The 109,596-nt window shown below is 64.7% G+C and carries 104 protein-coding genes and 4 tRNA genes (1 of these 108 cut by a window edge); 24 read left to right on the plus strand and 84 right to left on the minus strand.

Features of this window, described 5'->3' with window-relative positions; genetic code table 11:
• The 3 genes in view from AKI39_RS24250 to AKI39_RS24260 are tightly spaced (at most 48 nt apart) and all read right to left on the minus strand, a layout consistent with a single transcriptional unit that may run on beyond the window.
• Positions 1–298: the 5' portion of a deoxyguanosinetriphosphate triphosphohydrolase gene (locus AKI39_RS24250; RefSeq protein ID WP_066641728.1), read on the minus strand. Its footprint begins 836 nt before the window's first position; 298 of the gene's 1,134 nt are visible here — the first part of the coding sequence; its start codon is at positions 296–298; its stop codon lies off the left edge, out of view.
• Positions 299–346: 48 nt separating this feature from the next.
• The gene (aroB, locus tag AKI39_RS24255) at positions 347–1,423 is read right to left on the minus strand and encodes a 3-dehydroquinate synthase (RefSeq protein ID WP_066641730.1); all 1,077 of its coding nucleotides are present in this window, start codon (positions 1,421–1,423) and stop codon (positions 347–349) included.
• Entirely contained in the window at positions 1,420–2,046 is a 627-nt protein-coding gene (locus AKI39_RS24260; RefSeq protein ID WP_066641732.1) for a shikimate kinase, read from the minus strand. Before AKI39_RS24260 ends, aroB begins: the two co-directional genes overlap by 4 nt.
• A 114-nt stretch (positions 2,047–2,160) precedes the next feature.
• On the opposite strand from AKI39_RS24260, the gene AKI39_RS24265 reads away from it, so the two are divergent.
• A complete protein-coding gene (locus AKI39_RS24265; RefSeq protein WP_066641734.1) occupies positions 2,161–4,599 on the plus strand; it encodes a penicillin-binding protein 1A in 2,439 nt (812 codons plus the stop codon).
• 49 nt (positions 4,600–4,648) lie between these two features.
• Here AKI39_RS24265 and cyaY read toward each other — a convergent pair whose 3' ends face one another.
• Entirely contained in the window at positions 4,649–4,978 is a 330-nt protein-coding gene (cyaY, locus tag AKI39_RS24270; protein ID WP_066641744.1) for an iron donor protein CyaY, read from the minus strand.
• On the opposite strand from cyaY, the gene lptM reads away from it, so the two are divergent.
• Together lptM and lysA are read left to right on the plus strand one after the other, a co-directional pair.
• Positions 4,929–5,237, plus strand: coding sequence for an LPS translocon maturation chaperone LptM (lptM, locus tag AKI39_RS26145; protein ID WP_235610710.1), 309 nt, complete (start codon positions 4,929–4,931; stop codon positions 5,235–5,237). The two genes, cyaY and lptM, sit on opposite strands and share 50 nt — an antisense overlap.
• On the plus strand, positions 5,234–6,526 hold the full coding sequence (gene lysA, locus AKI39_RS24275) for a diaminopimelate decarboxylase (RefSeq protein WP_066641745.1): 1,293 nt from the start codon (positions 5,234–5,236) through the stop codon (positions 6,524–6,526). Before lptM ends, lysA begins: the two co-directional genes overlap by 4 nt.
• A gap of 143 nt (positions 6,527–6,669) precedes the next feature.
• Here lysA and ccsB read toward each other — a convergent pair whose 3' ends face one another.
• The 3 genes from ccsB to AKI39_RS24290 form a co-directional block, all read right to left on the minus strand.
• Positions 6,670–7,959 carry a c-type cytochrome biogenesis protein CcsB gene (gene ccsB, locus AKI39_RS24280; protein WP_443103685.1) on the minus strand — a complete coding sequence of 430 codons (1,290 nt, stop codon included), beginning with the start codon at positions 7,957–7,959 and terminating at the stop codon, positions 6,670–6,672.
• A 63-nt stretch (positions 7,960–8,022) separates the two neighbouring features.
• The gene (locus tag AKI39_RS24285) at positions 8,023–10,026 is read right to left on the minus strand and encodes a cytochrome c biogenesis protein ResB (protein WP_083229168.1); all 2,004 of its coding nucleotides are present in this window, start codon (positions 10,024–10,026) and stop codon (positions 8,023–8,025) included.
• A gap of 131 nt (positions 10,027–10,157) precedes the next feature.
• Positions 10,158–10,859, minus strand: a complete 702-nt coding sequence (locus AKI39_RS24290; protein WP_201258534.1) for a c-type cytochrome — start codon at positions 10,857–10,859, stop codon at positions 10,158–10,160.
• Positions 10,860–11,072: 213 nt separating this feature from the next.
• Here AKI39_RS24290 and yihA point away from each other — a divergent pair, with 213 nt between their 5' ends.
• Together yihA and hemB are read left to right on the plus strand one after the other, a co-directional pair.
• Positions 11,073–11,696, plus strand: coding sequence for a ribosome biogenesis GTP-binding protein YihA/YsxC (gene yihA / locus AKI39_RS24295; protein WP_066641748.1), 624 nt, complete (start codon positions 11,073–11,075; stop codon positions 11,694–11,696).
• The gene (hemB, locus tag AKI39_RS24300) at positions 11,693–12,706 is read left to right on the plus strand and encodes a porphobilinogen synthase (RefSeq protein WP_066641750.1); all 1,014 of its coding nucleotides are present in this window, start codon (positions 11,693–11,695) and stop codon (positions 12,704–12,706) included. The genes yihA and hemB overlap by 4 nt, the downstream gene beginning before the upstream one ends.
• Before the next feature lie 141 nt (positions 12,707–12,847).
• Here hemB and AKI39_RS24305 read toward each other — a convergent pair whose 3' ends face one another.
• The 22 genes from AKI39_RS24305 to AKI39_RS24410 all read right to left on the minus strand — a co-directional run bounded on the left by AKI39_RS24305 (position 12,848) and on the right by AKI39_RS24410 (position 26,587).
• Entirely contained in the window at positions 12,848–13,507 is a 660-nt protein-coding gene (locus tag AKI39_RS24305) for a hypothetical protein (RefSeq protein ID WP_066641752.1), read from the minus strand.
• Between the two features lie 143 nt (positions 13,508–13,650).
• The gene (gene dsbD, locus AKI39_RS24310; protein ID WP_235610711.1) at positions 13,651–15,825 is read right to left on the minus strand and encodes a protein-disulfide reductase DsbD; all 2,175 of its coding nucleotides are present in this window, start codon (positions 15,823–15,825) and stop codon (positions 13,651–13,653) included.
• Positions 15,826–15,841: 16 nt separating this feature from the next.
• Positions 15,842–16,192, minus strand: a complete 351-nt coding sequence (gene cutA / locus AKI39_RS24315) for a divalent-cation tolerance protein CutA (protein ID WP_066641753.1) — start codon at positions 16,190–16,192, stop codon at positions 15,842–15,844.
• A gap of 275 nt (positions 16,193–16,467) precedes the next feature.
• Positions 16,468–16,860 carry a 50S ribosomal protein L17 gene (gene rplQ / locus AKI39_RS24320; protein WP_066641755.1) on the minus strand — a complete coding sequence of 131 codons (393 nt, stop codon included), beginning with the start codon at positions 16,858–16,860 and terminating at the stop codon, positions 16,468–16,470.
• A 138-nt stretch (positions 16,861–16,998) separates the two neighbouring features.
• Positions 16,999–17,985, minus strand: coding sequence for a DNA-directed RNA polymerase subunit alpha (locus AKI39_RS24325; protein WP_066641757.1), 987 nt, complete (start codon positions 17,983–17,985; stop codon positions 16,999–17,001).
• A gap of 181 nt (positions 17,986–18,166) precedes the next feature.
• Positions 18,167–18,790, minus strand: coding sequence for a 30S ribosomal protein S4 (gene rpsD, locus AKI39_RS24330; protein ID WP_066641759.1), 624 nt, complete (start codon positions 18,788–18,790; stop codon positions 18,167–18,169).
• 11 nt (positions 18,791–18,801) lie between these two features.
• Positions 18,802–19,203 carry a 30S ribosomal protein S11 gene (gene rpsK / locus AKI39_RS24335; RefSeq protein ID WP_006216516.1) on the minus strand — a complete coding sequence of 134 codons (402 nt, stop codon included), beginning with the start codon at positions 19,201–19,203 and terminating at the stop codon, positions 18,802–18,804.
• Between the two features lie 15 nt (positions 19,204–19,218).
• On the minus strand, positions 19,219–19,584 hold the full coding sequence (rpsM, locus tag AKI39_RS24340) for a 30S ribosomal protein S13 (protein WP_066357338.1): 366 nt from the start codon (positions 19,582–19,584) through the stop codon (positions 19,219–19,221).
• A gap of 40 nt (positions 19,585–19,624) precedes the next feature.
• Positions 19,625–19,738, minus strand: coding sequence for a 50S ribosomal protein L36 (rpmJ, locus tag AKI39_RS24345; protein WP_066357345.1), 114 nt, complete (start codon positions 19,736–19,738; stop codon positions 19,625–19,627).
• Positions 19,739–19,772: 34 nt separating this feature from the next.
• On the minus strand, positions 19,773–19,991 hold the full coding sequence (gene infA, locus AKI39_RS24350) for a translation initiation factor IF-1 (protein WP_066357346.1): 219 nt from the start codon (positions 19,989–19,991) through the stop codon (positions 19,773–19,775).
• A gap of 8 nt (positions 19,992–19,999) precedes the next feature.
• The gene (secY, locus tag AKI39_RS24355) at positions 20,000–21,331 is read right to left on the minus strand and encodes a preprotein translocase subunit SecY (protein ID WP_066641761.1); all 1,332 of its coding nucleotides are present in this window, start codon (positions 21,329–21,331) and stop codon (positions 20,000–20,002) included.
• A 10-nt stretch (positions 21,332–21,341) separates the two neighbouring features.
• Entirely contained in the window at positions 21,342–21,782 is a 441-nt protein-coding gene (gene rplO, locus AKI39_RS24360; RefSeq protein WP_066641762.1) for a 50S ribosomal protein L15, read from the minus strand.
• 9 nt (positions 21,783–21,791) lie between these two features.
• Positions 21,792–21,977: a 50S ribosomal protein L30 gene (gene rpmD, locus AKI39_RS24365; protein WP_066357352.1), complete on the minus strand. Its 186-nt coding sequence runs from the start codon at positions 21,975–21,977 to the stop codon at positions 21,792–21,794.
• Positions 21,978–21,980: 3 nt separating this feature from the next.
• A complete protein-coding gene (rpsE, locus tag AKI39_RS24370) occupies positions 21,981–22,502 on the minus strand; it encodes a 30S ribosomal protein S5 (protein ID WP_066641764.1) in 522 nt (173 codons plus the stop codon).
• A 15-nt stretch (positions 22,503–22,517) separates the two neighbouring features.
• On the minus strand, positions 22,518–22,883 hold the full coding sequence (gene rplR, locus AKI39_RS24375; protein ID WP_066641767.1) for a 50S ribosomal protein L18: 366 nt from the start codon (positions 22,881–22,883) through the stop codon (positions 22,518–22,520).
• Between the two features lie 21 nt (positions 22,884–22,904).
• The gene (gene rplF / locus AKI39_RS24380) at positions 22,905–23,438 is read right to left on the minus strand and encodes a 50S ribosomal protein L6 (RefSeq protein ID WP_066641768.1); all 534 of its coding nucleotides are present in this window, start codon (positions 23,436–23,438) and stop codon (positions 22,905–22,907) included.
• Positions 23,439–23,448: 10 nt separating this feature from the next.
• Complete coding sequence (gene rpsH / locus AKI39_RS24385; RefSeq protein WP_066641769.1) at positions 23,449–23,844, minus strand: 30S ribosomal protein S8; 396 nt, start codon at positions 23,842–23,844, stop codon at positions 23,449–23,451.
• 10 nt (positions 23,845–23,854) lie between these two features.
• Positions 23,855–24,160, minus strand: a complete 306-nt coding sequence (rpsN, locus tag AKI39_RS24390) for a 30S ribosomal protein S14 (protein WP_066641770.1) — start codon at positions 24,158–24,160, stop codon at positions 23,855–23,857.
• A gap of 11 nt (positions 24,161–24,171) precedes the next feature.
• A complete protein-coding gene (gene rplE / locus AKI39_RS24395) occupies positions 24,172–24,711 on the minus strand; it encodes a 50S ribosomal protein L5 (RefSeq protein WP_066641772.1) in 540 nt (179 codons plus the stop codon).
• Positions 24,712–24,723: 12 nt separating this feature from the next.
• Positions 24,724–25,044 (minus strand): 50S ribosomal protein L24, encoded by a 321-nt coding sequence (gene rplX / locus AKI39_RS24400; protein WP_066641774.1) that lies wholly within the window; start codon positions 25,042–25,044, stop codon positions 24,724–24,726.
• 10 nt (positions 25,045–25,054) lie between these two features.
• Positions 25,055–25,432 (minus strand): 50S ribosomal protein L14, encoded by a 378-nt coding sequence (gene rplN / locus AKI39_RS24405; protein WP_066357374.1) that lies wholly within the window; start codon positions 25,430–25,432, stop codon positions 25,055–25,057.
• Positions 25,433–25,831: 399 nt separating this feature from the next.
• Positions 25,832–26,587 carry an aspartyl/asparaginyl beta-hydroxylase domain-containing protein gene (locus AKI39_RS24410; protein WP_066641778.1) on the minus strand — a complete coding sequence of 252 codons (756 nt, stop codon included), beginning with the start codon at positions 26,585–26,587 and terminating at the stop codon, positions 25,832–25,834.
• Positions 26,588–26,879: 292 nt separating this feature from the next.
• On the opposite strand from AKI39_RS24410, the gene AKI39_RS24415 reads away from it, so the two are divergent.
• On the plus strand, positions 26,880–28,307 hold the full coding sequence (locus AKI39_RS24415; protein WP_066641779.1) for an NAD-dependent succinate-semialdehyde dehydrogenase: 1,428 nt from the start codon (positions 26,880–26,882) through the stop codon (positions 28,305–28,307).
• Here AKI39_RS24415 and AKI39_RS24420 read toward each other — a convergent pair.
• From AKI39_RS24420 to AKI39_RS24500, 17 genes are all read right to left on the minus strand, one after another.
• Positions 28,294–29,610: a hypothetical protein gene (locus AKI39_RS24420; protein WP_066641780.1), complete on the minus strand. Its 1,317-nt coding sequence runs from the start codon at positions 29,608–29,610 to the stop codon at positions 28,294–28,296. The genes AKI39_RS24415 and AKI39_RS24420 overlap by 14 nt on opposite strands.
• A 299-nt stretch (positions 29,611–29,909) precedes the next feature.
• Positions 29,910–30,191, minus strand: coding sequence for a 30S ribosomal protein S17 (gene rpsQ, locus AKI39_RS24425; protein WP_066641788.1), 282 nt, complete (start codon positions 30,189–30,191; stop codon positions 29,910–29,912).
• 2 nt (positions 30,192–30,193) lie between these two features.
• Positions 30,194–30,385 (minus strand): 50S ribosomal protein L29, encoded by a 192-nt coding sequence (rpmC, locus tag AKI39_RS24430; RefSeq protein ID WP_066641789.1) that lies wholly within the window; start codon positions 30,383–30,385, stop codon positions 30,194–30,196.
• Positions 30,386–30,395: 10 nt separating this feature from the next.
• Positions 30,396–30,812, minus strand: a complete 417-nt coding sequence (gene rplP, locus AKI39_RS24435; RefSeq protein ID WP_066357379.1) for a 50S ribosomal protein L16 — start codon at positions 30,810–30,812, stop codon at positions 30,396–30,398.
• 2 nt (positions 30,813–30,814) lie between these two features.
• Positions 30,815–31,615, minus strand: coding sequence for a 30S ribosomal protein S3 (gene rpsC, locus AKI39_RS24440; RefSeq protein WP_066641790.1), 801 nt, complete (start codon positions 31,613–31,615; stop codon positions 30,815–30,817).
• Between the two features lie 9 nt (positions 31,616–31,624).
• Positions 31,625–31,954, minus strand: a complete 330-nt coding sequence (gene rplV / locus AKI39_RS24445) for a 50S ribosomal protein L22 (RefSeq protein WP_066641792.1) — start codon at positions 31,952–31,954, stop codon at positions 31,625–31,627.
• Positions 31,955–31,957: 3 nt separating this feature from the next.
• The gene (gene rpsS, locus AKI39_RS24450; RefSeq protein ID WP_066641797.1) at positions 31,958–32,233 is read right to left on the minus strand and encodes a 30S ribosomal protein S19; all 276 of its coding nucleotides are present in this window, start codon (positions 32,231–32,233) and stop codon (positions 31,958–31,960) included.
• 12 nt (positions 32,234–32,245) lie between these two features.
• On the minus strand, positions 32,246–33,073 hold the full coding sequence (rplB, locus tag AKI39_RS24455) for a 50S ribosomal protein L2 (RefSeq protein WP_066641799.1): 828 nt from the start codon (positions 33,071–33,073) through the stop codon (positions 32,246–32,248).
• Positions 33,074–33,370 carry a 50S ribosomal protein L23 gene (gene rplW, locus AKI39_RS24460; RefSeq protein ID WP_066641800.1) on the minus strand — a complete coding sequence of 99 codons (297 nt, stop codon included), beginning with the start codon at positions 33,368–33,370 and terminating at the stop codon, positions 33,074–33,076.
• Positions 33,367–33,984, minus strand: coding sequence for a 50S ribosomal protein L4 (gene rplD, locus AKI39_RS24465; RefSeq protein ID WP_066641801.1), 618 nt, complete (start codon positions 33,982–33,984; stop codon positions 33,367–33,369). Before rplD ends, rplW begins: the two co-directional genes overlap by 4 nt.
• Before the next feature lie 5 nt (positions 33,985–33,989).
• Positions 33,990–34,679: a 50S ribosomal protein L3 gene (gene rplC / locus AKI39_RS24470; protein ID WP_066641802.1), complete on the minus strand. Its 690-nt coding sequence runs from the start codon at positions 34,677–34,679 to the stop codon at positions 33,990–33,992.
• A gap of 295 nt (positions 34,680–34,974) precedes the next feature.
• Positions 34,975–35,286, minus strand: a complete 312-nt coding sequence (gene rpsJ / locus AKI39_RS24475) for a 30S ribosomal protein S10 (protein ID WP_066357409.1) — start codon at positions 35,284–35,286, stop codon at positions 34,975–34,977.
• Between the two features lie 66 nt (positions 35,287–35,352).
• Entirely contained in the window at positions 35,353–36,543 is a 1,191-nt protein-coding gene (tuf, locus tag AKI39_RS24480; protein WP_066641803.1) for an elongation factor Tu, read from the minus strand.
• Between the two features lie 77 nt (positions 36,544–36,620).
• The gene (gene fusA, locus AKI39_RS24485) at positions 36,621–38,726 is read right to left on the minus strand and encodes an elongation factor G (protein ID WP_066641804.1); all 2,106 of its coding nucleotides are present in this window, start codon (positions 38,724–38,726) and stop codon (positions 36,621–36,623) included.
• Positions 38,727–38,744: 18 nt separating this feature from the next.
• Positions 38,745–39,215: a 30S ribosomal protein S7 gene (rpsG, locus tag AKI39_RS24490; RefSeq protein WP_066641805.1), complete on the minus strand. Its 471-nt coding sequence runs from the start codon at positions 39,213–39,215 to the stop codon at positions 38,745–38,747.
• A gap of 229 nt (positions 39,216–39,444) precedes the next feature.
• Complete coding sequence (gene rpsL, locus AKI39_RS24495; RefSeq protein WP_066641807.1) at positions 39,445–39,822, minus strand: 30S ribosomal protein S12; 378 nt, start codon at positions 39,820–39,822, stop codon at positions 39,445–39,447.
• Between the two features lie 389 nt (positions 39,823–40,211).
• Positions 40,212–41,510: a serine/threonine protein kinase gene (locus AKI39_RS24500; protein ID WP_145925372.1), complete on the minus strand. Its 1,299-nt coding sequence runs from the start codon at positions 41,508–41,510 to the stop codon at positions 40,212–40,214.
• 491 nt (positions 41,511–42,001) lie between these two features.
• On the opposite strand from AKI39_RS24500, the gene AKI39_RS24505 reads away from it, so the two are divergent.
• Positions 42,002–42,724, plus strand: a complete 723-nt coding sequence (locus tag AKI39_RS24505) for an FHA domain-containing protein (RefSeq protein ID WP_066641809.1) — start codon at positions 42,002–42,004, stop codon at positions 42,722–42,724.
• A 51-nt stretch (positions 42,725–42,775) separates the two neighbouring features.
• Here AKI39_RS24505 and AKI39_RS24510 read toward each other — a convergent pair whose 3' ends face one another.
• From AKI39_RS24510 to AKI39_RS24525, 4 genes are read right to left on the minus strand one after another with little or no spacing between them, the layout of a single operon-like run.
• Positions 42,776–43,168: a DUF4150 domain-containing protein gene (locus AKI39_RS24510; protein WP_066643716.1), complete on the minus strand. Its 393-nt coding sequence runs from the start codon at positions 43,166–43,168 to the stop codon at positions 42,776–42,778.
• 13 nt (positions 43,169–43,181) lie between these two features.
• Complete coding sequence (locus tag AKI39_RS24515; protein WP_066641810.1) at positions 43,182–45,782, minus strand: DUF2169 family type VI secretion system accessory protein; 2,601 nt, start codon at positions 45,780–45,782, stop codon at positions 43,182–43,184.
• Between the two features lie 40 nt (positions 45,783–45,822).
• Positions 45,823–46,218, minus strand: coding sequence for a hypothetical protein (locus tag AKI39_RS25935; RefSeq protein WP_066641811.1), 396 nt, complete (start codon positions 46,216–46,218; stop codon positions 45,823–45,825).
• Positions 46,219–46,251: 33 nt separating this feature from the next.
• Positions 46,252–48,621 carry a type VI secretion system Vgr family protein gene (locus tag AKI39_RS24525; RefSeq protein ID WP_066641812.1) on the minus strand — a complete coding sequence of 790 codons (2,370 nt, stop codon included), beginning with the start codon at positions 48,619–48,621 and terminating at the stop codon, positions 46,252–46,254.
• 337 nt (positions 48,622–48,958) lie between these two features.
• On the opposite strand from AKI39_RS24525, the gene AKI39_RS24530 reads away from it, so the two are divergent.
• The 3 genes from AKI39_RS24530 to AKI39_RS24540 all read left to right on the plus strand — a co-directional run bounded on the left by AKI39_RS24530 (position 48,959) and on the right by AKI39_RS24540 (position 51,728).
• Positions 48,959–49,360, plus strand: a complete 402-nt coding sequence (locus AKI39_RS24530) for a TssQ family T6SS-associated lipoprotein (RefSeq protein ID WP_066641813.1) — start codon at positions 48,959–48,961, stop codon at positions 49,358–49,360.
• An 18-nt stretch (positions 49,361–49,378) separates the two neighbouring features.
• Complete coding sequence (locus AKI39_RS24535; RefSeq protein ID WP_066641814.1) at positions 49,379–49,840, plus strand: MEKHLA domain-containing protein; 462 nt, start codon at positions 49,379–49,381, stop codon at positions 49,838–49,840.
• A gap of 253 nt (positions 49,841–50,093) precedes the next feature.
• Positions 50,094–51,728, plus strand: a complete 1,635-nt coding sequence (locus tag AKI39_RS24540; RefSeq protein ID WP_145925373.1) for a hypothetical protein — start codon at positions 50,094–50,096, stop codon at positions 51,726–51,728.
• A 165-nt stretch (positions 51,729–51,893) separates the two neighbouring features.
• On the opposite strand, the gene rpoC is transcribed toward AKI39_RS24540, so the two are convergent.
• The 16 genes from rpoC to AKI39_RS24620 all read right to left on the minus strand — a co-directional run bounded on the left by rpoC (position 51,894) and on the right by AKI39_RS24620 (position 70,404).
• The gene (gene rpoC / locus AKI39_RS24545) at positions 51,894–56,141 is read right to left on the minus strand and encodes a DNA-directed RNA polymerase subunit beta' (RefSeq protein WP_066641817.1); all 4,248 of its coding nucleotides are present in this window, start codon (positions 56,139–56,141) and stop codon (positions 51,894–51,896) included.
• Positions 56,141–60,253, minus strand: coding sequence for a DNA-directed RNA polymerase subunit beta (rpoB, locus tag AKI39_RS24550; RefSeq protein ID WP_066641818.1), 4,113 nt, complete (start codon positions 60,251–60,253; stop codon positions 56,141–56,143). The genes rpoC and rpoB overlap by 1 nt, the downstream gene beginning before the upstream one ends.
• A gap of 170 nt (positions 60,254–60,423) precedes the next feature.
• Positions 60,424–60,807, minus strand: coding sequence for a 50S ribosomal protein L7/L12 (gene rplL / locus AKI39_RS24555; protein WP_066641819.1), 384 nt, complete (start codon positions 60,805–60,807; stop codon positions 60,424–60,426).
• A gap of 78 nt (positions 60,808–60,885) precedes the next feature.
• Positions 60,886–61,410: a 50S ribosomal protein L10 gene (rplJ, locus tag AKI39_RS24560; RefSeq protein WP_066641820.1), complete on the minus strand. Its 525-nt coding sequence runs from the start codon at positions 61,408–61,410 to the stop codon at positions 60,886–60,888.
• Positions 61,411–61,693: 283 nt separating this feature from the next.
• On the minus strand, positions 61,694–62,398 hold the full coding sequence (gene rplA, locus AKI39_RS24565; protein WP_066641824.1) for a 50S ribosomal protein L1: 705 nt from the start codon (positions 62,396–62,398) through the stop codon (positions 61,694–61,696).
• A gap of 2 nt (positions 62,399–62,400) precedes the next feature.
• Positions 62,401–62,832, minus strand: coding sequence for a 50S ribosomal protein L11 (gene rplK / locus AKI39_RS24570; protein WP_066641826.1), 432 nt, complete (start codon positions 62,830–62,832; stop codon positions 62,401–62,403).
• A 77-nt stretch (positions 62,833–62,909) separates the two neighbouring features.
• On the minus strand, positions 62,910–63,443 hold the full coding sequence (gene nusG / locus AKI39_RS24575) for a transcription termination/antitermination protein NusG (protein ID WP_066357456.1): 534 nt from the start codon (positions 63,441–63,443) through the stop codon (positions 62,910–62,912).
• A 10-nt stretch (positions 63,444–63,453) separates the two neighbouring features.
• Positions 63,454–63,834 carry a preprotein translocase subunit SecE gene (secE, locus tag AKI39_RS24580; RefSeq protein ID WP_066643718.1) on the minus strand — a complete coding sequence of 127 codons (381 nt, stop codon included), beginning with the start codon at positions 63,832–63,834 and terminating at the stop codon, positions 63,454–63,456.
• 72 nt (positions 63,835–63,906) lie between these two features.
• A tRNA-Trp gene (locus AKI39_RS24585) sits at positions 63,907–63,982 on the minus strand.
• Between the two features lie 310 nt (positions 63,983–64,292).
• Positions 64,293–65,483, minus strand: coding sequence for an elongation factor Tu (gene tuf, locus AKI39_RS24590; protein WP_066641803.1), 1,191 nt, complete (start codon positions 65,481–65,483; stop codon positions 64,293–64,295).
• Positions 65,484–65,534: 51 nt separating this feature from the next.
• Positions 65,535–65,609 (minus strand) — tRNA-Thr (locus AKI39_RS24595).
• 108 nt (positions 65,610–65,717) lie between these two features.
• Positions 65,718–65,791 (minus strand) — tRNA-Gly (locus AKI39_RS24600).
• 265 nt (positions 65,792–66,056) lie between these two features.
• A tRNA-Tyr gene (locus AKI39_RS24605) sits at positions 66,057–66,143 on the minus strand.
• 150 nt (positions 66,144–66,293) lie between these two features.
• On the minus strand, positions 66,294–67,481 hold the full coding sequence (locus tag AKI39_RS24610) for an iron-containing alcohol dehydrogenase (RefSeq protein ID WP_066641827.1): 1,188 nt from the start codon (positions 67,479–67,481) through the stop codon (positions 66,294–66,296).
• Positions 67,482–67,540: 59 nt separating this feature from the next.
• The gene (locus tag AKI39_RS24615) at positions 67,541–68,929 is read right to left on the minus strand and encodes an aldehyde dehydrogenase family protein (protein WP_066641830.1); all 1,389 of its coding nucleotides are present in this window, start codon (positions 68,927–68,929) and stop codon (positions 67,541–67,543) included.
• A gap of 89 nt (positions 68,930–69,018) precedes the next feature.
• Positions 69,019–70,404 carry a glutamine synthetase family protein gene (locus AKI39_RS24620; protein WP_066641832.1) on the minus strand — a complete coding sequence of 462 codons (1,386 nt, stop codon included), beginning with the start codon at positions 70,402–70,404 and terminating at the stop codon, positions 69,019–69,021.
• Between the two features lie 173 nt (positions 70,405–70,577).
• Here AKI39_RS24620 and AKI39_RS24625 point away from each other — a divergent pair, with 173 nt between their 5' ends.
• On the plus strand, positions 70,578–71,312 hold the full coding sequence (locus AKI39_RS24625; protein ID WP_235610712.1) for a DeoR/GlpR family DNA-binding transcription regulator: 735 nt from the start codon (positions 70,578–70,580) through the stop codon (positions 71,310–71,312).
• Between the two features lie 136 nt (positions 71,313–71,448).
• Here the strand turns inward: AKI39_RS24625 and AKI39_RS24630 are convergent, their stop codons facing one another.
• From AKI39_RS24630 to AKI39_RS24660, 7 genes are all read right to left on the minus strand, one after another.
• Positions 71,449–72,459, minus strand: coding sequence for an asparaginase (locus tag AKI39_RS24630; protein ID WP_066641835.1), 1,011 nt, complete (start codon positions 72,457–72,459; stop codon positions 71,449–71,451).
• Positions 72,452–73,369 carry a ParB/RepB/Spo0J family partition protein gene (locus AKI39_RS24635; protein WP_066641836.1) on the minus strand — a complete coding sequence of 306 codons (918 nt, stop codon included), beginning with the start codon at positions 73,367–73,369 and terminating at the stop codon, positions 72,452–72,454. Before AKI39_RS24635 ends, AKI39_RS24630 begins: the two co-directional genes overlap by 8 nt.
• Before the next feature lie 32 nt (positions 73,370–73,401).
• A complete protein-coding gene (locus AKI39_RS24640; RefSeq protein ID WP_235610713.1) occupies positions 73,402–74,214 on the minus strand; it encodes a GNAT family N-acetyltransferase in 813 nt (270 codons plus the stop codon).
• A 5-nt stretch (positions 74,215–74,219) separates the two neighbouring features.
• Entirely contained in the window at positions 74,220–75,020 is an 801-nt protein-coding gene (locus AKI39_RS24645) for a ParA family protein (RefSeq protein WP_066641837.1), read from the minus strand.
• Positions 75,017–75,709: a 16S rRNA (guanine(527)-N(7))-methyltransferase RsmG gene (rsmG, locus tag AKI39_RS24650; protein ID WP_066641840.1), complete on the minus strand. Its 693-nt coding sequence runs from the start codon at positions 75,707–75,709 to the stop codon at positions 75,017–75,019. Before rsmG ends, AKI39_RS24645 begins: the two co-directional genes overlap by 4 nt.
• Entirely contained in the window at positions 75,706–77,622 is a 1,917-nt protein-coding gene (gene mnmG, locus AKI39_RS24655; RefSeq protein ID WP_066641841.1) for a tRNA uridine-5-carboxymethylaminomethyl(34) synthesis enzyme MnmG, read from the minus strand. The genes rsmG and mnmG overlap by 4 nt, the downstream gene beginning before the upstream one ends.
• A gap of 2,146 nt (positions 77,623–79,768) precedes the next feature.
• Complete coding sequence (locus AKI39_RS24660) at positions 79,769–79,975, minus strand: cold-shock protein (RefSeq protein ID WP_066641842.1); 207 nt, start codon at positions 79,973–79,975, stop codon at positions 79,769–79,771.
• Between the two features lie 459 nt (positions 79,976–80,434).
• Here AKI39_RS24660 and AKI39_RS24665 point away from each other — a divergent pair, with 459 nt between their 5' ends.
• Entirely contained in the window at positions 80,435–81,601 is a 1,167-nt protein-coding gene (locus tag AKI39_RS24665) for a pyridoxal phosphate-dependent aminotransferase (protein ID WP_066641848.1), read from the plus strand.
• Positions 81,602–82,956: 1,355 nt separating this feature from the next.
• Positions 82,957–83,322: a hypothetical protein gene (locus AKI39_RS24670; RefSeq protein WP_066641853.1), complete on the plus strand. Its 366-nt coding sequence runs from the start codon at positions 82,957–82,959 to the stop codon at positions 83,320–83,322.
• A gap of 5 nt (positions 83,323–83,327) precedes the next feature.
• On the opposite strand, the gene AKI39_RS24675 is transcribed toward AKI39_RS24670, so the two are convergent.
• Positions 83,328–83,786, minus strand: coding sequence for a MarR family winged helix-turn-helix transcriptional regulator (locus AKI39_RS24675; protein WP_066643722.1), 459 nt, complete (start codon positions 83,784–83,786; stop codon positions 83,328–83,330).
• A 169-nt stretch (positions 83,787–83,955) separates the two neighbouring features.
• Between AKI39_RS24675 and AKI39_RS24680 the strand changes: the two genes are divergently transcribed.
• Positions 83,956–85,350: an MATE family efflux transporter gene (locus tag AKI39_RS24680; RefSeq protein WP_235610714.1), complete on the plus strand. Its 1,395-nt coding sequence runs from the start codon at positions 83,956–83,958 to the stop codon at positions 85,348–85,350.
• Between the two features lie 119 nt (positions 85,351–85,469).
• Positions 85,470–86,150 carry a nitroreductase gene (locus tag AKI39_RS24685; RefSeq protein WP_066641855.1) on the plus strand — a complete coding sequence of 227 codons (681 nt, stop codon included), beginning with the start codon at positions 85,470–85,472 and terminating at the stop codon, positions 86,148–86,150.
• A 27-nt stretch (positions 86,151–86,177) separates the two neighbouring features.
• On the opposite strand, the gene AKI39_RS24690 is transcribed toward AKI39_RS24685, so the two are convergent.
• A complete protein-coding gene (locus AKI39_RS24690; protein WP_066641857.1) occupies positions 86,178–87,392 on the minus strand; it encodes an MFS transporter in 1,215 nt (404 codons plus the stop codon).
• A gap of 77 nt (positions 87,393–87,469) precedes the next feature.
• Between AKI39_RS24690 and AKI39_RS24695 the strand changes: the two genes are divergently transcribed.
• Both AKI39_RS24695 and AKI39_RS24700 read left to right on the plus strand, forming a co-directional pair.
• Positions 87,470–88,468 (plus strand): AraC family transcriptional regulator, encoded by a 999-nt coding sequence (locus tag AKI39_RS24695; RefSeq protein ID WP_066641859.1) that lies wholly within the window; start codon positions 87,470–87,472, stop codon positions 88,466–88,468.
• A 623-nt stretch (positions 88,469–89,091) separates the two neighbouring features.
• Positions 89,092–91,152: an FUSC family protein gene (locus tag AKI39_RS24700; RefSeq protein ID WP_145925374.1), complete on the plus strand. Its 2,061-nt coding sequence runs from the start codon at positions 89,092–89,094 to the stop codon at positions 91,150–91,152.
• A gap of 104 nt (positions 91,153–91,256) precedes the next feature.
• Here the strand turns inward: AKI39_RS24700 and mnmE are convergent, their stop codons facing one another.
• A complete protein-coding gene (mnmE, locus tag AKI39_RS24705) occupies positions 91,257–92,672 on the minus strand; it encodes a tRNA uridine-5-carboxymethylaminomethyl(34) synthesis GTPase MnmE (RefSeq protein ID WP_066641861.1) in 1,416 nt (471 codons plus the stop codon).
• A 106-nt stretch (positions 92,673–92,778) separates the two neighbouring features.
• Here mnmE and AKI39_RS24710 point away from each other — a divergent pair, with 106 nt between their 5' ends.
• From AKI39_RS24710 to AKI39_RS24740, 7 genes are all read left to right on the plus strand, one after another.
• On the plus strand, positions 92,779–94,380 hold the full coding sequence (locus tag AKI39_RS24710) for an ABC transporter substrate-binding protein (RefSeq protein ID WP_066641862.1): 1,602 nt from the start codon (positions 92,779–92,781) through the stop codon (positions 94,378–94,380).
• 80 nt (positions 94,381–94,460) lie between these two features.
• Positions 94,461–95,435, plus strand: a complete 975-nt coding sequence (locus tag AKI39_RS24715) for an ABC transporter permease (RefSeq protein ID WP_066641864.1) — start codon at positions 94,461–94,463, stop codon at positions 95,433–95,435.
• Entirely contained in the window at positions 95,432–96,364 is a 933-nt protein-coding gene (locus tag AKI39_RS24720) for an ABC transporter permease (protein ID WP_066641866.1), read from the plus strand. The genes AKI39_RS24715 and AKI39_RS24720 overlap by 4 nt, the downstream gene beginning before the upstream one ends.
• A 19-nt stretch (positions 96,365–96,383) precedes the next feature.
• Positions 96,384–97,391, plus strand: a complete 1,008-nt coding sequence (locus tag AKI39_RS24725) for an ABC transporter ATP-binding protein (RefSeq protein ID WP_066643729.1) — start codon at positions 96,384–96,386, stop codon at positions 97,389–97,391.
• Positions 97,388–98,449, plus strand: a complete 1,062-nt coding sequence (locus AKI39_RS24730) for an ABC transporter ATP-binding protein (protein ID WP_145925375.1) — start codon at positions 97,388–97,390, stop codon at positions 98,447–98,449. Before AKI39_RS24725 ends, AKI39_RS24730 begins: the two co-directional genes overlap by 4 nt.
• A gap of 5 nt (positions 98,450–98,454) precedes the next feature.
• The gene (locus AKI39_RS24735) at positions 98,455–99,315 is read left to right on the plus strand and encodes an N-formylglutamate amidohydrolase (RefSeq protein WP_066643731.1); all 861 of its coding nucleotides are present in this window, start codon (positions 98,455–98,457) and stop codon (positions 99,313–99,315) included.
• Complete coding sequence (locus AKI39_RS24740) at positions 99,312–100,514, plus strand: M20 aminoacylase family protein (protein WP_066641868.1); 1,203 nt, start codon at positions 99,312–99,314, stop codon at positions 100,512–100,514. The genes AKI39_RS24735 and AKI39_RS24740 overlap by 4 nt, the downstream gene beginning before the upstream one ends.
• 96 nt (positions 100,515–100,610) lie before the next feature.
• Here AKI39_RS24740 and AKI39_RS24745 read toward each other — a convergent pair whose 3' ends face one another.
• From AKI39_RS24745 to rpmH, 8 genes are all read right to left on the minus strand, one after another.
• Entirely contained in the window at positions 100,611–101,765 is a 1,155-nt protein-coding gene (locus AKI39_RS24745; RefSeq protein WP_066641871.1) for an acyl-CoA dehydrogenase family protein, read from the minus strand.
• 30 nt (positions 101,766–101,795) lie between these two features.
• Entirely contained in the window at positions 101,796–103,964 is a 2,169-nt protein-coding gene (locus tag AKI39_RS24750; RefSeq protein WP_066641873.1) for an acetate--CoA ligase family protein, read from the minus strand.
• A 133-nt stretch (positions 103,965–104,097) separates the two neighbouring features.
• Positions 104,098–105,453: an MmgE/PrpD family protein gene (locus tag AKI39_RS24755; RefSeq protein ID WP_066641876.1), complete on the minus strand. Its 1,356-nt coding sequence runs from the start codon at positions 105,451–105,453 to the stop codon at positions 104,098–104,100.
• A gap of 102 nt (positions 105,454–105,555) precedes the next feature.
• Positions 105,556–106,485, minus strand: coding sequence for a LysR family transcriptional regulator (locus AKI39_RS24760; protein ID WP_076879746.1), 930 nt, complete (start codon positions 106,483–106,485; stop codon positions 105,556–105,558).
• Positions 106,486–106,506: 21 nt separating this feature from the next.
• Positions 106,507–108,213, minus strand: a complete 1,707-nt coding sequence (gene yidC, locus AKI39_RS24765) for a membrane protein insertase YidC (protein ID WP_066641878.1) — start codon at positions 108,211–108,213, stop codon at positions 106,507–106,509.
• A gap of 48 nt (positions 108,214–108,261) precedes the next feature.
• Entirely contained in the window at positions 108,262–108,534 is a 273-nt protein-coding gene (gene yidD / locus AKI39_RS24770) for a membrane protein insertion efficiency factor YidD (RefSeq protein WP_066643733.1), read from the minus strand.
• A 19-nt stretch (positions 108,535–108,553) separates the two neighbouring features.
• Complete coding sequence (gene rnpA / locus AKI39_RS24775) at positions 108,554–108,925, minus strand: ribonuclease P protein component (protein WP_066643735.1); 372 nt, start codon at positions 108,923–108,925, stop codon at positions 108,554–108,556.
• A 59-nt stretch (positions 108,926–108,984) separates the two neighbouring features.
• A complete protein-coding gene (rpmH, locus tag AKI39_RS24780) occupies positions 108,985–109,119 on the minus strand; it encodes a 50S ribosomal protein L34 (protein WP_057654304.1) in 135 nt (44 codons plus the stop codon).
• Positions 109,120–109,596 lie beyond the last annotated feature (477 nt).

Genomic DNA, 109,596 nt, shown 5'->3' on the forward strand with positions numbered 1-109,596 from the left:
GGGCCAGCGAAATGGCTTCGGTCAGTTCTTCGTTGACGCGCAGGCTGCGCGCCAGCGTGCGCGCGATCTGCGCCACTTCCAGGCTGTGCGTCAGCCGCGTGCGGAACAGATCGCCTTCGTGGTTGATGAAGACCTGCGTCTTGTATTCCAGCCGCCGGAAGGCCGTGCAATGGATGATGCGGTCGCGATCGCGTTGGAATTCGCTGCGGTTCTGCGGCGACGGTTCCGCATGCGCGCGGCCCAGGGTGCGCGAGGGATCGGCGGCGTAAGGGGCGAGTGTGTCCGCGATGGTATTCATAGGGCAATGATCGTTGATTCCTGTCTATCGGACCATCGCCGGCACGAATCAGGCGACGGTGCGCGCCAGCACCCGGCGCACGGCATCTTCCGGCGCGGCCCGCGCGACGGCCTGGCCAATACGTGGCGTCAGGACGAAGCGGATCTCGCCGCCTTCCGCCTTTTTGTCCACCCGCATCAACGCCAGCCAGCGTTCCGCGCCCAGGTCGGGCGCCGTGGTGGGGCAGCCGATGGCCTGGACCAGCTTCCTGACGCGGGCCACGTCGGCCGCCGGCAAGCCGGCCACTTCCGCGGACAGTTCCGCCGCCTGCACCATGCCGCAGCCGACCGCTTCGCCGTGCAGCCAAGCGCCATAGCCCAGGCCGGACTCGATCGCGTGGCCGAAGGTGTGGCCCAGGTTCAGGATGGCGCGCAGGCCCGATTCGCGTTCGTCCTGCGCCACGACCTTGGCCTTCAGTTCGCAGGACACCCGGATGGCGTGGCCCAGCACGTCGCGATCCAGCGCGCGCAGCGACGCGGCGTGAGCTTCGCACCATGCCCAGAAATCGGCGTCCAGGATCATGCCGTACTTGATCACCTCCGCCAGCCCCGCGGACACTTCGCGCGCCGGCAGCGAGGACAGCACGTCCGTATCGATCTCCACCGCCACCGGCTGGTGAAAGGCCCCCACCATGTTCTTGCCCATCGGATGATTGACGCCCGTCTTGCCGCCGACCGAGGAATCCACTTGCGCCAGCAGCGTGGTGGGCACCTGCACGAAACGGATGCCGCGCATGTACACGGCGGCGGCAAAGCCCGCCATGTCGCCGATCACCCCGCCCCCTAGCGCCACCAGCACGGAACGCCGGTCGAAGCCGTTGGACAGCAGCGCGTCGAAGATCAGGTTCAGCGTGCGCCAGTCCTTGTGTTCCTCGCCGTCCGGCAGGTCGATGCGCACGACCTTGCGCCCGGTCCTGGCCAGGGCGCGCTCGGCGCGCTGGGCATACAGGGACGCGACGGTGGGATTGGTGATCAGCCCGATGGCGGTGGCGTTGGCCGGTATGGCCTCGTCCAGATGGTCGAGCCGGCCCGGCGCGATGCGTATGGGATAACGGGCGCCGGGAACGGCGACGTCGACGACATTCATGCTTTTTTCTCGTAGGCCTGCAGCTTGGGCACCAGGTGCTTGACCAGGGTGCTGACGGGAATGCACCCGGTTTCGATGGTCAGGTCCGCGACCTCCCGGTACAGCGGTTCGCGCTTGTCCAGCAGCTCGCGCAGCGTACCGCGCGGGTCGGCGGTGGCCAGCAGCGGCCGGTTGCGGTCGCGGCAGGTGCGGCGGTACAGCTCATCCACACTGGCGCGCAGGTAGATGACGATGCCCTGCTGGCGCAGCACCGCGCGGTTTTCCTCGGCCAGGATGGCGCCGCCGCCCGTGGCCAGGACGATGCCGGGGCGCGCGGCGCAGTGCGCCAGCGCGGTGGCTTCGCGGCGGCGAAAGCCTGCCTCGCCCTCGATTTCGAAAATGACGGGGACACGGACGCCGCAGCGGGATTCCAGCTCGTGGTCCAGGTCGACGAATTCACGGCCGAGCACGCGCGCCAGCGACCGGCCTATCGTCGTCTTGCCCGCGCCCATCATGCCGACCAGGAAAATCGGCGTGTCGTAGGGGACGGTCGCCCGCGGCGCGGCGCAGACGGCGGCGCAGGCTTCGGATTCGGGTTCGACGGCCGGCACGGCGGCCGCGCAATCGGGTTGGGACGCGTTCATAAGGCGTATTATCCCATTGGGATCAGTTGCCCGCGCGCCACACTGAACCACGCTGTTACAGAAACCGCGCGCACAGTCGGATTGGGGGCACGGGTTCCCCGTAAAATCGCGGCGATGAGCAAGCCCCAGACTCCTTCTTCCAAGAAAGAAAAGCCCGATTCGAGCGGCTCCCCCTTTTTCCGTTTCTTCTTCAAGCTAGGCATTTTCTGCGCGGGACTCGCCGGCTGCGGACTGCTGCTGGGCGGCATGGCGCTCGCCCTGGCGTGGCCGAACCTGCCCGACCTGCACGCGATGACGGACTACCGCCCGCGCGTTCCGCTGCGGGTCTTTACCGCCGATAAAGTGCTGATCGGCGAGTTCGGCGAGGAACGGCGCAACGTGCTGCGCTTCAACGAAATCCCGGACGTCATGAAATCGGCCGTGCTGGCCGCGGAAGACGACCGCTTCTACCAGCATGGCGGCATCGACTGGACCGGCGTGGTGCGCGCGGGCCTGACCAACCTGATCAGCATGTCGAAGTCGCAGGGCGCCAGCACCATCACCATGCAGGTGGCGCGCAACTTCTACCTGTCGTCCGAAAAGACCTACACGCGCAAGTTCTACGAACTGCTGCTGACGTTCAAGATCGAGGCCAGCCTCAGCAAGGACCAGATCCTCGAGCTGTACATGAACCAGATCTACCTGGGTCATCGCGCCTACGGTTTCGCCGCGGCGTCGCGCACCTATTTCGGCAAGCCGCTGTCGCAGATCACGCCGGCCGAAGCCGCGATGCTTGCGGGCATACCGAAGGCGCCGTCGCGCTTCAACCCCATCTCCAACCTGCCCCGCGCGGAACTGCGCCAGCATTACGTGCTGGGCCGCATGCGCACCCTGGGCTACCTGACCGACCCGGAATATCAGCAGGCGATGGGCCAGCCCATCGTCATCAAGTCGGCCGAGGGCACGCCGGCCGGCGGCTATTCCATCCACGGCGAATACGTGGCCGAACTGGCGCGCCAGCTGCTGTACGGCGTCTACCAGGACAACGTGTATTCGCGTGGCCTGAATATCTACACCACGGTGCAGTCCAAGGACCAGGAAGCCGCCTACCGGGCCGTGCGCGACGGCGTGCTGGAATACACCCGCCGCGCGCCCTACCCGGGTCCGGAAACACAGCTGGATCTGCCCGCCGGCGTCGAAAAAGACCCGCAGGCCCTGGACGATGCGCTGGACGGCGTACTGGACAAATATTCCGATAGCGACGACCTGCTGGTCGCGCTGGTGCTGTCCGCCAATCCCAACGAAATCAAGGTGGCGCGCAGCTCGCGCGAGATCATCACCATCAGCGACAAGAAGGTCCTGTCCGTCGTCGCCCGTGCCCTGAACCCGAAGGCCAAGGACGACCAGCGCATACGCCGCGGGTCGGTCGTGTACATCCACAAGATCGGCCCGGACGACTGGGAAGTCCTGAACATGCCCGCGGTGCAGGCGGCCTTCGTGTCGCTGTCGCCGCAGGACGGCGGCATCCGGTCCATGGTCGGCGGCTTCGACTTCTACCGCGGCAACTTCAATCGTGTCACGCAGGCGTGGCGCCAGCCCGGCTCGAACATCAAGCCCTTCATCTACTCGGCGGCACTGGAGCGGGGCCTCACGCCGGCCACCCAGATCTCCGACCAGCCGTTCGCGCTCAGCGCGGCGCAGACCGGCTCCAAGGCGTGGGCGCCCAAGAACTACGGCAACGAGTACGAACCCATGCTCACCATGCGGCAGGGCCTGTACAAGTCCAAGAACATGGTGTCGATCCGCATCCTGCAGGCCATCGGCCCGGCTTACGGACAGGATTACCTGACGCGTTTCGGCTTCGACAAGTCGCGCCAGCCCGCGGTGCTGCCGCTGGCGCTGGGGGCGGGTTCGGTCACGCCGCTGCAGCTGGCCGGCGCCTATTCCGTCTTCGCCAACGGCGGCTATCGGATCACGCCTTACCTGATCGACCGCGTCACCGACAGCAGCGGCAAGGTCATCATGCAATCCAAGCCGCTGGTCGCCGGCGACTCGGCCGCGCGGGCCATCGACGCGCGCACGGCCTTCGTCATGGACGACATGCTGCGCGGGGTCGCCACCTACGGCACCGCGGCGCGCGCCCGGGCGGTCCTGAAGCGCAACGACATCGCAGGCAAGACGGGCACCACCAACGAATCCGTGGACGCCTGGTTCTCCGGCTATACGCCCAGCCTGGAAGCCACGGCCTGGCTGGGCTATGACCAGCCGAAGTCCCTGGGCTCGCGCGAAACCGGCGGCGGCGCGGCCCTGCCGATCTGGCTAAGCTACATGCAGGAAATGCTCAAGGGCGTGCCCGAGCAGAAACAGCGGCCCCGGCCCGACGGCCTGCTGGTCGAAAACGGCGAGTTCTATTTCGCGGAATTCCCGCCCGGCCAGGCCGTGGCGCGGCTGGGGCTGCCGGCACCGGGTTCGGACAGCCTGGGCGACCTGTTGAATACGCTGCGCGCGGCCAATGCCGATGGCCGGCCGTCCGGCACCAGCTTCGGCGAGGGCTCCGTGCCCGGGCAGCAGTAATCCGCGGCCCGCGCCGCTTCGGGAAGCCGGCGACTAGGGCCTGTTAACGCTAGACCTTGACGGTGATCGGCGCGCCGGCCGCCTCGGAACAGATCTGCGACAGCGCCTCGTGCAGGTCCGGGCCGCCGCGTGTGTCGCGCCAGTGCTGGCCGTCGTAGCGGTAATGAAAGCCCCCGCTGCGCGCCGCCACCCAGAGTTCCTGCATGGCCGCCTGGCTGTTGATCACCACGTGCGTGTCGTCCTCGAAGACCAGGGTCAGTACATTGCCGCTGCGGCTGGTTTCCACGTCGACATCGAGCGAGCCCGCCCAATCGTCGGCCTGGCTTTCGATGCGGTCAAGCACCTGCTCCGCCAACGCAAGAAATTCGGTTTCGTTCATAATCCAGTCTGCAAGAATTACGGAGTTCCCAGTGTCCCACCCGGCATACAGCCGTACCGCTCTACGCATTGTAGCCACGCTGGCTGCCGCCGCGTCGCTGGCGGCCTGCGGCTACAAGGGCCCGCTCATCGCGCCTTCCCAAGCGCCCGTGCTCAAGCCCCCGCCCAAAGTGATCGCGCCGATGAGCTTCCGTGCCGCCCCTGGTGTCCACCTGGGCACCGCCCTCCCCGACTACCCGCCGTCCGCGACGCAACGATGAACGCACTTACCCCCGCGCCGGCGCAACCCGCCGGCTATCCCCATTTCCACTATCGGCACGGCGTGCTGCACGCGGAAGGCGTGCCGCTGCCCATGCTGGCCGAACGCCTCGGCACGCCGCTCTACGTCTATTCGCGAGCCGCGCTGCAGGCCGCCTGGGAATCCTACCGCGAGGCCATCGCCGGGCGCGACGTCCTGGTGTGCTACGGCATGAAGGCGAATTCCAACCTGGCGGTGCTGAAGGAGTTCGCCCGCCTGGGGGCGGGTTTCGACATCGTGTCGGGTGGTGAACTGCACCGCGTGCTATCGGTGGGCGCGGATCCGGCCAAGGTCGTGTTTTCCGGCGTCGGCAAGCAGGCCTGGGAGATGCGCAAGGCGCTGGAGGCGGACGTCAAGTGCTTCAACGTCGAATCCGAAGCCGAACTGCATCTGCTGTCGGACGTCGCGGTTTCGCTGGGCAAGACGGCCCGCGTGTCGCTGCGCGTGAATCCCGACGTGGATGCCGGCACGCATCCCTATATTTCGACGGGGCTGAAGGAAAACAAATTCGGCATCGCCATCGCCGACGCGCCGCAGGTCTACCGGACGGCCGCCGCGCTGCCGGGCGTAGCGGTCACCGGCGTAGACTGCCACATCGGCTCCCAGATCACCGACGTTTCGCCCTACCTGGACGCCCTGGACAAGCTGCTGGACCTGATCGACGGCCTGCGCGCCGCCGGCATCGAGATCGAACACCTGGACCTGGGTGGCGGCCTGGGCATCCGCTATACCGACGAAACCCCGCTGCGCCCCGCCACGCTGCTCGGCCAGGTCTATGAACGCCTGGACGCCCGCGGGCTGGGCCGCCTGAAGCTGATCATGGAACCGGGCCGTTCCCTGGTGGGCAATGCCGGTGTCCTGCTGACCACCGTGCAATTCCTGAAGCACGCCGAAGCCCGCAATTTCGCCATCGTGGACGCGGCCATGAACGACCTGATTCGCCCCACGCTGTACGACGCCTGGCACGGCGTGCTGCCGGTACAGCCGCGCGGCGGCGCCACGCAGGAATACGACGTCGTCGGCCCGGTGTGCGAAAGCGGCGACTGGCTGGCCAAGCAGCGCGCCTTGGCGGTGGAGCGCGGCGACGTGCTTGCCATCGAATCCACGGGCGCCTATGGCATGGTCATGTCCAGCAACTACAACACCCGTCCGCGCCCCGCCGAAGTCATGGTCGACGGCGCGGCATTCCACGTGATCCGCCAGCGCGAAACCGTGGAAGACCTGCTGCGCGGGGAAAGCACGCTGCCCTGATCGTCGCCGTTCCGCGCGGGCATCCCCAAGCGGACCCAAGGCGCTCTCCGGGGCGCCTTTTTGCTTGACCGGCGCATCCCCTTGCGTCCCACGTGAAAAAGGCGCCGAGAGGCGCCTTTTCGTTGTGACGGGTCGGTGGCGCCCTAGAGCTGTCCGTAGGAATGCAGTCCCGACAGGAACATGTTCACGCCCAGGAACGCAAAGCCCGTGATCAGCAGCCCCACCAGGGCCCAGTACGCCGCCATCGCGCCGCGCAGGCCCTTGATCAGGCGCATGTGCAGCCAGGCGGCATAGTTCAGCCAGACGATCAGTGCCCAGGTCTCCTTGGGGTCCCATTGCCAGTAGGCGCCCCAGGCGTCGGCCGCCCATAGCGCGCCCAGGATGGTCGCCACGGTGAAGAAGGCGAAGCCCACGGTAATGGCGCGGTACATGATGTCGTCCAGCACCGCCAGGGGCGGCAGGGCGGCCGCGACGCGGCGCCGGCCCAGCAGGATCGCGCCGACGATGACCGCGCCCGCGCCGAAGTACTCCATCCACGCGGCCGACAGGCCCTGGGTGCGGAACACCATGGGCTCCGCGCACAACAGCACGCCCAGCACGAACAAGGGGGCCAGCTTGCGCCAGGACGTCGTTTCGCCGTGCTCTTTCACCAGGTAGGCAAAACCGACCATGGCCGACAGCGAGAACGTGCCGTAGCCGATGAAATTGGCCGGCACGTGCAGCTTCATCCACCAGCTCTTGAGCGCCGGCACCAGCGGCTGGATCTGCGCCGCGTCGCGGGTGAAGGCATACCACAGGAGGAACATCACCGCGGACGAGATCACCAGCAGCACGAAACCGCCCAACGCGCGGGTAGCGTAGCGGCGTTCGTAATACAGGTAGAAAAGCGCGGTGATCAGGGAAAACAGCACGAAGACTTCGTACAGATTGCTGACCGGAATGTGGCCCAGGTCGGGCCCCATCATGTGGCCTTCGCGCCAGCGCACCAGCATGCCGGTCACGCCGGCAAACACCGCGCCCCAGGTCAGCGCGGTCCCCAGCCAGGCGGCCGTGGGGCTGAACAGCCCCAGCCAATAACAGACCGTGGCCAGCACGAACAGCGCCGACATCCACAGAATGGCCGACTGCGAGGACAGCAGGTATTTCAGGAAGAACACGTCCTCGGCATGCGCCAGGTCGTTGCCATACAGCATCACCGCCAGTCCGCTGGCCAGCGCCACGGCGATCATCAGGCGGCGCAGCGGGCGCCACAGCCATCCCATCCAGGTCAGCACGAGCACCGCGCCGCTCAGGATGACTTTCTCGTAGTAATCCATGGACCCCGCGAAGCGGGTCAGCGCATAGCCGGCACCCACGGCCAGCAACAGAAAGAACACGGCATCGGTCCAATCGGGACGTCCGCGCCGGATGCGCGCGTCGCCGCTTTCGGCCATGCCTTCCTGCCACGACGTATCGTGCACGGGGGAAATTGCGGATTCGGACATGAGCTTGCTACCTCACTGCTTCAGGCGCAGCAGCGCCTCTTTGAGCCGGTCGAATTCACGGAGGAAGTCCAGTGTACGCCGCTGGGACGTCATGGCGGCATGGACGGCGCTGCCGCGGCCGTCCGGGCCGGGCGCCACCCACACCCAGACGCGCCGGTCGCGAATGAAGAACATGCTGAACACGCCCAGGATCAACAGCAGGCTGCCGACATACACGGCCTGCTTGCCCGGCGTACGGCTGACCTGGAACACGCTGGCCTGCACCTGCTTGAAGTCCGCCAGCGAAAAGAACACGGGGGCGGGGTACATCGCCAGATCGGAAAGGGCAGCCACCGCGACGCGCGACCACACCGCCGCCCGTTCGGCGCCCTCGCCTTCGGTGGGCAAGGCCGGCAGCCCCGCGCGCTCGCGCTCCATCACGCGAAGCTCGGCCACGCTGGCTCCGATCAGGCGCACCACGATATCGGCCGCGCGCTCCAGTTCGGGGGCGGGCGCGTTGCTCTGCAGGAAATTCGCCACCGCCTGCAACCCGCCTTCGGAAAAGGTCTGCAAGGCACGGTCGGCGGCCGTCTCCAGGGGCTGGCGATCACCGCCGGCCGGCGCATTCTTTTCGGCGAAGCGGCGCGCCGCCTCCTTGCGGGCCCGCGGATCGGCCAGCAGGGCGCGCAGCCGCATGAACTCGGCAACGGAATTATCGTCATCCGCCGGCAGCCGCAGGTAGCGGTAGTTTTCGCCGGCATTGTTGCGCACGCCGGCCAGGAATACCGGGAAGCCATCCAGCTCCACCGGAAGCATGTAGTTGCGGAATTCATGTGCCTGGCCGCTGGCGTCGATCAGGCGGTACTCCACGGCCGGCCCCACGTTGCGCAGGTGCGCGTTCTGCTTGCCCGCGGCACTGCCCGCCACCGACGCCACGTCCTGCGCGAAGTCGCGCGCGGGCTTGGGCGTGCCGCCCGAGAGGTCCTCGACATTGATGGGGCGCAGCGCGGTGATGTCCACCTTCAGGTCGCGCGCGTCGGCGGGGGCGCTGTTGCCGGTGTCGGTGCTTTTGCCTACCGTGCCGGATAGCTCGAACGTCGCCGCATCGGTGCCGCGCAGGGAATAGCCGCGCAGCTGCACGCTGCTGCCGCCGTCATCGAAACTGGACTGGTAGACCGTCACACCCTTGTAGCGCAGCGGCTCGTTGACCTCGATGGTTTTGTCGAAGGTCTTGCCGGTATCGGGATCCCGCACCTCGACTTCGCTGGCGAAGCGGCTGGGCATGCCGGTGGAGTAGTAATCGACGATGAACTTCTTCAGCGTCACGGTGAAGGGAATCGGCTGCACCAGCGCGCCGTCGCCCACCATCACCACGGCATTATTCGCGCGCCCGCCCTCCGGGATCATCATGCTGGAGCGGAAGCTGGGGTTGTTGACCGACAGCCGGCCGCTGGGCGGCACATCGCTGATCAACATGTTCTCGACGATGGGCTTCTTGCCGCCCAGCCACACCTGCGCGCGCACCGCCAGCTCGCTATCCAGCAAGCCGCCGACGCAGATCACGATCATCGCCGTATGCGCGAAGATATAGCCCAGCCGGTTGGCGCTGCCCCTTTTGCCGGCCAGCAGCACGCCTTCGCCGTCCTGGCGTTCCTTGACGGCATAGCCCAGGGACTTCAGCAGCTGCCGGGTGCGGCCCAGCGTATCGGGGGCCGCGGCCCCGCTGTCGAACTCCACCCGCTGCGGAAAGGCACGCAGGCTGGACAGGCGCACGTATTCGCGGAACGACACCGCGTCGCGCAGCATCTTGGGCGCGTTGCGCGTCAGGCAGACCCCGGTGGACACCACCAGGAAAGTCATGATCAGCAGGAACCACCAGCTGTTATAGACGTGCCAGAGCGAGAACTTGTCGAATACCGTATACCAGAACGGGCCGAACTGGTCGACGTAGGCGGACGATGCCTGGTTCTGCACCAGCACCGTACCGACGATGCTGGCCACGCAGATGAACATCAGCAGGCTGACGGCGAAACGCATGGAGCCCAAGAGCTCCAGCATATCCGCGGGCAGGGAACGCAGGTCGTGGCGAGGGGTCGGGGGATTCTGATGCATGGAAGAAGGAGGCCGCCTGAACGACTGGGCGACCCCCTTGCCGGGGCCTGGCCCCGTCAGCGCAGGCCGGCGGCGTAGTCGGAAACGGCCTTGATATCTTCCAGCGTCATGCGGCTGGCGATCTCGTGCATGGGTTCGCTGTTGTTCCGGCTGCCTTCCTGGAACAGTTTCAGCTGTTCCTCAATATACGACGGGAATTGGCCGGAGAGGCGAGGATACTGCGCCGGGATACCCGCCGCGTTGGCGGAGTGGCACGATGCGCAGGCCGGCACGTTGCGATCCGGCAGACCGGCGCGCCAGATGGTCTGGCCCCGCTCGACCAGGGACTTCTGCCCGGCCGTGGCAGGCTCCTTCAATTGCTGCTGCGACAGGTACAAGGCGATGTTCTGCATGTCCTGCGGCGTGAGGGACTGCACGATGGCGGTCATCGGCGTGGGATTGCCCCCGGCGCCGCTGCGCAGCGGCGTCGTGGCGCCCTGCTTCAGCTGGAAATCGCCCAGCTGCTTGGCCAGGTACTCGTGGGCCTGGGCCGCCAGATTGGGATTGGTGGGAATGGTGCTGCTGCCGGCAGCGCCGTGACAGCTCGCACAGGCGATGACGCCGCGCGCCTGGTCGCCGTTGGTGTAAAGCTGCTCGCCTTTGCCTGCGTCCGGCTTGGCCGCCGGCGCCGGGGCGTCGGCCGCGATACTCGGAAAAACGGCGGTCGTACCCAACACCAATCCGCCAACAACCAACATCCGGGACAGCACACGCTTCATGAAAACCTCGACGTTCGCAGCATCGACTCACGGCGCTGGTACGCACCGTTTATGATTTGCCTATGTTTTCCATTCGCCCGCCCAGGACCTGCCGGTGTACCCCGAGTTCTGTGATGCGACGCGGCGTGCTACACCGTCAGGCGGACTGACGCCCACCCTTGCAAACGCCGGATTATACAATAGGGCTCGTACCCCTCTATTTACCCATTCCCCGTGTCCCTTCTGCATCGCGCCTCGTTCTTCATCTCGGCAGCCCGCCTGGACCAGCTGCCGCCGCCCGGCGCGCCGGAAGTCTGTTTCGTCGGACGCTCCAATTCCGGCAAGTCCACCGCCATCAACGTCCTGACCAACCAGCGCCGCCTGGCCTTCTCCAGCAAGACGCCCGGACGGACGCGGCTGATCAATATGTTCGGCCTGCCGGATCCCTATGACCCCGACCAGCACCTGGGCTTCCTGGTGGACCTGCCCGGCTACGGCTACGCCGCCATCAGCCAGGGTGAGCGCGACAAATGGGCGGAACTGCTGGGAGGCTACCTGGCCACGCGCGCCTCGCTGGTGGGAGTGGTGCTGCTGATCGACATCCGCCGCGGCGTGACCGATCTGGACCGCCGGCTGGCGAACTTTATCGCGCCCACCGGGCGCCCGGTGCTGGCCCTGCTGACCAAGGCGGACAAGCTGCCCTACGGCCAGCGCATGCGCACCGTCTTCACGGTGCGCAAAGACCTGGCCGACATCGGCGCGCTGCATACCGTGCCGTTCTCGGCGCCGGACCGCATCGGCCTGGAAGAAGCCGGCGAACACATCGAAAACTGGATCTCTCCCAAGGTAGTGCCATGAACCACCACATCGTATCGGCCGGCTTTCCGGCGTCCCGGCCCCGTCGCCTGCGCCGCGATGATTTCACGCGCCGCCTGGTCCGCGAGAACACGCTGACCGCCAACGACCTGATCTACCCGGTTTTCGTGGCCGACGGAAAAGGGCTGCGCCAGGACGTGCCCTCGATGCCCGGCGTAGTGCGCTATTCGCCGGACACCCTGCTGCCGGTGGCGGAAACCTGTATGGAACTGGGCATCCCGGTGATGGCCCTGTTCCCGGTGATCGACCGTTCGCTCAAGACGCCGGACGGCAGCGAGGCCGCCAATCCGGACGGCCTGGTGCCGCGGGTGGTCGCCGAACTCAAGAAACGCTTTCCCGACCTGGGCGTGCTGACCGACGTGGCGCTGGATCCCTATACCAGCCATGGGCAGGACGGGCTGATCGACGAAGCCGGCTACGTACTGAACGAGCCCACGGTGGAAATCCTGGTGAAGCAGGCGCTGGTGCAGTCACAGGCCGGCGTGGACATCGTCGCGCCCAGCGACATGATGGACGGGCGCATAGGCGCGATCCGCCAGGCGCTGGAAGACGCGCAGCACATTCATACCCGCATCATGGCGTATTCGGCCAAGTACGCCAGCGCCTTCTACGGTCCGTTCCGCGACGCCGTGGGGTCGGCGGCGAACCTGGGCAAATCCAACAAGGCGGTCTACCAGATGGACCCGGGCAATATCGACGAAGCGCTGCGCGAAGTGGCTGCCGACCTGGCCGAAGGCGCCGACATGGTCATGGTCAAACCCGGCATGCCCTACCTGGATGTCCTGCGGCGTGTGAAGGACGCCTTCCGCGTGCCGACCTTCGCGTATCAGGTCAGCGGCGAATACGCCATGCTGAAAGCCGCGGCGGCCAATGGCTGGCTGGACCACGACAGGGTCATGATGGAAGCCCTGCTGGGCTTCAAGCGCGCCGGCGCGGATGGCATCCTGACGTACTTCGCCATCGAGGCGGCGCAGCATTTGAAACGCGGGTGACGCGTGTCGCGTGCGGTGCGCCACGTGCGGACTATGGCCTATGGCGTATCGCGTGCGGCGCGCCGCGGGTGACCGCTTTGCCGGACCGCGCAGGAGCCAGCTACGTCGGACACTTCCTGCGCCGTGGGCTTGCCTGGCCGATCAAGAAACCAGGCCGGCGGATTTTCGCTTCAGAACGAGCTGAAGCTGCTGTTTCCCGCGATCAAGCCTGCTGATTCTTCCCGCACATTCGCGATAGGCCTGGTCATCGCCTTTGGCCAGGTAATCCCGTTCGGATTGTTCCACGCGCGATCGGATGGTCGAGTGCAGTTCCATGACGTGAAGGATATCGTCTCGCGAAGCCTTATCGATAAAGGACTCCCTGAACCACTTGACCTTATCGTTGGCTTCCTGGTCCCGCTCGTCCGGGAAACCGGTTCTTGCGGCGCTTATAAAGTCGATAAAGTCTTCTTTTTCCCCACCCATTTTTATATATCTTTCTATTTCCCCCGCCCATTGCCTTGCTATCTCGTTCCTGAATTCCTCTTCGGACAGCGAGTGGGCATCGTCCGATACCGGCCTTAGGGAATGGGCGTCGTTATCAACGTTGTAATACCCGAAATAGTAAGGGTCGGTGTTGGCCCGAACCTTCGGAAACGAGAAAGCATGGACCAGGCCCCCTGAATGATTGCCTCGCTTTCTTGTAAAGAGCTCAAGGCGCTTGAAGCGCTGCAAAGCGCCTTGCGCTGCCGAAAACCATGAATAAGAATGGACCAGCGTCATACCGTCGACTTTCGGTAGATTCTTGATACGCGACAACATGTTCAATCTCCCAATCGAAGTAGGGAGTCGAGTGTATATAGCGGAAAGGCGCACGCGATCATGAGTCGGTCTGAATCGCCGTCGCGCGTTTTCCAGTTCGCGGAAAAACAGCCAAATCCCCGGTCCAAGGGCTGGAGTGGCAGCTAAGGCGTGACGACGCGGTCCAGCGATTCAGCGAAACGGCGCGCATCCTGGAAACCGATGACGCGCACATCGGCGCGCTGGTTGCCATCGGCATTGAAAAACAGGATGCCCGGCGGGCCGAACAGGCCGAAGCGCTTGAGCAAGGCGCGGTCGTCCACATTGTTGGCGGTAACGTCCGCGCGCAGCAGCAACATGCGCGACATGCGGGCCGCCACGGCGGGATCGGTGAAAGTGAACTGCTCCATTTCACGGCACGATACGCACCAGTCCGCATAGAAATCGAGCAAGGCCGGGCGGCCGGCGGCAGCGAGCGCCGCATCCAGTTCCGCCACGGATCGCACCGGCGTGAAATGGAGTTCGGCGCCATTGCCGGCGGTGCCGGCCACCGGAAGACCGGGCATCCCGGCAGCGGCAGCACGGTCGTTCGCGGCAAGATGCGACAACGGCCGCAGCACGTCGCGCCCGCCGCTCGCGGCGCCCACCAGTAGGATGACGGCAAGCAGGGCGAGCAGCAAGCCCATTCCCTTGGCGAACATGCCAGCGGTACCGCCACCGGCACGCAAAGGTTCGAAAGCACGCAGCATGACCGCGGCGACCAAGCCCAGCAACGCCCATCCCGCCATCTGCGTCCAGGCGGGCAGCAGCGGGGCCAGCATCCACCATGCGGTGGCCAGCAACAGCATGCCGAACAGCCGTTTCACCCCTTCCATCCATGGACCTGCCTTGGGCAGCAGGCTGCCGGCGGAACCGCCGACGATCAGAAGCGGCACGCCCATGCCCCACGCCATGGCGAACAATGCGGCGGCACCGAGGACCACATCGCGGGTCTGCGAAATATAGACCAGCGCACCGGCCAAGGGCGCGGCCACGCAAGGGCCCACGATCAACGCCGACACCGCCCCCATCACGAAGGCGCCCGTGCCGCGGCCGCCGGGAACGCGCGACAGCCACGTAGTCAGTCCGCTCTGCATGCGGGTGGGCGCCTGCAGCGTGAACACATCGAACATCGCCAACGCGAGCACGGCCAGCAGGGCGGCAAACACGGCGAGTACCCATGGCGTTTGCAGCCAGGCGGCCAGGCCGATGCCGCTCAGTCCCGCCGCGACGCCGAGCGCGGTATAGACCAGCGACATGCCCAGTACATATGCCGCGGCCAGCGCCAAGCCTTGCCGGCGCGTCGCCGGCTGCCCACGCCCGGCGCCCACGATGACCGAGGAAACGATGGGAATCATGGGCAGTACGCAAGGCGTCAGTGAGAGTAGCGCACCCAGCAGGAAAAACACGCCGGCCGTCTTCAGCCACCCCATGCCGGCAATGGCGGCCGCCAGCCCGACGTCGTCGCTGTTCGCAAGCGTGGTCAGGCCGGTCGGCGCGCCGGCCGCCGATGTCACGGCTGCGGCCTGGCCCTGTGCAGCCTGGCCGCCGCGCCCGGCTTGGGCGCCGGCGTCCTGCCCCGGCGGCGATCCCGTCGCCGTCAGGGCCGCGCCTATGGACGGCGCGGCCGAAAAGCCGCCTGGCGCGCCCGTGCCGGACGCATCCGGCGCGCTGGCCGCCGCCAAGGCCGCCACGGCGGAAGGATCCATCGCCCCGGTACCCGTGATCCGGTACCCGCCCGGTGCGGGCTGCAGGGACACCGTATGTCCCATGGGCGGATAGCACACGCCTTTGTCGGCACAGCCCTGCCCTATCACCTTCAGCGTGAATGCGCCGCCGCCGGCCTGCAGCGGCACGCGGATCGACAGTGGCTTGTGATAGACCTCCATGTTCTTGTCGAAGGTCGGGTCGTACTTGACGTCAGCGGGCGGAAATACCGGATTGCCCAACACGGACGTCCCGGCCGGATCGACCGAGAACACGAACCGCTCCCGGTACATGTAATAGCCGCTGGCCACGTCGTAGTCGACCCGTACCGTGGCAGGGCCGTCCATGGTGACGGAAAAGGGGAATGCCTGCTCCGGCGTCAGGAAATCGACTTCCGCGTGCGCGGCGGGCAACGCCAGCACCAGCCACGCCAGCATCAGCACCAAGGCCGACGCCAGCCGCGCGGCCCAATGCGCCGGCTGGCGGCACGGCCTGCGGATAAACCCGGGCGCAGCCGCTTGCGGCATATCCGCAGGCACGCGGGTACGGCCCGTGGAAGCGGCCTTCAGGCCTTTCGGATATAGCGACGGCATTGGAATCCCATTCAAATCAGCGCTTGCCAGCCGGATCCCGCCGCGCGGTCTGCTCGCGCACCCAGTCGCGATACGGCTGGGCGCTGGCGATCACCGGCACCGCGATGATTTCCGGCACTTCGTACGGATGCATGCGCGCGATGGCCTGCATCAGATCATCCATTCGCCCGGCCGTGGTCTTGAAGCACATCGGAATTTCTTCCGCGCCCTCCACTTCCCCCTGCCAGGTGTAGATGGACAGCATGGGCGCGCCGAGGTTCACACAAGCCGCCAATCCTTCCTCTACGACGACATGCGCGATGCGCTTGGCCAGGAGCAGATCGGGGGCATTGCTGACCACCAGGACCATTTCGTCATTGTTCAGCATCCCAGCCTCCATGCATGCTCCGGAAAAGCCGCGCCGTGCGCGCAACAAGCCATTTTATCGGCTGCCGCCGCCGAACCGCGCACGCCTGTTTCCAACCTGGACGGCCTATGTGCCTACTTGCGCTGGCGTCCTGGCGGGACGAGAGCGGGTTCAGGCTGCCCATGGACCCGATAGCCGGTAGATCCAATCATTCTGCCTCCCATCAGGCGGGGCATCGAGCGGCGAAAAAAAACGAGCCCGAAGGCTCGTTTTTCCAGCGCGGCGCAATACCGGTATTACTCGGCCGCTTGCGCTTCGTTTTCCGAAACTTCCGGACGGTCGACCAGTTCCATGAAAGCCATGGGAGCGTTGTCGCCCTGACGGAAGCCCATCTTCAGCACACGGGTATAGCCACCGTTGCGGGAGGCATAACGCGGGCCGATTTCGGCAAACAGCTTGACCACGGCGTCGCGATCGCGCAGACGGGCAAAGGCCAGACGCTTGTTCGCGAGCGTGGGCTCCTTGCCCAGCGTGATCAGGGGTTCGATGACGCGGCGCAGTTCTTTCGCCTTGGGCAGCGTGGTCTTGATCGCTTCGTGAGTGATCAGCGAAACGGCCATGTTGCGAAACATGGCGAGACGGTGACTGCTGGTGCGGTTGAGCTTGCGCAAACCATTACCGTGACGCATGACAATTTCCTTTTGAATCTAAAGACAGCCTCGCGGCCGCCGGGTTATCCGGATCTTCTATCGGCATGGGGTCATGCCGCGGTCCAGTGGTGAAAACGCGGATCCGCCGAAACGGACCCGCAATAAACAACAGAACGATCAGGGACGCTCGAGGCCGACCGGGGGCCAGTTCTCCAGCTTCATGCCCAGCGTCAGACCGCGCGCGGCAAGCACTTCCTTGATTTCGTTCAAGGACTTGCGGCCCAGGTTCGGGGTCTTCAGCAGTTCGTTTTCGGTGCGCTGGATCAGGTCGCCGATGTAGTAGATGTTCTCGGCCTTCAGGCAGTTGGCCGAACGCACGGTCAGTTCCAGGTCATCGACCGGGCGCAGCAGCACGGGGTCGATCTGCGGCGTACCGCGGACCGGGGCTTCGTACGAATCGCCAGCGCCTTCCAGCGCCGCGAACACCGAGATCTGGTCCATCAGGATGCGGGCAGCCTGGCGCACCGCCTCCTCGGGCGAAATCACGCCGTTGGTTTCGATGTCCAGCACCAGCTTGTCCAGGTCGGTACGCTGTTCCACGCGGGCGCTTTCCACCGCATAGCTGACACGGCGTACGGGGCTGAACGAGGCGTCCAGGACGATGCGGCCGATGGTGTGGGTGCGGTCTTCCGACAGCGCGCGCACATTGCCCGGCACGTAACCGCGACCCTTCTCGACCTTGATCTGCATCTCGATCTTGCCGGCTTCGGTCAAGGTGCACAGCACGTGGTTCGGGTTGACGATCTCCACATCGTGCGGCAGCTCGATATCGCTGGCCAGCACCGCGCCTTCGCCTTGCTTGCGCAGCACCAGCGTCACTTCGTCGCGATTGTGCAGCTTGAACACGACGCCTTTCAGGTTCAGCAGGATGTCCACGACATCTTCGCGCACGCCAGCGATGGTCGAATACTCGTGCACGACGCCGGTCATCTGGACTTCCGTCGGCGCATAGCCCGTCATGGACGAGAGCAGGATGCGGCGCAGGGCGTTACCCAGCGTATGACCGTAACCGCGCTCGAAGGGCTCCATGACGATCTTGGCATGGTGAGTCCCAACGGGCTCGACTTCGATGGAGCGCGGTTTCAGAAAACCTTGAGTGGACATTGACTTGTTTCCTTTTCAATACCCTCGGCTCGTTACACCGATAAGGCTGATGGAAGTACAAAAACTCGCCAACCCGCCGTGCCCCAACAGGGCACGGCGGGTTGGCAAGCAGGTAAAACGCAGGATGAACGTGCGATGCGTATCGCGTCGATGGAGCGCCGCGTTGCCGCGGCGCGCCTTATCAACGCGAATACAATTCGACGACCATCGATTCGTTGACGTCGCGAGCAACGTCCGCGCGATCCGGAGCCTGCTTGAAGACACCGGTCATTTTGCTGGTGTCGACGTCGACCCACTGGGGCAGGCCAATGCTGGTGGCCAGATCCAGCGCTTCGCGGATACGGCCTTGCTTCTTGGCCTTCTCACGTACGGCGATCACGTCACCGGCCTTGACCAGGATCGAAGCGATGTCGGCGGTATGGCCGTTCAGTTCGATCGCGCGGTGGCTGACCAGCTGGCGCGCTTCGGCGCGGGTGGAGCCGAAGCCCATGCGGTACACGACGTTGTCCAGACGCGATTCCAGCAGCTGGATCAGCTTTTCGCCGGTATTACCCTTGACGCGATCAGCTTCCTGGAAATACTTGCGGAACTGCTTTTCCAGCACGCCGTACATACGCTTCAGCTTCTGCTTTTCACGCAGCTGCTGGCCATAGTCAGACGTACGGGCACCCGAAGTGCGACCATGCTGGCCGGGCTTGGAATCCAGCTTGCACTTGGAGTCCAGCGAACGGCGGGCGCTCTTCAGGAACAGGTCGGTGCCCTCGCGCCGCGAGAGCTTGCATTTGGGTCCAATATAACGAGCCACGAGGATTCCCCTTAAATACGACGACGCTTGGGCGGACGGCAGCCATTGTGCGGCACGGGCGTGATATCGGCGATGCTCGAGATCTTGATGCCCAGCGCATTCAGCGCGCGTACCGACGACTCACGACCAGGGCCGGGGCCCTTGATGCGGACTTCCAGCGTCTTGATGCCGTATTCCAGCGCAACACGGCCGGCCGTTTCGGCGGCAACCTGCGCCGCGAACGGGGTCGACTTGCGCGAGCCCTTGAAGCCTGCGCCACCGGAGGTCGCCCAGGACAAGGCGTTGCCCTGGCGATCCGTGATGGTGATGATGGTGTTGTTGAAGGACGCGTGGACGTGCGCGATGCCGTCGGATACGTTCTTCTTGACCTTTTTGCGCACGCGCGAGGCGCCGCTGGTGGAAGCTTTCGCCATAATCCTGTTCCTCGATTATTTCTTCAGGGACGCCGCAGCACGACGCGGACCCTTACGGGTACGGGCGTTGGTGCGGGTGCGCTGGCCGCGCACGGGCAAACCGCGCTTATGACGCATGCCACGGTAGGTGCCCAGGTCGATCAGACGCTTGATCGACAGTTGCACTTCGCGGCGCAGGTCGCCTTCAACGGTAAACACACCAACGTGTTCGCGGATACGCTCCAGCTCGGCGTCGGTGAGATCCTTGACCTTTTTGGTAGTGGGCACATTAGCAGCTTCGCAAATCTTGCGGGCGCGCGTACGACCAATGCCAAAAATGGCGGTCAGGCCGATCTCGGCGTGCTGATGCGGCGGAATGTTGATGCCAGCAATACGGGCCATGACTGTTCCTTGAGTATTCTATTGCGTGGAGGCCGAGCGATCAGCCCTGACGCTGCTTGTGCCGCGGGTCGGTGCAGATGACGCGCACCACGCCGTGACGTTTGATGATTTTGCAGTTGCGGCAGATCCGCTTAACCGATGCCAATACTTTCATGGGTGACTCCCTGTTATTCCGTAAATCCGTCCGCCTACTTCGCGCGGAAGACGATCCTGGCTCGCGTCAGGTCATAGGGCGTGAGCTCCACTGTGACCTTATCGCCCGGCAGGATCCGGATGTAATGCATACGCATCTTGCCGGAAATATGGCCCAGCACCACATGGCCGTTTTCAAGCTTGACGCGGAATGTCGCGTTGGGCAGGTTTTCCAGAACCTCGCCCTGCATCTGTATGAATTCGTCCTTCGCCATTTCTTCGCTTAACGCATCGGCAGGTTCGAGTTCGAGCCCTTGAAGTTGGCCTTCTTGAGCAGTGAATCGTACTGGTGGGACATCATGTAGGCCTGAACCTGAGCCATGAAATCCATCGTCACCACGACGATAATCAACAGCGACGTGCCGCCGAAGTAGAACGGCACATTCCAACGCATGACCAGAAATTCGGGGAACAGGCACACCAGGGTGATGTACAGCGCTCCCGCCAGCGTCAGGCGCATCAATATCTTGTCGATATAGCGCGCGGTCTGTTCGCCGGGACGGATGCCAGGGACGAAGGCACCGCTTTTCTTCAGGTTGTCTGCAGTTTCGCGGCTGTTGAAAACCAGGGCCGTGTAGAAAAAGCAGAAGAAAATGATCGCGGCCGAATACAGGGTGATGTACAGCGGCTGACGCGGCGACAACGCGGCGGCCAGGTCACCCAGCCAACGCATGTGCTGGCTGCTGGAGAACCAGCTGGTGATCGTCGCCGGAAACAGGATGATCGACGAAGCGAAGATCGGCGGGATCACGCCGGCCATGTTCAGCTTCAGCGGCAGATGCGAGCTCTGGCCGCCATAGATCTTGTTCCCGACCTGACGCTTGGCGTAGTTGACCGTGATCTTGCGTTGACCGCGTTCCACGAACACCACGAATGCCGTCACCACGATCACCAGGGCGACGATGAACAGCGCCGACAGCACCGACATCGAGTTCGTCCGCACCAGGTCCAGCAAGCCGGCCAGCGCATTGGGCAACCCCGCCACGATACCCGAGAAGATCAGGATGGAAATCCCATTGCCCAATCCCCGCTCGGTGATCTGCTCGCCCAGCCACATGATGAACATGGTGCCGGTCAGCAGGGTGATCACCGTCGTGAAACGGAACAGCATGCCGGGATCCGTGACCAGCCCCGGCTGCGATTCCAGCGCCACCGAAATCCCCACCGCCTGCACCAGCGCCAGCACGACCGTGCCGTAGCGGGTGTACTGCGTGATCTTGCGACGGCCTGCCTCGCCTTCCTTCTTCAGCGCTTCCAGCGATGGGACAACCACCGACATCAGCTGCATGATGATGGACGCCGAGATGTACGGCATGATCCCGAGGGCAAAGATGGAGAACCGCGACAGCGCTCCGCCCGAGAACATGTTGAACAGGCCCAGGATCCCGCCCTGATTCTGCTTGAACAGATCAGCCAGCGCGTCCGGGTTGATGCCCGGCACGGGAATGTGGGTGCCCAGGCGGTAAACCACCAGGGCGAGCACGAGGAATACGAAACGGCGCTTCAGATCGCCGTATCGCGGTCCGGTCTTGCCCAGTGCCTGTGCGTTAGCCACTGATCACCTCTCAGGCGAGCGAGCCGCCCGCGGCCTCGATGGCGGCGCGAGCGCCGGCCGTCGCGGTAATGCCCTTGAGCACGACCTTGCGCGACAGTTCGCCAGACTTGATGACCTTGGCATAGCGGACCTGCTGGCCAATCACACCGGCCTGCTTCAGCACCTGAACGTCGATTTCGTCGACGGGTACTTTTTGCAGCTCGGACAGGCGAACCTCTGCATACAGGTGCTGGCCCAGCGGCGTGAAGCCACGCTTGGGCAGGCGACGCTGCAGCGGCATCTGACCGCCTTCGAAACCGACTTTATGGAAGCCGCCCGAACGCGATTTCTGGCCCTTGTGGCCGCGACCCGCGGTCTTGCCCAGGCCCGAGCCGATACCGCGGCCGACACGGCGCTTGGCGTGCTTGCTGCCTTCGGCGGGCTGTAGCGTGTTGAGTTGAATTTCCGACATCGCGATTCCTTAGACTTCCGTAACGGTGACCAGGTAATCCACAGTACGGATCATCCCGCGCACCTCAGGCGTATCCTGCAGGACGCGCGAGCTATTGATACGGCGCAGGCCCAGGCCGCGCACGGTGTCGCGGTGGGATTGCTTGGTACCGATAACCGAGCGCACCAGGGTGACTTTGATCTGCTTCTGAGCCATGACTTACCCCAGGATCTCTTCGACGGTCTTGCCGCGCTTGGCCGCGACTTCCGACGGAGTCATGGAAGCGCGCAGGCCGTTCAGCGTGGCGCGGACCATGTTGTAAGGATTGCTGGAACCCAGGCTCTTGGCGACGATGTTGCGCACGCCCATCACTTCGAAGATGGCGCGCATCGGGCCGCCGGCGATCACGCCGGTACCTTCGGGAGCCGGGGAAATCAGCACGGTGGAAGCGCCATGCTTGCCGACCACGGTGTGGTACAGGGTGCCGTTCTTCAGGGCAACCTTGAACAGGCCGCGACGAGCCTGTTCCATCGCCTTCTGGACCGACACCGGCACTTCACGCGCCTTGCCCTTGCCCATGCCGATGCGGCCATCGCCGTCACCGACCACGGTCAGCGCGGCGAAGCTCATCGTACGGCCGCCCTTGACCACCTTGCTGACGCGGTTCACCGCGATCATCTTTTCGCGCAGGCCGTCGTCGTTCTCTTTTTCCACGGCGCCTTTGCCTTGTGGTTTAGCCATTTGACTGATCCTCGCTTAGAACTTGAGGCCGGCTTCACGCGCGGCATCGGCCAGCGCCTTCACGCGGCCATGGTAACGGAAGCCCGAGCGATCGAACGCGACCAGCTCGATACCAGCGGCCTTGGCCTTTTCGGCCACGCGCTTGCCCACCAGTTCGGCTGCGGCCTTGTTGCCGCCGCGACCGGTTTGGCCGGCGAGCTGGTTGCGCACTTCGGCTTCCAACGTGGAAGCGCTGACCAGCACGCGGTCGCCTTCCGGCGAAATGATGTTCGCGTAGATGTGCAGGTTCGAGCGGAAGATCGACAGGCGATGAACGCGCAGTTCGGTGATCTTCCGGCGGGTCGGAACCGCACGACGCAAACGAGATACTTTCTTGTCCATGATTCGTCCTTGCGTCCGCCGTTACTTCTTCTTGGTTTCTTTGATGATGACGCGTTCATCCGCATAGCGCACGCCCTTGCCCTTGTAGGGTTCGGGTTTGCGGTAAGCGCGGATCTTGGCCGCCTGTTGGCCCACTTCCTGCAGATCGGCTCCGCTGAGGATGATTTCCGTAGGAGTGGGACATTTCGCACTGACACCCTTGGGGAGCGCGTGCTCGATGTCATGCGAGAAACCGAGTTGCAATTTGACGACGTCGCCTTGCACAGCGGCGCGGTAACCCACGCCCACCAGGTTCAGCTTGCGTTCGAAACCCTTGCTGACGCCGGTAACCATATTCGCGACCAGCGCGCGCACCGTGCCCGACATGGCATTGGCGTGGCGGCTTTCGTTCGCCGCGACGAAGGTCAGTTTGCCTTCGTCCAGCTTGACCGTAACGTCGCCGGTCAGCGCCTGCACCAGCGTGCCCAGCGGACCCTTGACGGTGATCTGGTCTTCCTTCAACGCCACTTCGACGTTCTTCGGCACTTCGACCGGGTATTTGGCTATACGTGACATTCGACTCTCCTTAGGCCACGTAGCACAGGACTTCGCCGCCCACGCCATTGGCGCGCGCCTTGCGGTCCGTCATGACGCCGCGAGAGGTCGACACGATGGCAACGCCCAGGCCGTTCATGACCTCGGGAATGTTGCTGCGTCCCTTGTAGATACGCAGGCCGGGGCGCGAGACGCGTTCGATGCGCTCGATAACCGGACGGCCGGCGTAGTATTTCAGGGCGATCTCGAGCTCAGGCTTGGCCTGCGTGCCCTTGACCTGGAAACCATCGATATAGCCCTCGTCCTTCAGCACGGCAGCAATGGCCGCCTTCAGCTTCGAGGACGGCATGGTCACCGTGACTTTGTCAACTTGCTGCGCATTGCGAATGCGGGTCAGCATATCGGCGATCGGATCGCTCATGCTCATATTTGTTCTCCTACCAGCTGGCCTTGGTGATGCCGGGGATTTCACCCTTCATCGCCATTTCGCGAAGTTTGTGGCGCGTGAGGCCGAACTTGCTGAACACGCCACGCGCACGACCCGTAACCACGCAGCGATTGCGCTGGCGGGTGGGATTTGCGTTGCGCGGCAGCTGTTGCAGCTTGAGCCGAGCTTGGTAACGTTCTTCGTCAGTCTTGGACTGATCGTCGATGATCGCCTTCAATGCGGCGCGCTTGGCGGCGAATTTGTCAGCCAGCTTGGCACGCTTGATGTCGCGATTGATGAGTGAGAGTTTGGCCACGTCATCGTCCCTTAATTACGAAACGGGAAGCTGAACGCCGTCAACAGCGCCTTGGCTTCTTCGTCGGTCTTGGCAGTGGTGGTGATGCTGATGTTCAGCCCACGCAACGCGTCGATCTTGTCGTACTCGATTTCGGGGAAAATGATCTGCTCTTTCACCCCGATGTTGTAGTTGCCACGGCCATCGAAAGCACGGCCGGACACGCCACGGAAGTCGCGCACACGCGGAAAGGCCACGGCGACCAGGCGATCCAGGAAGTCGTACATCCGTTCGCCGCGCAGGGTCACCATGCAGCCGATCGGATAGTTCTCACGGATCTTGAAGCCGGCGATAGCCTTGCGGGTCTTGGTGATCACGGGCTTCTGGCCGGCGATCTTCGTCAGATCCGACACGGCGTGCTCGATCACTTTCTTGTCGGCCACGGCTTCGGACACGCCCATGTTCAGCGTGATCTTGGTGATGCGCGGCACTTCCATCGAGCTCTTGTAACCGAACTTGGTCTTGAGCTCGCCGACGATCTTGTCGCGATACAGGTCTTGCAGACGAGTCATGTCTTACGCTCCTTACGCCTTGGCGCCGACTTCGGCACCATTGGAACGGAAGACGCGCACCTTGCGGCCATCGACTTCCTTGACGCCGACACGGTCGCCCTTGCCCGTTGCCGGGTTGAACAGCGCGACGTTCGAAATATGGATCGGCATCGTCTTTTCGATGATGCCGCCGGGATTGTTGGCCATGGGATTCGGCTTGGTGTGCTTTTTGACGACGTTCACGCCCTCAACCAGCACATAGTCGGCGCTCACGACCTGCAGCACCGTGCCACGACGCTTCCTGTCGCGGCCGGTCAGGACGATGACTTCGTCACCTTTGCGGATATTGTTCATCGAGGGCTCCTTACAGCACTTCGGCGGCCAGCGACACGATCTTCATGAACTGCTCGGTACGCAGCTCGCGCGTCACGGGTCCGAAGATGCGGGTGCCGATCGGTTCCTTCTTGGCGTTCAGCAGAACGGCGGCGTTGCCGTTGACGCCCGGGAAACGGATCAGTGAGCCGTCCTTGCGGCGCACGCCGCTGGCGGTGCGCACCACCACGGCGTTGTAGATTTCGCCCTTCTTGACACGGCCGCGCGGCGCGGCGTCGATGACGCTGACTTTGATGATGTCGCCGATACCGGCATAACGGCGCTTGGATCCGCCGAGCACCTTGATGCACCGCACTCGGCGCGCACCAGTGTTGTCGGCCACGTCCAGCGTGGTCTGCATTTGGATCATGATTTTTCCTGTTCCAACTTAACGAAAAGTGCCGCTGCCGCCCCAGTGTCGCCAGCCTTTGCAGGCCGCCGCGATGGCGCGGGCAAAACCGCTCTTTTCGTCAGTTTTGGTCCCGTAAGGGTTTGATAACCCCGGTCCGCCCGGCGATTCCCGACGAAGATCCCAACACCGCTTGCCGGGCGCCCCTGGATTTGAATCCCGGGAACTGAACCCACACAGCGGCTGCTGCGAACCCGCGCCTTGAATCTGGACGAAACCAGAGCTGGTATCCTGCGGATTTCCCCAAGCGCCACCTGGATCCGTTCGCGTCGGGTTTGGCCCTGACGCCTGTAGACCTGGAGGTTCTTCGGGAAAGCTAGCAATTCTAGCGCGCCGGCCAGTCCCGTGCAAGTGGCTTCTTCAATTATCTCCGTAGTAGCCTTTTTCCCACAGCTCGTGGTTGGCCTTGGATTGGCGGATCTCGGACGTCATGGGCGCCAGAGCCAGTACCAGCCGGTTCAGCCAGCTGACCGGCCAGCGGCACGGGCGGTCGAAATCGATGAACAGCACTGCCCGCAGCCCGTCGGTGTCGTTGTGGACCTGGTGCGGGTACAGGTCGTCGAACACGACCGCCCGGCCTTCCTGCCACACATAGCGCTGGCCGTTCACCTCGATCCAGCAGCGCTCCCGCGGTTCCGGCACGACCAGGGCCAAATGCAGCCGCAGGACGCCGTTATAAGGGCCCCGGTGCGGCGGTATGCGCTTGCCGGGCTCCAGGATGGAGAAGAAGGCGGTGCGTATCCCTGGTATTGCAGCGATGGCCTGCGCCGTGGCGGGACATCGCGCCAGGTTGCGCTCGGCCCGCAGGCCGTAGGCCATGAACACGAAGGTCTTCCACTGGCGATCGGTGGTGATGGTCGCGACGTCCGGCGACAGTTCATGGAAGGCCGGCAGCTTGTCACGGTCGCGCAGGATTTCCCGCAGTTCAGCCCGGATGTCGGGCGCGCGGGCTTCCAGCGCGGGCAGCCAGGGAAAGGCGGCATTATCGAAGATGGGGTGATCCCCTACCAGGGACGCGCGCGCGATCGCGTTGTGCAGGGCGTCCACGACGGCGAAAAAGGCGCGGGAAAACAGGGACGGGGAATTTCGGGGCGGAGCGGTGTCGAGTGGCTGCACAGTATTAGGCGATGATGTCGTTCGCTAATCAGATCCGGCAACGTCCCGCTTGGACCACCGGCGCGGCCTGGGGGCCTTTCCCTAGCCCGGGACCCGCCCATCAAGACGCCTCTTTATTGACGGCCGAAGCCCTGCAGGGTTCCGTGTCGCAGAGGATAATACCGCGACTGGTACTCCGACCTGACAGGCCCCGTCCGGCCAGTTTCCGGCACGCGGCGCGATGAAGGGCCCGGTATAGACTGACGATGACGCGGCCTCTGCCGCATCCAATCTTCCAACGAGGGATGACAGCATGTACGAACAGTTGGCGTTGTATATCGATGGCGAATTCCTATCCGGCGATGGCCGGCAGAGCCAGGACGTGACCAATCCGGCCACGCTGGAAGTCCTGGGCAAACTGCCGCACGCCAACGAGGCTGACCTCGATCGCGCCCTGCAGTCGGCGCAGCGGGCGTTCGAGTCCTGGCGCCGTACATCCCCGATGGAACGCTCGCGCATCCTGCGCAAGGTCGCCGAACTGTCGCGCGAACGCGCCCAGGAGATCGGCCGCAACATGACCATGGACCAGGGCAAGCCACTGGCCGAGGCCGTGCTGGAAGTGACCAGCTGCTCGGAACACTGCGAATGGCATGCGGAGGAATGCCGCCGGATCTACGGCCGTGTGATCCCGCCGCGCAACCCCGACGTGCGGCAGTTTGTGGTGCGCGAGCCCATCGGCGTGTGTGCCGCCTTCACGCCCTGGAACTTCCCGTACAACCAGGCCATCCGCAAGGTCGCCGCGGCCCTGGGCGCCGGTTGCACCATCATCCTGAAGGGCCCGGAAGACTCGCCCAGCGCGGTCATGGCCATCGCCCGCATGTTCCATGACGCCGGCCTACCCCCCGGCTGCCTGAACATCGTCTGGGGCGAGCCAGCCAAGATTTCGGAATACCTGATCCGTTCGCCCATCGTGCGCAAGATCTCCTTCACGGGCTCCGTCCCGGTCGGCAAGCACCTGGCTGCCCTGGCCGGCGCGCACATGAAGCGCAGCACCATGGAACTGGGCGGCCATTCGCCGGTGCTGGTGTTCGACGATGCCGACATCGATCGCGCGGCGGAAATGCTGGCCCGCTTCAAGATCCGCAACGCGGGACAGGTCTGCGTGTCGCCCACCCGCTTCTATGTGCAGAAGGGCGCCTACGACAAGTTCCTGTCGCGCTTCACCGATGTGCTGAAGAACATCAAGGTGGGCAATGGGCTGGAAGCGGGCACGGAGATGGGCCCCCTGGCGCACGAGCGCCGGGTGCCCACCATGACCCGCTTCGTCGAGGACGCCGTGGAAAAAGGCGCCAAGGTGGTGCTGGGCGGCGCGCCGATCGAACGCGCGGGCCATTTCTTCGCGCCCACGGTCATCACGGACCTGCCCGAGGACGCCATGCTGATGACGGAAGAACCATTCGGGCCGTTGGCCCCGGTGGTGCCCTTCACGGACACCGACGAAGTCATCAAGCGCGCCAACAGCCTGCCTTTCGGCCTATCGTCGTACGTGTTCACCAATTCGCTGAAGACCGCCACCAAGGTGTCGAATGCGCTGGAGGCGGGCATGGTCAACATCAACCACTTTGGCAGCGCCTTGGCGGAAACGCCGTTCGGCGGCGTCAAGGACAGTGGCATCGGCAGCGAAGGCGGGACGGAGACCTTCGACGGCTACTTGGTGACGAAGTTCATCACGCATATCTGATCGGACCATCCGGTCGGGCCTGGCGCACGGAATCTTCATCCGCGCTGCCGTGCCGCCGGATGACGGGCTTGCCCTGGCCTGGCCGGTAGTCGGGATTCATCAGCTGGTGAAACTTGCGCAGCCTGGTATCGAGATCGATACCAGGCGGTATGGACTCGCCGTCGCCGCTTGCGGAGGCGTCCGTCAATGACGGACTCCAGCTGCCGAGCAGCTTGTCCACGGTGCCCTCGGCCCATGCGACGTCCTTGTCCGGGTAGTGGCGGCGCAAGGCCTGGACCAGGGGCTCATAGTCGCCGCTGCGCTTCAGGCTCTCTATATGGCCTCTTACCAGCTCGGGATAACGCCCTCGATCCATCAGGTGCAGCAGGACGGCGTCCACGACGATGGCTCCCGCCGGTTCGTCGGGCGTGTGGATATAGGCCGGTTCGAATAGCTTTCGAAGGCGTTCGCCGGCCCGTGCCGATGGCCCTTCCTCGGCCCATTCCTGCAGGACGCGCGATATGGCATCCGCGCGCTGCCAGGTGCTCAGTTCGCTGCTGCGGAACACCCGGATCAATTCGACTCCGAAATCCGGCGTCAAGAGGGCCCCAACGACAGGCTCGCGCGAAGCCGGCACGGTGGCCTGCGCGTCGCGCGCCGAGCGCTGCAAGCGGTAAGGCGTGACGCCTATCCGTGGATCCTTGCCGCCCAGGATGGCGAAGATTTCGCCCCAATCGATCCTTGCCTTGGACACGCCGCCGTCCGGCGCAGCTGCCTTCGCGCGATCGCCGGCTTGCCTGGGCGTGGCGACATAGCCATCCAGACGATCGAACCAGGCGCACCCTGGTGCCCGGGTGTGGTGGGTAGCGGCGCAGGATAAGGCGGCTGGGCTTTCGGTGCGCGCGATCAGCGGTGGCACAGCGACAGAGAAGTCATCGGCAACCGGCACGCCGGCGGCGAACTCACCAGAGACCGTGGCCGCCGCGGGCATGCGCATCGTATAGTCGCTGGCGGATTCGTCGGCGGCCGAAGGCAAGCCCGAACCGCGATCGGCCCCCCCCGTTGCAACGGGGGCGCTACCCGCATCGGCCGAACGCCGCGCGCGGTGGGCGCCCATGGCGGACGCCGCCTCGTCCCGGATAGGGATATCGAAAGACGCGGGCGGCTGCTTGCCACGGGGCACCGCCGTGAAGGCCTGGTACGCACCCGCTAACGCGGCCAGGCTCGTGGCGGCGGCGATGGATTCGCGCTTCGCACCAGCCTCGGCATCGGCGACGGCAAGCGCTTGAACTGGCGCCGTGATGCCGGTCTGAACTTCCACCATGACACTCTCCTCAGATAAACGTGGGAATTTTCTGAGTACGAATGCCTCGGCTGCCGTTCCACCCGCAGGGACGAAGACGTCCCGCTCGCCAAACCGCCGTCCGGCATGGCGGTGGCGACGGCTTCCTGCCAAGAAACGACAAACCCCCGGCAGAACCGGGGGTTTGTCTACAGACTGCCAAGGGCGATGCCCCTGGTTTCATTCTTCCCGCACCCTGCCGTTATCTACCTGCGGACAGGCGATATCGGCGGGGGCATGCGCTCTCCTCGGGCGAACCTGCCCCGGGGAAGGCGCCGGCTTCAGATCACGCGAGCGGCTTCGACCAGACGCACCACGCTCCAGGACTTGGAGCGGGAGATCGGGCGGCCTTCCGCGATTTCCACGGTGTCGCCTTCATTGATCTGGTTGGTTTCGTCGTGCGCCTTGTACTTGTTCGAGCGCATGACGATCTTGCCGTAGATCGGGTGCTTCACGCGGCGTTCGACCAGGACGACAACGGTCTTGTCCATCTTGTTGGACACGACCTTGCCGACCAGCGTGCGCTTGCGCTTGGCTTGTTGGGTGTTTTGCGTTTCGCTCATGATCATTTCCCTGCCTTCTGGGTCAGCACGGTGCGGACGCGCGCAATATCCTTGCGCACTTTGCCCAGCTGGCTGGTGTTGGCAAGTTGCTGCGTGGCCTTCTGCATGCGCAGACCAAATTGGGCTCGGAGCAGGCTTTCGAGTTCTTTCTGCAGCTCGGCGGCGTCTTTCGAGCGGAGTTCACTGGCTTTCATTTAGGACTCCTTAAGCACCGATGTGACGCGCAACGAACGTCGTCGAAATCGGCAGCTTCGCGGCGGCCAGGCGGAAAGCTTCGCGTGCGAGCTCTTCGCTGACCCCTTCCATTTCATAGAGCACCTTGCCGGGCTGGATCTCGGCGACCCAGTATTCCGGGTTGCCCTTACCGTTACCCATACGGACTTCGGCCGGCTTCTGCGAAATCGGCTTGTCCGGGAAGATGCGGATCCAGATACGACCGCCACGCTTGATGTGACGGTTGATGGCACGACGGGCGGCTTCGATCTGGCGGGCGGTCAGGCGGCCGCGACCGGTCGCCTTCAGGCCGTATTCGCCGAACGACACGTTCGTGCCGCGCGTGGCCAGGCCGGTATTACGGCCCTTCTGCTCTTTGCGATACTTTCTGCGTGAGGGTTGCAGCATGATTATTCTCCTTCAGGCGCCGGGGCAGCATCCGCCTTGCGGGGACCGCGGCCACGACCGCCACCGCCGCCGGGGCGTCCAGGACGACCGCCGTCAGGACGGTCGCCACGCGGGGCGCGACGCGGACGACGCTCTTCTTCGCGGGGCGCGGCGGTCTCGGGCGGCAGTTCGCCGTTGGCCAGCATGTCGCCCTTGTAGACCCAGACCTTGATGCCGATCACACCGTAGGTGGTATGGGCTTCCGAGGTGCCGTAGTCGATGTTCGCCTTCAGCGTGTGCAGCGGCACACGGCCTTCGCGATACCATTCGGTGCGCGCGATTTCGATGCCGTTCAAACGGCCCGAGCTCATGATCTTGATGCCCTGGGCACCCAGACGCATGGCGTTCTGCATGGCACGCTTCATGGCACGGCGGAACATGATCCGCTTTTCCAGCTGCTGCGAGATCGAATCGGCGATCAGCTGCGCGTCGGTTTCCGGCTTGCGGATTTCCTCGATGTTGACGTGCACGGGCACGCCCATCAGACGCTGCAGATCGGCCTTCAGGCTTTCGATATCCTCGCCGCGCTTGCCGATGACGACACCGGGACGCGCCGAGTACACCGTGATGCGGGCGTTCTTGGCCGGACGTTCGATGACCACGCGACCGACGGAAGCGCTCTTGAGCTTCTTCTTCAGGTACTCGCGCACGCGAATGTCTTGGGCGAGCATGCCGCCGAAAGCCTTGTCGTCAGCGTACCAACGCGAGGACCAGTTACGGGTAACCGCGAGGCGGAACCCAGTGGGGTGAATTTTCTGACCCATCGTGACTCCTTAGGCGCCGACCTTGACCGTGATGTGGCAGGTCTGCTTCTCGATACGATTGCCGCGGCCTTTGGCGCGAGCCGAGAAGCGCTTCAGCGACTGAGCCTTGTCCACGTAAATCGTGGTCACTTTCAGCTCGTCGATGTCGGCACCGTCGTTGTGCTCTGCATTGGCGATGGCGGACTCGACAGCCTTCTTCAGGATGCCGGCGGCCTTCTTGGGGGAGAAGGTAAGGATGTTCAACGCTTGCGCGACCGACTTGCCACGGATCATGTCCGCGACCAGACGGGTCTTCTGCGCCGAGATGTGAACACCACGGATAATGGCAGTCGTTTCCATCGCTTACCTCTTGGCCTTCTTGTCCGCCGCGTGACCCTTGAAAGTACGGGTCAGCGCGAACTCGCCCAGTTTGTGACCGACCATGTTCTCGTTGATATAAACGGGAACGTGCTGCTTGCCGTTGTGCACAGCGATCGTCAGCCCGATGAACTCGGGCAGGATCGTGGAACGGCGCGACCAGGTCTTGATCGGTTTCTTGTCTTTGACCGCGACAGCCGTATCCACCTTCTTGATCAGATGCGAATCGACAAACGGGCCTTTCTTGATCGAACGTGACATAGTGTTCGCCTCTTACTTGCGCTTGCGCCGTTGGACGATCATGTTGTTCGTCCGCTTGTTGCGACGGGTCTTGAAACCCTTCGACGGAGTGCCCCAAGGGCTGACCGGCTCGCGAGCTTCGCCGGTACGGCCTTCGCCGCCACCGTGCGGGTGATCGACCGGGTTCATGGCAACGCCACGAACCGTCGGACGCACACCGCGCCAACGCATCGCACCGGCCTTGCCGATCTGGCGCAGGCTGTGTTCTTCATTACCGACTTCGCCGATGGTGGCGCGGCACTCGATGTGCACGCGACGCACTTCGCCGGAACGCAGGCGGACCTGGGCGTAGGTACCTTCGCGGGCCAGCAGCACGGCGGACGCGCCGGCCGAGCGGGCCATCTGGGCACCCTTGCCCGGCAGCATCTCGATGCAGTGGATCGTGGTACCGACCGGGATGTTGCGGATAGGCAGCGTGTTGCCGGCGCGGATCGGGGCTTCGATACCCGACACCAGCGAGGCACCAACTTCCAGGCCACGGGGCGCGATGATGTAGCGACGCTCGCCGTCGGCGTAGCACAGCAGTGCCAGGTGCGCCGTACGGTTGGGGTCGTATTCCAGGCGCTCGACCTTGGCGGGGATGCCGTCCTTGTCGCGACGGAAGTCGACGACACGGTAATGCTGCTTGTGGCCGCCGCCACGATGGCGGACGGTGATATGGCCGTTGTTGTTACGGCCCGAGCCGCGCTTCTTCTTTTCGAGCAGAGAAGCGACCGGCGCGCCCTTGTGCAGGTTCGGGCTGACGACCTTCACCATGCCGCGACGGCCGGCGGAGGTCGGTTTCATTTTTACGAGGGCCATTTACTTCACCTCCGCAAAGTCGATTTCCTGGCCTTCCTTGAGCGATACGTAGGCCTTGCGCTCGTTGCGGCGGCGACCCATGAACCGGCCAAAGCGCTTGACTTTGCCTTTGCGATTGAGGACCTGCACGGACTCGACCTGCACCTTGAAGAGCAGTTCGACGGCAGCCTTGATTTCCGGCTTGGTGGCCGTGTCGACCACGCGGAAAGCGACTTGCTGGTTTTTCTCGGCGACGAACGTGGCCTTTTCGGTCACGATCGGAGCCAGGAGCACCTGCATCAAGCGTTCGGTGTTCATCCCAGCATCTCCTCGAGTTGAGCGATGGCCGGCTTGGTGATCAGCACTTTACGATAGTGGATCAGCGACAGCGGATCGGCATAACGCGGTTCGACCACGGCAACGTGCGGCAGGTTGCGGGTGGCGAGGTAAACATTTTCATCGACGCTATCGGTGATGATCAGCACCGAATCCAGGCCCAGGTCCTTCAGCTTGGCCGCGGCCAGCTTGGTCTTGGGCGTGTCCAGCGTGAACGTATCGACGACGGCGATGCGGTCTTCGCGAGCCAGCTGCGACAGGATCGAGCGGATCCCGGCACGGTACATCTTCTTGTTGACCTTCTGGCTGAAGTTCTCTTCGGGCGAGTTCGGGAAAATCCGGCCGCCCCCACGCCACAGCGGCGACGAGGTCATACCGGCGCGAGCGCGGCCGGTACCCTTCTGGCGCCAGGGCTTCTTGGTGCTGTGCTTGACTTCCGAACGGTCCTTCTGGGCACGGTTGCCGCTGCGGGCATTGGCCTGGAAAGCCACGACGACCTGGTGGATCAGCGCTTCGTTGTAGTCGCGACCGAAAACGGTGTCGGGCGCGCTGAACGTCGCGGCCTGACCTTGTTCATTCAGGAGCTTGAGTTCCATGGTGCTTACGCTCCCTTCTTGGCCGGGGCCTTGATGGCCGGACGCACGACGACATCCGCGCCCTTGTGGCCAGGGACGGCGCCCTTGACCAGCAGCAGGCCGCGCTCGGCGTCGACGCGCACCACGTCCAGGTTCTGGACGGTACGGGTGACATCGCCCAGGTGACCGGACATGCGCTTGCCGGGGAAGATCCGGCCGGGATCCTGCGCCTGGCCGATCGAGCCGGGCACGCGGTGCGAACGCGAGTTACCGTGCGACGCACGCTGCGAGCCGAAGTGGTGGCGCTTGATCGTGCCGGCGAAACCCTTACCGATGGTGGTGCCGGTGACGTCGACCTGCTGGCCGGCTTCGAACAGGCTTTCCACGGCGATGACCGCGCCAGGCGCGAATTCAGCGGCGCGGGCGGGATCGAGGCGGAATTCCTTCAGGACGCTGCCGGCTTCAACGCCGGCCTTGGCGTAGTGGCCCGTCTGGGCCTTGGTCACGCGCGAGGCACGGCGCGTGCCGTAAGTCACCTGGACCGCGGCGTAGCCGTCGGCTTCCGGGGACTTCACCTGGGTCACTCGGTTGTTGGACACGTCCAGCACGGTCACCGGGATGGATTCGCCTTCCTCGGTGAAAATGCGGGTCATGCCGACCTTGCGACCCACCAGCCCGAGCCGGAAAGCGGCGGGCGTGGGTGTCGAATTCGACATCGTTTTCTCCATTCCCGACTGCGATTGGTCGGGGCTAATCGGGCAAGGTAACGGCTTGCCCTACAGTTATCGGCGTCGCCACGCACACATGGCATACAGACGCCATGGCGCATAACTACGCACGCATGCACTTCCCTGCCAAAAATGGCAAGTTTGCGAGTATAGCGGTTTTCGCGGGCATCACGCAAGCGCTGCGGCCCAACACGCGGCATATGCGCCACGGACCACGACAAAAGCACATGGCCGCCGATATCTGCATACCGGCGGCCATGGTTGCGTCGGGGACGCGCGTCGATTACTCCAGCGCGATTTCGACGTCCACGCCGGCGGCCAGGTCCAGGCGCATCAGCGCATCGACGGTCTTGTCGGTGGGATCGACGATGTCCATCAGGCGCTGATGGGTACGGATTTCGAACTGGTCGCGCGACGTCTTGTTGACGTGCGGCGAACGCAGCACATCGTAGCGGCGGATGCGCGTGGGCAGCGGCACCGGGCCGCGCACGACGGCACCGGTACGCTTCGCCGTGTCGACGATTTCAGCAGCCGACTGGTCGATCAGCTTGTAATCGAACGCTTTCAGGCGGATGCGGATTTTCTGGTTTTTCATGGTGTTTCCTAAAGAACGAGATGCGGGGCGGACCAGGCGGCGGAGCCGCCCCGCGGCGTCGGGAAATTACTTGAGGATCTTGGCGACGACGCCGGCGCCCACGGTACGACCGCCTTCGCGAATGGCGAAGCGCAGGCCTTCTTCCATGGCGATCGGCGCCAGCAGCTTGACCACCATCGACACGTTATCGCCCGGCAGAACCATTTCCTTGTCCTTGGGCAGCTCGATCGTGCCGGTCACGTCCGTCGTGCGGAAGTAGAACTGCGGACGATAGCCGTTGAAGAACGGCGTGTGACGGCCGCCTTCTTCCTTGGACAGGATGTACACCTCGGCGTCAAAGTCCGTGTGCGGCGTGATCGAACCCGGCTTGGCCAGCACCTGGCCACGCTCGACTTCCTCACGCTTGGTGCCGCGCAGCAGAATACCCACGTTGTCACCGGCCTGGCCCTGATCCAGCAGCTTGCGGAACATTTCCACGCCCGTGCACGTCGTCTTCACCGTCGGCTTGATCCCGACGATTTCGATTTCTTCGCCGACCTTGACGATCCCGCGCTCGATACGACCCGTCACCACCGTGCCACGGCCAGAGATCGAGAACACGTCTTCCACCGGCATCAGGAACGTACCGTCGACCGCGCGCTCGGGCGTCGGAATGTACGTGTCCAGCGCCTCGGCCAGCTTCAGAATCGCCTGCTCGCCCAGCTCGCCCTTGTCGCCTTCGAGCGCCAGCTTGGCCGAACCCTTCACGATCGGCGTGTCATCGCCCGGAAAGTCGTACTTCGACAGCAGCTCGCGCACTTCCATTTCCACCAGCTCGAGCAGCTCCGCGTCATCCACCATGTCCGCCTTGTTCAGGAACACGATGATGTACGGCACGCCCACCTGGCGGCTCAGCAGAATGTGCTCGCGCGTCTGCGGCATCGGGCCGTCCGCGGCCGACACCACCAGGATCGCGCCGTCCATCTGCGCCGCACCCGTGATCATGTTCTTCACATAGTCCGCGTGCCCCGGGCAGTCAACGTGCGCGTAGTGACGCGTCTGCGTTTCGTATTCCACGTGCGCCGTGTTGATCGTGATACCGCGCGCCTTCTCTTCCGGCGCCGCGTCGATCTGGTCGTACGCCTTCGCTTCGCCGCCGAACTTCGTCGACAGCACCGTCGTGATCGCCGCCGTCAACGTCGTTTTGCCGTGGTCCACGTGACCGATCGTACCCACGTTCACGTGCGGCTTGGTACGTTCAAACTTGCCTTTTGCCATGATCTTCTATCCTTTGAACTTTCAAGGAACTCGGTAATTGCGGCGCCCCGGCACAGCCGGGGCGGATCGCGGATGATTTACTTGGTGCGGGCTGCGATAACTTCGTCCGCCACGTTCTTCGGTGCTTCAGCGTACTGCTTGAATTCCATCGTGTACGTGGCACGGCCTTGGGTCTGCGAACGCAGGCTGGTCGAGTAGCCGAACATTTCGGCCAGCGGAACTTCGGCCTTGATGATCTTGCCACCGCCAGGGATATCGTCCATCCCTTGTACCATGCCGCGGCGGGACGACAGGTCGCCCATGACCGTACCGGCATAGTCTTCCGGGGTTTCGACTTCAACGTGCATCATGGGCTCCAGCAGCACCGGAGACGCCTTGCGCATACCTTCCTTGAAGGCCATCGAAGCGGCCATGCGGAACGCGTTTTCGTTCGAGTCCACGTCGTGGTACGAACCGAAGAACAGCGTCGCCTTGACGTCCACGACGGGATAGCCCGCCAGGATGCCGGACGGCAGCGAATCGACGATACCCTTTTCGACCGCGGGGATGTATTCGCGAGGAACCACGCCGCCCTTGATGGCATCGACGAATTCGAAGCCGGCGCCGCCCGGGGGCAGCGGTTCCAGCTTGATGACCACGTGGCCGTACTGGCCGCGGCCGCCGGACTGCTTGACGAACTTGCCTTCGGCTTCGTCGCAGCTCTTGCGGATGGTTTCGCGGTACGCCACCTGGGGCTTGCCGACGTTGGCTTCCACGCCGAATTCGCGCTTCATGCGATCGACCAGGATTTCCAGGTGCAGTTCGCCCATGCCGGAAATGATGGTCTGGCCCGATTCTTCATCGGTACGCACGCGGAACGACGGATCTTCCTGCGCCAGGCGCGACAGCGCCATGCCCATCTTTTCCTGGTCGCTCTTGGACTTGGGTTCCACAGCCTGCGAAATCACGGGCTCGGGGAACTCCATGCGCTCCAGCAGGATGTGCGAATCGATATCGCACAGCGTTTCGCCGGTCGTCACGTCCTTCAGGCCCACGACGGCGGCGATGTCGCCGGCCAGAACTTCCTTGATTTCCTCGCGGTTGTTCGCGTGCATCTGCAGGATGCGGCCGATACGTTCCTTCTTGCCCTTGATGGGGTTGTAGACGGTATCGCCGGACTTCAGCACGCCCGAATACACGCGCACGAAAGTCAGCTGCCCGACGAACGGGTCGCTCATCAGCTTGAACGCCAGCGCGGAGAACTTTTCCGTGTCGTCGGCCTTGCGGTTGATCGCATTGCCGTCGTCGTCCTGGCCGTCGACCGGGGGGATGTCCACGGGCGAAGGCAGGTAGTCGATGACCGCGTCCAGCATGCGCTGCACACCCTTGTTCTTGAAGGCGGTACCGCAGAGCATCGGCTGGATTTCGCCGGCGATGGTGCGCGAACGGATGCCCTGGTTGATTTCCTCTTCCGAGAGCTCACCCGTTTCCAGGTACTTGTTCATCAGCTCTTCGGACGATTCCGCGGCGGATTCCACCAGCTTTTCGCGCCATTCCTCGGCGGACGACTGCAGCTCGGCCGGGATGTCGACGTAGTCGAACTTGGTGCCCTGGCTGGCCTCGTCCCAAATGATGGCCTTCATCTTGATCAAGTCCACCACGCCCGTGAATCCGTCCTCGGCACCGATGGGGATCACGATGGGCACGGGGTTGGCACGCAGGCGCGTCTTCAGCTGGTCGTAGACCTTGAAGAAGTTGGCGCCGGTGCGGTCCATCTTGTTGACGAAGGCAAGGCGGGGCACGCCGTACTTGTTGGCCTGGCGCCAGACGGTTTCGGACTGCGGCTGCACACCACCCACCGCGCAATACACCATGCACGCGCCATCGAGCACGCGCATGGAACGCTCGACTTCAATGGTGAAGTCCACGTGTCCCGGGGTGTCGATGATGTTGATGCGGTGCTCGGGATAGTTGCCGGCCATGCCACGCCAGAAGGCGGTCGTCGCGGCGGACGTGATCGTGATGCCGCGTTCCTGCTCCTGTTCCATCCAGTCCATGGTGGCAGCGCCGTCGTGGACTTCGCCAATCTTGTGATTGACGCCGGTGTAGAACAGGATGCGTTCCGTCGTGGTGGTCTTCCCTGCATCGATGTGCGCAGAGATGCCGATGTTGCGATAGCGCTCGATGGGGGTTTTGCGAGCCATGATTGATAAATCCTTTGATTACCAGCGGAAATGGCTGAAAGCCTTGTTGGCTTCGGCCATCTTGTGCGTGTCTTCGCGCTTCTTCATCGCGGCGCCGCGACCTTCCGACGCATCGAGCAGTTCGCCAGCCAGGCGCAGGTCCATCGACTTTTCGCCACGCTTCTTGGCGGCTTCGCGCAGCCAGCGCATGGCCAGGGCCAGGCGGCGCACGGGGCGCACTTCAACCGGCACTTGGTAGTTGGCGCCGCCGACGCGGCGGCTCTTCACTTCGACGATGGGCTTGATGTTGTTGATGGCGGTGCTGAAGACTTCCAGCGGATCCTTGCCGCTCTTGCTTTGCACCTGCTCCAGGGCACCGTAGACGATGCGCTCGGCGACGGCCTTCTTGCCGTCCAGCATCACAACGTTCATGAACTTGGCGAGCTCGACGCTGCCGAACTTGGGATCGGGCAGGATCTCGCGCTTGGGGACTTCGCGACGACGGGGCATTTCTTGCTTCCTTGTGTCAGTTCAGTTGAACCACGGCCTGCGCCATGGCCACGGCCATCCAAACGGGATGACCACTTACGTGCCGCGCCAAACCGGGCGCGGCTGCACGGTGGCGGGCGGCCTGCCGCCCACCGGTACTTATTGCCACGCGGACGCCATGGCGGCCTTGCGGCCGCGGCGTGCGTGGATCGGCGATGGCCCTGCGTTATCCACGCAGGCCCGCGCCCTATCAGGCCTTCTTCGGACGCTTGGCGCCGTACTTCGAACGGGCCTGCTTGCGATCCTTCACGCCTTGCAGGTCCAGGGAGCCGCGGACGATGTGGTAGCGCACGCCCGGCAGATCCTTCACACGACCGCCGCGCACCAGCACGACGGAGTGTTCCTGCAGGTTGTGGCCTTCGCCGCCAATGTACGAAATGACTTCGTAGCCATTGGTCAGGCGAACCTTGGCGACCTTACGCAGAGCGGAGTTCGGCTTCTTGGGGGTGGTGGTGTACACACGGGTGCACACACCGCGTCGCTGAGGGCAATTTTCGAGCGCGGGGCTCTTGCTCTTCACGATGCTGACTTCGCGCGGCTTGCGCACGAGTTGGCTGATGGTAGGCATGACCTTTGAAATCCCTTTTACGTACCACTGGTAAGTACTTTCGTACTCGCCCCCACCGCCGCGGCGGCCTGCTGCCGCGGTTCACAGGGGAGGCAGTTCGCGCAAAACCGCCTCAAACATTTACGTAAAAGAGCGGGTCTTGCAGACAAATAAAGCGCACAAAGCGACGGTGTCGGATCTGGCCAGTTCGGCCAGATCCGATAGCGACCGGCAGTGTTGACAACAACCGTGAGCCATTGGCCACCAACCTTACCGCCGATCCGCTGCGTCGTTTTGCACGCAAATAAATCAGTGAGCCCATGAATTTAGCGTAGATTCGCTGGGCTGTCAAAAGATTTCCAAGGGAAATCCCTTGGGGGCACGGACGGAACGCTTTAGCGCAGGCCTCATCAAAACACGTGACGGATCACCGCCGGCTGGCCCGCCTTCACCTCCAACGAGGCCCGGTACGGCGCCAGGCCGGCGTTGCGCACCTCCACGGTATGACGCCCCACCGGCAGGTTCAGGCTCTTGACGGGCGGGCTGATGCCGCGCGACACGCCGTCGATGAAGATTTCGCCCCAGGGTTGGATGTCCACCTTGACCGCCACGGTGGCCGGGCGGACCGCACGCGCGGCGGGCGCGCCCCCGGCCTCCGGCGCAAGGGCATTGGCGGCCGGGCCGTTCGGGGCCGCGCCCGGGGAAGCGGACTCCACCGGCGCCGCGGGCGGACCCTGCAACCTGGGCGGCACCGCCAGGGACTGTGGATCCGGCGACCGGCCGGCGTCGTCGTCATCGCCGACATCGAGCTGCCCCGGGCCGGGGGCCCCCGCGGACACCCGCCCGCTGGCCGCCGCATCCTGCCCGGCGCGCTCGGCGCCGGACGGGCCGGAATACCCGGTGGCCCGCGATGCGAGAGCCGCCCGCCGGGCCAGGAGATCGTCCCGCGCATCGTCCTGGCTCATCCAGGCCCAGAGGCAGGCGGCGGCGAGCACGCCGGCCGCGATCGTGATCATGCCCACCAGCCACCGCCTGGCGCCAGCGCCGCCGCGCCGCTGTCCGGCGGCATGGCGCGGAATGGGTGCGGCCGCGGCATGCTCCGATTCGCCGCCGCCGTCTTCCTGGGTTTCAGGTACGCAGGATATCCCCAGCATGCCGCACAAGTCCGCGATGGATTGCGGGCGCAGGGCCGGGTCCAGGGACAAGCCCTGGTCGATCACCGCCAGGAAGGCCTCGTCATAGCCTCGGGGCCTGCGCGTCGCGAGCGTGACGTACTGATCCTCGACGCGCCGCGCCAGGGCATGCGGCGGCGGCGACCCGCTGACCAGCGAACACATGACGGCGCAGAGGCCGTACACGTCGGTCCACGGGCCACAGGCCTGCACGGGGTCCGGGTCGAACTGCTCCACCGCGGCAAAGCAGGACGCCGGCTCCATGGCGCGCGGATGGTCGGGATAGAGGACCGGCACCATGACGTGCGCATAGCCGAATTCGTCCAGCCCGACCGTCTGGACGGAAATCGCCCCATGGACCTTGCCCTGTCCGTGCGCGGCCATGAGCTCCGGCGCGATCTCGGACACCACGCGGCCAATCCGCTTCTGCGGCACGCCGCCCGCCGCGGCCGCCGCGATCGCGGCCAAAGGTCGATACCCAAAAGGCTCCGGCGCGGGATGTTCCGCCCCAGGCATGAACGCCGGCGATACAGACATCGTTTTGACTCCGAACCCCATCTCCCGCTTCTCCTGCGGCCGCCCGCCTTGGGCGGCCTGTGCGCGGCGTGCCTGCGTCAGGCCGCCTACCCTTTTTGGTATGGCTCATGCCAGCGCTATCCGTCGTTTTGCCGATGGCAAGAAATGGATTGAATCACGAAGCGCGGATGCTTACACCAAGTCTCCCTGGTTTTTGCTCGGATTTTTGATTCCAGCTCTTCAGTGCAGGGCCCTGGCCGGATGGCCCTGTGAGCAGTCGGCGAGACCCGCTGCCACGGGAAACCGCCCGCGCCCACCGTCCGGCGCGGGCCGTCATAAGCGGAAATATTGGACTGCAAAAATAGACGTGTACCGGCCTTGCGGATGGCTATCATCGGCGGTCGGCCGTGCAGCCGATTGCCATCGCAGCCGGGCACTGCCGTTTCGCAGCCCTTCGTTTCCCCGTCCTTTCCCTTTCGATGACACGGCACCCCGCCGCGGAGATCCGAATCATGAAGCTGAACGTGAACCGTCGCCTCGACGCCCAAGCCCACACCGCCGCGCAAGCCGTTTTCCTGGCGCCCGGCGGCACGATAGGACGCGCCGCGGAAAACCAGCTGGTCCTGGCGGACGCGCCGGACGTGTGCCGCGTCCAGGCCGCGCTGCGCTACGGCGATGGCGGCTGGCGCCTGGCGAATCTCAGCGCCATGGGCACGGTATCGGTCAACGGCGTCGCGGTGCAGGCGACGCGCGAGCAGTCGTTGGAAAACGGCGATGAAGTGGCGATCGGGCCATATGTGATGCACGTGGAGACGGACAGCGCCCAGGACGGCGCAACGCAAGCAAAGGGCGACGTATTCAGCGACCTGATCGGCCCCGGCACGCTGCCCGTGGCGAGCATGTCTGACCTGGGCGTGCATCCGTTCGATATGGAGAGCGCGATATCGCGCAATCCCGATGACCCACTGGCGCAGCTGCAAGACCATGAATGGCGCCATGATGCAGGCCAGCGCGACCCGCTGGCCCTGTTCCCGGACCAAGGCGGCAGCGCTTACCATGCCTTGTCGGATCCCACGCCGGCCATGCTGCCCGCGGACGATCCCCTCGCATCGCGCCGGCTCGACCCGATCGCGGAAACCCTGCGTGGCGGCACCGGCGCGTCGGGACAACGCGCGATGCGCGATGACGCCCCCGAATACGGCAATCCAATGACGCCGCCGCGGGTACGGCGCTGAACCTCACGCATGGCGCGGCCGCCCTGCGCGCCCCGCCATGCGGACGCGCCGCTAAGGCGCGAGCAGCAGTACGGTGGGCTGGCTGGGCACGATGCGCATGCCCAGCGCATTGACGCGATTCTGCAGCGACAGGCTGGTCATGCGCGTGGCCGGCGTACCGAGAATCAGCACCGTGAACGCGCCGGTCAGATGGCGCGATTGGCTCATGAAGGTCTGCGAAATGAGGCCACCCGCGACCCCTGGCGTATCGCCCAGCGTGATCGGCGTGACGGTGGCCATGTTGTGGGCAGGCGCCGCCATGAACAGGACATTCCATGCATTCGGTATCGCGGTCGGTCCCAGCGCGGTGTTGGGATAGGGCAATGGGGCCATGGCCGCCGGAGGCGTCTTGCAGCAATCCGGAAACGCCAGGTCCAGCCCCATCAATTGGCAGTTCGCAAACATATCGGCTCCCATGTCATGACGACGGCCCGGCCGCGCCTGCACGGCGCCGGGGCCAAAGTTTCGCGCCGGCGGTATAGGCGCCGCTTAACGACGTGCTGCCATCCAACAACGCTTCGCCCAGATCGGCGCGGAACAGATTCGCGCCGCGCAAATCGGTCCGCGTGAAATCGGCCCGGCCCATCAGGCTCTGCATCAAGTTCGCGCCGCGCAGCGATGCACCGGTGAAGTCGGCGCGCACGAACAGGCTTTCGGAGGCCTGGATGTCGTCCAGGCACGCGTCCACGAACACGCATTCGGACAGGTCGCTCCCGTGCAGGCGGGCACGCGCCAGGCTGGCGCCTTCGAGCCGGACACCACGCAAACCGCACTGCCGCAGCTCGGCGTCGTCCAGGCATGCATGAGGCAGCTGCGTACCGCTGGAAAACGACGACATCTCCAGGCGCGCGCCGCTGAAATCCACGGCCGCGCCAAATACGCCATGGACAAAGGCACAGCGCGTCAGGCGGGCGCGCGAGAACACCGTGTCCGCCAGCGTGCATTCCATGAAGGCGCAGCGGTGCAGCACCGCGTCACCGAAATGGCAGGCCTGGAACACGGCCTTCAGCGGCACGGCCTCTTCCAGCGTGGCGCCGCGGAAATCGCATTGCGCGAAGCGGCTTTCACCCAGCCGCGTACGGGTCAGTCGCGCGGCCGCGAACGAGCACGACGAGAAGCGCGCGCTGTCCAGCGTCGCCTGGTCCAGGTCCGCCGCCGCCAGCGACACGCCGTCGAAATGCACGGCGGCAAGGTTGGCGCGATCGAACCGGGCGCGCGCCAGCGAACCGGCGGACATCGAGGCCCGCGCAAGCACGGCTTGCGTGAAGTCGCAATCGTCCAGGCAGGCCCCATCCAGCGTGGCGCCTTCCAGCGATGCGCCACGAAAACAGCTACCCCGCAGGTCCATGCCGGATAGATCCGCGCCGACCAGGTGCATGCCGGTGAAGTCGCGATCGCGCCGGTATATCGCCGCCAGCCGACGCCGCGTGCGCCGCGCGCGCAACGGCGGCATGGCGTCGGGGCCGGCGCCGATATGCGCGGTATGCAGATAGAGCTGGTCGACCTGCATCGACGTCGAATCCGCCGTAGCGCGCGCCGCGGGAAACCGTTCCTGGAATTCGCGCAGCTGTCGCTTGAGCGCGCCGGGATCGAAACGCGCCGTCAGGGGGCCGCCCGCGTCCGGCTGGGCAATGGCGTCGATGTCCATGCCGGCCGCTTCACCGACACGCCGCAGGTCGGGATCGCGCAGCATGTCGTCGCGCGCGCGCGCCAGCAAATCCTCGCCTTTCTTGCGTTCCTGGCCGGCTTGTTCCAGCAGCGCGGGAAGCTCGTCCATTTTGATACGCGGCGGCGGCGTCATGGGCGGCGGCAGGAAGTCATCGGGATTCAACCCCTCGGCCGCCAGCGTCTGCCGATACGACGCGCGCCGCCGTTCGGTGCCCGCGTACACATTACGGGCCAGCGGCCGCGCGGCGACATCGGGCAAGGGCGGATCGGGCGCATCGGCATATAGCGCCGCCGCGGCCAGGTCGCCGTCCAGCAAGGCGTGTATCGCCCCTTCGCGCGGATCGGTGCGGCGCCGCAGGACGTCCTCGTAATGCTCCATGCCGCGGCTCGCATCCGGCAACTCGATCGCCGGCATGACGTGGGCGATATCGGCCGCGTCGCTTTCGGCGATCTCCATCGCGCCGTGCCAGATCAGCAGGACGCGATCACGGTGTGGAAAGAACCACGCCGTCGTCAGGCGCATCGCGATTTCCCGCAGCGCCGCGGCGGGCCCATGGCGGTTGGCGAAGCAGCGCACCCGCCAATCGGGCAGGCGTCCGCGTTGCACGGCGCAATCCGGATGCATGTTCCTGATTTCATATTCCGCCCCGGCCGGGACTTCGGAACGGCCCACCCACCATTGATCGGGCGGCGCGGCATTGAAGTAATGCCAGTCCATATCGGCGGCGAATCCGGGGAAGTCCTGCCGCAGCCAGTGTTCGTCGTACCTCGTGCCCATGCGGGCGAAGCGCTCCGGATTATCCGGCGCGATGGCGTGAAAGCCGGCGGGCGGCACGTCCTGGCCGGGCCGCGTCACGCGGCCATGCGGGAGCTCCACATTGGGCAGCGGCACCGCCTGCACGCCGTTGATCCGTTGCGCCCGGATGCCCAGTCCCAGCGGATTGCCAGGATGATCGGGGCCGCCATAGGCATGCGCCCAATCCACCCGTATCGCATCGAAGGCGGCCGGCGCGGTGGCGTGGCCATCAAGCCAGTAGCGATCGCCGAAGACCAGCAGCGATTTTTCAAGGCCTCCCACCCGGGCCTGTACGGCACAGGCGGTTTTATCCGTCTGGTGCCGCGTGTAGGCCAGGCCGCTGATCAGGAATTCAGCCTCGGCTTTCGGCAGGCCCAGATCGAGCAGGCCACCCGCCTCTTCGGATCCCACGCGCCACAGCTCCTGCTCCGGCATCAGGGCGCGCCGATCATCCAGCGTAGCCATGGCCATGACGGCCGCGCCCAGCATATCCGTGCCGCGCCAGCGATACGGGCGTGTCAGCACGCTCAGGCGCGACGGCTTCACGACGCGCATGCGGCGCTCCGGGCCCGGGTGCGACGCAGGCTTGCCATGCTCATTCCGTGCGCTGGTCCACGACCACCTTGCCGCTGTGCGCGTCGATGCGCACCCGGATGTCTCGTCCTTCCGCGAAATCACCGAAGCGGACCGGCGAGATCGGTACGCGGATTTCCGTTTCGAAGGCGCCTTGGGCGGCGTGGTCCACGGCAAGACTGAGCTTCCAGACGAAGAACCGGTCCGCACCCAACCGCGTGCCCGTATCCACCGTGCGCAGGATCCGCGCCGTCGCGGGAACGCCGGTTCGCTGCACGGTCTCGCGCGCCTGCGCCAACGCCAGCATCCGATGCTGGCGCCGCCTGGCCATGTACAGCGCCATCCCGCCTTCCGCGACGATGATCAACAACACCAGCGATGTCCATCCCGCCCATTCCGGCAATCCCAGCCCTTCCATGATCTGCTGCTCCTCGTATCCTTGCGTGCACTGTTAGATGATCGTGAACAGTCCGGTCAACAGGTTCTTCGCGGCCGCGGTTTCCGTGGCCAAGCCGTTGTTCTTGTATTCCGTGGCGCCGATCTTGCTCGACATGCCGAATATGTCCGTCTTGATCGCACTGACGTCGGCCTTGGATACGGCCACGCCGACATTCGAGCGCCATACCGTCGCGTTGCCCAGGCCGAACGTCGCCTGCGCGATGGTCAGGTTCAAGCCGAACGGCGTGGCCTTGAGCCAGCTCTTGGTCGACAGGTCCTTGACCTGCTTGCCGTTCAGCACCACATCGGTATCGCTGGTCAGCGTGATCTTCTGCGGCGCCGTCATATCGATGCCCGCGCCGGTCGACGTCACCGTGATCTGCCGCGCGGCCTTCGCGTCCATCCCGGCGGCCTGCGATTCGATATGCACGTCGCTCTTGGCCAGCAGCGTCATGCCCGCGGCAAAGGATTGCGTGGTGACCTGCCCTTGCGCCTGCGCCGTCAAGGTTCCCGCCTGCACGTCGTGCAGCGCGTTGCCCGCGCTCACATGCACCTCTTGTCCGGTATTGAGCGTTTCCTTGAAGGGGCCGGTGACTGTGCGGGTCTCGCCATCGGCCGAGACCGTGGTCGTCAGCCCCTGGTCGAAGCTCTCCGTGGCCATGCCGCCGGACACGTGCAGCGCGCGCGCGCCGTTGACGGTGTAGGTTTCGTTATCCGTAACAGTGACCGAACGGGCCTGGCCGACAGTCAAGGCGTCGGCGCCCTGCACATGGATGGTACGGGTCCCGGCGATCGTAGTCGTGTCGTCACCGCCGATGGTCGTGGTGCGCGAACCGTCGACACTGCGGTGCTCGTCCGCCTCGACTTCCGTGCGCATATTGCGTTCCGCATGCAGCCATATTTCCTCCTGCCCGGGCTTGTCCTCGAACATCAATGCGTTGGCGGTGCGCGGTGTTCCGTCTTGCGTGCGCGAGAGGAACCCGCTTTGCGTCGCATTGGACGGCAGCTCCCACGGCGGCATATTGGCACCGTTGTAGACGCGGCCGATCACGATGGGGCGGTCGGGATGGCCGCCGATGAAATCCACAACGACTTCGTCTCCGCGGCGTGGCAGCTGGATGCCGCCGAATCCGCCGCTGGCCCAGGGGCTGGATACCCGCACCCAGCATGAACTGTTTTCGTTGCGCTGCCCGACGCGGTCCCAGTGGAACTGGACCTTGATGCGTCCGTATTCGTCGGTCCATATCTGCTGTCCGTCCTTGCCCACCACGGTCGCCGTTTGCGGCCCGTGCGTATAGGCCGGCGGCGTCACGCGGGGCGGACGGAACTGCACGCTGGACGGCAGCGCGGTGAAGCCCACGTCGAAGGCCATGGGATCCGGTGTCCCGCTGGCGTAGCCACCCTCGCGGATGTGATAGTGCGCGGCGACGATCAGGTATTCACGGTTTTCCGCGCCACGCGGATGGTTGGTCAGGCTGAAGCGGTAGCCGGGCGCGAATCCCTGCGCATTGCACGCGCCGGATACCAGCTCGCGGCGGCACTGCAGGCCTTCAAGGCGCACGCGGGTGTAGTGTTCGCCCTGGTCCGGGTCGGTATAGCCGCCCAGCCATTCGTAGATCTCGAGTTTGCCGTCGTCATACGGCCCCGGGTTGGCGCGCCGCGCGTCCATGCTGGTGCCGGGATGCCGGAAATCGAAGTCCGTCGTGGCGAAGCCGCTGGGCGTGATTTGCTCGGCCGGCTCCCATGCATTCACGTATTCCTCGCGCGGCACCGCGACGCGATCAGGGCCGTAGTACGGCAGCGTCTCGCAGCCGGGACAGGAATCATGCTGCGCGATGTCGTCGGTCAGTACCAGGGTGTGCCTGTCCTGCTCGTGGCGGAACCAGTAATAGATGCCCTCGTGCTCCATCAGGCGACTGATGAAGTCGAAGTCGGTTTCCTGGTACTGCACCCCGTATTCCCAATTCCGGTAGGTGCCCGACAGGCGCCATTCGACAGGAAAGGGGTAATCGGCCAGCACCTCCCTGATGATGTCCGGTGCGCTCTTGTTCTGGAATATCTTGTTGTCGGAGGTCTGCGTCAGGTACCACAGCCAGGGCCTGACCGTGGCGCGGTAGATGTACAGGCGCGACGTGGCGTTTTCGCGACCGACCAGCGTGCAGCGGGTGATGTGGCCACTCAGGTATCGGGGTGCGCCCCCTGCGGCCGCGATCTCCAGCGACAGCGGCTTGCCCAGCAATTCGCGAAGATCCAGGGCGTACGATTCGGACAACAGCTCCACTTCGAACTCGAAGAGCATCGATACGCCTTCCGAACCGTTCATGGCCCGGAAGAGGAGAGTATCGGGCCCCAGAGGGGTGTGTGCCGTGACGATGCGTTGCATGCTTGCTCCAGGATGACCGGCGCGGTACCGGCAAGACGCGATGCCCATCGGTCGCGCGCACGCGCCAGCCGGGATAGACGATGCTAGAAGCGCCGAATGTCGCGGACGTTTCATTAACATTCGCTATCATCTTTTACCGGCATCGCGCTTATTCCGCGCCGCGGCATTCGGTAGAGTGGCGGGCGTCAGCGGCATTCACGGCGTGGGGGCCTTACACTGAACGAAATTCGTCCGTCCAGCGGCTTGTTATTTGGCCAGCCACCAAGACACAATATGTCGCGCTTTACACATCCGGCCGGTCCCGGCCTCGGTCCCAACCAGAACACTAGGCTTCGACATGTACATCCCTGTTCGTTTCGCCGTGCTGGGCCTGGCGGCAGCGCTTGCCGCATGTTCCACCACCCCTCCCACCCCGCCGGCCCCGCCCGCGCCGCCCAGCCAGGCCGCGGTCGATACCCTGGCGCGGGTACGCGACAGCTATCAGGCTGGCGCGTATGGGGAGGTCATCCGCACGGTCGCCACGTCGGACGCGCTGGCGACCGCGCCCGTCGATATGCGCGTGGAATCGTTGAAGCTGCAGGCCTTCAGCTACTGCGTGACAGGCTATCGAGTGCTATGCGAGGATGACTTCAAGCGCATCCTGGCACTGGAACCGGCATTCGACCTCGGTCCCGCCGAAATCGGCCACCCCCAGTGGGGGCCGGCGTTCCAGCACGCGAAAGCCGCGCAAGGCGGCTGATATCACAAGGAACAGGTAGTGGCTTTACCCCTGCATGCCGATCCGGCCTTCTTCCAGCTGTTGGCCGACAGCTATGAACGACTGCTGGGGCAGCCCTTGCTGCCCCAGCCGATGGCGGCGCGGGAAGGCGCGCGATGGCTGTACGAGGACGCGCCCTTCGCGGTCCTGGCGCACAACACCGATGCCGATCCCCGCTTCATCTACGGGAACCGCACGGCGCAACGGCGCTTCGAGTACAGCTGGGACGAGATCGTGCGGTTGCCGTCGCGCCTGTCGGCCGAGGCGCCCAACCAGGAGGAACGCGCGCGTTTCCTCGAACGCGTTCGCCGCACAGGATTCGAAACCGGCTATCGCGGCGTACGAATCACCAAGTCCGGCAAGCGATTCATGATCGAGCAAGCCACGCTATGGGAATTGCGCGATGACGCGGGGGCCGTCCTTGGGCAGGCCGTCGTGATTCCGCGTACCGCCGATCTCTGATCCACGGCCGGGACAGGGATGCGCCCGCACGGCCGCGCACACTGATTCCCGTGCGGGGCTTGTGCTGACCCCTGCGCGGAATATTCCCACGCCATGGGGTATGGCGGTGGCTGCATGAACGGGTGCCGCGCCGACAGACCGGGATGGCCGGCGCCCATAGACTCGGCCTGTTCCCAGCAAACCTTCCGCCGATCCTGGCGACGCGTATCGCCGGCTGGATGCGGGCGGCATGGCGCCGGGGCGCATCCCGACGATGACAGACGTCCCAACCCAAAGTCGCGGCGCCGGTACCCCCGGGCCACGCGAGCCCGCCCCCATCGGCAAGGTGGGCGAAAAGCGTTTCACCGCACAGCCTGAATCCGGACACCGCACCGCAGCCCTCGCGGGGACGCGGGGCAAAGGCGTACTGGGCGGTGTGCGGCGGCTGCTGCGCGCCGCGATGCACCGCTCGCTGCCCCGCGCCGGCAGTCCATTGCGGCAGGCACGCGTCAACCTGGACGCCGCCTATCAATGTCTGTTGAAAACGCTGCTGGGCGGCGCCGAGCCGCACTGCCCGCGCATGGCATTCGCGCTGGCGGAAACGCTGGCCAACGAGGCCGCTTACGTCGCCGCCGGAGGCCGCGTCGCACCGCCGGGCGCCGGGGCCGGGCATGACACGCAGGGCGCTAGCAGCGACCATACGGCGGCGCCGTACCTGCCGCCGCTGGCGCTATACACGTTCACCGAACTCCTGCTGCTGCGCGAGTATCTGCCGCGCGTGGCCATGACCGGTCCGGACAAGGTATCGCCCGGCCCATGCACCCGCCAGATCATCGAACGCAGCTGCAGGGCGGTCGACCGCGAAATAGCCGTCCGCGAGCAACCCTTCGGTGCTGTCTTGCGCACCCTGGCGCAGGAGGGCATCGCGCCGGAATACCTGGACGGTCCGTTGCGCGATCTGGCCGCCGTGGTAAGCAGCCGCGAGCGGCGCGGGGAAAGTCCCATTCGCTTCCTGGGGGACCTGGCCGACAGCCGGAACAACGACGAACTGGAAAACGCGGCGGCCGTGCTGGCGTCGACGCCCTTGCGCGCGGCCTTCGATACGGCCTCCATTCCGGCCACGCATGGCCGGCTGACGATTTCCGCCTACGATGGCGGCGTGAAGACCTGCGCGCGGGTGCTGAAGAATGCGCTGGACCAATGCATGCGATCGCGACTGATCGTTCGCAGCCGGCTGCTGCTCAAGCAAGGCGCGGCCGACGGGAGCCCGGCATCGCAGACGCTACGGGCCGTATTCGACATACTGGCCCGAGGCGTTGCGGCCATGAATGGCGATACCCCCCTGACGCGTACCCAACGCGACGCGCTGGTGGCGGCGCTGCTCGCCAAGGCGCTGGTCGGCGCGGACGGCCTGGACGTCCAGCGGTATGTCGCCGGCATGTCCGACGCTACCTTGCGGGTCTTCGAGCGTCACCTGCCCTTCCTGCCGGCGCCGCGGCGCAAGGCGGTGCTGCAGATCATCGAGCAGGAACGCCGCCGGCGTGGCGATGGCGAGGCTGCCTCGCGCCCCGCCGGCAAACAGCCAGGCCATCTGTTCTCACGCACCATGGGCCGCGTCGGCATGCAGGCGACGCCCATACTGGCCCGGCTTTTCGCACGCGTGCAGCTGGACCTGCGGCGCCAGGCCGCGACGGACAATGGCGGGCCGGATCCCGAGGCAGTACCCGCCGGGGATGCGCTGACGCGCATGTCCTTCGACGTCACCGCGCGCACCAATGGCGACTATGAAGTCTCGGTAACCGCCAATCTGGCGCCGCATCGCGGCGACGAGGCCGTATCGCTGATCTACAAAGGCCGCATCGCGCCCGATTTCCGGCCGCTGCACGGCTCCTTCCGCCAGACGCGCTAGGCGTGCCCGGCGCGCCGCGCGCCATGAGTACGACAAGCGCGATGCGCACGAACGCCGCCCGGCGCGCGTGCATGATCCACGCCCCCAAAAAAAACCCCAGGGATCGGACGGCTGCCCGACTCCTGGGGTTGCTGCCGCGCAAGGCGGCAATGCAGGGATGAACCCTTATTCGATCGTCGGCTCGTTGCCGGCTTCCGGCGCGGCATCGCTGTCGATGTCCGAACCGATGGTGACCGGCGATTCCTCGAAAGGATTCGCCAGCTGGCGCGCGGCTTCGCGTTCCGCCGCTTCCAACGCTTCCTTGTCCTTGCGGGCAATGTGATACGCCAGACCGGTACCGGCGGGGATCAGACGACCCACGATGACGTTTTCCTTCAGGCCACGCAGTTCGTCGCGCTTGCCCATGATGGCGGCTTCGGTCAGGACACGCGTGGTCTCCTGGAAGGAAGCGGCCGAGATGAAGGAATCCGTCGACAGCGAGGCCTTCGTGATACCCAGCAGGACGTTGTCGTACGAAGCCGGACGCTTGTCCTCGGCAACCACGCGATCGTTCTCGTTCAACAGCTCGGAACGCTCGACCTGTTCGCCAGGGATGAACTCCGTATCACCCGCATCGACGATGTTCACGCGACGCAGCATCTGGCGAACGATCACCTCGATGTGCTTGTCGTTGATCTTCACGCCCTGCAGACGGTACACGTCCTGCACTTCGTCCACGATGTAGGTGGCCAGCTTCTCGATACCCTGCAGGCGCAGGATATCGTGCGGGTCCGCCGGACCGTCGACGATCATTTCGCCCTTGTTCACCACCTGGCCGTCGTGCACCAGAACCTGCTTTTCCTTCGGAATCAGGAACTCGTGGCTGACGCCTTCCAGGTCGGTGATGACCAGGCGCTGCTTGCCCTTGGTGTCCTTGCCGAACGAGACCGTACCCGTGACGTCGGCGAGCATGCCGGCATCCTTGGGCGAACGGGCTTCGAACAGCTCGGCCACGCGGGGCAGACCGCCGGTAATGTCGCGGGTCTTTTGCGATTCCTGCGGAATACGCGCCAGGACCTCGCCGACCGTCACCTGCTGGCCGTCACGCACCGTGATCAGCGCGCCAACGGGGAACGAGATGCTCACCGAGTGATCGGTGCCGGCGATCTTGACTTCCTCGCCGGACTCGTTGACCAGCTTGATCTGCGGACGCATGACGATCTTGCCGCCGCGCGTCTTGGGCGTGATGACGACGAGCGTCGACAGGCCGGTGACTTCGTCCACCTGCTTGGCGACGGTCACGCCTTCCTCGATGTTCTCGAAGCGGACCTGGCCCGCGTACTCGGACACGATGGGCCGAGTCAGCGGATCCCAGCTTGCCAGACGGGCGCCGGCCTTGACGCCTTCGCCGTCGCCGACCAGCACGGTCGCGCCGTACGGGATCTTGTGGCGCTCGCGTTCGCGGCCGTTGTCGTCATGGATGACGATTTCGCCCGAACGCGAGATTGCCACCCGCTCGCCCTTGGCGTTGGTGACGTAGCGCATCGTGCTGGCGAAGCCCACCGTACCGCTGGACTTGGTTTCCACCGCGCTGGCCAGGGCCGAACGCGAAGCCGCACCACCGATGTGGAAGGTACGCATCGTGAGCTGCGTGCCCGGTTCGCCGATGGACTGCGCCGCGATGACACCGACGGCCTCGCCGACGTTGACCATGTAGCCGCGGCCCAGGTCGCGACCATAGCAGTGCGCGCACAGGCCATGGCGGGTTTCGCAGGTCAGCGGCGTGCGGACCTTGACTTCGTCCACGCCGATGCGGTCGATCAGGTCGACCAGGTCTTCGTCCAGCAGCGTGCCGGCTTCGATCGCGGTTTCCTGCGTATCCGGATTGACGATGTCCACCGCGGCCACGCGGCCCAGGATGCGGTCGCGCAGCGGTTCGATGACTTCACCGCCTTCGACCAGCGCCTTCATCGAATAGCCCTGCGAGGTGCCGCAGTCGTTTTCGATGATGACCAGATCCTGCGTCACGTCGACCAGGCGGCGCGTCAGGTAGCCCGAGTTCGCGGTCTTCAGCGCGGTATCGGCCAAGCCCTTGCGCGCGCCGTGCGTCGAGATGAAGTACTGCAGTACGTTCAGCCCTTCGCGGAAGTTCGCGGTGATCGGCGTTTCGATGATCGAGCCGTCCGGCTTGGCCATCAGGCCGCGCATGCCCGCCAGCTGGCGGATCTGGGCGGCCGAACCGCGGGCGCCGGAGTCAGCCATCATGTAGATGGAATTGAAGGATTCCTGGCGCACTTCCTCGCCGTGACGGTTGGTCACGGGTTCGGTCGCCAGTTGTTCCATCATCGCCTTGCCGACCTTGTCGCCGGCCTTGCCCCAGATGTCCACCACGTTGTTGTAGCGTTCCTGGGACGTGACCAGACCCGACGAGTACTGCTTGTCGATTTCCTTCACTTCCTTGCTGGCTTCGGCCAGGATGATCTCCTTGGCCGACGGGATCAGCATGTCGTTCATGGCGATCGAAATGCCGCCGCGCGTGGCCAGGCGGAAGCCCGACTGCATCAGCTTGTCGGCGAAGATCACCGTGTCGCGCAGACCGCAGCGACGGAAGGACTGGTTGATCAGGCGCGAGATTTCCTTCTTCTTCAGGGCCTTGTTCAGGACCGTGAAGGGCAGGCCGCGCGGCAGGATTTCCGACAGCAGCGCACGGCCCACGGTGGTCTCGTAGCGGCGCACGACGGGCTGCCATTCGCCCTGCTCGTCCTTGTCGTATTCCTTCAGGCGCACGGTGATGCGGCTTTGCAGCTCGACTTCGCCGTTGTCATAGGCACGCTGGACTTCGGCCACGTCGGTGAAGAAAATGCCTTCGCCCTTGCCGTTGATGCGCTCGCGCGTCGTGTAGTACAGACCCAGCACGATATCCTGGGACGGCACGATGGACGGTTCGCCGTTGGCCGGGAACAGCACGTTGTTCGAGGCCAGCATCAGGGTGCGCGCTTCCAGCTGCGCTTCCAGCGACAGCGGGACGTGCACGGCCATCTGGTCGCCGTCGAAGTCGGCGTTGAAGGCCGCGCAGACCAGCGGATGCAGCTGGATCGCCTTGCCTTCGATCAGCACCGGTTCGAAGGCCTGGATGCCCAGGCGGTGCAGCGTCGGCGCGCGGTTCAGCATGACCGGGTGTTCGCGGATCACCTCTTCGAGGATGTCCCACACCACCGGTTCCTGGCTTTCGACGAGCTTCTTCGCCGCCTTGATGGTCGTGGCCAGACCCATCATTTCCAGGCGATTGAAGATGAACGGCTTGAACAGCTCCAGCGCCATCAGCTTGGGCAGGCCGCACTGGTGCAGCTTGAGCTGCGGGCCCACCACGATGACCGAACGGCCGGAGTAGTCCACCCGCTTGCCCAGCAGGTTCTGGCGGAAGCGGCCGCTCTTGCCCTTGATCATGTCGGCCAGGGACTTCAACTGACGCTTGTTGGCGCCGGTCATGGCCTTGCCACGGCGGCCGTTGTCCAGCAGCGAGTCGACGGCTTCCTGCAGCATGCGCTTTTCATTGCGCAAGATGATTTCCGGTGCCTTCAGTTCCAGCAGGCGCTTCAGGCGGTTGTTCCGGTTGATGACGCGGCGGTACAGGTCGTTCAGGTCGGAGGTCGCGAAGCGGCCGCCGTCCAGCGGCACCAGCGGACGCAGGTCCGGCGGCAGCACGGGCAGCACTTCCATGACCATCCACTCGGGCTTGATACCCGACTTCTGGAAGCCTTCCAGCACCTTCAGGCGCTTGGAGATCTTCTTGATCTTGGCTTCCGAACCAGTGGCCTTGAGCTCGCCGCGCAGCGTTTCCACTTCGCGGTCGATATCGATCGTGCGCAGCAGTTCACGCACGGCTTCCGCGCCCATGAGCGCGCGGAAGTCATCGCCGTATTCCTCGGTCTTCGCGAGGAAATCGTCGTCCGACATGATCTGGCCGCGCTTGAGCGGCGTCATGCCGGGTTCGATCACGCACCAGGCTTCGAAGTACAGGACGCGCTCGATATCGCGCAGCGTCATGTCCAGCACCATGCCCAGGCGCGACGGCAGGCTCTTCAGGAACCAGATGTGCGCGACGGGGCTGGCCAGTTCGATATGGCCCATGCGCTCGCGGCGCACCTTGGCGACCGTGACTTCCACGCCGCACTTTTCGCAGATCACGCCACGGTGCTTCAGGCGCTTGTACTTGCCGCACAAGCACTCGTAGTCCTTGATCGGCCCGAAGATCTTCGAGCAGAACAGGCCGTCGCGTTCCGGCTTGAACGTGCGGTAGTTGATGGTTTCGGGCTTGCGGACTTCGCCATAAGACCACGAACGAATTTTCTCGGGCGAGGCGATGCCGATCTTGATGGCATCGAACTGCTCGTCTTGAGAGACTTGCTTGAAAAGGTCGAGTAGCGCTTTCATTAGTTACGCTCCAAATCCATGTCCAGGGCCAGCGAGCGGATTTCCTTCACCAGCACGTTGAAGGATTCCGGCATACCGGCGTCGATGACGTGATCGCCCTTGACGATGTTCTCGTAAACCTTGGTACGGCCGGTGATGTCGTCGGACTTGACCGTGAGCATTTCCTGCAGGGTGTAGGAAGCGCCGTAGGCTTCGAGCGCCCACACTTCCATTTCCCCGAAACGCTGGCCGCCGAACTGCGCCTTGCCGCCCAGCGGCTGCTGGGTAACGAGCGAGTACGGACCGGTCGAACGCGCGTGCATCTTGTCGTCGACAAGGTGATGCAGCTTCAGGTAATGCATGTAGCCGACGGTGACCGGGCGCTCGAATTTCTCGCCCGTGCGGCCGTCGAACAACCAGGCCTGCGTGCGCGTATCCGTCAGCTGCATGCGGTTGGCCACCTCGTTGGGGTAGGCCAGGTCCAGCATCTTGCCGATTTCGTCTTCCGTCGCGCCGTCGAACACCGGGGTCGCGAACGGCACGCCTTCCTTCAGGTTGCGCGCCATTTCGACGACTTCGTCGTCCGTCAGGTCGGCCACGCGCGCGCCCGTTCCGGTCGTGTTGTAGACCTTCTCCAGGTAGGCGCGCAGCGACTTGGCCTGCGCCGTACGCTCGTCACGCAGCATTTCGCCGATGCGCTGGCCCACGCCCTTGGCGGCCCAGCCCAGATGGACCTCGAGCACCTGCCCAACGTTCATCCGCGAAGGCACGCCCAGCGGGTTCAGCACGATGTCGACCGGCGTACCGTCGGCCATGTGCGGCATGTCCTCGACGGGCGTGATACGCGACACCACGCCCTTGTTGCCGTGACGGCCGGCCATCTTGTCGCCCGGCTGCAGGCGGCGCTTGACGGCCAGGTACACCTTGATCATCTTCAGCACGCCCGGCGGCAGTTCGTCGCCCTGCGTCAGCTTCTTGCGCTTTTCCTCGAAGGCCAGGTCGAACTGGTGGCGCTTCTGCTCCAGCGATTCCTTCGCCTGCTCCAGCACCAGCGCGTGCTGCTCGTCGGCCAAGCGGATGTCGAACCACTGCCAGCGGTCCAGGTCGGACAGGTAGGCCTTGGTGACGGTCGCGCCCTTGGCCAGCTTGCGCGGGCCGCCGTTGACCGTCTTGTTGATCAGCATCTTCTCGATACGATCGAACTGGTCGTTTTCGACGATGCGCAACTGGTCGTTCAGGTCCTGGCGATAGCGGCGCAGTTCATCGTCGATGATGGACTGGGCGCGCTTGTCGCGCACGATGCCTTCACGAGTGAAGACCTGCACGTCGATCACGGTGCCGGTCATGCCGGAAGGCACGCGCAGCGAGGTGTCCTTCACGTCCGAGGCCTTTTCGCCGAAGATCGCGCGCAGCAGTTTTTCTTCCGGCGTCAGCTGGGTCTCGCCCTTGGGCGTGACCTTGCCGACCAGCACGTCATCCGGACCGACTTCGGCGCCGATGTAGGTGATGCCGGAATCGTCCAGGCGGTTCAGCTGCGTTTCCGCCAGGTTGCTGATGTCGCGCGTGATTTCCTCGGGTCCCAGCTTCGTATCGCGGGCGACGACGGTCAGTTCCTCGATGTGGATCGAGGTATAGCGGTCATCGGCCACGACCTTCTCGGAGATCAGGATCGAGTCTTCGAAGTTGTAGCCGTTCCAGGGCATGAACGCGATCAGCATGTTCTGGCCCAGCGCGAGTTCGCCCAGGTCCGTCGACGCGCCGTCGGCCAGCACGTCGCCCTTGGCGACCTTGTCGCCGCGAGCCACGATGGGACGCTGGTTGATGTTCGTGTTCTGGTTCGAACGCGTGTACTTGATCAGGTTGTAGATGTCCACGCCGACTTCGCCGGCGACGTTTTCGTCGTCATTGACGCGGATCACGATGCGGTCCGCATCGACGTGGTCCACCACGCCGCCGCGCAGCGCCTGCACGGTGGTACCCGAGTCGACCGCCACGGTACGCTCGATGCCCGTGCCCACCAGCGGCTTTTCCGGACGCAGGCAAGGCACGGCCTGGCGCTGCATGTTGGCGCCCATCAGCGCGCGGTTCGCGTCGTCGTGCTCCAGGAACGGAATCAGCGAAGCGGCGACAGAGACGATCTGCGACGGCGCGACGTCCATGTAGTGCACGTTGCCCGGCGCCGTCAGCATGGTTTCGCCCGCTTCACGGCAAGCAACCAGGTCGTCGACGAAATGGCCTTCTTCGTCCAGCGCCGCGTTCGCCTGCGCGATCACGTAGTGGCTTTCCTCGATGGCGGACAGGTAGTCGATCTGGTCGCTGACCTTGCCATCGATGACCTTGCGATACGGCGTTTCCAGGAAGCCGTACTCGTTCAGGCGAGCGTACAGCGCCATGGAGTTGATCAGGCCGATGTTCGGGCCTTCCGGCGTTTCGATCGGGCAGACGCGGCCATAGTGCGTGGGATGCACGTCGCGCACTTCGAAGCCGGCGCGTTCGCGCGTCAGGCCGCCCGGTCCCAATGCGGACACGCGGCGCTTGTGCGTGATTTCCGACAGCGGGTTGGTCTGGTCCATGAACTGCGACAGCTGGCTCGAACCGAAGAACTCCTTGATGGCCGCTGAAATCGGCTTGGAGTTGATCAGGTCGTGCGGCATCAGGTTTTCGGTCTCGGCCTGGCCCAGGCGTTCCTTGACGGCGCGCTCGACGCGCACCAGGCCGGCGCGGAACTGGTTTTCCGCCAGTTCGCCGACGCAACGCACGCGGCGGTTGCCCAGGTGATCGATGTCGTCGATCTGGCCGCGGCCGTTACGCAGCTCCACCAGCACCTTGATGGTGGCGAGGATGTCCTCGTTGGTCAGCGTCATCGGCCCGGTGATGTCTTCGCCGCGACCCAGGCGGCTGTTGACCTTCATGCGGCCCACGCGCGACAGATCGTAGGTTTCCTCGCTGTAGAACAGGCGCTGGAACAGGGCCTCGACGGCTTCCTCGGTGGGCGGCTCGCCGGGACGCATCATCCGGTAGATGGCCACGCGCGCGGCCATCTGATCGGCGGTTTCGTCCGTGCGCAGGGTTTGCGAGATATAGGGACCGCGATCCAGGTCGTTGGTGTACAGCGTGTGGAACTCGCCGATGTTGGCGGCGCGCAGCGCGCTCAGCACGCTTTCCGTGATCTCGTCATTGGCGTGCGCGACGACCTCGCCGGTATCGGCGTCGACGATGTTCTTGGCCAGCACGCGGCCGTACAGGAATTCCTCCGGCACGGAGATGCGCTCGATGCCGCCAGCGGCCAGGTCACGCAGGTGCTTGGCATTGATGCGCTTGTCTTTTTCGACGATGACCTTGCCGGCGCGATCCGAAATGTCGAAGCGCGCCATTTCGCCCTTCCAGCGCTCGGAGATGAATTCCATCATCGCCCCTTCGCTCTTCAGTTCGAAGCGGTCGAAGTCGAAGAATTCGCCGAGGATGCCTTCCGGCGTCATGCCGATGGCCTTCAGCAGGATGGTCACCGGCATCTTGCGGCGACGATCCACACGGAAGAACAGGACGTCCTTGGGATCGAATTCGAAGTCCAGCCAGGAGCCGCGGTAGGGAATCACGCGGGCCGAGAACAACAGCTTGCCGGAACTGTGCGTCTTGCCGCGGTCATGTTCGAAGAACACGCCAGGCGAACGGTGCAGCTGCGACACGATCACGCGCTCGGTGCCGTTGATGACGAAAGAACCGGTGCCCGTCATGAGCGGAATTTCGCCCATGTAGACTTCCTGTTCCTTCACTTCCTTCACGGTGGGCTTGCTGACTTCACGGTCGAGCAGGACCAGGCGAACCTTCGCGCGCAAGGGCGACGCGTAGGTCAAGCCACGCTGCTGACATTCCTTGACATCGAACACCGGCTCGCCCAGCACATAGCTGACGAACTCCAGACGCGCCATTCCGTTATGGCTGACGATGGGGAAAATGGACGAGAATGCCGCCTGTAGGCCATCGTTGGCTCGCTGCGACGGGGGCGTATCCGCCTGCAGAAAAGTTAGGTAGGATTGCAGCTGGGTCGCCAGCAGAAAAGGAACGTCCTGGACGTCCTCACGCTTGGCGAAGCTTTTGCGGATGCGCTTTTTTTCGGTGTACGAGTAAGGCATGAGCACTCCGACTCGAGGTTACTTGGGCCGTCAACCACGGCCCGGGGTGATACGACGCTGATACGACTCCAGGAAATCCCGCTGAACCCCACTGCCAACTAGGGTTTCCTGGAAACGCAAAAGCCCGGGGACGGCAAATTGCGCTGTCCCCGGGCAACTGGCAGAAGGTCTTACTTGACTTCGACCTTGGCGCCAGCTTCTTCCAGCTTCTTCTTGGCGGCTTCGGCGTCAGCCTTGGCCACGGCTTCCTTCACGGGCTTCGGCGCGCCGTCGACCAGGTCCTTCGCTTCCTTCAGACCCAGGCCGGTCAGTTCGCGCACGGCCTTGATGACGCTCACCTTGTTCGCGCCGGCTTCGGTCAGCACGACGGTGAATTCGGTCTGCTCTTCAGCGGCAGCGGCAGCACCACCACCCGCAGCGGGGGCAGCAACGGCCACGGCAGCGGCAGCAGCCGACACGCCAAACTTTTCTTCCATATCCTTGATCAGCTCGGACAGTTCGAGCACGGTCATGCCAGCGATGGCGTCAAGGATTTCAGCTTTGCTAAGTGCCATTTTTCAAGAACTCCAGATTTTGGTAATGCCAGGTTCGGTGTCGCTTTGTCGTACAACGATTTCCGGGAAGTCGAGGCCTCAGGCCGCGGCCTTCTGATCGCGCACGGCAGCGAGGCCGCGAGCGAACTTGGTCGGAACTTCGTTGAGCGTACGTGCAAATTGCGCAATCGGGGCTTGCATGGTGCCCATCAACTTCGACAGCAACTCGTCGCGGGAAGGCAGCGTGGCCAGGGCCTTGACGCCTTCCTGGTTCAACAGGTTGTTGGGCAGCGAGCCCCCCTTGATGACCAGCTTGTCGTTGCTTTTGGCGAAGTCGGAAAGGACCTTGGCCGGCGCGACCGGATCGGCGCTGATCCCGTAGATCAGCGGACCGGTCAGCTGCTTGGACAACGACTCGAAAGCCGTGCCGTTCACAGCGCGCCGAGCCAGCGTGTTCTTCAGAACACGCAGGTACACGCCCGATTGACGCGCAGTCTTGCGCAGTACGGTGACAGAGGCGACGTCCAGACCACGGTACTCGGCGATAACAATCGACTGGGCCTTGGCGACTTGCGCCGAGACTTCCTCGATTACCACCGCTTTCTCTTGGCGATTGAGACTCACGGTTTGAACACTCCATCAAAAGACGCTTCGGGCGGAAGCCCGGAACGTCAACCGAATGCGGCGACCTGGTCGAGTTCTTATAAAGAAATCTTCCATGGGACGCCGTCTACGCTGGATCCGAACCGAACGGGCTTCGGGATTAAGCTCACCGCCGGCGTTGACGTCCTTCCGGGGAAGGACACCGTTGCACGGCGACTTGCTCCAGCGGTCTTTGACAGCAACGTCCGAACGGATCCGGACGCAGCCCAAAGTTCTGTAATGCCCGCTGTACGGCGGTCGGCGATCAGGCCGCCGGCGTCGTCAGCGAGGCGAGTTCGACGCGAGCACCGCCGCCCATCGTGGACGACACGGCCAGCTTGCGCAGATATACGCCCTTGGCGGCAGCCGGGCGCGCCTTGTTCAGGGCGTCGACCAGCGCGGCCAGGTTGGTTTGCAGCTGTTCCACGCCGAAGGAGGCGCGTCCGATGGTGGCGTGAACGATACCCGCCTTGTCGGTGCGGTACTGCACCTGGCCGGCCTTGGCGTTCTTCACCGCCGTAACGACGTCCGGCGTGACCGTGCCGACCTTGGGGTTCGGCATCAGGCCGCGCGGGCCCAGAATCTGGCCCAGGGCGCCGACCACACGCATGGTGTCGGGCGACGCGATCACCACGTCGAAATCCATCTGGCCGGCCTTGATACGCTCGGCCAGGTCTTCCAGGCCGACGATGTCGGCGCCAGCAGCCTTGGCGGCCTCGGCCTTGTCGCCCTGGGCGAACACGGCGACACGCACGCTCTTGCCGGTACCGGCGGGCAGCACCACCGAGCCACGGACCAGTTGGTCGGACTTCTTGGGGTCGATGCCCAGTTGCACGGCCACGTCGACGGACTCGTCAAACTTGGCGGTGGCGGTTTCCTTGATCAGGTTCAACGCTTCGTTGACCGGATACAGCTTGGTGCGGTCGATTTTTTCCCGCAGGGCGGCGGTACGCTTGGACAGTTTTGCCATGATCAGATCCCCTCAACGGTGATGCCCATGCTGCGGGCGCTGCCGGCGATGGTGCGCACCGCGGCGTCCAGGTCGCCCGCCGTCAGGTCGGGTTCCTTGGTCTTGGCGATTTCTTCCGCCTGGGCACGCGTCAGCTTGCCGACCTTGTCGGTATGGGGCTTGGGCGAACCCTTCTGCACACCCGCCGCCTTCTTGATGAGGACCGTCGCGGGCGGGGTCTTCATGATGAAGGTGAAGCTCTTGTCCGCGAAGGCGGTGATCACCACCGGAATCGGCAGACCGGGCTCCATGCCCTGCGTCTTGGCGTTGAACGCCTTGCAGAATTCCATGATGTTCAGGCCGCGCTGACCCAGCGCCGGACCGATCGGGGGAGAGGGGTTTGCCTTACCAGCCGGCACTTGCAGCTTGATAAAGCCGACGATCTTCTTCGCCATGCTTTGCTCCTTGCGGGTTCAAACGCCCGCGTTCGACGCGGGCTCCCCGGGGGATTGAGGGGTTGAGACTACCGGGATCAGGTCTTCTCGACCTGACTGAAATCGAGTTCGACGGGCGTCGCGCGACCAAAAATGGTGACAGACACACGCACCTTGCTCTTCTCGTAATTGACTTCTTCGACGTTGCCGTTGAAGTCCGCGAACGGCCCTTCCTTGACGCGCACCATCTCGCCCACTTCGAACAAGACCTTGGGACGCGGCTTTTCGACGCCTTCGACCATCTGGGAAAGTATCTTTTCGACTTCTTTCTCGGAGATCGGCGTGGGCCGGTTGCCCGAGCCACCCAGGAAGCCGGTGACGCGGTTGGTATTCTTGACCAGATGCCAGGTTTCGTCGGTCAGATCCATTTCCACCAGGACGTAGCCCGGGAAGATCCGCCGTTCGGAAATCGACTTCTGGCCGCCTTTCATTTCGACGACTTCTTCGGAGGGCACCAGGATGCGCCCGAAGGAGGTTTGCAGTCCGGCCCGCTCGATGCGTTCGAGCAGCGCCTTGTGCACGCTTTTTTCCATGCCGGAGTAAACATGGACGACATACCACCGTTTGCTCATGTGCCGTCCCTTATTTCCAGCCCAGCAGCAGGCCGTAAATGATCCACTCGATGCCTTTATCGAGTACCCACATGAAGATGCCCATGATGGCCACGAAAGCGAAAACGATGCCCGTCATCTGGGTCGTTTCCTTGCGCGTGGGCCAAGAGACACGCTTGACTTCGTTATAGGACTCGTTGGCGAAACTGAGCGTGCGGCGTCCGGGTTCGCTGAACCAGGCAATGATGGCCGCCAGGACCAAACCGCCGACGAAGACCCCGATACGAGCAGGCATGGGCTGCGTGCTCAACACCGAGAACCCAACGATTCCAGCAATGATGACGAGCACCGCCAAGGCTAGCTTCACCCGATCGGCGGTACTGGTTACGGTTTCGACGCTGGTATTAGACATTTTGCGCTGCAAGCCCGCCATATATGCGCAGCTCGCGATGATTTCCGGCAGGCTGGGGAAGGGAAGGCGAGTTGGCAGGGGCAGTAGGAATCGAACCTACAACCTTCGGTTTTGGAGACCGACGCTCTGCCAATTGAGCTATACCCCTCTAGTCACGCGCTGTTGGGCAGAACCACCGCACAGGATGGTAGAGCACAGCCAGCCAGAGACCCTTTACCTTCGCTTTCCCCGCTTCGCGTTCCGTGGGCCCGTTACCGAAAAGCCGTTTCGGGCTTGCCGGTTCGAATGAGCCCATCCGGGTTATAAATCCAGACGAATTACACCCGTCTGGATCACGCGTTCTGGTAACGAACACCAAAAACGAAGGATGGAACCTAGCGGAACCATCCATAATACTACTTTCCTTGCCGGCTTGTCCAGCGAATTCTCGAGCGGGGCCTTGCCCCGCCCGGGCCGGATTACTTGAGGATCTTGGCGACGACGCCGGCGCCCACGGTACGACCGCCTTCGCGAATGGCGAAGCGCAGGCCTTCTTCCATGGCGATCGGCGCCAGCAGCTTGACCACCATCGACACGTTATCGCCCGGCAGAACCATTTCCTTGTCCTTGGGCAGCTCGATCGTGCCGGTCACGTCCGTCGTGCGGAAGTAGAACTGCGGACGATAGCCGTTGAAGAACGGCGTGTGACGGCCGCCTTCTTCCTTGGACAGGATGTACACCTCGGCGTCAAAGTCCGTGTGCGGCGTGATCGAACCCGGCTTGGCCAGCACTTGGCCACGCTCGACTTCCTCACGCTTGGTGCCGCGCAGCAGAATACCCACGTTGTCACCGGCCTGGCCCTGGTCCAGCAGCTTGCGGAACATTTCCACGCCCGTGCACGTCGTCTTCACCGTCGGCTTGATCCCGACGATTTCGATTTCTTCGCCGACCTTGACGATCCCGCGCTCGATACGACCCGTCACCACCGTGCCACGGCCAGAGATCGAGAACACGTCTTCCACCGGCATCAGGAACGTACCGTCGACCGCGCGCTCGGGCGTCGGAATGTACGTGTCCAGCGCCTCGGCCAGCTTCAGAATCGCCTGCTCGCCCAGCTCGCCCTTGTCGCCTTCGAGCGCCAGCTTGGCCGAACCCTTCACGATCGGCGTGTCATCGCCCGGAAAGTCGTACTTCGACAGCAGCTCGCGCACTTCCATTTCCACCAGCTCGAGCAGCTCCGCGTCATCCACCATGTCCGCCTTGTTCAGGAACACGATGATGTACGGCACGCCCACCTGGCGGCTCAGCAGAATGTGCTCGCGCGTCTGCGGCATCGGGCCGTCCGCGGCCGACACCACCAGGATCGCGCCGTCCATCTGCGCCGCACCCGTGATCATGTTCTTCACATAGTCCGCGTGCCCCGGGCAGTCAACGTGCGCGTAGTGACGCGTCTGCGTTTCGTATTCCACGTGCGCCGTGTTGATCGTGATACCGCGCGCCTTCTCTTCCGGCGCCGCGTCGATCTGGTCGTACGCCTTCGCTTCGCCGCCGAACTTCGTCGACAGCACCGTCGTGATCGCCGCCGTCAACGTCGTTTTGCCGTGGTCCACGTGACCGATCGTACCCACGTTCACGTGCGGCTTGGTACGTTCAAACTTGCCTTTTGCCATGGCTGACTCCTGACTGGATGTGCGGATCTGACTAAAGTGAAGACAAATGCGTGGTGCCCATGACGCGGATCGAACGCGTGACCTCTCCCTTACCAAGGGAGTGCTCTACCACTGAGCCACATGGGCATTAAAACTGTTCTACTGCATAGCACCGCCAACAACCGGCATGACGCCAGCCTGCGTGCCTTACTGCCTGTGCGCGACCGAACACATCGTCCGCGCACCGTAAAAACCTGGAGCGGGTGAAGGGAATCGAACCCTCGTCGTAAGCTTGGAAGGCTTCTGCTCTACCATTGAGCTACACCCGCGGCGTACCGTTTCCCATCCTGCCCACCGCTGTCGCACCAGACTCACGCGAAGCCGATACCACCCAGCCATCGCGCAACGGGATGCACCCCCCAGACACTGCAAATCCAGGCCGACTTCGCCTGGATTCCTTGGCATATGTACGGGCATGACATCATCGTCGCACGCGGATGACTGGCGATCAGGCCGGTCTTCGGTCAGGGACAGTGGTGTTCACACCGGGGCCATTGCCCCATCGTCGCCCCATCGCGAATTACGCGCGGTCTCTGGTGGAGGGGATTGGATTCGAACCAATGTAGGCGCAAGGCCAACAGATTTACAGTCTGCCCCCTTTAACCACTCGGGCACCCCTCCAGCGGAGAACTTGAAATTATGGTGACTTTCCGCGTCGGTGTCAAATGGGCCGCCGCAAGAATCAGGCCAGGCCCCGCCCTTGCGGCGGCGCCGCTGCCGGCCAGGGTGAACGGGGGCGGCATCCGGGACTATCCTCCAAGCACGCCAGCGTCATCGTGCCGGCGTGGCGCGCTCGTCCAGTTGACCGGCGACGGCCGCCCGAAAGAGTGCCGCGTATTCCGAGGCATCGAACACGACAGGGTTCGTGGCGGCGGACGGATCGGCCTGCGCCATCCGCCCCACCCGGTCCGCATCCCTGTCATCCAGGCCAATGTCGGCCAGGGTGTGCGGAATACCGATGCGGGCGCGCAGTTCCAGGATCCAGGCCTGCACCCCTTCGACCGACGCCGTGGGTAGCGCCAGGTAGCGCGCCAGCGCCGCCAGCGGGGCCCGGACGGCATGGGCGTTGGCTTGCACCACATAGGGCATCAGGATGGCGTTGAGCGTGCCGTGGTGCGCGTCGTACAGGGCGCCCAACGGATGCGCGAGGGCATGCATGGCCCCCAGGCCGCGCTGGAAGGCCGTGGCGCCCATGCAGGAAGCGACCAGCATGTGGTGGCGCGCCGCCAGGTCTTCACCGTCGGCCACGGCGCGCGGCAGGTGGTGGTGGATGAGCTTCATGCCTTCCAGGGCGATACCGGCCGCCATGGGGTGGTAGAAAGGCGAGCAATAGGCCTCCAGGCAGTGGGACAGCGCGTCCATGCCGGTCGCCGCGGTGACCTTGGCGGGCAGGCCCGTCGTCAGGGCCGCGTCCAGGATGACGGCGGCCGGCAGCATGCGCGGGTGAAAAATCAGGCGCTTCAGGCGGGCGTCTTCATCGGTGATGACCGCGACCCGCCCGACTTCCGAACCGGTGCCGGCGGTCGTCGGCACCGCGACGACGGGCGCCATGCCTTCCACCTTGACGCGCCGGTAATTGTCGTCCGCGTCTTCGAAGTCCCACAGCGGCCTGTCCTGCCCGGCCATCATGGCGATGGCCTTGCCGGCATCCAGCGCGGAACCGCCGCCGAACGCAACGACGCCGTCGTGCCCGCCGCCGCGGAACGCCTGCACACCGTTCTCGACGTTGCGCCCCGTGGGATTGCCCTTGATGTCGTGAAAGACCCCGCAGGGCAAGCCCGCATCGCGGCATGCGGCCACGGCGCGTTCCAGCATGGGCAGGCCGGCGATGCCGGGATCGGTCACGACCAGCGGTTTGCGCATGCCCAGGGCGCCGCAAAGATCGGGCAGCTCGGCGATGCGCCCCGGCCCAACCCTGATGGCCGTCGGGTAGTTCCAGTTCACGTGGGGCAGGTCCATGGCTTACCTCTGCTGCCACGGCGCACGGCATCGGGCGCCGCGACGTAGGCGCGATCGCATCAGGCGACGCGCAGGTGGAAGGATTTGGGCTGGGTCAGCTGCTCATAGCCAAGCCGGGACAGGGACACGCCGCGCCCGCTGTCCTTGACGCCGGTCCAGGCAAGTCCAGGGTCCAGATAGTCACAGCGATTCATGAAGATGGTGCCCGCCTGGATGCGCGCGCCGATCGCGACCGCGGCTTCGCGATCGCGGGTGAAGACCGCGGCGGTCAGCCCATAATTGCTGTCGTTGATCAGCGATATCGCTTCGTCGTCGCCGTCGACGGGCATGATGCCGACCACGGGTCCGAAGCATTCTTCACGCATCACCCGCATGGCGTGATCCACGCCGGTCAGGACGGCAGGCGCCACATAGGCGGTATCGTCGCGCGCCGCGGGAAAATACGCCGCGTCAACGACGTTGCGCGCGCCCTCCTCGATGGCATCGGCGACGACTTCCCGCACCGCCGCGGCGGCGGACCGGCGCACCACCGGCCCCAGGGTGGTTTCCTGTTCGCGCGGATCGCCCAGCACATAGCGGTTGGCGAGCACCGCGGCCTGTTCGACAAAGCCGTCGTACAGCCGCCGGGCGACATAGATGCGCTGTATGCCGCAGCACGATTGGCCGGCATTGAAGAATGCGCCGTCGACCAGGGACTCTACCGCCGATTCCAGATCGGCGTCGCCGCGCACGTAGGCGGCATCATTGCCGCCCAACTCCAGGCCGACACCGATGAAGCGGCCGCAGGCGCTTTCCTCCACGGCGCGACCGCCGCGCACGGAGCCTGTAAAGGACACGAAGCGGATCTCGGGCGCGCGCACCAGCCTTTGGGTGGTGTCATGGTCGGCGTGGAGATAAGAGAAGAGACCGGGTGGCAGGCCGGCATGGGAGAAGGCCTGATGCATGAGCTCGGCGCACAACGGCGTCTGGTCCGAGTGCTTCAGCACGACCGCGTTGCCGGCCATGAGCGCGGGCACGATGCTATTGACGGCAGTCAACAACGGGTAGTTCCATGGCGCGATCGTCAAGGTGACGCCCAAGGGATCGCGCCGGATGAAACGCTCCCGTTCGCTGCCCGGCACAGCGGCCATCGGCTGCAGGGCCTCCGGCGCGATGGCGATCATATGCCTGGCCCGTTCCGCGTAGCCATCGACCTCCGACGGGGCATGCCGTATCGGCCGTCCCATCTGCACGGTGATCGCTTGCGCGAGGTCTTGCCTGGCGGCGACGACGCGATCCACCGCGGCCCCCAGCAGGCGGGCGCGTTCGGCAAGAGCCACCTCGCGCCATGCCTGCTGCGCGGCGTGCGCGGCCCGCAGCGTTTCGCGGATATGCGCGTCGGTGGCATACGGCCGGCAGACCACTTCACGGCCGTCGATCGGGCTGATGGTGATGAGTTCGCTGGACATGCCTGGTCAACTCCCTGAAACGCTCGCCCCGCACTGCGCCGGCACCCGGTTTGCTGTCCCCAAAAGGGGCGGTTTCGCCTTGGGGCGGCCTAGATGATTTCGAAGTAGCGCGCGAGTTCCCAGTCGGTAACGTGCCGGCGGAACATTCGCTCCTCCCATTCACGGGTGGCGGCGTAGTGTTCGACGAAGGCATCGCCGAAGCATGCGCGCGCTGCTTCGGACTGCTTCAGGCGCTGCGCGGCCTCCCACAATGTGGTCGGCAGCTTGAGCGCTTCGGGAAATTCCTGCGCATAGGCATTGCCGGTCACCGGCGCTTCGGGCTGCAGCTGCTGCTCGATGCCGTACAGACCCGACGCCAGCGCCGCGGACAAGGCCAGATACGGATTGGCATCCGCCGCGCCGATACGCACTTCGACACGCTGCGACTTGTCGCTGCCGGGAATGACGCGCAAGGCGGCCGTGCGGTTCTCCACGCCCCACGTCGCGTCGAGGGGCGCCCAGAATCCCGGCACGAGCCGCGAATAGCTGTTGATGGTGGGTGCATACAGCGCCATGAATTCCGGCAGATAACGCTGCAGCCCCGCGACGAAGGCGCGCTGCGTACCGCTCATGCCGTGCGCTTGGGCCGCGTCGTGGAACGCCGATTTCCCGGTGGTGCGATCGCGCAGCGAAAGATGAATGTGCCCGCTTTGCCCGGAATGCCGATGCGACCATTTGGCCATGAACGTCGCCATCAAGCCGTTCTGCTGCGCCAGGGCCTTGGTGAAGGTCTTGAAGAGAAATGCCTTGTCCGCGGCCGCGGCGGCGCGGTCCACCGCGATCGCTGCTTCCAGTACGCCCGGCCCCGTTTCGGTGTGCAGGCCTTCTATCGACATGTCCATGCGTTCGCACATATCGAGAAGCTGACGATAGAAGTCCCCGTTGACGGTGCTGCGCAGCATCGAGTAGCCGAAGTTGCCGGGGGTCCAGGTCTGCAGATCGCGATAGCCTTTTTCGCGCGCGGACTGCGGCGTTTCCCGGAACATGAAGAACTCGTATTCCAGCGCGGCATAGGCGTCATAGCCCATGGCCTCGGCACGCTGGAGGGTTCGATGCAGCAGCTGGCGTGGGCAGACCGCTGCGGCGGGCCCGGTGAAATCCGCCAGGAACAGCAGCATGTCCTGGCCGGCGGGACCCTTCTCGAGCGGGAGCCTGCGGCAGCTGGCCGGATCGATGCGCATCTGCGCATCCGGGTAAGCGGTGTGCCAGCCCGTGTAGCGGCCATTGTCGTAAAGCTGGTCGTCCACATCCCAGCCGAACACCACGTCGCAGAACGCGAGGCCGGCGCCGAGCGCGGACAGGAATTTTTCCTTGCGCAGGTACTTCCCGAGCATGACGCCATCGATGTCCGACAGGCCCACCTTGACGTGCGTCAAGGCGCTGGCCTGCACCAGGCGTGCGGCATCGTCCGCCGTTCTTACCCCTTCTGCTTGCATGGTTCGACCACCCTTGCGTTGAGTCAAAACCCTTAAGCGTCGGCGGGCGCCAAGGCCCGGGCGCGTCCTGCAATCGAGTCTAGACACCTTGCCGCAAGTTTGCAAACATAGCCGCGGCGCAACGGCGGCGGACAATCATGTGGCAAGAAGAGCGGTACCAGCGGATACGGAAAATGCTTGAAGCCTTGCGCAGCGTGTCGACCGATCGCATCGTCGACGAGTTGGGCGTGTCGCGCGAAACCGTGCGCCGCGACCTGATCGCTTTGGAAGCGCTGGGCGAACTGCGCCGCTCGCACGGCGGTGCGGTGCTGCCGGATCCCCTCCCGGCGGCCTTCGGGCGGCCGGCCGCGGACGGGCGCCATCTGCGCGCCATCGCGCGCGCCGTGGGGGGCAGGCTGTCGAACGGACAGACGTTGTACATGGAAGCGGGCTACATGGCGGCGCACATCGCCGATGCATTGGGCACGCTGCACGGCATTACCTTGATCACCAATTCTTTCGAAGCCGCGACGCGGGTCGCGTCCGGCGAGGATCACGTGGCGCATGGCAACCGCGCCTTCGTGCTGGGTGGCGCCGTGATCGCGCCCCTGCCGGCCACGCAGGGCGACCGCACGATCGCGGAAATCCACCGTTACACCGCGGATACCGCCCTGCTCTTCCCTACCGCCATCGATGCGCGGCACGGCACCACGCATGCGGACCTGGCGCGCGCCGAATTGGGCCGCGCCATGGCGGCCAATGCGCGCAACATCATGGTGATTGCCGACGATGCAAGGATAGGCGTGAATTCACATGCATCCTACTGCGCCGCGGACCGCGTGTCGGTGCTGGTGACGAATCGCAAATCGGAAGCGCGGGAAGGCTACGACGAGCTTGCCGGCGCGGTCGGCAGCGTCGCGCTGGCTTGACGGCGACGGCGTGTTAACGCTGGAAGGCGCCTGGCTGCGTTGCGTATGCGGGCCGTGGCACCCACGGCTGCGCTTCGCGCCTTGCCATGCACCTGATCGCGTACTGATACAAGGCGCCTTCCAGGGTTAACAGGCCCTAGGCTGCGTCGAACCAGTCCCGCAGCGTCGCCTGGTCGGGCTTGGACATGAGCGCAAGCATCAGCAGCACGCGGGCCTTTTGGGGATTCAGGTCGCCGGCCGCGATAAAGCCCAGACCGTCGTCATCCACTTCGACGTTGCGGCCCACGCGGCCGCGTCCCGTACGCGACGCGCGCACCACGGCAACGCCCCGGGCTGCGGCATCGGCCAAGGCCTGCATGGCCGACGCCGTGGCGTTGCCATCGCCGACGCCGGCCAGGACCAGGCCCTGGCAGCGCTCCGCCATGAATGTAATGACGTCGGCCTGCATATCGGCGTGCGCGTAGACGATGCCAACGCGCGGCCACTGCGCCGGATCGGCGAGCGGCGCATGGCGCCATGGCGCAACGCGTGCCGCCGACCCGTGGGCGGGCCGGTAAAACACCGGCTCGCCGGCGTGCATCAAGCCAGCCAGGCCCCGATCCGGCGAGGCGAATGCCGCCAAGCCCGCCGCGGCGATTTTCTGCACGCCGCGGGCGTCATGGATCTCTTCGTTCAGCAGCACCAGGGCACCACGTCCGCGCGCCTGCGGGTGCGCGGCCAGCGCCACCGCGGCGTACAAGTTCGCCGGGCCATCCGCGCTCAGCGCGGTGGCGGGCCGCATGGCGCCCGTCAGGATCAGCGGCTTGCCGGCGGGGATGACCAGGTCCAGGAGATAGGCGGTTTCTTCCAGGGTATCAGTGCCATGCGTGACCACGATGCCGTCGATGGCGGCGTCCGCGGCCAGGGCGCGTACGCGCATGGCCAGGGCGTGCCAGACTTCATGGCGCATGTCCTGGCTGCCGACGTTGGCGATCTGCTCGGGATGCAGTTCCGCGATGGTGGAAAGTCCCGGCACGGCGGCAAGCAGTTGGCCAATATCGAAGGTGCCGGCAACATACCCGAGGCCCGGCCGCGCGGACTGCGCCCCGGCGATGGTGCCACCGGTGGCCAGGATCGCGATGGCCGGCCGCCGTCCGGGTTCAGGCATTGTCCAGCACGCCCGAGAAGCCCTGTTTTTCGAGCAGGGCATTGAGATGATCCCAGCCATGGAAATCGATGATGATCTGCCCGCGCTCGCGCGCGCCGATCTTCAGGCTTACCCGCGTGCCGAGCAGATCCGACATGGCCTCTTCCAGGCGCGCGACGTCGCGCGAATTGGCGACGCCTTTCTTGCGCGGCGTGGGATCGGCTTCCTTCGCGGCCTTGGCGACGAGTTTTTCCGCATCGCGGACGGAAAGCCGCTTGGCGATGACCTGGTTGGCCAGCTGTATCTGGGTAGCGCCGTCCACGGCCAGCAGCGCGCGCGCATGGCCCATGTCGATGTCGCCCGCCAGCAGCATGGTTTGCACCGCCGGCGCCAGATTCAACAGCCTCAGCAGGTTGCTGGTCGCCGAACGCGAACGGCCGATGGCCTGTGCCGCCTGTTCATGCGTTAAACCGAATTCGTCGAGCAAGCGGCGCACGCCATGCGCTTCTTCCAGCGGGTTCAGGTCCTCGCGCTGGATGTTCTCGATCAGGGCCATGACCGCGGCGTTTTCGTCCGGGACCTCGCGCACCAGCACGGGGACCTCTTTCAGGCCCGCCAGCTGGGCCGCGCGAAAACGCCGTTCACCGGCAATGATCTCGTACTGGCCGGCGGCGCCGTTGACCAGCGGCCGCACCAGGATGGGCTGCATGATCCCCTGCGTGCGTATCGATTCGGCGAGTTCGTTCAAGGCGCCTTCGTCCATGCGCGTGCGCGGTTGGTACTTGCCGGCGCGCATGATGGACACCGGCAGGACATTCGGCGGACCCTCTGCTTTGGGCGCGGATTTGCCCAGCGTTTCGATGGCGGGCATGTCGGCGCCCAACAAGGCGTCCAGTCCGCGTCCCAGTCCCTTAGGTTTTTTGGTGGCCATATGAAGAATTCCCAGCGTGCCCAACGGGCCGCTCATTCGTGTTGATGCGTACGGTACCAATAGGTGTACCGGTCGGAGAAACCGAGCGATGCGTAAAGCTGCCGCGCCGACGTGTTGGCATATTCCACCTGCAGGTAGGCGCTACGCGCCCCGGCCTGGCAAGCGGCATCCAGCAAGCGGTGCATGATCTGGCGCCCATATCCGCGGCGGCGCACGCTTTCGTCCACGACCACATCGAAGATGCCTGCGACGTCGCCATCCACAACCGCCATGCCGGCCGCGACATGCCGGCCGGCTTCGTCTCGCGCAAGCAACCTGACACAAGGCACGGCGATCGATGCAAGCCGATGCCGATGTTCGATCACGTGGCCGGCATTGTAGGCGCGCAACGTGCCGGTGACATCCGCGAAGCGCCCGGGATCCGTCTGCTCGTATCGTAGCCCGGCTTGCAGCGATGTGCCCGCACTCGTTCGCATGGACATGACCATGACGGAGGTCTCACCGTAACGCAGGAATCCGCGCGCGGCCAGTTGCCCATCCAGCTCGCGATCCGGCCCCGTCGAGTTCAGCCGGAATATCAAGGGAAGCTTGGCGCGCGCGTATAGCGTTTTGCAAAACACCAGCTTCTCGCTCAGTTCGGGATGTGCGGGCGCAATGACATTGATGCTGCGTGCCCGCTTCGCGGCGGCAGGCGCCCAACGGACGAGCCAGCCGTCGTAGAGCATTTGCTCACGCACAACGGTGGCGTTCAGCGCCGCTTCCTCGATGCGCAGCGCCAGCGTGTCGACGCGCATGGCAGCGTCCCCGCCACGCGCGGCATCGGCGACAAGGGCAGAGTCATCCACGTCGCTCAATCCGCCAGTGCCTTCACACGCTCGATCATTTCCGCGCCGAACGAAATATAGGCTTGGGCACCGCGCGACGTGCGGTCGTAGACCACGCCCGGCATACCGTAACTGGGGGCTTCGGCCAGCCGCACATTGCGCGGCACGACCGTCTCGAACACCTTGTCGCCGAAATGCGCTTCCAGCTGCGCCGACACCTGTTGCTGCAGCGTCATGCGCGGGTCGAACATGACACGCAGCAATCCGATGACGCGCAGTTGGGGGTTGATGTTGCGGTGCACGCGCTTGATCGTGTTGACCAGATCGGACAGCCCTTCCAGCGCGAAATACTCGCACTGCATGGGAATGATGACGCCGTGCGCCGCCGCCAGGCCGTTCAGCGTGAGCAAGGAGAGCGTGGGCGGGCAGTCGATCAGGATGAAATCGTATTCCTCGACAACGGTATCGAGCGCGTTCTTCAATTGACGCTCACGTTCCTCCATCTGCACCAGATCGATTTCGGCACCCGCCAACTCGCGGTTGGCCGGCAGGACGTCATAGCCGCCCACCTCCGACCGCACGCGGGCCGCGGCGATGGTGGTGTCGCCGATCAGGACTTCGTACAGGTTGGATTGCAAGCCCGCCTTGTCGATGCCGCTGCCCATGGTGGCGTTGCCTTGGGGATCCAGATCCACCAGCAGTACACGCTTGTCGTGCGTGGCCAGGCCGGCCGCCAGGTTGATGGCGGTGGTCGTCTTCCCGACACCGCCCTTCTGGTTCGCGATGCAGAAAACGCGGGCGGTATTGCTGGACTCAGTTTGATTCATGGATTTCCTTGACTACGCGCGCCGTCGCGGCGCATCCAGATCAGGCATCGTTGCGCGTCGAGTTCGGGGACAGAGACGGGATCGATACGGACGACCCGCCATCCCCCCGCGGCTTGAAGCCGCGAGATTTCGTCGTCCGGGACTTTTCCTTTCAGGGCCAGCAGCGTACCACCAGGTGCGACATGCTGTCCCGCAAGCCGGGCGAAGTCATCGAGGGCGGCAAAGGCGCGTGACGTGACGACATCGCAGCCCCCGGGCGGCAATTGCTCGACACGCTGATGCAGCGCGGCAAGATTGGGCAGGGAGAGCGCGCCGCTGACCTGACGGATAAAGGCGGTTTTCTTTTCGACCGCGTCGATGCAGGTGATTTGCCAATCGGGCCGCATGATGGCCAGGATGACGCCAGGCAATCCGGCGCCTGCGCCGATGTCGTACAGACGTCCGCCGGCGGGCATCGCGCCGTCCAGGGGCCGCACGACGGCAAGGCTGTCGAAGATATGCTGCACCAGCATCTGTCCTGGGTCGCGGATCGCCGTCAGGTTGTAGGTGCGGTTCCAGCGCTGCAGCAGCTGCAGATAGCCCAGCAGCTTGCGCAGCTGCTCTTCCGTGACGGCAAGCTCCAGCGCGGCGCAGGCTAGTTTTAGCCTGGCGTCGTCGGCACCTTGCGCAAGGGTGGCCGCCCGCGTCATGCGGCGCGTTTGCGCGAGCCGTAATGCAGGCGCTTCAGATGTATGAGCAGCAGCGAAATGGCCGCAGGGGTCACGCCGGAAATGCGCGCGGCCTGGCCGATGGTTTCCGGACGATGCGCCTTCAGCTTCTGCCGCACTTCAAACGAGAGACTGAGGACTGCATCGTAGTCCAGGTCATCAGGCAGGCGCTGCGCTTCATGCGCCATGTGCTTTTGCACCTCGTCCTGCTGGCGGGCGATATAGCCGGCGTACTTGACCTGGATTTCCACCTGCTGGGCGGCATCGTCGGGGGCCAAACCGGGGCCGGCCAGGAGCGTGCCATCGGGCAAGGTGGCTTGCATCAGGGCCCGATAGGTAACGCTCGGGCGTTTCAGGAGGTCTGATAGTGAGTACTCACGTTCAATTTGCTGGCCGAGGAGATTTTCCGCCACCTCCGCCGGCAAGTTGCGCGGCGTGACCCAAGTCGACCGTAGCCGCTGCACTTCCTGCTCTACCGAGTCGCGCTTGCGCTCGAATGCTTGCCACCGGATATCGTCCACCAAGCCAAGCTTGCGGCCCATTTCGGTCAAGCGCATGTCAGCATTGTCCTCGCGCAAGCTGAGGCGATACTCGGCGCGCGAGGTGAACATGCGATACGGCTCCGTCACGCCGCGAGTGATCAGGTCGTCCACGAGCACGCCGAGATAGGCTTCGTCACGCCGCGGCGTCCAGCCTTCCCTACCCTGCGACGCCAAGCCGGCGTTCAGCCCCGCCAGCAGGCCTTGCGCGGCCGCTTCTTCGTAGCCGGTGGTGCCATTGATCTGGCCGGCGAAATACAAGCCTGCGATGGCCCGCGTTTCGAGCGTGGACTTCAGTCCTCGCGGATCGAAGTAGTCATATTCAATCGCGTAACCGGGTCGCAGAATATGCGCGTTCTCCAGGCCTGGAAGGGAATGGATCAGTTCCAGCTGCACATCAAACGGCAGGCTGGTGGAAACGCCGTTGGGGTAGACCTCGTGCGTGTCCAAACCCTCCGGTTCCAGGAAGACCTGGTGCGACGTCTTATCCGCAAACCGATGGATCTTGTCCTCGATGGACGGGCAGTAGCGCGGGCCGACACCTTCGATGACGCCGCTATACATGGGCGATCGGTCCAGGCCACCACGGATAATGTCGTGCGTGCGGGCGTTGGTATGGGTGATCCAGCAGGGCAACTGGCGCGGGTGCATGGCGGCCGTACCCATGAAGGAAAACACCGGTACGGGGTCAAGATCGCCGGGCTGCTCCTCCAGGACGCTGTAATCGATGGTGCGGCCATCGATGCGGGGCGGTGTGCCGGTCTTCAGACGACCCTGCGGCAGCTTCAGTTCTTTCAAGCGTTGACCCAGCGTGGTCGCCGGCGGATCGCCCGCGCGACCCGCGGTGTAATTCTGCAACCCTACATGGATAAGTCCGTTCAGGAACGTGCCGGCCGTCAACACGACCGTACGGGCACGGAATTTCAAACCGATTTGCGTGACCGCGCCCACAACACGATCGCCCTCCACCATCAAGTCGTCCACGGCCTGCTGAAACAGCCACAGGTTGGGCTGGTTTTCCAGGCGCGCGCGTATGGCTTTACGGTAGAGAACCCGATCCGCCTGCGCACGGGTGGCGCGCACGGCCGGGCCTTTGGAACCGTTCAAGATACGGAATTGGATACCCGCCTCATCCGTGGCCAGCGCCATGGCGCCACCCAAGGCGTCGATCTCTTTCACGAGATGACCTTTGCCTATGCCGCCAATGGAAGGATTGCAGGACATCTGACCCAGCGTTTCGATATTGTGGGTCAGGAGCAATGTCTTCGCGCCGGTGCGGGCGGACGCCAAGGCAGCCTCTGTGCCGGCATGTCCACCACCCACCACTATGACGTCGAACTCGCGGGGATAATCCATGATGTGTGGGGTGAAAGAGCTTTGGTTGGCAATTATAGAGGCTCCGCCTGGAGGCGGTGTTTCACGTGAAACACTGGGTACCCTGCCCGCTCTTCGGAATGGAAGGCCGGCACTGGATGATGTCTCACGTGGAACAACGCCCCTTCGCAGGCGCCTCGCCGGCACCACGATAGGGATTGTTTCACGTGGAACATCGGTAAGGCTTCCGTATCTATAAACCGCGAATAACCACCGAAGGCAGCGCCGACATGGCAGGAGACGTCTTGTCTCCACGCCCAACCTTCATGGTGGCTGCCGCCAGTGCTGCGGGCCCGGAGCCGAGGCTGGCTCCGATCCAGGTCGCTACAGATCGCGATCTCAATGGCATTCCTCCTCCACGCTGGTGGGAACCGGCCCGATCCCGCGTCTTGCCGAGAGTCCCAGATATCGACTCGTTACGTGCGACCCCTGGGCGACGAACTACGCCCCCTATCTGTCAGCCGACCGCCTGTAGGCACCTAGGCACCGCCGCTCAGGCGCACCAGATAGCGCGAAGACGGCTAGGCGTCCCTAGCTCTAATGCAATCCACTACGACATACCTGCGACCGGGGTGCCTACCGCTCGTATAGCGTCTCAGCGTGGGACCATAGCCGCGTCTCGCCCCGCCACTGGCGGCAATAACCGACCTATCCGCCGTCCTATTACAACGGGGCCGTCTGCGCTGTGACGGAGCGACGCGTTGTCGCACGTGTTAGCCCGCGCAGGATATACATATAGAGTGGGTACGTCCGACCTGGGAGCGCGTCGCTATTTTGGGGACTACGCCGGCCGTAAATCTACACTCGCACGTTTCAAGACGGCCGCGCGGATCCGACGGCCCGCAACTGCATAGCGGCGCTAACTAGGGTGGCCGCCAGCCCATGTTTCACGTGGAACATAATCGGGCAAGCCCGGTGAAGGAACGCTCGAACTTCCGACGCGGTCAGTTCGCCCAGGGGCCGTGGGTCAGAGGCTGAGGCCGCCGATAAGCGTTCCGCCATCGCGCGCAGCTTCGTGTGTGGGACCGTGGTGCGAAAACCAGGCTGCCCGCATCGCCGCGCGGGCCAGCAGCCCGCCTAACCGGGCCCGTATGCCACCATCGACCGTCCAGATAACACCGCGGTAGACCGGTGAAAACCACATCTTTGATCTGTGAATATCGGCCGATGCAAACGGCTCAGGCGCCCTCATAATGCCCTACCGCTCAGGTCATACCGCTACGTGCGGTCGCGGGGGACCGATACGGCCTAAGCTCAACGCCCCGGGTTACCGGGCAAAGATTCCCATATCGTGGCAGGCGCCGAACCATAAAGGTATCCAAGGAAGGTGAAGCACCTTTGGACAGGCGGCACGAGTTAAAGCCCCAACCCGTTTCTTCTACTACAGCACCCTAGAACTTATACGCACACGCAGACCACCGCGGAAGCGCCAATTGGGATAACTCCAGTTTGCCTGCCCGCACAGCAGCACGGGTCGGAGTCTGTTCCACGTGGAACACAGCTTATGTCCTAAGCCATCGGCGGGATATGCCGCGCATCGTATTCTCCAACGGGATACAAAGCCGACCCCGCAGCTTGCCCCGGGTGAACTGCTGAATCTGAACGCCGTTCGGACGCGCCGAGCGGCCAAATCGCCCCTCCAATCGAAGCTATCCACAGAAGTACCCACAAGCCAGCCACCCCCAGCGTCCTTAGATGTACACGCTGGGGATAGTTTTGTGAACAACCGAAGCGACGGGGGATGAAGCCAGAGCGACAGAAGTACGTCCGGCTCATTGGAGCGGGATAAATTTACAAAAAACGGGGAAAAACAGGGTCCAGCGAGACACCGTGGCTATAGAAATTACCAAACAGCGTGTGCAAACCCCGGAATACGGATGGATTCCTCCCGCAGACAAAAGGGCACAGGATTGTGAATAACCGCCCTTTGGACCGTACATGCGACGTGGCCCAACGCGACTTATGGACCACCCGCCAGCGGATTCCGGGCAGATATCCCAGACTTATGCACAGGCTTATTCAACTCACGGAAAACACAACGCCCCAGGGGGCCGGGGTGGCTGCTGGGGCGATAAAGGCCGGACTCGCCGGCACCGCGCGGAGCGGTGGAATAAGTGTGTGATCTTGCTTAAAGCGGCCGGATCTCTGCGGCTTGAGGACCTTTGGGGCCGTCCTTGACTTCGAACTCCACGTCCTGGCCTTCGTTCAAGCTGCGATAGCCACGCCCCTGAATTGCCGAGAAATGCGCGAAGACGTCGACACCGCCGGCGTCAGGGGTGATAAACCCATAACCCTTGTCGGCGTTGAACCACTTCACTTTGCCCTTCTGAACCATTTGTGTAACGTCCTATAAAAACACAATGCTGTGCGCAGATGCGATTCAAGGACGTTGACGCGAACGTGTTACGACCGATTCCCTCCATGACGCGGCCATGGCTGAAAACACAGGTCTCATGCGAAACGAGACAGACGCTCGGCTTGAATACAACGGCGAAACGAGCATACTCAGGCGCGATGAGAGGGACAAATAGTTGTTTACCCCAATGTCGTTTTTTTTTAACTTGGCTCACAAGTTCCTGACCGCGACGGCGTCTCCATCGGGCATCTTCGCCCCCACTACAGCGGGCACGCTGGCCGCCCGACGGGACTCTCGTTCCCCGCTGCCGTCCCCAGGCTTGGGGCCCGCCAGCCTGTCGCCGCGAAGCCTAGGCTTGTCCAACACCGGTGGGATGGTGGGATACTTCCTAACCCTTCACCGTCCCGGTGCTTTCCTTCCGTCAACACACTACCGACCATGATTCGTTCCAAGCTGCCCGACGTCGGCACAACGATTTTTACCGTCATGAGCCGCCTGGCCATCGAACACAAGGCGATCAACCTGGGCCAGGGCTTCCCTGATTTCAACCCCGATCCCGCACTGCTCGCCCTGGTATCCAAGGCCATGGCTGACGGCCATAACCAGTATCCCTATATGCCGGGCGTAGCGCCGCTACGCGAATCCATCGCGAAGAAGACGCAGGCGCTGTACGGTCACGCCTACGACCCGGAAACGGAAATCACGGTTACCAGTGGCGCCACGGAAGCGCTGATGGCGACGATATTGGCGGCGGTGAATACCGGCGACGAAGTCGTGGTCATCGAGCCTTGCTACGACTCCTACCTGCCGGGCATACGCCTGGCCGGCGGCACCGCAGTGCCAGTACCGCTTCGCGCGCCCACGTCGGACGACCCCTACTACCGCATCGATTGGCAGCGCGTGCGCGACGCCATCACGCCGAAAACCCGCCTGCTCATGTTGAACTTTCCGCATAACCCCACGGGTGCCATCCTGGAGGATGCCGACCTGGACGCGCTGGAGTCCATCGTGCGGGATACGGGCGTCCTGCTGGTGTCAGACGAGGTCTACGAACACATCGTTTTCGACGGCCGGCAACACGCCAGCCTGTCGCGTCGCCCCCTGTTGGCCGAGCATGCGTTCGTGATTTCTTCTTTTGGCAAGACGTATCACACCACGGGATGGAAACTGGGTTATTGCTGCGCGCCCCGCCACTTGACGGCTGAACTGCGCAAGGTCCATCAATTCATGGTGTTCACCGTACCGTCCCCCATGCAGTTCGCCTATGCCGAATACATGGAAAACCCGGCACCCTACCTGGAGCTGCCGGCATTCTACCAGGCCAAGCGCGACCGCCTGCAGGCTGGACTGCGGAGCACCCGGTTTCGGCCACTGCCCAGTCCGGGGACGTTTTTCATGATGGCCGACTACAGTGCGATATCGCAATTACCGGAGGCCGAATTCGCGCGTTGGCTCACGACGGAGCACGGCGTTGCCGTGATACCGATATCGGCCTTCTATCAAATCCCGGATGCGCCGGAATCGAATCACAAACTGGTCCGCTTCTGCTTTGCCAAACGGGACGAGACGCTGGATCAAGCCCTGGAGCGTTTGAGCCGGGTGTAGACGCGCGAAGATATCTGACCATGGGTGGGGCAGCCTTCGGCTGCCCTTTTCTTTTCCTGGGGCCCGTAGGAGCCACCACGGGCCTGCATTAGAGCCGGAGGCACTGTGACCTCATGTCCAGAAGCAGGAACCGGCTGTGCGAGCGCTTGCGGTCGGATACACCCAACCGTGCTGGTGATGAACCCGTTCGGCCAGGCGCGGCGTGGGTAGCTTAGTGTTTTATATCTTCTCTTCTATATAAAAAGAATGGTGGTAATGGGTGTCTGTGGATAACTGGACAAATCTCAATTCACCAATCCTATCAGGCGCTTGCGCGAGATATTGGGTGTGCGCTAGCCATGTTTGGACGCGTACGTGAAGTTGAACAACTTCCGGGGGGGCTTCAAACCAGCCGGTTGTTCTCCGCCGGTCCACAATGTGTGCACAGCCTCCGTAGCAGGGGTTATGCACAGTGCCGCAGGCGTGAACGCAGAATCCGGCGCACATTTCGCCCATCCCGGTGGCCACAGTGCCCCGGAACACCCCTGCTGCGCGCCACTGCCGCCGGCGTGACAACACCCAGCGGAAAGGCTCGGTTCGCGGCCGCGTCGGCGTAGCGAAGTGTCGATTTGTAGCCTGGCAACCCCGGCATCCCGCCCCGACGCCGACAAAGGCCCTGTACGGGGTCTGTACGCGTGCGGCGGTTGTTCCGATACCCCGGACGTCGGGAACCCTCTTCGAGCGTACCTGCGGGTTCTCAGTGCCCCGTATCCCTATCGGTGAAGCCACTCCCCATCCATGTAGGCCCGGAGCAACTCCAGGGCAGGAATGCGAGATAAGCGCGGAGTAGTAACTCCGCATTCGCGGGGGTGGTGGGACGAGAGAATGTTTTCACATCTCTTTTCTATATATATAAAGACTAATGGTAATGGGTGTCTGTGGATAACTGCATAACTCCGGGAAACTGCGTCGCGACAAGGCCTTGGCGACGTTTGCGCTTGTGCAGGAGTCATGTTTGCCCCGGCGGACTTACATGAGCAACTTCCGAGGGCCTTCCTTACGCCGGCTTTATGCCCAAACCATCCACATCGTTTTCACACAGCTTCCCCATAGACGGTATCCACAGGCCGTCCGTGCCTAGGTGCGGAGCCATGATGATATTGGGGACGTACCGCGAGACGACCCTGCCTAGCCGGACCATGAGGTCTTTCCTCAAGGACGGGCCTAAACAGGCCCGTAGCTGGGATTCCTCTGCATAATGGAATTTAGTTTTCAAAATTAAGGGTTTACCCTAATCGGCCGCCGCGCAAAAATATGACCGTTCCACCGGCCCATAGGGCCGGGGCCCCATGGGCCTTTGTTCTTTGGAGAGTGTCATGAAAGCCATTGCGACTTCCCTGTTTGCTACGCTAGTCCTGATGGGCGGTGTCGCCCACGCGGATCCCACGATCGCCGGCGGCGGATACCCGGACGGCGCCGCCGGCACCCTGCTGGCAGGCAGTGCCGGATCCGACGACGCCGGCCACACCCTGCTGGCGGGCAGCGACGGATCCGACGATGCCGGCCATACCCTGCTGGCAGGCAACGACGGATCCGACGATGGGCGCCCCACCCTGCTGGCGGGAAGCGGCGGTACGGACGATACCGGCCAAACGATGCTGGCCGTAGGCGGGGATTCCGGTGATGCCGCCGGCACAATGCTGGCCACCGGCTCCGACGACGGCTCGACCCAATTGGCCTGACCGAGTCAGTTCTGCTGGAACGCGTCGGCGAATTCGTCGGAAAAAATGTCAGCGAGGGCCACGCGCAACGCGGCGGCTCGTTCAGCGCCGTAGGCGCGTTCGAACCGGTTCTGTGCCTGGCGCCATAAGCGCGTGGCTTCCGCCAACTTGCGCCGGCCTTCCGGCGTGAGCTGGACCCTGCGGCTGCGTCCATCGTGGGCGTCGCGGATTTGCACCAGGTAACCGTCGCGTTCCAACGGCTTGAGGTTGTGCGCCAGGGCGGAACGATCCAGCACCATGGCGTGCGCCAGTTCCGTCATGGTCGGCGTACCGGCACGGTCCACGTGCAGCAGGATGGATCGCTGGGACGACTTCAGGCCGGAAGGCGCAAGTACGCTGTCGTAAAGCTGCGTGACGCGCCGCGTGGCCTTGCGCAAGGCCACGCCGTTGCATACGCCTGGGTCTTTCAAGTCTGATTTCGGCATGGCAGGTAGGGGGCAGGCCCGGCACGGCCGGGCGACGAACGCCTCAGCGCGTGCGCGCATCGATTTTATTCCTCCTTTCCGCGTTGACGTTATGGGCACATGCAAGTAAATTGGCCAGATACTTGCATATGCCAGCAAATCCGTACATAGGCGTCACGCTCCTTCCGCCATGACATCCGCTTCCCCCACCGCGACGGTGCCGGTCGCCAATCCCCGACTGCAAGCCATGCTGCAAGCGCCGGTGGCCGCAACGCTTGTGCGGCTGAGCTGGCCCAATATGTTGATGATGCTGGCGCAGTCTTCCACCGGCTTGATCGAGACCTGGTTTCTCGCCAAGCTCGGCACCGACGTTCTGGCCGGCGTCGCCGTGGTTGTCCCGGTGCTGATGCTGATGCAAAACATGTCGCAAGGCGCCATGGGCGGGGGGATTTCCTCCGCGATCGCCCGCGCGCTGGGCGCGGGCCGGCGCGAGGAGGCGAACCACCTGGTGCGACACGCCGTTGCGCTGAACGGGGGTATCGGCGCGGTGTTCACCGTGCTGCTGCTGGCTTTCGGCCGTCCGCTGTTTCATCTGCTGGGTGCGGACGGCCCCGCCCTGGATGCCGCCGCGGCCTACGGCCACGTGGTATTTGGCGGCTTGCCCTTGCTCTGGACCATGAATGCGCTGGCGAGCGTGATCCGCGGTACCGGAAACATGCTTGTGCCGGGTGCGGTGATCTGCGGCGGCGCGGTGTTGTTGATCCCGCTTTCGCCCTGCCTGATATTCGGCCTGGGGCCGTTGCCCCCACTGGGTGTGGTGGGCGGCGCCTGGGCCTTGCTGCTGTACTACATCGGTGGAACGCTGATCCTGGGCGCCTACTGCCTGGGCGGACGCAATCCGGCGCGACTGGTGCGTGGGGCGCTGCAATGGCCGATGATGCGCGGAATCCTGTCCGTGGGCGGCTTCGCCTGTCTGAATCCGGTATTGACGAACACCATCATCGCCGTAACCGGCGCGCTGGTCGGCGCCTACGGCGGAACAGCTGCGCTGGCCGGCTATGCGACGGCCGCCCGCCTGGAATATCTGCTGATGCCCCTCGCTTTCGGGCTGGGCGCGCCGATGGTGGCAATGGTGGGATCGAATATCGGCGCCGGGCAGAATGAAAGAGCACGGCGCATTGCGCTGGTAGGAGGCGCCATGGCGTTTGTGCTGGCCGAGGCCGTCGGCCTGATCGCCGCCGCGTTTCCCTACGCCTGGCTGCGCCTGTTCGGCACGGATGCGCATCTGCTGGAAGCGGGGGCGACGTATCTGCGCATCGTGGGCCCTTTCTATGGATTCTTCGCGCTGGGTTTTTCGCTCTATTTCGCCTCGCAGGGCGCCGGCAAGCTGAAATGGCCGCTGACCGCCGGCGCGCTGCGTCTGGCCCTATATGTCGGCGTCGGCGGCGCCCTGCTGGCGGCTTGCCATTCGCTGCCGGTCTTCTATGCCCTGGGCGCCATCGCGATGGTTACGTATGGATCGGTCGTGGTCTGGTCCGTGGCATCGCGCACCTGGTTTCGCCAATCGGGCCGGATGGATGTTTGATAGGCCCCACGTTCAGTCGGTAATGACAGGCCAAGCGGCTGCGACGCCAGGTGCATAATCCCTTCTGAACCATCCGGACCATCGCATATGGCCACGCATTTTCAGGAGGGGGCAGCGCAATGAATGCACCGCATGAGATCGTCGACGAAGCCATCCGCTCACGCCGCAGCGTGCGTGGATTCCTGCCGACGCCCATACCCATGGAAACGATCAGGGAGATCCTGACCGTTGCGTCGTACGCCCCCAGCGGGAGCAATATCCAGCCATGGAAAGTGCATGTGATCACCGGCCAGACCCGCGATGCCCTGTCGGCGGCCTTGCTGGATGCGCATGCGAACAACCAGCCGGAGACGCGCGAGTATCACTACTACCCGACCAAATGGCGCAGTCCTTATATCGAGCGGCGCCGGCAGACGGGCTGGGGCCTTTATTCCACCGTCGGTGTCGCCAAAGGCGACCGCGAAGGATCGGCGCGGCAGCATGGGCGTAACTATGCCTTCTTCGGCGCGCCGGTAGCCTTCATTTTCTGCATCGACAACGACCTGGAAAAGGGCAGCTGGCTGGACTTCGGCATGTTCCTGCAGAACATCATGGTGGCCGCGCGCGGCCGCGGACTGCATAGTTGCCCGCAGGCCGCACTGGCCAATTACCCCGATATCGTCAAGCCCTTGTTGGGCATCGGGCCGGACCAGACGCTGGTCTGCGGACTGTCGATGGGGTATGAGGACCCGGATTGCGTTGCCAACCGCTTCCGGCCACCACGCATGGCCCTCGAAGAGTTTGTCACTCATCACGATTGAGCGCACCGAACGCTGCCGCGTTCGCCGCTAGGCCGGAACGGCGGCACGCCGCGGCCGCAGTCCCAATAGGACCAGCACGGTTGCGATCAGCAAGGTCAGCCCGCTGCCCGTAAAGACTCCGAGCGCGCCGCTCAGGTCGAAGACCGCGCCGCCTGCCGCGGCCCCAAGCGCGATCGCGAGCTGGACGGCCGCCACGATAAGCCCGCCCGCGCTTTCGGCTTCGTCCGGCACGTTGCGTGTGATCCAGGTGGACCATCCCACCGGCACCGTGCCGAACGCGAAGCCCCACAAGGCCACCATGGCTGAATCCGCGTAAGGTGCGCTGCCTGATGCGGCCAGCCCCAGGCCCAGGGTGCCCATCAACAGGGGCATCAGTGCCAGGGTCAGGCGCAGGTTGCGTTCCAGCATGAAGCCCGCCGCGGACGTGCCGATGAAGTTGGCGACGCCAAAGCCCAGCAGGATGGCAGACAGCGCGTTTACCCCGACGCCGGTGACGGTCTCCAGGAAGGGCCGCAAGTACGTGAAGAAGGCAAAGTGCCCGGTGAACACGAGAATGACGGCGAACATTCCCCAGCCGATACCCGGGCGCTTCAATACATCCAGCAGGGTGCCCAGCCGGGTATGGCCGCTGGGCGCCATGCGCGGCAGTGTCGCCAGCTGCCAGAGCAAGGCAAGCACGCCCAGCGCGGTCGCCAGCAGGAATACGTTGCGCCAGCCGATGAGACCGCCCAGGTAGCTGCCGACCGGCGCCGCGACGATCGTGGCCGCCGATACGCCGCTGAACATGATGGACAGCGCGCGCGGAATCATGTGCTCCGGCACGAGCCGCATGGCGGTAGCCGCGGACATCGTCCAGAACCCGCCGATGGCGATGCCGAGCAGGACACGACCCAGCAGCAATGCCGGCAGGCTGGGCGCGAAGGCAACCAGCAGATTGGAGGCGATCAGCAGCATGGAGAACGCCAGCAACACATGCCGCCGGTCGATGCGCCGCGTGGCGGTCGCGATCAAGAGACTGGTGATCAACGCGACGGCGGCGGTCGCGGTGACGGCTTGGCCGGCCACGCCTTCGGTCACCTTCAAGTCCGCGGCCATGGGTGTGAGCAGGCTGGCGGGCAGGAATTCCGCCGTCACCAGCCCGAATACGCCTAAGGACATCGAAAACACCGCCTGCCAGGCCGGCCGTTCCGGCGAACGGCCTGGTTCATTGAGGGCGGTGATGGCTGCTTCGCCTGTATGCATGTTGATCCCTGGGAAAACTTTCAATGGTAGGCAGAATAAGCTAGAGTTCCCGGACGATCCATGCCGTGGACTCCGGAATGTTTGATCAAAAATCCGCCACCTCCGAAGACGGCGCCGAGGCACGCAGGTCGGGTGACCTGGTCAGCGAGCTTTTGCTGGGCATGCGCCTGTACGGTGTCCAGTACCGCCGCATGCAGTTCACACCGCCCTTCGGTATTGCGTTCACCGCCGCGGCCGGCCGCGCGCAGTTCCATTTCATTGCGCGCGGCCCAGTCTTCCTGCGCACGGCAAGCGGCAACCTGCATCGCCTGGAGACCGGGGACGCGGTGCTGCTGCCGCACGGCCGCGCGCATGAGCTGCTGTCCGAGCCGGCGCTGGGTGCGCGTGACATCGCCACCTTCGATACGCTGCGGCTGTGTGAAACGGTCTGCGCCGTCGTGGCTGCCAGCGATGCCTGCGACCGCTCGCGCGACGCGCTTATCTTCAGCGGCTGCATGGAGTTCGACCTGGGCGGCATGCACCCGCTGGTGGCCTGGATGCCGGAGGTCATGCGGGTCGACACGCTGCTGGCGCGGTATCCGGAAATCCTGCCCATGCTGGAAGCGATGGCGCGCGAGTCGCGCGAGGAACGCGCCGGCTATGCCGCAATCCTTGCGCGGCTGGCGGACGTGGTGTCGGCCTTCATCGTGCGCGGTTGGGCGGAGTGCGGCTGCGGCGATGCCACCGGCTGGGTGCAAGCCCTGCGCGATCCGCGCCTGGGCCGGGCCATCGTGGCGATGCATCGCGATCCCGGCCGCGACTGGACCGTCGCCGAGCTGGCGGCGCAGATGGGGAGCTCCCGGTCCGTATTCGCGGAGCGCTTCCTGGCCGTGACGGGCATGACGCCGCTGCGTTACCTGACCGAGCTACGCATGCGGCTGGCGGCACAGTGGATACGCGATGGCCGTACGTCGATCGAAGGCGCGGCGTATGAACTCGGATATGGGTCCCAGGCCGCGTTCAGCCGGGCATTCAAGCGGGTCGTGGGATACACGCCGGCCGCGGCGCGCGGTGCCGGTCAAGCGGGTGCCCATTAAGCGGGTGCGGGAAGCCGGCGCCAAAGGGCGTGCTGCTTCGCATGCCCAGTGCCGAAGCAGTCCAAGCCATCGATGTTGAGACCGCGGACGCCCAGGTAAGCAGCCAATGGGCGGCATGGAAAGCGTACACGCATCCGTCCAACAAATGCTGAACGGTCGTCGGGGGCGATAGGGCTACCCGATCTCGTACCGCTCCTGGTGGATCTATCGGCCAACAGGAGCGATATTGGTGCGCGTCCTTGCGCCCGGCCCAGATTGATCCGCGCTTTCGATGGCCATGCGCGGTGCGGGCCGCGGCGCCGTCGCAACCGCCTGCCGGAACATCAGGCACAGGCCGTAGACGACCCGTCGACACGCCTCGGGGCAAGCGCAGGCAAGGCGGCCCAGGCTGGACGAGAGCGACCGGTAATTAGCGCCTGGAGTTTTCAACGGTCCGGCGTTCCGGACGTAGCTCCTGTTTGATACGCTGTCGCGGTACGCCGGTATCTCCCGGCGGCGGGCCGTAGCGAAGATGGTCGCGGCACATCGCCTCGGCACCGCGTTGCGGCAATGGAAGCGTGTCAATGTTGGCGTTACACCGATTTCATCTTGCGTTGAATGCCGCGCGCCGCGCGGCGACTCGCATGCGACCGGCCTGGATCGTTTCGTTTTCGATCGCGGATGCGAATTTCTCCGACGGCCTGCGGGCGGCCTGCGCGTCCACGGCCATGCTGGTGGCGGGATATCTGCTGCACGATACACCGCTGTTCGCGTGGGCCGCGATCGGCGCCTTCTGGACCTGCTTGGCCGACGCGCCTGCATCCCGCGCGCACCGGCTGGCATCGATGGCCGGCTTTTCGCTCCTGTCGGCCATCCTGGGCGGCGTTACGGCCTTCGCATCCGGATGGGGGACGTTGCCGGCGCTTGGCGTCATCATGGTTTTTTCGTTGGCCGCCGGCCTTTCGTCGATTTATTCGGCGTCCGTCTACCAAGTCGCCATTCTGGTCGCCACGGCCTGCGTCGTGATGGCTGATCATCCCTTATATGGCGCCATCGATGGCGTGCCGTTCCTGGCGACGTACTTCATCGGCTGCGCCTTTGCGACGGGACTCAGTTTCACGGTGTGGCGGATTCATCCCCTGGCACCCGCGCGGCGTGCCGCGGGACTGGTGTATTCAAGTTTGTCGGAACTCGCGCGCGACAACGGCCGGCTGCTACGCGCGGTGGACGTGGATCGCGCGCAATGGGCCGCGCATGCCTCCGAGCTGCGTTCGCTGACACGGAGGACCATAGAGGGCGCGCGCAAGGCGCTTTGCCTGGTGCCGATGTCCAGGCGCGGCGACGGCGGTGGTTACGCGGACCTTTGCATGGCTGCGTCACACGCCGAGCGCATTTTCGATTACCTCATCGCCGTGGCACATGCCGCCGAGTACGCCGTCACCGACCGGCGCACGCGCCGAAGAGCCGCGCGCGCACTGACCGCGATGGCCGAGGTATTGGGGCGCATCGGGCACGCGTTGGAACACGGGCCGGCGCCTTATCCGAAGCCGATGCGTGAGCGGCTCGCGGGACTCTCCACACACGTGCGCGGGCTCGTGCAGCGGCCGCTCGTTTTCGACGCGGCGGATATCGATATGCCTTGGCCGGCCACGGCGGAGGAGTCGCCGTTGAAGACGGTCCGGCAGGTTCTCCAGGCCGCGATCGTTGTACTGCGTGAAAACATGACGCCGTCGTCCGCGGGGCTGCGGCATGCCGCTCGCCTGGCTGTCGTGGTGGGCATGGCCTTCGTGGCGGTGCGGGCGCTGAAGCTGCCCTTCGGCTATTGGGCCACCATGGCAACACTGTTGGTGTTGCAACCTTCGGTCGGCAGTACCTGGCCGCGCAGCCTGGACAGGGCGGTAGGCTCCATCATCGGTGCCGTCATCGCCGCGGCGCTCGGCGTCGTGGTGCATACGCCGCTTGCATTGTCGCTGGTCGTGTTTCCGCTGATATGCCTGACGATGGCATTGCGCAAGGTCGGCTATATCCTGTATGTGATTTTCCTGACCCCGACGTTTGTACTGGTCACGGACTTGGCGTCCCCCGCCAATGAATTGCTCTACTCCGCGACTCGCTTGGGCAACAACATACTGGGCGTGGTGCTGGCCCTGTTGGGGACTTATCTGCTTTGGCCCAAGCGCGATGCGGACTATCTGCCGGATGCCTTAGCCGACGCGGTGGCGGCCAATCTGCAATATCTGAGGCTTTCCCTTTACGCGGGCAAGGTTTCCCACGCCGAATGCGAGGCCGCACGCCGCGCTGCCGGTCTGGCGAGCAACCGGCTGGAGCAGACGTACAAGCTGGCAAGGCTGGAGCAGCTCAAGCTGATCAGCCAGGACCGGCAGACGGCCGAAATCGCGGCGCTGCTGCGCGGCATCGCGGGCGCGGCAAGCCAGGCTCGCCTGCTGCCAGGCGATGCCCTGCCGGACGGCGAATTCGTGTCATGGGTGGACTTAACCGTGGACGCCGTCTTGCTTGCGCGAAGCAGAGGTACTGACCATGCCGCTTCGGCTGGCCTGGTAGAACGGCTGCCGGCGCCTTCAGTGGAAGGGCGGACGGCGCTGGAGTCGGTCGTGGCCACGCAGTTGACGCAGTTGTCGGCGCTGTTGACCAAGCGCTTTTCCGCGATCGGCACGCCATCGAAATCCTCTCGCGCGCCTGCGTGACGGCACCCGGGCGCGACCCTACCGTCCAGGTGAGAGCGTCAACGAGGGTTCTTCTCTTCGTTGGGGCCCGCGATGATGATGATCTTTTTATCCATCCGTTGGATTCACTTTCCAATACAGAAGCGGGAAAAAATTTCTCCCAGCAAATCGTCGCTGGTGAATTCACCGGTGATCGAGGACAGGCTTTCATGCGCAAGCCGCAGCTCTTCCGCGAACAGGTCCAATACACGATCGTCCTGCGCGGCGTGCGTCGCCGCGATGGCCAGGTGTTCCTCGGCTTGCTGCAGGGCGCGCAGGTGGCGTTCGCGGGCCAGCCAAGGCGATTCCGCGCCAGGGTTCCAGCCGGCAATGTCCAGCAGCGCCTTGCGCAGGGCGTCCAGGCCCGTGCCGGTGCGCGCGGAGATATGGAGTACGGCGTTGTCCGGCGCCGTGGCATCGGCGTTCCGCGCCGCGATACGCGCCTTGTTGTCGGCGACACGCGCATCGTCCGCGGCGACCAGGTCGATCTTGTTCACGACCTTCATCACCGGCGTGCCGGGCGGCAGCCGCGCGGCGATGCCGGCGTCCAGGGCTTCTTCGCCCTCCGCCGTGGCATCCTGCAGATGCAAAATAACGTCGGCCCTTTCAATTTCCTGCCAGGTGCGCGCGATGCCGATCTGCTCTACCGGGTCATCGGTTTCTCGCAAGCCCGCCGTGTCCACGATGTGAAGCGGGATACCGTCCAGATGGATTTCCTGCACCACTTTGTCGCGCGTGGTGCCGGCGATGGGGGTGACGATGGCGATTTCGTCGCCCGCCAGGGCATTCAATAGACTGGATTTCCCCACGTTGGGCCGGCCGGCCAGCACCACGTGCAGGCCCTCGCGCAGGATCACACCCTGGCGTGTCTGCGCGATGATGCGGCGCAGGTCCGTGGACAGCGCTTCCAGCGTCGGCCTGGCCTGGTACTTTTCCAGGAAATCGATCTCCTCTTCCGGGAAATCCAGGGTGGCCTCCACCAGCATGCGCAGGTGCACGATGCGGTCCGCCAGCGCGTTGACCTGGCGGGAGAAGACGCCCGACAGCGAAGCCATCGCCCCGCGCGCCGCCGCCTCCGACGTCGCCTCGATCAAGTCGGCGACGGCTTCGGCCTGCGCCAGGTCGATGCGCCCGTTCAGAAACGCGCGCTGCGTGAATTCGCCCGGTTCGGCGATCCGCAGGCCCATCTCGCGCCCCGCATCCAGGCACAGCTGCAGCACGCGCCGCAGCACGGCCGGGCCGCCGTGTCCCTGAAGTTCGAGCACGTCTTCGCCCGTATAGGAATGCGGCCCCGGAAAGAACAGCGCGATGCCTTCGTCCAGCACCTCGCCTTCGGCGGTCTGGAAGGGCAGCAGGTGCGCATGCCGGGCGATCAGCTCGCCCTGGAAAAGACGACGCACCAGTATGGACAGGGACGCACCGGAAACGCGCACGATACCCACGCCGCCCCGCCCGGGCGCTGTGGCGATCGCCGCGATGGGCACGGATGCTATGGGGGACATATAACCGGATCGACTAGGCAATAAGGGAATATAACCGTTGCGCGAGGCATCTTTGCTGGGTATGTTGCGCCGTGGAGTTCAAGTACAACTTGATCAGGAGCTATTTATGTCTAGCTGGTTTACCCGGGCGATCACAGGCGGTTTCACCGCGATGGCGATCGCCTTTGGCGCGCACGGCAGCGCCGTCGCCAGGGACCTGGTGATCGGTCTGAAGACCGAGCCCAGCTCGCTCGACCCCCAATATCATTCCCTGACCCCCAATACGCAGATCTCGTTGACCATTTTCGATCCGCTGGTGGCCGCGGACGATCAGCTCAAGCCGCGGCCCGCGCTGGCGGAGTCCTGGACCGTCGATGGCAATGTGTGGACGTTCAAGCTGCGGCCCAACGTGAAATTCTCCGACGGTACGCCATTCACGGCGGACGACGTGGTGTTCACGTTTGACCGCGTGCCCAAGGTGCCCAACAGCCCGTCTCCCTTCACGCTTTACCTGAAGGACGTGGCCAAGACGGAAGCCGTCGACCCGCTCACCGTGCGCATCACCACCAAGGGCCCCTCGCCGCTGCTGCTGCCCAACCTCGGCCAGCTCGCCATCCTGTCGAAGAAGGCCGCGTCCGGTCCGGCGCCGGAAGGCAAGACGTCCACCGAGATGAACGCCGGCGACGGCCTGATCGGCACCGGTCCCTACAAGTTCGTGTCCTGGCGTCGCGGCGCCGAACTGGTGCTGGCCCGCAACGACAATTACTGGGGCAAGAAGCCGGTGTGGGACAAGGTGATCTACAAGCCCATGACCAACGCCGCCAGCCGCGTGGCGGCCCTGCTGGCCGGCGACGTCGACATGATCGAGGATCCCCCCACCGACGACCTGCCCAAGCTGAAGGCCGACAAGAACCTGTACATCCAGCAAACGCCCTCGGTGCGCGTCATGTACGTGGCCATGGACCAGTTCACCGAGTCCAGCCCGGGCATCACCGACGCCGACGGCAAGCCACTGGCCAAGAATCCGCTGAAGGACAAGCGCGTGCGCGAAGCCCTGTCGCTGGCCATCGACCGCCAGGCCATCGAGGATCGCGTGATGGGCGGCGTCGCCAAGCCGGCGGGCAACCTGTTGCCCTATCCGATGTTCGGTGCATCGAAGACCTATGCCGAGGCCCCCAAGGCCGACGTGAACAAAGCCAAGAAGCTGCTGGTCGACGCCGGCTATCCCAAGGGCTTCAATATCACGCTGGGTGCGCCTTCGGGCCGCTACATCAACGACTCCAAGGTGGCGCAGGCAATCGCGTCGATGTGGAGCCGCATCGGCGTGAAGACGAACGTGGAAGCGTCGGCGCCGCCGGTGTTCTTCAAGAACCGCGATTCGTACAAGTACAGCGCCTACCTGGCGGGCTGGTCGGTGACCAGCGGCGAAATGTCCAACGCCCTGGGCTCGCTGGCGGTGACGTCGGATCCGGCCAAGGGCCTGGGCACGACCAACCGCGGCCGCTATTCCAATCCGGAAATGGATAAGCTGTACATGGAAGCGGCGACCACCATGGACGACGGCAAGCGCGCCGAGCTGCTGTCCAAGGCGGCCGACCTTTTGATGGCGGACTACGGCATCCTGCCTATCCATTTCGAATTGTCCGTGTGGGCCATGAAGAAGGACATCCGATATCCGGGCCGTTCCGATCAGATGACCGAAGCACAGGACGTGACGCTGAAGCAGTAACAAGCAGCGCCCCCGCGCGGCCGCCCCTCGGGCGCGCCGCACTCCCAAGGGGAGACGTCGCGGAGCGATAGGAGGTTTCATTGCTGGCGACCATTATTCGCAGACTGCTGCAGACCGTCGTCGTCATGCTCGTCATGTCGGCGCTGGTCTTCGGCGGCATTTACCTCGTGGGCGATCCGGTATCCATGATGGCGAGTCCGGACGCCACCGATATCGAACGCGCCGCCATCCGGCAATCGCTCGGGCTGGACCAGCCTTTGTGGCACCAGTACCTGATCTTCATCGGCAAGGCGATCCACGGCGATTTCGGCAACAGCTTCCTGACCGGCGAACCGGCCATGCGGCTGATCCTGGACCGCATGCCGGCGACCATGGAGCTTGCCGTGGTGGCGATGCTGTTCTCGCTGCTGATCGGTATTCCCTTGGGCATCCGCGCGGGACTCAAGCCCAACGCCGCCGGATCGCGCGCCATCATGACCGGATCGGTGCTGGGCTTTTCCCTGCCCAATTTCTGGGTGGGACTGATGCTCATCATGATTTTCGCGGTGACCTTGGGATGGCTGCCCGCAAGCGGGCGCGGGCCGACGGTGTCGCTCGGCGGCTTGCGCCTGAGCGTGCTGACGCCCGGAGGCTGGGCCAACCTCATCCTGCCGGCCGCCACCATCGCGCTGGCCAAGTGTGCGACCATCATCCGCATCACGCGCGCGGCCACGCGGGAAGCGCTGCCCATGGACTACATCAAGTTCGCGCGCGCCAAGGGACTTTCGGAATCGCGCGTCCTGCGCGTGCATCTGCTGAAGAACATCCTGATTCCCATCGTGACGGTGGCGGGACTGGAATTCGGCCAGGTGGTCGCCTTTGCGGTGGTGACGGAATCCGTGTTTTCATGGCCGGGCATGGGCAAGCTGCTGATCGATTCCATCATCAACCTGGACCGCCCGGTGGTGGTCGCGTATTTGCTACTTATCGTGTTTTTCCTGGTCATGCTGAACCTGGTGGTGGACATCATCTACACCGTTCTGGACCCCCGCGTACGATTGGACGGACGACGATGACGACGAGCACTTCCAACCCAGGCGCGGCCGCGCCCGCCGTACCCGCCCTCAAGGAAGCGGGCCCGTGGCGCCGCTTCCTGGAGGACTTCTTCGCGAGCAAGCTGGCCACCCTGGGCCTGGTAGTCCTGGTGCTGCTGATCCTCGCGGTGGTGCTGGCGCCCTGGATCGCACCGCAGAATCCCTACGACATCGGCAACCTGGACATCATGGACGCCAAGCTGCCGCCGTTCAGCAAGAACGGCGCGGGCGACATGATGTACTGGCTGGGCACCGACGGCCAGGCGCGCGACATGCTTTCGGCCATCCTGTACGGCCTGCGCACCAGCATGATGGTGGGCTGTATTTCGGTGTTCTTCGCTTTCGTGATCGGCGCCACGGTCGGCCTGGTGGCGGCGTATTTCGGCGGACGCATCGATGCACTGCTGATGCGCATCGCCGATATCCAGCTGTCATTCCCGTCCATCCTGGTGGCGTTGATCCTGCTGTCCATCCTGGGAACGGGCGTGGACAAGGTCATCATCGCGTTGATCGTCGTGCAGTGGGCCTATTTCGCCCGCACGGCGCGCGGCGCGGCGCTGGTGGAGCGAAGCAAGGAATACGTCGAGGCCGCGCGCTGCATGTCGCTGGGCTCGTGGCGCATCCTGCGGCGCCATCTGCTGCCTAACTGCATGCCGCCGCTGATTGTCGTCGCCACCATCGACCTGGCTCATGCCATCGCGCTGGAGGCCACCTTGTCTTTCCTGGGAGTCGGCGTGCCGGTTACCGAGCCGTCGCTGGGCATGCTGATTTCCAACGGCTTTGAATTCCTGATGTCCGGACGCTACTGGATATCGTTCTTTCCCGGCGTGGCCCTGGCCATCGCGATCATCGCCATCAATCTGGTCGGCGACCATCTGCGCGACGTGCTGAATCCGCGCAACGCGACATAAGGGGGCATCGATGATGACGATGATGAACGCCTCCTCCGGCGCGCGCGACGCGGCCACGCCGGTGCTGGACGTGGCTGGGCTGCGCACGCACTTCTTCACGCGCGCCGGCGTGGTAAAGGCGGTGGACGGCGTGGACCTGCGGCTGGCGCAGGGCGAGATCCTGGGCCTGGTCGGCGAATCCGGTTCGGGCAAGAGTATTACGGGGTTTTCGCTGATCGGCCTGATCGATGAGCCCGGCCGTATCGTCGACGGCTCCATCCGTTTCGACGGCCAGGAACTCCGCGGGGCGCCGCCGGCGCGGATGCGTGCACTGCGCGGCAACGACATCGCGATGATCTTCCAGGATCCGATGATGACGCTGAACCCGGTGCTGCGCGTCGATACGCAGATGATCGAGGCCATCCAGGCGCATCGCAAAATGGACAAGGCGGCGGCTCGCAAGCGGGCGCGCGACGTGTTGGCGATGGTGGGCATCCCGGCGCCGGACGAGCGGCTGCGCGCATATCCGCACCAGCTCTCCGGCGGCATGCGGCAGCGTGTGGCCATCGCCATCGCCTTGCTGAACGCGCCGCGCGTGATCATCGCCGATGAGCCCACCACCGCGCTGGACGTGACCATCCAGGGGCAGATCCTCTATGAAGTGCAGAAACTGTGCCGCGAAACCGGCACGGCGCTGCTGTGGATCACGCACGACCTGGCGGTGGTGTCCGGCTTGGCCGACCGCATCGCGGTGATGTACGCCGGCCGTGTCGTCGAAACCGGCACGACGGCCGAGGTCATCGGGCGTCCATTGCATCCCTATACCCATGGCCTGATGATGTCGATTCCCACGCCGGAAACGCGCGGCCGCGACCTGGCTTCGATACCCGGCATGACGCCGTCGTTGTTGAAGCTGCCGCAAGGCTGCGCGTTCCGCACGCGTTGCCCGCGCGCTACCGAGGCCTGCCTGCGCGAGCCTGATTCCGTCGAATGGCGGCCGGCGCATTGGGTGCGCTGCTGGCATGCCGGCGAACCGGAGGCGCGATGAACGGGCACGCCACTCCCGTCCTGTCCCTGCGCGGCGCGGAAATGCGCTTCGTGCAACCCGTCGACCTGGCCGGCCGCATTGCCAACCTGTTTGGCGCGGGGCTGCGCAAGACCGTGGTGCACGCCGTCGCGGGCGTCGACCTGGACGTCATGCCGGGTGAAGTCATCGGTGTGGTTGGCGAATCCGGCTGCGGGAAATCCACGCTGGGCCGAATGATCAGCGGCATCCTGCCGCCGACGGCGGGCAGCATTGCCTACGATGGCAAGCCGGTGGCCGCCATGGACGACAAGCAGCGGCGCGCCTACGAGCTGGGCGTGCAGATGATCTTCCAGGATCCCTACGCCTCGCTCAATCCGCGCATGCGGGTGGAAGAAATCATCGGCGAAGCGCCCATGGTGCATGGCCTGGTCAGCCGCCGCGATCGCAAGGACTACGTGGCCGGGCTGATGCGGCAGGTAGGCCTGGACCCGGCGTATGGGCAGCGCTATCCGCACCAGTTCTCCGGCGGCCAGCGCCAGCGTATCGGCATTGCGCGCGCGCTCGCGCTCAAGCCGCGGGTCATCGTCTGCGACGAGGCCGTCGCAGCGCTGGACGTGTCCATCCAGGCGCAGGTGCTGAACCTGTTCGCGCACCTGCGCCGAGAACTGGACCTGACTTATCTGTTCATCAGCCACAACCTGGGCGTGGTCAGCCATATATCGGATCGCGTCGCCATCATGTACCTGGGACGCATCGTCGAACTGGCGTCCACCGAACAGGTCTTCGAACACGCCAATCATCCGTATACCCAGGCGCTGCTGAAGGAACTGCCTACCCTGAATCCGCAGCGGCGCAGCTTCCAGCCCATCCAGGGCGAGTTGCCATCGCCGCTGGCGCCGCCGCCAGGCTGTGCCTTCCATCCGCGCTGCCCGCACGCCATGGACCGGTGCCGACAGGAACGGCCGCTGCTGCGCGAAATCGCCCCCGGGCAATTGAGCGCCTGTCATTTGAATGATCTGGCCCAGGCCGCGCCGCGGCCGGTCGTTTTCCATGCGAGTCGCGTCGCGACCACAGGTTGAACACCATGCGCACCACCGATACGCCTTTCGCCCCCTACGTCCGCATCGCGCCGCGCGTGCCGCCGCTGCCGCTGATCTGCGATTCACCGCACAGTGGCGTGACCTATCCCGCGGATTTCGGTTATGCCATCGAGCCCGAACTCCTGCGCATCGGCGAGGACACCCACGTCGACGAATTGTGGCGCAGCATTCCCGACGTCGGCGGCACGCTGATCCTGGCCCAGTTTCCGCGCACGTATATCGATCCCAACCGCGAGCCCGACGATATCGATCCGCGCCTGCTGGCCGGGCCCTGGCCCGGCGCGATCCATCCCTCGGAAAAAAGCCGCATCGGCCACGGACTGATCTGGAGCAAGGCCGGCGGCCGGCCCATCTACGACCGCAAGTTGCCGGTGCAGGAGGTACAGCATCGCATCCAGGCCTATCATCAGCCCTATCACGAGGCGCTCAACCGCGATATCGAAGCGGCGTACAAGCAATTCGGCGCGGTGTGGCACCTCAACCTGCATTCCATGCCGTCGGATTCGTACGAGGTGCTGCAGGTTCCCGGCGAGCGCGAATTGGCCGACTTCGTGCTGGGCGATCGGGACGGCACCACCTGCGCGCCGGAATTCGTCGATGTGGTGGAGGACTCCCTGCGCGCAAGCGGCTATACGGTGGCGCGCAACGATCCCTTCAAGGGCGTGGCGCTGATCGCCCGCCTGGGCAAGCCGGCGCAGCGGCGCCATAGCTTGCAGATCGAGATTCATCGCGGGCAGTACATGAATGAGCAGACGTTCGAAAAGAACGAGAAGTTCCCGGCCATGCAGGCCGCACTGACCAAGGCGGCGCAAGACGTCGCGCTATACATTCAAAGGCAACTATGAAAACCCTGGACGAAATCGAGCGCGCGCATGGCGCGCTCACGGCGATACGCCGCGATATCCATGCACATCCCGAACTGGCTTTCGAGGAAACCCGCACGTCCGCGCTGGTGGCGGAAAAGCTGCGCGAGTGGGGCATCGAGGTCCATACCGGTTTCGGCAAGACCGGTATCGTGGGCGTCTTGCAGGGCACGGGCGGCAAGGGCAAAACCATCGGCCTGCGCGCCGATATGGACGCCCTTCCCATGCCGGAGAACAATCGCTTCGCGCACAAGTCGACGATCTCCGGCCGCATGCACGGCTGTGGCCACGACGGCCATACGACCATGCTGCTGGGCGCCGCGCAGTACCTGTCTCGGCATCGCGACTTCAAGGGCACGGTGGTGTTCATCTTCCAGCCCGCCGAAGAGAACGGCAACGCCGGTGCGCGGGCGATGATGCAGGATGGCCTGTTCGACAAATTCCCCTGCGATGCCGTCTTCGGCATCCATAACATGCCGGGCATGCCAGCCAATGAGTTCGGCATCCGTTCCGGTCCGACCATGGCGTCGAGCAACCGCTTCACCATTACCATCAAGGGCGTGGGCGGCCATGCGGCGCAGCCGCACAAGACGGTGGACACCATCGTCATCGCATCCGAGATGGTGGGCGTGCTGCAAAGCGTGGTGTCGCGCACCAAGAACCCGCTGGACACCGCGGTGCTGACGGTCACGCAAATCCATGCCGGCGATTCGTTCAACGTGATACCGGCGGAAGCCGTCATACGCGGCACGGTGCGCACCTACACCACGGAAGTGCTGGACCTGATGGAGGACACCATCCGCCGCATCGCCACCACGCTGCCGCAGGTCTACGGTGGCTCCGGCGAACTGGACTTCGTGCGCGCGTATCCGCCGCTGGTGAACTGGGAAAAAGAAACCGAATTCGCCGCGCAGGTCGCGGAAGCGGCTTTCGGCAAGGAAAGCGTGAACCGCGCCGTGCCGCCTTTCATGGGGGCGGAGGATTTCTCCTTCTATCTGGAAAAGGTGCCCGGCTGCTATATCTTTCTGGGCAACGGCGAAGGCGATCATCGCCTGGAGTCGTACCACGGCATGGGCCCATGCACGCTGCACAACCCCAACTACGATTTCAATGACGCCCTGCTGCCCGTGGGGGCCACGTATTGGGTGAAGATGGTCCAGACCTTCCTGGCCCAGGCTTGAAAACGCGCGTGCCACGCGGCCGGAGGGAATCCTCGCCGGCCGCGCGGGCGCCTATACGCCCGCACGGCCGGCCGTCGCAGCCGGCGCGCCAGGATGTCAGTCGCGGGGCGGGCGCTGCGGGAAGGTGCGCTCGAACACGCCTTCTGCGATGCGGTTCTTCAGGATTTCGATCGAACCGCCCGCGATCATCCAGCCGCGGCAGCGCCGCACGCAGTATTCCACCAGCGATTCCCGGCTGTAGCCCATGCCGCCCAGGACCTGCAGCGCCTCGTTGGCGACATCGAATCCGGTCTGGTTGCAATAGGCCTTGGCGATCGCCGTTTCCGTTGCCGACGGGAAACCGGTGTCGGCGTTGGAGGCCGCCCGGTATAGCAGCAACTGGCCGGCGTCCAGCTTGATCCGCATGTCCGCGAACTTCCATTGCAGGCCCTGGAATTCGCACAGCAGTCGGCCGAACTGCTTGCGCTGCAGCGCCCAGCCGCGCGCTTCTTCATAGGCATAACGGCCCAGCGCCAGCGATCGCGCGGTGTTGCCGATGCGTTCCACATTGAAGCCTGCGATCTGCTTCTTGAAGCCGCCCTCGCCCAGCACCACCATATCGTCCGGCACGAACACGTTGTCGAAGAAAATCTCCGCCCATTCCTCGCCGGACATGAAGGACGACCGCTTGCCCAGGCGTACGCCCTGCGCCTTGGTGTCGATCAGGACCGAGCCGATGCCCTGCGTGCCAGGACCGAAGCGCACGTAGGCCAGGATCACGTTGGCGTGCGGGCCGTGCGTGGTGAAGATCTTCGATCCGTTGATGCGCCAGCCATCGCCGTCGCGCGTCGCGCGGGTTTTCAATTCGGTGACCGCCGAGCCGGCTTCCGGTTCGGTCATGCCGACGGAAATCAGCATCTCGCCGGCCAGCAGCGGGCGCAGGTATTTTTCCTTCTGGATGGCGTTGCCGTATTCGGCGAGCACGCGGATCGCTCCGAAGTTGCCCGCCTGGACGACGTCCGCGCTGCGCGGGCAGACGGCGGCGACGGTTTCGATGGCAATGACCGCATCCATCAGCGAGCCGCCGACGCCGCCGTTGGCTTCGCTGATGGTGATGCCCAGCAAGCCTTGCCGGGCCATCGATCGCGCGACGTCCCAAGGGTAGTCGTTGGAATGCGCGCGCTCGCGGGCGCCGTCGCGCAACTCGTTTTCCGCATAGCGGCGTACGGCGTCCTGGAAATCGCGTTGTTCGGGCGTGAGATTGAAATCCATGTTGATGTGTCCTTGTGGCGCCATAGGGCGCTATTGCATATGCAGCAAGCCGTCTACCGCCACGACGCCGTCGGCGCGGATGAACAGCGGGTTGATTTCCGCTTCGGCAACCGTCACGTCGGTCGCCAGCGCCAGCCGCGAGAACGCGGCGATGGCGCGCGCCAGGGCATCGCAGTCACCGCGCGGCAGGCCGCGGAAACCGCGTACCAGCCGCGTGGCGCGCACTTCGTCGATCATTGCGTGCGCCTCTTGTACGCTGACCGGCGCCAGGCGGATCGCGAAGTCGGGATTCAGTTCGGCGGCGATGCCCCCGGCGCCCAGGACCACGGTGGGCCCCACCAGCGGATCCAGGCGATAGCCCAGGATCAGCTCCAGCAGCCGGCCTTCCATCACCTGCACCAGGATGCCGTCGATGGTGGCGCCCGGCACGTGGGCGTGCACGTTATCCAGCATGGTGGCGATCGCGTCGCGCAGCTGCGCGTCATCGCCGATGCCCACGCGCACGGCGCCCGCATCGGTCTTGTGCGGCACGTCGCGCGACGAGACCTTGGCCACGACCGGATACGCGAGGCCATGCGCGGGATCGCCGGCGGGCACGAGGCAGGATCGCGCGACGGGAACGCCCAGGGCCTGGAATACCTGGCTCGCTTCATACTCCGTGAGGGCACCCGTGCGCGGCATGCCCGGTGGCCAGAGGAAAGGGGTCTGTGCCGCTGCCGGCGCCGGGGCAGGCCGGCGCTGGAACAACACGGCCAACGCATCGGCGCAGGCTTCCGGCGTGCGGAAGGCCGCGATGCCGTTCTGCCGCAGCAGCGCCAGCGATGCCGGCGCTTCCGGCGCGAGAAATGCCGCCATCGGCTTGTTGTCGGGCTTGTGAGCCTGGACCAGGGGATTGACCGCGAAGTCGGGATGGAACTGCGCCGAGGAACCGATCACGCTGAGGACCGCGTCGCACCAGTCGGCCAATAGCAGTTGCTCCAGCAAGTCCTTGTATTGCGCGGGCGTGGCCGCCAGCGTCAGGTCGATGACGGGCGTTTCCCGGATGCGCAGCCCGCGCCCCGCCATATGCGCCACGAACGCGGGCGGCGGGGCGGCGGCGACCAACCCGCGCATGCCCAGGTTGTCGACCACCGTGGCGGCGCCTCCACCTGTGGTCGTGATGACCGCCACGCGGGGCGCCCGGCTTGCCGATCCATCGATGTCCGACAGCGTCGCGGACGCTGGCGCAGCGCCGGAGGCGGTCGTGTCCGGGCGGGCCGCGGTGGCCGCGGCCGCACGCACATCGCGGTAGCGCGCCGCCAGCGGCACGATCTCGAACAGCGTTTCCAGCTGCTGCACACGCAGCACACCGTGCGCGCGAAAGAAGGCGTCCACCGCAGCGTCATTGCCCGCCATCGCGCCCGTATGCGATTGCGACAGGGCGTCGCCCTGTTCGGAGCGGCCCAGCTTGTATGCCACGACCGGCTTGCCGGCCTCGCGCGCGCGGCGCAGGGCCGCGGCCAGCACGGTGGACTGGCGCAGGGTTTCCAGGAACAGCAGGATGACGCGCGTATGGGGATCATCCACCAGGGCATCGACGACTTCACCCACGCTGATATCGCATTCGTTGCCGACCGAGACGGAACTGGCGAAACCGAAGCCCCGCGCCGCGGCGCGCGACAGCAGCGACCCCATCATGGAGCCGCTCTGCGACACCATGCTGATGTCGCCGGCCTGCAGGTCGTCGGCCTCGAAGGCCGCATTTACCGAAATGATGCCGCCCGTGTGCAGATTGGCGCTGCCTATGCTGTTGGGGCCCAGCAGCCGCACGCCCAGTTCACGGGCACGCGCGACCAGGGCGTGCTGGCGCGCCATGCCCTCCGGTCCGGCCTCCGCGAAGCCGTCGGAATAGATGGTGACGACGCGTGCGCCGGCGGCGGGACACTGTTCCAGCACGGGCAGGACCTGCTCCCCCGGGATCATGACGAAGACGTGGTCCACCGCTTCGGGAAGGTCCGCCAATGTGGGGTAGGCACGTTCGCCCATGATGTCCGCGCGCCCGGCATTGATGGGATAGATGCGTCCGGCGTAGTCGTGCTTGCGCATGAAGCGCAGCGGCCGCGCGGTGTTCTTGCGCGCGTCGCCGGACGCGCCCACCAGGGCAATGGCGCGCGGCGCCAGCAAAGCTTGTCCCAAGGACGATGAGGAGTTCGATGGCATGGCCTGATCCGGTGCTTTGGGTGATCCAGGGCTACGGGCGATTCAATGCTTCCGGCAACCCGGGGATGATGAGCGAGTCGATGTTTCCCTGATCCAGGCTTCGAGAAACCAGAAGCCTGGAGATCCAGTGCCTTCAGCCGGCGGGCGGGTCCGCCGCCAGCGCCAGGTCGCTCACAGCCAGGCTCTCCAGCGTCCAGATGGCGGCGCGCAGTTGGCGGGTGCGGTCCGCGCCCAGCACCGGGCCGGCGAGTTCGTCGAACTTGTCGTTCAACTCCGCATCCGACAGCGGCGCTTCGGGGTCGCCCTTGCGATGGGGCGCGAACTGCTCGTGCCGCATGCCGTCGTCCGTGACGATGGCCACGCGCGCCGCGCGCATCGAAGGAAAGCCCGCGGTCAGTTGCGGCTCTTCGATCACCGTCACCTTGCGCATGAGCGCGCGCGTGTCGGTGTCTTCCAAGGCATCCGGTTCGAAGGCCGCCAGGCGTACGGAGCCCTGGCGCATTGCGTGCGCCAGCACGTAGGGCAGGCTGAACCGGGCCTCGAACGCGGTCGAAGGATCCGGGTTGCCGGCCACGTCCAGCGCCGCGCGATAGGTCCTTACCTCGATGGATCGTACGCGCTCGGGCCGCACGCCCTTGTCGCGCAGCGCCAGCGCGGCGTCGATGGCCGCGAAGGTATGGCCACAACAGCCATGGTTCTTCTGTGTGATTTGCGTGATGTTGTAGCGCTCGCCCAGGTCCTCCAGCACGCTATCCCAGCGTACGTCCCTGGCGAGCGCCGCGCCGAAGCCGACTTCCCCTTCGAGGATGTCCGGCACGCCCGTCACGCCGTGCGCGGCGCCCTGGCCCGCGCGCACGCCTACTTCCGCGGCATGGCCGGCATGCAGCGCCTTGCTCATGGCGTCGGAACGGAAGGCCTGCTGCAGGGCCGCCGCCATGGTCGCCGAGGTGGCGATGGCATGGCCCATGACGGCGCTTTTGCCCGGTGCGGCGAGCGCGGCCGCGGCGGCGGCGGCGCCCAGTGATCCTACCGTGCCGGTGGTATGAAAATACCGGTAGTGCGAAGGCTGCATCGCCGCGGCGATGCGCGTGGAGATTTCATACCCGACGACCACGGCATTCAGTAGCTCGCGCCCGCTGGCGCGCCGATGCTCCGCCATGGCAAGGGCGGCGGCGATGACCGGGCAGCCCGGATGGTAGGCGCCGTCACGGAAGATATCGTCGAACTCGGGCGCATGCGAGGCGCTGCCATTGATCCAGGCCGCGGTGGCCGGAAAGGCCGTGGTGCCGTTGCCCGGCAGGCTGGACCGCCCCAGCCCCAGTTCTTCCGCGTGCGCGGCCAGCAGCTCGCGGCAGGGCGAAATACGCGTGCCTGGATAAAGCGCCGACAGCCAGTCCAGGACGGCGCGCTTGGCGTAGTGCAGGATTTCGTCGGGCAGGCGGGCGACGGCGTCGCGCGCCCCGTAAGCGGACAGCGATTCGAGCAGCATGGGCGTCTCCGGCGTGTCGCGGCGCAATGGCGCGCCGCTGTTGTATTCGCCACTCTAGCGTGCCCGGCTGCCGTCCGGTTTGAAAAAAAAGCAAACCACCGATCACTGATCCGGTTGGCGCAGCACCGCCAGCAGGTCCGCCATCAGCGGGGAGGAGAATGGGCTCTCCTGTCGCTGCGCCCCATCCTCGTCGGGGAAGGCATCGCGCACGCAAATGAAGAAATGCCGTTCCGCCCAGGCGTCGGTCAAGCGGATGAGCACCAGCCCCATGTCGGCCAGGTAGTGGCGCGCGATGCCTTCGGGTACCACGGCAATGCCCAGGCCTTCCCGGATCATGCGGCAGCGCGTCTCGAAGTTCGACACCTGCAGTTTGACCTTGGGCGGGCGCGACAGGCTCGGCCCCGCGTAGTCCAGGAACTGATCCAGCGAATGGCGGGGGAAGTAGCCCAGCAGGTCGTAATCCAGGGCGTCTTCCAGGCGCAGCGATGCATGCGCCGCCAGCGGATGGCCGCGCGGCACGACCAGGCCTACCCGGTCGCGCCGAAACGGATACGAGGACACTCCCGCCGCCGGACGCGCCCCGTGATAGATGCCGATATCGACCGTGCCGTCCGCCACCATGCGTGGAATGTCGTAGCTATGGGCTTCCAGCAGGTCCACGGCGACGTTCTGGCGGCCCGCCAGGAAGCGCGCCATGGGCGCGGGCAGGAATTGCAGGAGCGTGGAGGGATTGGCCGCGAGCCGGATCTTGGCCTGGCCATCGGTGGAATAGCTGTCGATCGCCTGTTCCGCCAGCTGCACGCTGCGCAGGATCGCCTTGGCGCGCTGGTACAGCAGCACGCCGGCGGGGGTGGGCTCCACGCCCCGCCCATGGCGATGCAGCAGCGTGCGGTCGAGATGGCGTTCGAGCTCGGCGATGCGCCGGCTGGCCGCCGAGGTGACGACGTTTTCGCGCTCCGCCGCCTTGGAAAGGCTTTTTTCCTCGACGGCCGCGACGAAGATTTCAAGCGCGGGGACGTCGAGTTTTTTCATGATCGACCGCCCCCCGCGTCGTCAGCGCTTGACGGTCCCGGCTTCGGTGCGCAGCTTGCGCGTGATGTACCACTGCTGCAGGATGGACAGCGTGTTGTTGACGCACCAGTACAGCACCAGGCCGGCGGGGAACATGAACATCATGCCGCCGAACACCAGGGGCATGACCATCATGACCTTGGCCTGCACGGGATCCGGCGGCGTGGGGTTCAGCTTGATCTGCAGGAACATGGTGGCCATCATGATGGCGGGCAGGATGAAGTAGGGATCATGCACGGACAAGTCATGCACCCAGCCCAGCCAGGGCGCGCCGCGCATCTCCACGCTGGCCAGCAGCACCCAGTACAGCGAGATGAAGACGGGGATCTGCACCACCATCGGCAGGCAGCCGCCCAGCGGGTTGATCTTTTCCGTCCGGTACATCTCCATCATGGCGGCGTTCAGCTTCTGCTTGTCGTCGCCGTACTTTTCCTTGAGCGCCTGCAGCCGCGGGGTGACCTGCTTCATGCGCGCCATGGAGCGATAGCTGGTCGCCGCGAGGGGGTAGAACAGCAGCTTGATCAGCACCGTCAGGGCCACGATGGTCCATCCCCAGTTACCCAGGATGGAATGCAGCCAGGTCATCAGCGAGAACAGCGGCTTGGCGATGATGGTCAGCCATCCGTAGTCCACCACCAGTTCCAGGCCGGGCGCGAGCGCGGCCATGGCCTTCTGGTCCTGCGGGCCGACCCACAGATGGGCATCGACGCTGGCCGACGCGCCGGGGGCGATGTCGCCCACGGCTTCGATGGTGCGCGCGGCGTACAGGTTGTCGCGGACCTGCAGCAGCTCGTTGCTGCGCGCCTTGCCCTGCGGCGGGATCCAGGCCGTGGCGAAGTAGTGCTGCACCACCGCGATCCAGCCGTTGTCCGCCTGCTTGATGTAGCTGGCCTTCTTCTTTTCGATATCCGAGAACGTGGCCTTCTGGAACTTGTCCTGGTCCGAATACACGGCCATGCCAGTGAAGGTGTGATAGAAGCTGGACGTGTCCGGCGGATTGTTGCCGTCGCGCTGCAGCTGCAGATACAGCGAGGGACGTTCCGGGTTGGCGCTGGTGTTCGTCATGTCATGACGGACATCGATGTCGTAGCGGCCACGATGCAGGGTGTAGGTCTTGGTGACCTTCATCCCGCCCGATTCGGCCTCGAACACCACGTTCAGCGTGTCGCCCGTCATGCTGCGTTCGCTGGACACCATGCGGAAAGGCGTCTGGTGCGTCGGGAAGCCCGGTTGGCTAGGGGAGCCCACCACGCCCGACTGCGCGGCGTAGTGCAGGTCGGGGGTATCGTCCAGGAGCACCGTCGGCTGGTCGCCGCGGTTGGCGTCCCGGTACTTCAGCAGCACGGCCTGCACCAGCTGTGCGCCGGTGGTATCGAAGGTCAGGCGCAGCACGTCGGTGGTGATGACCACCTTTTGCGAGTCCGCCTGTGCCTTGGCCGCCGCGGCAGGCACGCCGCCCGGCGCGGCCGAGGCCGGCTGGCCGGCAGCCGGGACGCTGGGGATGGTCGAGCTGGCACCGGGCTGCGCTCCTTCAGGAGCGGCGGCCGGCTTGGCGGGCTGCTGGGCCGTCGGAGTAGCCGTCGGCATGCCGAACAGCGACGGCTTTCCGTTATGGACTTGCCAGTTGTTCCAGAGGAGCAACAGCGAGAAAGAGAAAATCATCCAAAGGACGGTTCGTCGGATATCCATGGTGCCTACAAGGTGAAAGCGGGGCCGGCAAAGCCCGCCAGTTTAGCGTCAATCCTGCCGGGCGCGGTGGCCGTGGCCGCAGTGGCAAGGGCCGTCGGACCGCGGCGCGTCGGGGACGGGATCCAGCCCGCCGGGACTCCAGGGATGGCAGCGTCCGATCCGCCGCGCCGCCAACCACAGACCGTGTAACCCGCCGTGAGTTTCAATGGCTTCGATCGCGTAGGCCGAGCAGCTGGGCGTGAAACGGCACTGCCGCCCCATCCACGGGCTGAGGAAAAACCGGTAGAACCGGATCGGGGCGATCAGCAGAGCCGGGATCAAGGACATGCTCATGGCACCTTCAGGACGGACAGCGTACCAAGCGTGCGAAGTGAGTATCTACTTCGGCCCGGGCGGCGTGTTTCAGCGCCGTGAGAGACAGATCTGGGACGCGGGCGTGCAGCCGGACGACATAATCGGCCGGAGGCAGGCCATGCCGCCGCGCGCGAAATGCCTCGCGGATGACACGCTTGATCGCATTCCGGGTGGCGGCGCGGGCCGCATGCCGTTTGGCGATGACCATGCCCAGGCGGGCGCGTCCCGATTCCGGCCCCGCCGCGGCGCAAGTGATCATGAAAAACGCCCCTCGCGCCAGCCGGCGGCCTTTCAGCGCGGCGGCGAACTCCGAGGGGCGGTGCATCCTCGCCTCCGGGGGAAGCGTGGCGCGCGGCATGGCGGTCGGCTGCGCGGCCGTCACGGGATCCGTGCGGGGCGCAACGCGCGGCGCGGTGTTCAGACCGCCAGGCGCTTGCGACCCTTGGCGCGACGCGCGTTCAGCACGGCGCGACCGCCACGGGTCTTCATGCGCACGCGGAAACCATGGGTGCGCTTGCGGCGGGTAACGGAGGGTTGGAAGGTGCGTTTCATGGGTGGTCCACAAAAGAACAATCAAAAAATACGGATGGGCACAGACGCGGGCAACACGGCCCACGCGCCCATGGCTATATGGCGCTTTGGCTATGGCGCCTGCCCGCGGCGGTGCTGGCTGCCGTGGGCGGGTCTATTTGGCTTGCATCGACGGCGGGAGTTTCGCGGCGCGGTCCGGCGTTGTGCCGTCTTGCCTTCGCTGTGCTCCCGGGTTTCTCCCCCGTCTCTCCCGCCGTTCGCGTCACGAGAAGGCGAGTGTGGCGCGGGTATGGCGAGCGTGTGACGCGAGGGTGGCGACTCGAAGTGTCAACTTCTGGGGACGAATCAAGCCGCCCCGTCGCCAGTCGAGCCCGCCATTTCAACAAGTTTCTTCTCTATTGTCAAACAGTTAGGGGCGCCGGCGAGGGGGGCGGGCGGCCGAGCCTGTGGATAACCACAGCCCAGGCAAGGTAGAATCGAGGTTTCGACAAGACCGAC

The organism is Bordetella sp. H567, from assembly GCF_001704295.1.
Lineage (GTDB): Bacteria > Pseudomonadota > Gammaproteobacteria > Burkholderiales > Burkholderiaceae_B > Bordetella_C.

Excerpts from the sequence above, each read along its gene's own strand:
- rpoB (WP_066641818.1), bottom strand. The coding sequence starts at position 60,253 with ATGCCTTACTCGTACACCGAAAAAAAGCGCATCCGCAAAAGCTTCGCC.
- yidC (WP_066641878.1), bottom strand. The coding sequence starts at position 108,213 with ATGGATATCCGACGAACCGTCCTTTGGATGATTTTCTCTTTCTCGCTG.
- rplR (WP_066641767.1), bottom strand. The coding sequence starts at position 22,883 with ATGGACAAGAAAGTATCTCGTTTGCGTCGTGCGGTTCCGACCCGCCGG.
- AKI39_RS24630 (WP_066641835.1), bottom strand. The coding sequence starts at position 72,459 with ATGCCTGAACCCGGACGGCGGCCGGCCATCGCGATCCTGGCCACCGGT.
- AKI39_RS24665 (WP_066641848.1), top strand. The coding sequence starts at position 80,435 with ATGATTCGTTCCAAGCTGCCCGACGTCGGCACAACGATTTTTACCGTC.
- cyaY (WP_066641744.1), bottom strand. The coding sequence starts at position 4,978 with ATGAACGAAACCGAATTTCTTGCGTTGGCGGAGCAGGTGCTTGACCGC.
- cutA (WP_066641753.1), bottom strand. The coding sequence starts at position 16,192 with ATGCTGAACAATGACGAAATGGTCCTGGTGGTCAGCAATGCCCCCGAT.
- rplP (WP_066357379.1), bottom strand. The coding sequence starts at position 30,812 with ATGCTGCAACCCTCACGCAGAAAGTATCGCAAAGAGCAGAAGGGCCGT.
- rpsM (WP_066357338.1), bottom strand. The coding sequence starts at position 19,584 with ATGGCCCGTATTGCTGGCATCAACATTCCGCCGCATCAGCACGCCGAG.
- rpmH (WP_057654304.1), bottom strand. The coding sequence starts at position 109,119 with ATGAAACGCACCTTCCAACCCTCCGTTACCCGCCGCAAGCGCACCCAT.
- rpsJ (WP_066357409.1), bottom strand. The coding sequence starts at position 35,286 with ATGAAAAACCAGAAAATCCGCATCCGCCTGAAAGCGTTCGATTACAAG.
- tuf (WP_066641803.1), bottom strand. The coding sequence starts at position 65,483 with ATGGCAAAAGGCAAGTTTGAACGTACCAAGCCGCACGTGAACGTGGGT.
- AKI39_RS24690 (WP_066641857.1), bottom strand. The coding sequence starts at position 87,392 with ATGCATACAGGCGAAGCAGCCATCACCGCCCTCAATGAACCAGGCCGT.
- AKI39_RS24710 (WP_066641862.1), top strand. The coding sequence starts at position 92,779 with ATGTCTAGCTGGTTTACCCGGGCGATCACAGGCGGTTTCACCGCGATG.
- rplF (WP_066641768.1), bottom strand. The coding sequence starts at position 23,438 with ATGTCACGTATAGCCAAATACCCGGTCGAAGTGCCGAAGAACGTCGAA.
- AKI39_RS24525 (WP_066641812.1), bottom strand. The coding sequence starts at position 48,621 with ATGCAACGCATCGTCACGGCACACACCCCTCTGGGGCCCGATACTCTC.
- AKI39_RS24685 (WP_066641855.1), top strand. The coding sequence starts at position 85,470 with ATGAATGCACCGCATGAGATCGTCGACGAAGCCATCCGCTCACGCCGC.
- AKI39_RS24760 (WP_076879746.1), bottom strand. The coding sequence starts at position 106,485 with ATGAAAAAACTCGACGTCCCCGCGCTTGAAATCTTCGTCGCGGCCGTC.
- rsmG (WP_066641840.1), bottom strand. The coding sequence starts at position 75,709 with ATGACGCGGGCGGCCACCCTTGCGCAAGGTGCCGACGACGCCAGGCTA.
- rplL (WP_066641819.1), bottom strand. The coding sequence starts at position 60,807 with ATGGCACTTAGCAAAGCTGAAATCCTTGACGCCATCGCTGGCATGACC.
- AKI39_RS24265 (WP_066641734.1), top strand. The coding sequence starts at position 2,161 with ATGAGCAAGCCCCAGACTCCTTCTTCCAAGAAAGAAAAGCCCGATTCG.
- AKI39_RS24530 (WP_066641813.1), top strand. The coding sequence starts at position 48,959 with ATGTACATCCCTGTTCGTTTCGCCGTGCTGGGCCTGGCGGCAGCGCTT.
- rplN (WP_066357374.1), bottom strand. The coding sequence starts at position 25,432 with ATGATCCAAATGCAGACCACGCTGGACGTGGCCGACAACACTGGTGCG.
- AKI39_RS24660 (WP_066641842.1), bottom strand. The coding sequence starts at position 79,975 with ATGGTTCAGAAGGGCAAAGTGAAGTGGTTCAACGCCGACAAGGGTTAT.
- AKI39_RS24610 (WP_066641827.1), bottom strand. The coding sequence starts at position 67,481 with ATGGACCTGCCCCACGTGAACTGGAACTACCCGACGGCCATCAGGGTT.
- AKI39_RS25935 (WP_066641811.1), bottom strand. The coding sequence starts at position 46,218 with ATGGAAGGGCTGGGATTGCCGGAATGGGCGGGATGGACATCGCTGGTG.
- AKI39_RS24735 (WP_066643731.1), top strand. The coding sequence starts at position 98,455 with ATGCGCACCACCGATACGCCTTTCGCCCCCTACGTCCGCATCGCGCCG.
- AKI39_RS24745 (WP_066641871.1), bottom strand. The coding sequence starts at position 101,765 with ATGGATTTCAATCTCACGCCCGAACAACGCGATTTCCAGGACGCCGTA.
- mnmG (WP_066641841.1), bottom strand. The coding sequence starts at position 77,622 with ATGGATTATCCCCGCGAGTTCGACGTCATAGTGGTGGGTGGTGGACAT.
- rplK (WP_066641826.1), bottom strand. The coding sequence starts at position 62,832 with ATGGCGAAGAAGATCGTCGGCTTTATCAAGCTGCAAGTGCCGGCTGGT.
- AKI39_RS24505 (WP_066641809.1), top strand. The coding sequence starts at position 42,002 with ATGAAGCTGAACGTGAACCGTCGCCTCGACGCCCAAGCCCACACCGCC.
- AKI39_RS24285 (WP_083229168.1), bottom strand. The coding sequence starts at position 10,026 with ATGCGTTTCGCCGTCAGCCTGCTGATGTTCATCTGCGTGGCCAGCATC.
- secE (WP_066643718.1), bottom strand. The coding sequence starts at position 63,834 with ATGTCTAATACCAGCGTCGAAACCGTAACCAGTACCGCCGATCGGGTG.
- rpoC (WP_066641817.1), bottom strand. The coding sequence starts at position 56,141 with ATGAAAGCGCTACTCGACCTTTTCAAGCAAGTCTCTCAAGACGAGCAG.
- rpmJ (WP_066357345.1), bottom strand. The coding sequence starts at position 19,738 with ATGAAAGTATTGGCATCGGTTAAGCGGATCTGCCGCAACTGCAAAATC.
- rnpA (WP_066643735.1), bottom strand. The coding sequence starts at position 108,925 with ATGCCGCGCGCCACGCTTCCCCCGGAGGCGAGGATGCACCGCCCCTCG.
- AKI39_RS24645 (WP_066641837.1), bottom strand. The coding sequence starts at position 75,020 with ATGAATCAAACTGAGTCCAGCAATACCGCCCGCGTTTTCTGCATCGCG.
- rpsC (WP_066641790.1), bottom strand. The coding sequence starts at position 31,615 with ATGGGTCAGAAAATTCACCCCACTGGGTTCCGCCTCGCGGTTACCCGT.
- AKI39_RS24670 (WP_066641853.1), top strand. The coding sequence starts at position 82,957 with ATGAAAGCCATTGCGACTTCCCTGTTTGCTACGCTAGTCCTGATGGGC.
- AKI39_RS24415 (WP_066641779.1), top strand. The coding sequence starts at position 26,880 with ATGTACGAACAGTTGGCGTTGTATATCGATGGCGAATTCCTATCCGGC.
- AKI39_RS24730 (WP_145925375.1), top strand. The coding sequence starts at position 97,388 with ATGAACGGGCACGCCACTCCCGTCCTGTCCCTGCGCGGCGCGGAAATG.
- AKI39_RS24675 (WP_066643722.1), bottom strand. The coding sequence starts at position 83,786 with ATGCCGAAATCAGACTTGAAAGACCCAGGCGTATGCAACGGCGTGGCC.
- AKI39_RS24420 (WP_066641780.1), bottom strand. The coding sequence starts at position 29,610 with ATGGTGGAAGTTCAGACCGGCATCACGGCGCCAGTTCAAGCGCTTGCC.
- AKI39_RS24305 (WP_066641752.1), bottom strand. The coding sequence starts at position 13,507 with ATGTTGTCGCGTATCAAGAATCTACCGAAAGTCGACGGTATGACGCTG.
- AKI39_RS24625 (WP_235610712.1), top strand. The coding sequence starts at position 70,578 with ATGCTTGAAGCCTTGCGCAGCGTGTCGACCGATCGCATCGTCGACGAG.
- tuf (WP_066641803.1), bottom strand. The coding sequence starts at position 36,543 with ATGGCAAAAGGCAAGTTTGAACGTACCAAGCCGCACGTGAACGTGGGT.
- rpsE (WP_066641764.1), bottom strand. The coding sequence starts at position 22,502 with ATGGCTAAACCACAAGGCAAAGGCGCCGTGGAAAAAGAGAACGACGAC.
- rpmD (WP_066357352.1), bottom strand. The coding sequence starts at position 21,977 with ATGGCTCAGAAGCAGATCAAAGTCACCCTGGTGCGCTCGGTTATCGGT.
- AKI39_RS24700 (WP_145925374.1), top strand. The coding sequence starts at position 89,092 with ATGCGACCGGCCTGGATCGTTTCGTTTTCGATCGCGGATGCGAATTTC.
- rpsQ (WP_066641788.1), bottom strand. The coding sequence starts at position 30,191 with ATGAGCGAAACGCAAAACACCCAACAAGCCAAGCGCAAGCGCACGCTG.
- fusA (WP_066641804.1), bottom strand. The coding sequence starts at position 38,726 with ATGGCTCGCAAAACCCCCATCGAGCGCTATCGCAACATCGGCATCTCT.
- lysA (WP_066641745.1), top strand. The coding sequence starts at position 5,234 with ATGAACGCACTTACCCCCGCGCCGGCGCAACCCGCCGGCTATCCCCAT.
- AKI39_RS24695 (WP_066641859.1), top strand. The coding sequence starts at position 87,470 with ATGTTTGATCAAAAATCCGCCACCTCCGAAGACGGCGCCGAGGCACGC.
- AKI39_RS24725 (WP_066643729.1), top strand. The coding sequence starts at position 96,384 with ATGATGAACGCCTCCTCCGGCGCGCGCGACGCGGCCACGCCGGTGCTG.
- nusG (WP_066357456.1), bottom strand. The coding sequence starts at position 63,443 with ATGAGCAAACGGTGGTATGTCGTCCATGTTTACTCCGGCATGGAAAAA.
- AKI39_RS24260 (WP_066641732.1), bottom strand. The coding sequence starts at position 2,046 with ATGAACGCGTCCCAACCCGATTGCGCGGCCGCCGTGCCGGCCGTCGAA.
- AKI39_RS24750 (WP_066641873.1), bottom strand. The coding sequence starts at position 103,964 with ATGCCATCGAACTCCTCATCGTCCTTGGGACAAGCTTTGCTGGCGCCG.
- ccsB (WP_443103685.1), bottom strand. The coding sequence starts at position 7,959 with ATGGCCGAAAGCGGCGACGCGCGCATCCGGCGCGGACGTCCCGATTGG.
- rpsS (WP_066641797.1), bottom strand. The coding sequence starts at position 32,233 with ATGTCACGTTCGATCAAGAAAGGCCCGTTTGTCGATTCGCATCTGATC.
- rplC (WP_066641802.1), bottom strand. The coding sequence starts at position 34,679 with ATGTCGAATTCGACACCCACGCCCGCCGCTTTCCGGCTCGGGCTGGTG.
- infA (WP_066357346.1), bottom strand. The coding sequence starts at position 19,991 with ATGGCGAAGGACGAATTCATACAGATGCAGGGCGAGGTTCTGGAAAAC.
- AKI39_RS24540 (WP_145925373.1), top strand. The coding sequence starts at position 50,094 with ATGACAGACGTCCCAACCCAAAGTCGCGGCGCCGGTACCCCCGGGCCA.
- rplB (WP_066641799.1), bottom strand. The coding sequence starts at position 33,073 with ATGGCCCTCGTAAAAATGAAACCGACCTCCGCCGGCCGTCGCGGCATG.
- rplD (WP_066641801.1), bottom strand. The coding sequence starts at position 33,984 with ATGGAACTCAAGCTCCTGAATGAACAAGGTCAGGCCGCGACGTTCAGC.
- rpsH (WP_066641769.1), bottom strand. The coding sequence starts at position 23,844 with ATGAGCATGAGCGATCCGATCGCCGATATGCTGACCCGCATTCGCAAT.
- rplV (WP_066641792.1), bottom strand. The coding sequence starts at position 31,954 with ATGGAAACGACTGCCATTATCCGTGGTGTTCACATCTCGGCGCAGAAG.
- AKI39_RS24290 (WP_201258534.1), bottom strand. The coding sequence starts at position 10,859 with ATGAAGCGTGTGCTGTCCCGGATGTTGGTTGTTGGCGGATTGGTGTTG.
- rpsL (WP_066641807.1), bottom strand. The coding sequence starts at position 39,822 with ATGCCTACCATCAGCCAACTCGTGCGCAAGCCGCGCGAAGTCAGCATC.
- mnmE (WP_066641861.1), bottom strand. The coding sequence starts at position 92,672 with ATGTCCCCCATAGCATCCGTGCCCATCGCGGCGATCGCCACAGCGCCC.
- hemB (WP_066641750.1), top strand. The coding sequence starts at position 11,693 with ATGAACCACCACATCGTATCGGCCGGCTTTCCGGCGTCCCGGCCCCGT.
- AKI39_RS24755 (WP_066641876.1), bottom strand. The coding sequence starts at position 105,453 with ATGCTGCTCGAATCGCTGTCCGCTTACGGGGCGCGCGACGCCGTCGCC.
- AKI39_RS24510 (WP_066643716.1), bottom strand. The coding sequence starts at position 43,168 with ATGTTTGCGAACTGCCAATTGATGGGGCTGGACCTGGCGTTTCCGGAT.
- rplX (WP_066641774.1), bottom strand. The coding sequence starts at position 25,044 with ATGAACAATATCCGCAAAGGTGACGAAGTCATCGTCCTGACCGGCCGC.
- rplO (WP_066641762.1), bottom strand. The coding sequence starts at position 21,782 with ATGTCGGAAATTCAACTCAACACGCTACAGCCCGCCGAAGGCAGCAAG.
- AKI39_RS24740 (WP_066641868.1), top strand. The coding sequence starts at position 99,312 with ATGAAAACCCTGGACGAAATCGAGCGCGCGCATGGCGCGCTCACGGCG.
- rpmC (WP_066641789.1), bottom strand. The coding sequence starts at position 30,385 with ATGAAAGCCAGTGAACTCCGCTCGAAAGACGCCGCCGAGCTGCAGAAA.
- AKI39_RS24500 (WP_145925372.1), bottom strand. The coding sequence starts at position 41,510 with ATGTCTGTATCGCCGGCGTTCATGCCTGGGGCGGAACATCCCGCGCCG.
- lptM (WP_235610710.1), top strand. The coding sequence starts at position 4,929 with ATGCGGTCAAGCACCTGCTCCGCCAACGCAAGAAATTCGGTTTCGTTC.
- aroB (WP_066641730.1), bottom strand. The coding sequence starts at position 1,423 with ATGAATGTCGTCGACGTCGCCGTTCCCGGCGCCCGTTATCCCATACGC.
- rplE (WP_066641772.1), bottom strand. The coding sequence starts at position 24,711 with ATGACTCGTCTGCAAGACCTGTATCGCGACAAGATCGTCGGCGAGCTC.
- AKI39_RS24680 (WP_235610714.1), top strand. The coding sequence starts at position 83,956 with ATGACATCCGCTTCCCCCACCGCGACGGTGCCGGTCGCCAATCCCCGA.
- rplQ (WP_066641755.1), bottom strand. The coding sequence starts at position 16,860 with ATGCGTCACGGTAATGGTTTGCGCAAGCTCAACCGCACCAGCAGTCAC.
- rpsK (WP_006216516.1), bottom strand. The coding sequence starts at position 19,203 with ATGGCGAAAGCTTCCACCAGCGGCGCCTCGCGCGTGCGCAAAAAGGTC.
- rplW (WP_066641800.1), bottom strand. The coding sequence starts at position 33,370 with ATGAACACCGAACGCTTGATGCAGGTGCTCCTGGCTCCGATCGTGACC.
- AKI39_RS24635 (WP_066641836.1), bottom strand. The coding sequence starts at position 73,369 with ATGGCCACCAAAAAACCTAAGGGACTGGGACGCGGACTGGACGCCTTG.
- rpsG (WP_066641805.1), bottom strand. The coding sequence starts at position 39,215 with ATGCCCCGTCGTCGCGAAGTCCCCAAGCGCGAGATCCTGCCCGATCCC.
- AKI39_RS24325 (WP_066641757.1), bottom strand. The coding sequence starts at position 17,985 with ATGTCCACTCAAGGTTTTCTGAAACCGCGCTCCATCGAAGTCGAGCCC.
- AKI39_RS24620 (WP_066641832.1), bottom strand. The coding sequence starts at position 70,404 with ATGCAAGCAGAAGGGGTAAGAACGGCGGACGATGCCGCACGCCTGGTG.
- AKI39_RS24615 (WP_066641830.1), bottom strand. The coding sequence starts at position 68,929 with ATGTCCAGCGAACTCATCACCATCAGCCCGATCGACGGCCGTGAAGTG.
- rplA (WP_066641824.1), bottom strand. The coding sequence starts at position 62,398 with ATGGCAAAACTGTCCAAGCGTACCGCCGCCCTGCGGGAAAAAATCGAC.
- AKI39_RS24515 (WP_066641810.1), bottom strand. The coding sequence starts at position 45,782 with ATGCGCGTCGTGAAGCCGTCGCGCCTGAGCGTGCTGACACGCCCGTAT.
- AKI39_RS24720 (WP_066641866.1), top strand. The coding sequence starts at position 95,432 with ATGACGACGAGCACTTCCAACCCAGGCGCGGCCGCGCCCGCCGTACCC.
- dsbD (WP_235610711.1), bottom strand. The coding sequence starts at position 15,825 with ATGCCGTCGCTATATCCGAAAGGCCTGAAGGCCGCTTCCACGGGCCGT.